The following is a 115,343-nucleotide window of genomic DNA, read 5'->3' on the forward strand; positions in this document are numbered from 1 at the left end:
TAGAAAGATGACTTGCTCATTTGAAGCTAGCGAGATTTTGCAATCTCTTTTATAGTCGATTACTCGACTGTGCTTACTCACTCGTTGTTCAGTTTTCAAAGATCAATTTCTCTCGTTCACTGCCGTGTTACCGAAGCAGCGAGAAGTAATATACCATGTTTACTTTTAATGTGCAACTACTTTTTTTCGAGTTACTTTCAGTTACTCTCGCCAGCCTGTCTTGCGGCCGGAGTGATAATATAGCATGATTTCGACAAGTATTGCAATGTTTTATTTTTCCAATTCATAATTTTATTTTCGTTGCTATTCCATTAGCTCCTCTCACTCAAAGACTGATTCAAACTCGCCTTCATATCCGCATAGCGATCTAATAGAGGCAGCTGCTGCTTGCGAGTCAGCGACAAGAGCGTGCAATCGGCTAGCGCAGTGATGTTGGCATTGCGAGGCGCATCCTTCAGCAGCGCGATTTCACCGAAATGATCTCCATCATGAAGAACAGCAACCCTTTCGTTCTCGCCTTGGGTATTTCTTTTCGAGACTTCCACTTTCCCCCGGTGCAATGATGTACAATTTATTACCCGCTTCACCTTGGCGGAAAACATGTTGAACACTAGTGATTTTCTCCGTCATCAGTAAATCCTTGATCTCGTGCAAGAGATCCTCATTCATATAAGCAAAGAAGGGCATCTGTCTCAAGCGCTCTACTTCTATGACAAATTCTCTCGCGTGCGATAGTTGGAAACCTTGCTGCTTCTGCCAGAGACTGTAATAGGCCCCATGTCGCGCTAGCAGCTCCTGATGTGTTCCGTATTCGATGAACACCGACCGCAAGCGTCGCCTCCAGAAGCTCTTCCTCTGTGGCATCGGGATGACCGATTAGCAGATTCCCACGTATTGTCGTATTGAAAAGATACGATTCTTGAAAAATTACACCCGCTTGCGTAAGCAGCGAAGACAGTTGGATTTTGCGTAGGTCAAGGTCATACACCTGTATAGAACCTTTTTGCGGATCATAGAAGCGCATGAGTAGTTGATCCGTTGGACGAAGCTTCTTTACAAAAATGGCTATGAAATCTCAATTAAGGTTAGCCTAGCAAAATCAATTCGCAGCACGTTGGAATGAAAAAATAGAAGAGGCTAGGTTGCAGCACTCTTCTATTACCTAATTTCCATTTATGGAGTGACCCTACTCAGTCAGTTTGTATAACATACATCTACAATTCCATACCGCTGTATCCCATAGCATGATAACCCGTTTTTACTTAGCCGCTTGCGTTCCGACTTGCTCCCAATCCGACGCGGTATAGTTGCCCATATACCATAAGGAAACAGCATTTAGCTCATAGAATTTGGCTAGCCAAATCTTCTTGGCTATGCTCTGCGAATCTTCGTAGTACAACACATGACTACCCCGTTCGTCCGCGAACGTAGCTTTTTTCAAGAAATACGGCATTACCCACGTCTTATCAACACCTGGCATCGCCAGTCTTTTCTCTACATCTGCAATAGTTGGACTAAGGGCAGGTCCGGTTACGCCGGATGTCGTTATCCACTGGTTAGCTTGTTTGGATATGCCTAGCACCAGCTTTTCTTTCGGTATCGATTGAAGTGCTGTAAGGACTGTATCGTTCACTAATGGTAATGGAGCCGATGGCAACATGTTATCATCATGTGTGAAGTCATAAGCCATAAGGATTACTGTATCGGCTAGCTTACCGATCTCTTTTAAATCATAACCCTTATAATAATAGATCGGAGGAACAGCAACGGACAACGAAAGCGAGCCTAACTGCCCCTTCAAATCCTGAAGAAATTGAGTATAGTCTGCCGCACTTGCCGCATCCTTCAACCCTTCAAAATCAATGCTTACCCCAGTAAACGAGTAGGCTGGATCTTTCAAAGTACTAAGCAATGATGCGATAAACGTCTTTTGGGCAGATTGGTCCTTAAGGAAGTCTTTTAAATTAGCGCCATCATAGAAAACCATCAGTTCCTTCGTGATTTGAGCAGCATTCGCAGCAGCAATGACCTCCTCGTAACCACTCGGCACGCGATTAACCGTTGAGCTAATGTTCAATGAAGCCGTTCCAGCGCCGCTGTATGACAAGTTAGACCAACCTAAAATGACATGAGAAAGCTTATTCATTTGCTGAATCGCGGAATAGGACTGAATCGCATAATAACCTGTGAAATCGATCTTTTGCTCGGCAATCCGCTTATCAATCAAACGATAGATAACCGTTGCGGCCTGCTTACGAATCAAAGACTCCTTCGGGTTAAATCCTGCCTGATCTCCCTCCATAATGCCACGATGCGCTGCGTAATACACATAAGGCTTCATAACCTCATTCATAGCAGAATCATCCTTAAAGCCTCTAACGCTCTGCTCTTGCTTCCAATCCGTACTCAGCCATTGTTGACGAGTCGATTCGCTTTCAGACTCCAGCAACGATTTCCCTACGAGCATAGCAACTTCTTCTCTATTAATCGTCTGTGCAGGATGAAACAAACCTTCCTGATCTAGTAAACTATCTAACCATTTCCGTTCGAATACCGCCGAAATATAAGGTGCCGACCAACGGTCCTTCGCAACATCTGCGGGAATTTGTCCAAGGGCGGCTTGATTCTCTATTTTACCTGCCATAACGAGCAACTTAATGAAAACCTCTCTAGACAGATCATCATTGGGACGATAGGTTTGATCCTCATAGCCGTTAATAATACCTAATGCGGATAGTGTATAAATCGGATCCTTGGCATAATCTTGTTCCTCATCTTGGAAGGGCTTGAGTTGTACATCGTAGGCAAAAGCGTTATTTGCAAACAACAGAACAAACAGCGCGCCTAATAAGATAGTTTTTTTCCACATAATCTACTTTCCTTTCCCTCTATATCAGCGGTTGCTAGCATTGAATTTTATAGCAACATAATAATAGACGTAATGAGAGAGCGTTAGTTCCGCTGAGATGATATGAAAAAATAGACAGATTATGACATTCTCTACTTTTGCTCGGTTAACGGATTGCTTTCACGAAAATAAAGTACATGATTAAATAAGAGAGAAAGTAATTTCCGCATTGATTTGATACCAGCTTTGTTCATTATATTAGCAAGATGAATCTTGACCGTTTTTTCACTGATCCTACAACGTTCGGCAATCTCGTGATTCGAAAAGCCATAGATCGCGACCATCAAGAAAATCTCCGATTCTCGCTTCGTGATTTGATACCTAGTTGAAAAAACATCCATAGATGTACCCGTTTCCTGTAACAGAAACTCATTCATACGCTCGTAATCAGTTCCCCCTTCTTCAAGTATTTCTCTATTCTTCCTGTGCTGAAAGTCATCTTTCAAATCGTACTCCCTCCTACTCAGGGTTACGTTCCAATAACAATCGAATGGGCATATATAAACTCAAGATTAGAAGAATGCCACCCAGTACGTTCCATAAAATCATCAACATTTAGACATGCCTCCCTTGGAATTCCAAAATTCCTCTACCCTCATTATAGATGATCCCAAAGACCTATCCAAGATGAAGAAAATCACTAGAATAGCAGTTTTATTGTCACTTTTTATCGAATTTCTATGACTTAAGTCATGTTTATGGTAAAATGAAAGGAAAATATAGCATGCTATTTGAGGGCCACTGATATGGATGTACATTTACACAAAAACATGACTCTCACCTTGAATATCATCGTGATAGGTGCAACACTCTCTCTGTTGTTTCATACGAGTAAGTTTTCTATTGGACTACTGCTGCTAGCATGCACGTATGTTGCGGCCGTCCTTATGCGGGATTACATCCTTAAGATTGCTCTGCATGGTAAGACTGGATTCCAGTTTTTATACGCGCAACTTGCTTTGGCTCTCGTTATCTGTGTATGGTCAGAAAGTTATTTTTCACAAATCTACCTCTTAATTCTGATTGGTGAATTCACCTTTCATCACGGTAGAAAGCATGCCATTATTTTTACGATCGTCAATTATGTTTGTATTCTACTAGGCGTTATAATCTATCGTCAGTTTCCGCCTTTTGAGGACATCTATTTAATTATTCCTAGAGTGATTGATTTCTTTGCCATTTACGGGATGAGCTTGCTTGCCAGAATTGCGTTTCAACAAAAGAATCAATTGGCTGTCGACAATGAACAACTGCGGATCGCCTCTATTGCGTTGGAGCAGAAAGCCAAACTGCAGGAACGAACACGCATATCCCGCGACATTCATGATTCAGTTGGACATACGCTGACATCGGCGTTAACCGGTTTACAGACGGCAGCGCACGCTTTGGATAAAAGTAATTATCCTATTGCCAAAGAGATGATCGACCGAACGAAAGAAAATATTCTCAGGGGGCTAGATGACGTACGAAGTTCTGTCCATGTTTTGCGCGAAAACTTCCCAGATCACTCCTTCATCCCCGAGCTTATCCGGTTGATCGATGATACGAAAAAGCAAACGAATGTAGACATTGCCTACACCATAGACACCCTGACGCCTGATCTGACACCCATCATAGAGCTAACCATTTATCGGGCACTACAAGAGGGTTTAACCAATGGCATTCGCCATGGCCTAAGCACTTATTTCCACTTTTCGTTGACCTATCATGATGAGGTCATTCGATTCGTTTTATCCAACAATGGGCATCCCCCCGTCTCTATTGTTTTTGGCTATGGACTAAATGCCATGAAGGAACGAGTAGAGGATGTGGGAGGAACGTTTTCCATACATAACACAGGTTCAGCTGGCGGAGTAACACTGGATATATCCATACCCTTCAGTCGAAAATGATCAGAAGGAGTGACCGAATTGTCTCACACAACCATTCTTATCGCAGATGACCAACCCCTTATCCGGGACGGTTTAGCAGCTATTCTAAGCATGGAAGACGGATATACCGTCGTAGCTACAACGGGGGATGGATTGGCCACCCTTGAACAAGTACAGTTGCATCGTCCTCAGCTCGTAATGATGGATATCCATATGCCCAAGCTGGATGGCTTAGAGACTACCAAACGAATCAAGGCCGAATTCCCTGAGATCAAGGTGCTCATTTTGACCACATTTGAAAATGAATCCTACATCTGGGAAGCGATACGTCATGGAGCTAGCGGTTATTTAGTTAAAGGCGTCGAGACTAAAAAAATACTCTCTACCATTCAGGTGTGCTTAGATGGCGGTATTACTTACCCCCTAAGCATTCAGCCGCGCCTTGTCCAAGCACTTCGTTCATCAGAAGAGCATGAAGAACGCGCAACGGAAGAAAGACTCCAACCTAGTGAAGAGCAACAATATGATGACAAGCTGTCTGGGTTATCTATGCAGGAACGGAATATACTGCGGAATTTGAAACAAGGGAAGTCGAATCAAGCTATCGCTTCTGAATTGTTTTTGACTACGGGGACTGTGAAGAATTATTTGAGTGCTATTTATAAGAAGTTGAATGTCTCTGGCAGGTCGGAGACGATTGCTTATTTGCATGAGAATGATTTGTAGGGACGGCGTTGCACATTTAGGTGAAAAAAAGGAGCCACAACATCGTTTGTGGGCTCCTTTTTTTATTTAAAATACGGCCATCCATCTCTCTAGCTCATTCGTGCAAGCCCAAATGTGAGGATAACGCGACCGCAAATTCCGCATATCTTGTTCATCATCGATCGTCCAAGCAATCAACTGTATGCCAGCTTCGTCACAGCGATGAACAAAGTCATCTGTTAAGTAGATATGTTTCACAGATACATACTTCGCACTAATTTCCTTAGCAAGTGGAAACACCGCAGGTGTCGCACCGTAAAGGACTAGTCCCAGATTAATATGACTGGATAGTTCCCTTGTTCGAACGATGGCGTAGTGATCGAAGGAAGTTACGAATACTTGATCCTGAACCCCAGCGTCTTGTATTGTCTCCAGCACTTGCTCCTCTAAACCTGGATACAGATCCCCGCTTTGCTTTAGCTCTATATCGACTTGAGCTCTCCCCTTGGCCAGCAAAAGAACTTCCTTCAGTGTCGGAATTTGCTGACCTCCTCCGGCATCCAATTTCCGTATTTGCTCAAATGTGTAATCTGCAACACGGCCTGTACCATTCGTTGTTCGATTTACGGTCGTATCATGAATAACGACAGGCACTCCGTCCCTAGTAAGCTGAACGTCCAGCTCTAAATGACTGTAGGACAAATCTAAAGCTGCCTGAAAGGATGCTATTGTATTTTCCGGGTATTTTTTCGGGTAGCCCCTGTGTGCTAATCCAGTGATCATGTCGCGATGTCCACCTCCGGTTATATTGAATACCTCTCAATCATAACGCAAATACGGGCAACCGACCACCGTCGCTTACTCACGCCATGGCAGAATATGAATGCGGTCCAATGCGTAGCTAGAGGATGTTTTGTATTTCGTTGCACCAGATTCAAATAAAATGTACATATTGCCATTCCATTTAAAGATGCCTTCGGCCATAGGTGCAATTTCCATTTTTTCCATCTTGTTCTTACCGTCCAAAAACCATACAGGTACTTCGGTTTGTCCAAGCTTTACTGTCGTATGTGGCTTCTCCGATAAACTGTGCTTATAGCGAGTTAAGTCGCTGGTACTATTTCTTCCATACGATTGGCTGAGCCAGAAGCTGTCCTTCTCTGTATACATCGCTTGCACACTATCCGGCAGCGAAATAATCATGTCAGGCACAATCGGTCCCGTTGTCTGCAATTTTGAATCGTTCGGCAAGTCCGTTGAAGGGTCGAGCTTATAACCAACAGCCCATGCTTTATGCTCTTTCTCATCACGGTTCGTCAAATAATGTGAAATATCCGTAGGATAGCTGGTGCCCTGTGCAAATTCACCAACCCATAGTACACCGTCAGCAAAAGCGTTAAAGGAAGCGCGGGTATTCGTTTGAACGAAGCCTTTAAAGACGATTTTATCTGTCTTATTTGCTTTCAGCAGATCATCCTTGAGAATATAGTAGACGTTGCTCTCTGAGGCAATCCAAACATATTTCTTGCTAATGGTAACACCGCCTGCATGCCCTGTATAGGGTGTAGTCTCGCTCTTATACAGGTCAAGAGCTTTGATCATCTGCCCGCTCTCCGCATCAATGACGGATAAAATGCCAGACTTGCCGTCCTCTCGGTAATGGGAAATCAATATCCAATTCTTTTCTTCTAAATACGCCATACCTTGCGGGATCGCATTTTGCTTCAGTGCCGGGATGATAGGTCCCTGCTTGCTCTTTTCAAGAAATGCTTTGATTTCAGGCATATCTACGCGAATCTTAATACCCGCTTCTTCTTGGGTTATCTCTGTCATTGTGTTCACCTGGTTAGGAATAGCTTGAACTGCTAGGGGCGCAGTTGCCTTGGGTGTAGCAGCCTTGGGTGTAGCAGCCGTAGGAACTGCCTTTGAATTCACTATCTCTACCGGTTTCTGACAGCCCATGGCCGTCATAGCCATCAGCCCCGCAACAATCACAACACATGAGAGTTGTGTCCTGCTCATCCTTCTCCTCCTGCAGGCTGTCTCAGAGCATTTAAAATGTCTCGTAGCTTACCAGGGAAATCCGTAATAATACCTGATGCACCTTTATCGATTGCTTGTCTCATCTTGCCCTCATCATTAATCGTCCAAGGATACACCTGAATTCCTTTACTTACGGCATCACGTATATCCTCTCGGTTAATCCTTTTAAAACTAGGATGCAGGGAATACACGGGCACCCCAAGTCCTGTAGCTAAACCGGCATGACTTCCCGGATTGATTTCATATAGGAGCCCGATTTTGGCTTCAGGCAGCATAAGCTTCAGAAATTGAAGACTTTTGTGATCAAAGGAGGAAACTACCACATTATGCACACGATCTTTCTTCTTCATAAGCTCGACTAGCGCTGGCTCCAGCATCCGGCTGTAGGAATCCTTGATCTCAACATTGATCATCACTTCCGGTGGAACAAGGTCGAATACCTCATCTAACGTCGGAATCCGTTCTCCTTCAAATTTTGAGTCGAACCAGCGACCCGCATCGGCCCGCTTCAACTGTGAAAGTGTCATCTCATGCACGACACCCTTCCTATCTGTTGTGCGATCAATGGTGAAATCATGGATGACGATGAGTTCGCCGTCTTTCGATAAGTGTACATCCAGTTCAATGGCATCGCAGCCCTGTTCAAGCCCGAGGCGAAATGCGCCGAGTGTATTTTCGGGAGCCTCTCCCTTCGCTCCACGATGAGCGATGACTAATACAGATGGTTGTGTCATATTCCCACGTTCCTCCTATGCATTCCAATTCTCTCAGATCCAGTTGATGCCTATGGTCATCTCCGATTTACTTAAAGGTGGAATTAGCCATAGCAGCCACAATATATTTTTGAGCAAAAATAAATAACACGACGATTGGCAGGATAATCAATACACTCGCCGACATGATGATGTGCATATTCAATGCTTCATCGCCGGCGATCGAATCTCGCATCATAGAAATACCTACAGTCAATACGCGCATTTTATTCGAATTCGTCATAATGAGCGGCCAGAAGTAGGCATTCCAGCTGCTAATAAAGCTGATAACAGCCAAGGTAGAGACGGTTGGCAGCGCCATCGGAGTCAATATTTTGTACAACACCTGGAAGCGGTTCGCACCATCTACCTTAGCCGCCTCTATGACATCATTATTAATAGAGCGAAACATTTGGCGCAGGAGGAAAATGCCGTAAGCGGATGCAGCATGCGGAATAATAAGCGCGTAATACGTATTAATCCAATTTAGCTTTGACATCAGAACGTAAACAGGTACGAATACAACCTGCTCCGGTACGATGAGTGCCGCAAGCACAAGAGCGAACAACTTATCTCTGCCCGGAAATGTTCCTTTCGCAAAGGCGTATGCCGCCATGAGACCAATATTAATCTGCAGAAACACAATCCCCACAGTTTGAATGACCGTATTCAGCGTAAACCGATAAAATGGAAACGCTTTAAATGCGGATGCGAAGTTTCCCCACATCACCTTATCCGGCCAAAAGGTCGGAGCTGACAAGCGGAGCTCTGCCGGCGTTTTCAAAGCGGTTATCAGCATCCAATAAATCGGGAAAAACATTACCAACGTAATGATGATGGCAAAACCGATACGGGTAGTATGGAGCAGCGGCTTTTTCATGTTCTTGTACCTACCCTTCGTAATGGACTTTCTTCTTGGACACATACATTTGAAGCATCGTTAGCAGGATAATAATAATGAAGAAGATCACGACGAGTGCGGATGCCCTACCTGTTTTAAAGTCGGTAAAGGCCATTTCATAAATCCAGTACACCATCGCCTTCGTCGATTCTAGCGGTCCACCATTCGTAATAACGTCAACGGACTGGAACACCTGCATCGAGGAGATGAAATGCGTAACTACAAGGAACAAGGTTGTCGGAGACAGCAGCGGCACTGTAATTTTCCAGAACTGCTTCCACTTGGACGCCCCGTCGATACCGGAAGCCTCATAGTATTCAACAGGAATGCTTCTTAATCCGGAAATGAAAATAATCATCGTAAAGCCGACGCCTTTCCATACCGCAACCACGATCAGCACCCAGAGCGATGTTTTCGTATTCGTCAGCCATTGTATCGGTTCGAGACCGATCCATTCCATAATGTCGTTCATAAGGCCGTACTGGCCGTTAAAAATCCATAAGAAGATCATGGACACGATAACCATCGAAACATAGTGCGGCATAAAGATAACGGCTCTCATGAAATTGAACGTGCGCGATGTATAGTTAAATAACAAGGCGAGCAGCAGTCCAATGCCAAGTGTCAGCACAACATCTGCAACTGTATAGGTGAATGTAACCTGAAGCACTTTATAGAATGTCTTACTAGTTAGCAAGTATTCATAGTTATCAAATCCGATAAATTTCTTCGTAGGCTTCGTCATGTTCCAATTTGTAAAGCTGATAAACAACGAATTGACTAGCGGATAATAGATAAATACGATCAGGATCGCTAATGCCGGAATGGCAAAAGAGAAATCTTTCAAATATTCCATCAGGCGGGAACGAGAACGTGTTGTAACGATACCGCCAACTTCTTGATGAATCTGGCTCGGCCTGTTGTCCGTATTCATGGGTATCCCCTCTCACCTTACTTAAATGAACCGTCGTGCAGAAAACCTTCGCTTTCTACACGACAAGTTAAGACTATGTTTGATTAACTTTCTGCCAAAATCGTATTAATTTCTTTCACAGCTTCTTTCATCACTTGATCTGGATCCGCATTCTCGAGAATCATCTTACCCACGGCTTCCATGTACTTCTTGCTAAATTCCGGATACGCTGGGTGCTGCGGACGTCCTACCACGTTGTCAAAGTTATCGAATACGGCTTTGTACTGAGGCAGCTTAGCGAAATACTGTTTGCCTTCTTCGGTATTCAGAACTGACTTATGTGTTGGCAGGTAACCTGTTCCCTCTGCCCACTTAATGTTACGCTCAGCATCTGTCATGAACTTAATGAACTTCCATGCTGCTTCCTTCTGATTAGCAGGGGCGCCATCCATCATTACAATCCCTGCACCGCCGATATGCGACTTGCGCTCTTTGTCTCCAGGAATAAAGGATACGCCAACTTCAAATTTGGCATTTTGCAAATAAGTCTTCAATACAGCAGACGTATGTTGAACCATGGCGATCTTCTCTTCCAGGAACATTTGTCTCATCGTATCCGAAGCACCTTTACCATACCCCATGTGCAGGGAGCCGTCTTTCAACCATTTATTGAAGTTTTGAATCCATCTCATACTGTCAGGCTGATCCAGAAGTGTTTTCGTATGCTCTGGGTTAAGGATGGATCCTCCGCCATTCGATACCCATGGGTCTAAGTACCAAGTGTCCCAACCCGGAACAGAGAACGCATAACGGCTCGTTTTTCCGTTTTCTTTAACGGCTACTTTTTTATTAAATTCTTCGATATCCGTCCACTTTTGCGGTGGTTGAACGCCGAGCTTATCCAGCAGCGTTTTGTTGTAGATCATGACGCTTGTGCTAACAATAAGCGGGAAGCCGAACTGCTTTTTATTATACGAGTATGCTTGCAGCATCCCCTGTGAAAAGTCATTCATATCAACCTTATCCCGCTTGATATAACCGGATAAATCGGCGAAGGCGCCGCTGTCGGCAAAGGTCGGAAGCGCTGATACTTCGACGTTGGTCACGGCAGGAACTTCTTTTGCCGCAATCGCCGCCTGCAGTTTCTTTTGCAAATCAACATAAGCACCTTGGAAGACGGGCTCTACGGTAATGTTCGGATACTTCTTCTGGAATGCGGCGATCATATCATTCACTGCTGGCATTTGAACTTCGGCATGGGAGTGCCAGTATTGAATCGTGACAGGCTTGTTGTCTTCCACCGCTGGCGGAACTTCAACTGCCGTTTCCTCTGTACTGCCACTGCCACTGCCGCAGCCAGTTAATGCCGTTAATGTCAGAGTTGTCGCTGCAAGCAATGGTAACCATTTTATCCTTTTCATATAGAAAATCCCCTCTCCAATTATCATCAATTTGAATGAAACAACATCGGTCACTAACGAAATGGACATAAAAAAGGAGAGCACTAGTCAGACAAGAAACAAAATGACCGCACAAACATGCACGATCCGTTCGTCTCTTGGGCTGTCTCAGTGATCTCCGCACCCAATCGTTTGGAACGAAATAAAGCGTTTTCTTAATGAAAGTATGTCATACTTACAGGGCTTATGTCAACGAAATCGATATTAAGAAATAGTAGAACTGCCATTTGGAATTAATTAGACCGCATAGGTTTGATTCATTCGTGCAGCGCCGTCCAGTTGCACCCCCTTAGACTCCAAAGATATGATATGGTTTGATTTTAGTATGCTGTCAACCGCTTGTAAAAGCGCTTCCGTATATCCGTTTTTCAAATGAAAACGAAGCTCCATCACCCCTTCCGCTGTGCCTGAAATTTCAATGATGCCTTCAGGTTTCATTTGCACATTAACGACCTGAATGCCTTGCTCGCCAAAACGAGTTGCAATTGTGCCCAGAACTCCTGGTTTATCTATAATCTTAATGACAACCTCCTGCGTTCGCCGGTTCTTCATGACTACTTTCTCCCACTTATTTAGGACAAACAAGCTTAGCAAGACCATAACGGTCGCCAACACAGCACAGTAGAAGAAACCTGCCCCTACACATAGACCGATGGCTGCAACAACCCACACAGAAGCGGCAGTCGTAAGTCCTGACACCGTAGATCCGGTCCTCATAATCGTACCTGCTCCCAGGAACCCTATCCCGCTAATGACTTGCGCAGCCAGACGAGCTGGGTCAGTCCGTACGTTCGCTTCAGTAACGAACTCGGAGAAGCCATAGATCGATAGCAGCATAATAGCCGCAGATCCGATACAGACCAGAATATGCGTCCGCAATCCAGCTGCATGGTTACTCCACTCGCGCTCCAGCCCAACGAGCCCCCCTAAGACTAGAGCCATAAAAATGCGAATCGTTAATTCCAAATGGGTAATATGCCAGATGCTAGCGGACATATGCGTCACCTCGTATCACAGGTTCAAATTGCATGTTCATTCACAGGCAAATCATAAATCGTTTTGAATAAAGTATCGACCATTGCTAACTGCTCCTGCTTCTGATCCTCATTGTAAGATAAGTTGCTGGATAACATGTGGAGCACGGTATCGGCATATTTCTCCGCTTTCTCCAGCTGGAAATACGACCAGCCTGTATGCAATCTTAGAAAATCGGCAGCGTTGACCGTCATTTCTTCCTCCATACAGTACAATAGCTGAGCGTAAACGGCTTGCAGCTCCGGTTTCAGGGGTACCCGTCTGGCGATCGGAAGAAGTTCCAAAATCTGCAGCGAATTCGTACCGTAGGTGTCGATCCACTCCTGCATCGTAGATCTCCCTACATCCTGCGCCATGCCTATTGTAAGCATCTCCTCCTTCCAATCTTGGAAGGTAGCCGCCCCTTGGTTCTCGCCACCGCTAATTGTAATGGCGTCCGTACTGCATGCTGGAAATTTCCTCCCATCCCCACGTTCCAAGTGCTGCGACACCAGATCGACGACCTTTTCTGCCATTTTGCGGAATCCCGTCAATTTACCGCCCGCGATCGTAATTAGACCACTGTCCGAAACGAAGATCTCATCTTTTCTGGACAATTCGGACGGGCCTTTGCCTTCTTCGTAGATGAGGGGTCTCAGCCCCGCCCAATGGGAACGAATATCGTCAACCGTCAGCTTCACACTCGGGAACATCGCATTAACAGCCCTAAGGATATAGTCGCGATCCTCCTGCGTCGTTCTTGGGTTATCGATTGACTTCGTAAACGTCGTATCCGTCGTGCCAATATATGTTGACTCCCCCCTAGGAATGACGAACACCATTCTGCCGTCCGGCGTGTCGAAGTATGCCGCTTGCTTGACTGGCAGCTTGGCGAAATCGACAACAAGATGAACACCTTTGGTCAGAAATAACCGCTTTCCTTTCAGGGAGCCATCGATTTGACGCATTTTATCTACCCACGGTCCGGCAGCGTTTACAATGTGCTTCGCGTAAAGTTGATAGCTCTGCCCGTTAATACGATCTTTAACTGAGACACCCACCACTTTGCCATCTTGATAAATAAAATCGGCTGCTTCGGCATAGTTCACAATATCTGCACCCCGTGTATAGGCCGTTTTCATAATATCGATCGTTAATCGCGCATCGTCCGTCCTGTATTCAAAATACAAGCCGCCGCCCTTAAGTCCATCCTGCTTCAGCAAAGGCTCCTGCTGGACTGTCTGGCTGCGCCCCAGCATTTTTCTGCGTTCCTTTCGCGCAACACCCGCGAGCCAATCATAGATATATAACCCGATTGAAGAAGCGAGATAACCGTAGGTGCCTCCCTTATAAACAGGAAGCAGCATAGGGGCTGGAATTACGAGATGCGGAGCATTTTTATACAAAATTGCTCGTTCTCTACCGACCTCCTGCACCAGCTTAACGTCACCCTGCTTCAAATAGCGAAGGCCGCCATGGATTAGCTTTGTCGATCGGCTGCTCGTTCCTGAACCGAAATCATTCTTCTCAATGAGGCCGACTTTCATGCCACGCGTAATGGCATCCAGCGCGATTCCCGCACCGGTAATCCCGCCTCCGATGACTAATACATCCAACTCGCTGCTCGCCATGCCCTTCAAAATATCGATACGGCTCTGTGCCGAAAATTTCGGTCTCATCGTCTTCTCCTCCGTATTGTAAAAAAATAAAAACCTCCATAGAAAAGTGCGCGAATAAGAACCTTTCGCACCTTTTCCAAAGAGGTTTCTCCTAGTCTCTTCCCACTTGGAATTAGCTGATTTACATTATTTCCATAATCCGGATGAACCTGCGGATACAGCAAGTGCTCCCGCTTCAAGCGCTTCTTCAATCTCCTTTTGATTGCCGACCAATCCGCCAGCAATAATCGGAAGCGTTGTCATATCCGTCATTTCACGAATGATGCGGGGCATGATGCCCGGCATCACCTCAATCGCATCGGGACCACTCTGCTCTGCCGCTTTGATGCCTCTGAGAACAGCGTTTCGGTCTATTAGAAAAATACGCTGGATGGCCATAAGCCCCGCTTCTTTCGCCCCGCGAATCAAGTGGCTTTTCGTTGAGATGACGCCTGTCGGCTTAATCACCTGCGCAGCATACGCGACTCCGCTTTTGTCCGAGGCAATGCCTTCAATAAAATCCATATGAATAAACACATGCTTGCCTGCATCCTTAAGCCGGTCTACCATTTCCTTCAGATTAAAGATGGATCCGAAAAGCAAAAATACAATGTTCGCCGGACTTTTAATAGCCAGCTCAATATCTTCTACCTTTTGTACAGCTGCGATGGTTTGATGTTCAACTAAATCAACAATCGGATACACGCATTATTCCACCCTTCGTCGATGTTAGAACATTATACCACGATTTATCATAAGTGAATGACCTCTTTAATGCTAGGAATAATATGCATGGGTCGATTCGGCGAACAATCTGCCATTTCCTTCGTGGCTACACCTGTCAGTACCAACACGGATTTCATGCCTGCATCATTAGCCATCTTAATATCGGTTTCAAGCCGATCTCCAATCATAAAGCAATCCTCGAACGGCAATCCCAGGTGGGCTGCCGCCGCTTCAGCGGCAATCAAAGATGGCTTACCTACGACCAAATCAATCGCCTTGCCTGTCGCAACCTCTAACGCAGCGATAAATGTACCTGTATCCGGAATCTGTCCGCCGTCCAACGGGCAGGTCGCATCCGGATTGGAAGCGATGATGATAGAGCCTCTGATCGCTGCTTGATAGACGCTATTGAGCTTATCATACGTGAATTGGCGATCCCAGGAGAGTACGACATAGCGGGCTTGCTCACTGTCCTGTGTGAGCGGAACCCCATTATCCTCCAGCTCCGCCACGATCGGCTCCTCACCGATAACGAACACTAACTCCCCTGGCTGCAGCCGTTGATGTAGGTATTGGGCCACAATTTGTGAGGAGTTGAGTACTTCCTCCAGCGTCACCGGGATTCCCATTTTCGACAGCTTTTCCACATAAGATTGACGGGTTGCAATTGGTTTATTCGACAAAAATACAACCTTGTCTCCTCGTGAACGCAATACTTGTATCGCATCAGCTGCCCCTTCAATTGCTCTATCCCCAAGGTATACTGTACCATCCAAATCAAACACGTAGCCTTTTGCCATATCTGTCCCACCTTCTAGTAAGAAATCATCCATATCCAATTAGGCACGCAAAAAAGACCCTATCCATGTAAACACATCCCACCATTGGTATGGCAGGATATGATTACGGATAAGGTCTTCTCCTAGACTCGCGCCCAACCGTATATTCATACTTCGTACGTTAACTATAAAGCGTTTTCATTCTTTTTGTCAATCATATTTTTTTTGAGTATAAATCAATCCGTGTTGAAAAGGTGTGGGCTTCATAGCTTCTTCGATAGTTTAGCATAAGACGAAGGCGTCATTCCGGTAATGCGCTTGAACACCCGACTAAAGTAAAACTCATCTTCATAACCGACAAGCTTGGAGATGTACGTCAACGTCAATCCGGAGCATACAAGCAACTCCTTCGCTTTCGCAACTCGCAGACGAATGATGTAATCCTTCGGCGAGAATCCGGTTAGCCGTTTAAACTGCCGGGAGTAATACCCCTCGCTAAGCCCAGCCGTCTTAGCCAACTGTTCAACTGTCAAAAGAGACTGAAAATGCTCCTCGATATATTGGCAGGTGAACTGAATCGCAGAATCCGCATCGCTGCTGTATTGTTGATCATAGATTTGATTAATGATTGTAAGCCATAGCTCCCGAAAGGCCAAATTACAACGATATTGGGAGATTGGATCATAGGCCTTCCATTGCTGAAACACCTTATCAAAACATCTTCGGACTTCGGCTGGCCGATCCGCCATAAGCCTGCCACGTAGAGGACTAAGCCAGCTATCTGCGGACTCGAATACCCACGTTTGCTTCTCCTTATAACACATTTGGTAGTCAAACCGAATATGGTAGATTTCTACGTCTTCTTGATCCGAGATCAACCATTCAAACGTCGTCTCTGGAACGAACACCATGATGGAGCCCGCTTCCAATTCATATTTGACGTTGTTCATCACATAGTAACCCGTACCTCTTACAATATAATGAATAGAATGGATGTTATGCATGTACGGCTCTTGATACCTGCCAGCTGGGAGTATCGTATTGCCGGCAAATGTGATCGAAAACACAGATTTATGAAAATGATCCGCCAGTTGGGTCGCGTTTAACACTAATTACTCTCTCCTTGAAAAAGGAACTGTGACTAGATCACTGGTCGCAGAACAATGTGCTGTTTCCCCCGCCCGATCGCCACCGTTGCCTCCTGATACGATACAATGAATGCTCGTCTCACTTGATCCGTTTCGTTGCCTTTCGAAGAATGCCAGGTGAGTGCGTTGAAAAGCAATATGGAGCCCGCCTTCATTCGCACCGGTTCGGCTGTCGATAAGTCCACCTGATCTTCAATCAATGCCTTGCGGCAAGTGCCATTATTTTGAACCATATACGACTGCAACCCTTGCTTATGACTCCCAGGAACGATCCATAGGCATCCGTTTTGCTCATCCGTATCCTGCAGCGGTACCCAAATGGACATCCGAGTATCACTGTTCACAACCTCCGTATAGTAGGCATCATCCTGATGCCAGTGACATACCGATGGACTGTGCGGCAGCTTGGTCAACAGCTTTGAAGAAAAAATTGCAATACCCGGTTTCACAATATCTTCGATCAGGTTCAGGATACGCTCGTCATGCGCGAACTGTTTTGTCTTATCGGTCAGCATTGCTAGCTGATACGTAAAACCCTCATGCTCCCCCGACGATTGGGCCGGTGCTTCACAGCGATCAAGCTCTTGGTTCATCTCACTTAATTCTTCCATTGCAAAAAGATCCGCAACCACCACATAACCAAACTCATCATATTGCTTCTTCTCGTCTACCGTCAATTTCCTCACCTGAATCACTCCCTCAGTAAGTGCTTGATCGTATTGTAGCACTTGGCTTTTGTAGCCCACCATGGAGAAAACCGATAAGAGATCTGGACAAATCTGATGTTAGTTTACGTTGCGAAGAAAACTCCTCGGATGAACGCTTACGTTAGAGGGTCATCGCCTGGCCGTACCGGGCTAGGTAGGCTTCCTTCTCTTTATAATCCGGCATAATGCTGCCTACACGTCTCCAGAAGGAGCGATCATGATTCATATGCAAGAGATGACACAGCTCATGAACGATGACATAATCAATCACCTCGACGGGCGCCATGGCTAGCCGATAATTAAATGTTAGCTTTTTATCCGAGCTGCAGCTCCCCCACTTCGTTCTCGACTCATCGATCTCGATCGTCTTAGGTTTGACTTTTAGTTGGGTTTGATAAGTTTTGATGCGCTCCGCTACAACCTTCTTACAGCTGGCAAAATAGAACTTCTTCAAGTTGATTTTCAACTCGTCTTGCGAGAGACCATTCGTTTCGATTAACTCATGGAGGAAATGATATTTCCCGAGATGAAGGAACTTGCCTTCGTCTTCGTATTCTCTGACCTTAGGGATGGGTTGCCGAGCTCTGCTGATGGCGTTTAGCTTATCTAAGATAGACTTGCTGTGTTGTTGCACAGCGCTGATGATTTGCTCCTGACTGGTGTCATTAGGAGCTTTGATGGTGATGAAACCTGTGTCATCGATGTGGATGTAAAGCTTTTTGCGGATGGCATATTGAACGTTGATGTCTATGGTTGTGTTATCGAGTTCGATTTTCATGGGTATCATCGTTTCTGTAGGGGGATTTTGTGTAACGGATAAAAAAGGGGAGATCCCCTCTTCTCGTTCCACTATTGTATCAGAGTGTGGTTTAGTTATGGTAGGGGGGACGTTTGTCAGAGACATACTTCACAAAAAAAGTCCCTACATCACTGTTTCAGGTAATGTAGGGATACTATTATTCGAAGACTATTTCGTTGCGCCGATTTGTTATTAAAAATTAAGGAATTGTCCGACACTACTCTCATTGATTAAATATTTGATAATTCGTTTCACTACATAATTTGCAGCTTCTTCGGTTGAAAACTTGTTTATATCAATTACAATTTCTGGATTCCCAGATATATAATTTGTGCTCGAGCTGCCTGCAAGCGATCTATTAACATAAACTTCAAAATACTCTTTGCCAATGATGTCACGCGCGGTTTCTCGGTCGTTTCCGTTCGGGGAATCATTCGATACCAATGCAATAAGTCCAGCATCGTTCATCAATTTGGCAACTTCTGCTAATCGCTGCAGCGATTCTCCTTGGCCATTCTTGAGTAACATGGTATGGTGGCCTGTCGATACCAAACGTTTTTCGACTTCCCTCGCAAGGGCCGATTGATCTGAATGCGAACCAGTGAACCAAAGGGTCAATGGATTCTGCCCTTTTTGCTGAGCACGAACATCTCTGGTGACTTCCGTATCTAGCCCTACAGCATTGTCGGAGCTTTGAAGGGTTTGTTCAATCACGCCGCAAGCAGATGTCATATTGGTGACGCGATCGATCAGAATAAATCCGCCTATGCTTTTGTTTTCTTCAAAAGAATCAATTACGATACTGTCAGATAAAGAAAACTCACATGTGGCCAATTCATTTTTGACAATATGGTCGGTTGGAACCGTTTTTCCTGTATTAATTTCGATTTTATGCTTAATGGCCGTTACGGTACCTGGCAGGATCTTCGTTCCTACTTTGACCAGATAGTTTTTGCCTGGCGTCAGCACAGAATCATCCATCCAAAGGATCGTAGCACTAAAACTGTCCGCCTCTTGAAGCTGACTATCCTTCGTGAATACACAGCCCCGCGAAACGTCGACTTCCCGATCCAATTGAATGGTCACGGGCTGTCCAGCATAGGCATAATCGCGATCTTGGTCTCCCACGAGGATCCGTTTGACTTTCGCCTTCTCATGACTAGGCAACGTTATCAGCTCATCGCCAACCGCGATACGCCCAGCCTCAATTTGGCCTTGGAAACCGCGGAATGTATGATCCGGACGGCATACACGCTGAATCGGCATCATAAATTGCTTCGTATTGTCGCTCTGATGAACGTCCACATTTTCCAAATACGGCAGCAAGGCAAGGCCTTCGTACCAAGGGGTATTTGGTGATTTTTTCGTAATGTTATCCCCTTCTGTGGCAGAAACAGGGATCACCTGAATGCTGTCAAAGTGAAACTCAGCGGTCAATTGCAAGAATTCTTGTTTGATCGCATCAAATATCTTAGGATCAAAGCCCACTAAATCCATTTTATTCACGGCTAAAACAAGATGTTTAATGCCCATAAGTGCGCAAATCCGAGTGTGGCGCTTAGTTTGGGTAATAACCCCTTTCTTTGCATCCACAAGAATGATAGCCAGATCCGCAAAAGATGCGCCAACGGCCATGTTACGGGTATATTCTTCGTGTCCAGGCGTATCCGCTACGATGAACGAACGGTGGTCCGTCGTAAAATACCGATAAGCCACATCAATCGTAATGCCTTGTTCGCGCTCCGCCAGTAACCCATCTAGAAGCAAGGAATAGTCAATTTTGCCGCCGCGGCTGCCAAGTCTGCTGTCTAGTTCTAGCGCTCTTTCTTGGTCGGCGAACAAAAGCTTTGCCTCATAAAGCATATGTCCAATCAGAGTGGATTTTCCGTCGTCCACGCTTCCGCAAGTGATAAATTTAAGAAGACTCTTCATTTTAGAAATAACCCTCCCGTTTACGTCTTTCCATACTTCCAGCCGCTTCTTGGTCAATCACCCGCGTTGTCCGTTCGGATGACACCGCACCCAGGGTTTCTTCAATAATGGCATCAATTGTATTCGCCTCTGACTCAGCACCGCCAGTAAGAGGATAGCAGCCTAATGTACGGAAGCGCATCTTCTTCATTTCAATTTTCTCATGAGGCTCAAGCTTCATGCGATCATCGTCAACCATGATGAGATGTCCGTCGCGTTCGAGTACAGGTCTTTCTTTTGCAAAATAGAGCGGCACAATATCAATATTTTCTCTGCGAATGTATTGCCAGATGTCTTTTTCCGTCCAGTTGGAAATTGGGAAGACGCGGATGCTCTCGCCTTTATTAATTCTTGTGTTAAAAAGCTTCCACATTTCGGGCCGTTGATTCTTCGGATCCCAGGCATGGTTCTTATTTCTGAACGAGAAAATCCGCTCCTTCGCGCGCGACTTCTCCTCGTCACGTCTTCCGCCGCCGAATGCAGCTGTAAATCCGTATTTGTCCAATCCCTCTTTTAGGGCTTGGGTTTTCATAATGTCCGTATACGCGGAACCGTGATCGAACGGGTTAATCCCCTGCTCAATGCCCTCCTGATTGGAGTGAACGATCATGTTGATTCCGAATTCTTTGGCTTTGCGGTCGCGGAATTCAATCATTTCTTTGAACTTCCACGTCGTATCAATATGCATGAAAGAAAATGGCGGCTTCTCCGGATAAAAAGCTTTCAGCGCCAAATGCAGCATCACGGAACTATCTTTCCCGATTGAATACAGCATCACAGGTTTTTCACATTCCGCAGCTACTTCTCGGATAATATAAATCGCTTCAGCTTCGAGTTGATCCAGATGTGTCATTTCATCTATAGAATCAAGTATCAGTTTTTCCATGGAAAGGTGCCTCCTTTTAATTCTTACTAAATCTATCGCCTTTCTTTATATCCTAACAGATTCTGGCTTTCATGCAAAGTGGAAGAAAGTAAAAAACTTAAGTTTTCTGCCATTTTGATCGAATTCTGTCGGACCTTTCTCGGAAAAGCATGGGCATTCGTACACTCGTTCATTATATCCAATTGCTATTCTTCTCGTGATAAAAATTCAAAAAAGCCAGGAAGAAGTAAAAACTTCTTCTCTGGCTTTATCCACTGCTCCCACTCTCTACACATACTGCCCCGCCCGCAACTGCTCCAAAATCTGCGGATCCTTAATCTTCGTATCCTGCGTTAGCAGCACGATTTTGGACAAGATCTCCGCTGTCTTCGGATCCTCATCCATAAACGGCAGGAACAGCCTGCCGCGATGCTGCGAATGGACCGGCAAAATATACAGCGTCCCGGCCGCCTGCTTTTGCACCGTACCGCTGCCGAGGTGCACGCCGTACTCGCCAAGCGCTCCCGCCACACGCGCAAAGTTCCCCTCCAATCGCACGTTGGCGATTTTCAGCAGACGCAGCGACTCCGTGACGATCGCTTTGCGCAGCTCAATCGTGGTCAGGCTCGCCTCTGGATCAACGCCACCGGCATGTGCCGTGCTCACGACGAGATCCACATCCCGCATAATTTCCGAGAAAATGATACCGGGAATCCGGCTCAGCTCGATCGGTTGATACGTTTTGCGATCCATGAACGAGACGGTCTCCAAGGTCGGCGCCTCGATCTCCGAAGGCGAGAACCAGTCCGCGAGTGCATACACCTGCGCAATGATGTTCTCTTTGTGGTAGACCTTCTGCAGCCCTTCCTCGTAGCTGACGGTCCACAGCCGCGTCTTCAGCAGCGCAGCCGCTCGCTTCGGCTGGATCTGATGCCCGGCGTATCGCCGCGACACCGCGCCGCTCGCCAGTTCATCGCTGTTCGGGAGATACAGCTCCCGAAACACCTGCTTGAACGGCTGCTTCAGCTGCCGGTCGAACAAAAGCTTTTGATAGCGGCTCCACTCCCCGCTCTCGTACAAATGCAGCGGATGTGCGATATAGATCGCATCCGCCCCTTCCAGCGAGACGGCTTCGCCCGTCACACTAACCAGAGCGCCGTCCTCGTAGAAGCCGAACGACGATCCTCTTTTAAAAACTAAAGTCCGCAAAAGAGGCGCAATCGTCGGATTCTTCATCAGATTAGCCAGTTCCGTGTATGTAAAGCTGCTCTCCGCCTCCATGCATTTCTCGAACTCCGCCTTCGCCCGCTTGAACTGATCCCTTAGGCTCGAGACGGTTTCCTTCAAGGTAGCTACGTAAGGATGCTTGTTGTACTTGGGCGGAAGCGACTTCAGCGACTTGCCGTTCTTCGTGACCGCGATCTCTGCCCGGCCATTCCCATCAATGGCGAGCTTCACCTCGATCTCCTCAATCGCCATCGGCTCAAGCAGGTGCAGCACTTCTTCCATTTTGCGTGCTTCCATTTCCCATTTCAACCGAATCACGTCGGGATAGCCGGCATTGCGGGACAGATTATCGAGGGCAATCGCCGAAGCCTTGGCTTCGCTAGCGCTGCGCTGGGCACCAAAACTTTTGCTCTCTTTGAGGAAAAGTTGAATCACCTCATACCGTTCCAGTACATCCCGGTCCTGGTCCTCCCCGTTAATCGGAATGAGGCTGTAGCTCAGCAGATGATCCTTGTTCCGCTTGATCTCCACCGAAGCCCGCATCTCCGCCAAATCCAGCTTCCCAAGCACCGCATCGGCAAATAGCTGCGACCTCCTATGATTCGCCCCCGCCGAAATATACTTCGCGCACTGATACAGCACGTTAAAACGATCCGCGCCCAGCTCCGCATAAGCATCCCGAAACCAACGAATATCGAAAGCGCCATCGTTAAAATCAGCCGGAGAGATCGGCGAGTAATGCGCGACAATCGTTTCTTTTTCCGCTGAGAAGCTCTCATTAACATGAGCGTGAAAATACCAAGCGGCGCTGCGCAGTCCGTTCCAATTCAGATGCTCGGCAACCAGCTCGAGCCATTGAGGGGCGTACATAGCGGCTTCGAGGAGCCGTTTGTCGGCAATCTTTTTCCCCTTCAGCAACCTGGCCAACTTCTTCACATCATCGCCTTCCGCCGGATGACAGACGCGCAGCAGATGGCTTAGCGCTTCCTTTTTCGTCCTGCTGCCATAGATGTAACCCCGAACGAACGATTCCCGGTCCAACCCCGACAAAATCGCGATAAAATCCCCCATGCCCTCATAACGGTCAATGCCCATTGCCAGATCCGACACCTCCGTCGGCAGATCCCCGCGGTTCAGCTCGAGCTCCAGAATAACGGCAAGCACCCGCTCCTTAAAACGCCCCATCGTCGGATACTCCTTCACGAAATCCTTCCGGGTTCCGGTGATCGTCCAGATGTGCTGCCGGCTTCTTTTGCGCGACAGCAGCTCCTTATAGACCTCATCGTCATCGATCAGCCCCAAATCTAGCGCCCGCACAAACTCACCTAGCTCCGGATGGAATTCCTCATAATGCGTGAGCCGATCCAAATTCAACTTCATGGCAAAATAATTTAAGAAAGAACGGTCATCGTACACGCTGCTGCCAGCCCAAGAAAGCCATGGCGACGAAAGCACCGCCCAGGCTTTGCTGTTCTCCTCCAGCTCCCGTTTCTGCAAAGCGCGGATGATTTTGTTCAGGACTTGGCTCGATATCGCGAAGCGTTCTTCTTGGTCACTATCGTCAAAATAAGCCAAGACAAGCTGCCGAACCTGCCCCACATAAGGAAGCGTCGGGAGCCATTCAGCGAATGCACGGAACGTTGTCATCGGATACAGCTCCGTTACAAACGCCTTGCCCCAGTCCCCCAAATCTTTATACCGGTGACTCTCCCAGCCTGTCAGCTGATTGCTGCTGTACTTATAAAGCCAGTCGGAGGAAAAATAAAACATCATCTGCACCAGATCACGCGCCGAACACCTATTCGCTTCCCAATACTGCTTCCACACCTCCGCCAGCGGATAGCCCTCCAAATGCGTCTGTTCCTGCTCCTTCTTGTAGTATCCTTGTAAGCGTTCGAGCCTAGCCCCCAGCAAAAAGCTTTCCTTATGACCGGCATATCGCTCCACCGTATATTCATAATCCCGATGCGCATGGATTTCATCCGACAAGCCTTGAAGAAAACGCTGAATCACGGTGAACGACAGATTGAGCACACTTTTTACACTTTCACCGTCTTCATCCGGCAAGGGATATAGCCTCTGTTTCTTCGCTGGGTCAAATAACCCGAACCCGTTATGAAGCCCTTTGGGCTCCTTCTGTCCGAGGCGCTCCATCAGAGGCTGCTCCTTGTTCGTTGGCTCCTGAATCGAGGCAATGTGCCGCTTCACCCGCTCGAACTCCGTCCCCCGCTTCTCGTTCTCCTTCAAAATGCACAACATTTCCAAAGCTCCCAGCCGCTGCAGCTCTACCGGACTTGCCACGAGCGTTTCAATCGCATGATCCAGCTGCTCGAGGTCCTGATTCAGTAAAATCTTAATGGCACTCTGCCGAAGCGCACCCGTTTTCAGCTTTAACAGCCCTTGCACCAGCTCCACATCCTGTGGGGTGAGCGCCATTTCACCAATGCGGGCGAGAGCCGCCTCGCGGTTGGATACACTTTTGTCCGATAAGGAGTCAAAAAGGTACTGCCTATGAATGGGATTGGATACATCCTGTATAAAAGACTGAATGATCGCGCTGCGCAGATTCGGACTCACCCGATCTTTGAGGGCAATCACCTGTGCGATCAGCTCAGGGTCCAGGTCGTAGGCGACGAGGTAAAGCATCTTATTCGCAATCGTATCCGTGCTGTGGGTGTATGTCCGCCATTCAAAAACCTGCGACTGCTCCGCCACCTCCGCCTTCGGCATCTGGAGCAGCATCGTGCGAAGCAACTCGAACTGGCGTACCCGCTCCTCCTTCGACTCCAACAATGGAACCCGATCGATGATCGGCTTGTTCTGCAACTCCTCATAATCAGGATGCGACCGCCATGCTCGCGACCAATGGTACACATAGTTCGTCAGTACCAGCGACTGCAGCTCGAGATTCGACTGAGCGATGTAGGGGGCGGAGAGGGAGAAGCGAAGCTCATCATTTTGGCTCTGCATGAGAAAATATTGCGCAACGATCTGCTGATACGTCGCGCCGTGCTCCATAATGTGCTTCAGGAGATCAGGAAGACGTTCCTCTTCCCTGACTGCCGTCGCCCATAGGGCAAAATAAAGCTTTTGGACATCGTTGCTGTTCGCCCATTCCTGACACAGACTTTCGTCGCTGATACACCTGTACGCATAGTCGATACCTTGCTTCACGATCCGCGTGTTCGCCGCCTCAAGGCTAAGCCCGGTCCAGACGTCCAGCGCCCGAACGACCGAGCTGTAGCGGATAAAGTCATGCTCAATAATCACCTTGAGCAGCGAGGCAAAAGCCTCCATCGTGCCCTCGTCCATCGCCTCCACGATGCTTTGGCGCAGTCCTTCTTGCAGGCGTGCCGCGATCAGCATTTGGCCAAGCATGTGATGCACGTCCGCCTGATGGCAGAAAACCATGCCGCGAATCATCGCCCGGTTCAGAAGTGCTGTATTGTTATCCCCGTAAAGTATATCTTTAAGGGCATTAAGTATCTTAGGGTTATTGCTGTCTAACTCATAAGCAAGTAGGTAAGGAATCATCGAGCTGTCTGTCGGTTTTTGTTCTGAGGACGTGAGATAAGTAAGAAGAGAAAAGTTCAGTTTGGATAAATCGTACAGGGCATACAGCTTCCGCAACACACTTTCGATGTGGACGCGAGAATTCCGAGTTCGGAAGGGCCGGCGATAATACCCGACACTATAGGGATACTCCGTAATGTGGATCGTTACATATTGCATGATCTCCGCCGGGTAAGCGCCAGCTTTCTTCTGAACGATCGGGATCAAAGGGGCAAAATACGACTCCTGCTTCCCTTGCGCAGCTATTTGGTCTAGGAGCGTTCCGATCTCCCTGATGTGTAGGTTCCTCTCGTGCGGCACCTTCTCCAAGTTCTCCAAGAGGAGACTTTCCAACTGTTTCGTTGCCTCGTCTTTCCGCTGAAAAAATAACACGTCAAGTTCCCTCCCTTACCATAGTCGGCCGGCTAACATCGTAAACTTGATGAACGCGATGTCATCCCCGTCCCTCATGTCTATGCTGGCGTCCAGCTCCGTAGCTTCCTCATCGCGAATAAACACGCGGTACAGCCCATCTTCAAATGCCAAAAGCGCCGCAGCGATCGCCACCGCTTCATTCGCCTGACGGTCGTCGTACCGGGTACCGAAGCCGACCTTGCCCTCGGCCCCTCTGGCCTCAACCTCCTCCTGCGTGAGGAAGGCGATCAGGGGCTGGTCCTCCGCCCGCTCGTTGTACAGCCGAACGTGATGCGTGACGATCTCTTGGATCAGCTCCCGAAGAGTAGCCGGTGTGGAGGTGAGCACGTACGCCTTCTTCGTGAGAAAAGGCTTCCGCTTGCCTATACTTTTTACCGTAAAATAAATGTTCATGGCTTCTCCTTTTGCAATTGGAGTAATAGGTAGTAATTGGAAAAATAGGATCTAGACTTATGATAGCACGCCAGTTGCGGGGATGGGTAGGTGCTTTGGGTAGAGGAGCTTAACTGGATTGCACAGTGGCGGTGGGTAGATCGGCTTGCAGCTGCAACCCGTGGAGCATGTTCTCGAGGATCCGCTTTTAGTCATATTGTAAGGATTGCGGAGGCGCTGGATAGCTATTAGGATTAACTGGATTTCCTACACTATTTCCGGGTAAAACTAGACTTTCGGGAGTTTAACTGGATTTTCTACATCTAATTTTGCTCGAAATGTCCCGTTTGGCGAAATTGGCCTGAAATAACGGGAGGAAATCCAGTTAGTTTGCGAAATGCCGTAATTTCGCTTGAATTAACTGCAGAAAATCCAGTTATTCGCTTGACCAGGACGCCTGTGACTAGCGCCGATATATGTTAAAGAAGACCGCAGAAAAGGAACCCTCCCTTCTCTACGGTCTTCCTATAAACACAAGCTATCCAACACCAGCTAACTTCACCAACGGTTGCACATGCGGACGGCTGTCATAAAGCGGAATTCTAACCTCAAAGGCGCTTCCGATCCCGAGCTCACTTCGCACGCGAATGCTTCCGTTGTGTAGCTCGACAAGCTCTCGCACAATGGCAAGTCCCAGACCGGATGAGCCTTTATGCTTCACGGGTCTGCCTCTCTCCACTTTAAAGAAGCGCTCCCAGATGAGCCCTTGATCCTCCGGTGATATACCGATTCCCGTATCGGTTACCGTGATGAGGACACACCCTTCCGATGGAACCGCCATCGCCTTCAATTCTATCGAACCGTTCTCGGTGAACTTAACGGCATTTTTGATCAAATTGTTTAAAATTTGTTCCAGTCGATCCGGATCGGCGTGAGCCTGTGGCGAATTTTCATCCACAAGACAGTGAATAACCGTCCCGCGGAGTTCTGCTTCCGGTTGGAATTTAAAGGCCAGCTTGGACATCATCGCCTGAACATCAACCGCCAACCACACAAGATCGATTTCCTTATTTTCCAGCTTCATTAAATCCGTAATATCATCGACCAGCCGGTTCATATGTAGAGTTTCGTTATACATGATTTCGTAATATTTATCCCGCGATCCTTCTTCGATCAAACCATCCTGAAGTGCCTCCAAAAAACCCCGCATCGCCGTAAGCGGCGTTCGCAGCTCATGGGAAACATTAGCCAAAAAGTCATGCCGCAGCTGATTCAGCTGTCTCTTTTCCAAATCAACGCGCGCAAGCTGCTCCACCATGTGATTAATGGTCGTTGCCAGCTCACCAATCTCATCCTTGGAATCTATTTGAATTCTCTCACTGTAATCACCGATGGCAATCTTGGCTGCCGCCTTGTCGATCTGTTGGATAGGTCGGGTAATGGACCAGGATAAATAGGAGGATACACCAAATGAAAAGAATATACCGAGCAGGGTAACCCAAAGGATGGTTTCTCTAAGCTGAGAGATGGTCTCATTCATCCCTTTAAGAGGCGAACGCAGTACGATACCACCGTATACGTCGTTGTCTTTTCCCCATGGGACGGCAACCGAAAGCATGCCTTCCTTAAGACCATCGGATTCATTCCATATGGCAGGTTCACCATTCAGGACTTGGTTTATCACTTCCGTACTGACGACCTTGCCTACATTCACCTCATCCTTTGAAGAGGTAGTAACGACATTTCCGTCCAAGTCAAATATCCAAATACGCGAGTCAAAGGCTTGATCGAAAAAGTGCAGCTGCTCCTTAAATCTTTCACTCGGTTCCATCTGATCTTGAATGGCGAGATTAACCTGCTTGGCTTGCCGGATCATCTCATTACTTTTGGAGTCGACGATATAATCCTTGGCAAATAACGAAATAACGAGCCCCACCGCACATAGCCCCAGAAGCACCGTTACGATGGAGCTGGTCAACATTTTGCGGAGAATGCTTTTATTTGGATTTAGGTACATGCGGCTACCTCAAATTTATAGCCTACTCCCCAGATCGTGTGAATGCAAACATGATGACACGGGCTTAATCTTTCACGAAGTTTTTTTATATGAACGTCCACCGTTCTCATATCGCCTAAAAAATCATATCCCCACACCTGCTCCAGCAGCTGTTCTCTCGTAAACACGTCGCCCGGAGATTTCGCAAAAAATGCGAGCAGTTCAAACTCCTTGGGGCGCATCTCAATTTTCATACTCCCCGCGAGCACCTCTCGGCGGTTCACATGAATAACCAAATCATCAAACTCATATTGGATGGGTGCATCCACCTCAATAATCGGCTGTCCCTTCTGCATTCTGCGAAAAATCGCTTTAATGCGCGCCACCAGCTCCCTCGGACTGAAGGGCTTGGTCATATAATCATCGGCGCCTAGCTCAAGGCCCAGCACCCGATCAAACTCATCGTTCTTCGCGGTCAGCATAATGACCGGCACATCATAACGCTTGGTAATCTCACGGCACGTTTCATAACCGTCGAGCCCCGGCATCATCACATCTAGTATCACGATATCAGGCTTAACTTCTGCTAACATGGTCAGGGCCGCGACGCCGTCAGGGGCTTCGATTAAATCGATGAGCTGCTGACGGAAATAGAGCCGGATGATTTCTCTCACATTCGGATCATCATCCACAATCAACACTTTCCAAGTCACAAGCGGTTCACACCTTTCTATGATCCTCTCATAGATTTCAGTAACTATTTCCATTTTAAGGGGGTAACCCAAAAAAAGCCCTCTATAAATAGAGGACTTGGAGCTATTTTCACCAAGAAGAAAGTGCCGTTCTTTTCCATGTATTAGGTGCCACACACACATAGACAAACCCGTCATCCCACGCCATCTCCCCCACTTCTCCAGGGGCAGTAGACGAGGCCGGCGTCATAGATTTCCTGATGCGGATGCTGTCATCACTGACGTCGAGCTTGGTCTTGGCGTCCGAGTTTCCAATACCGATATTACCGCTGCTACGACTTATGGTTAAGGGATTGTCCAGTGCTTTGCCGTCATCTGAATAACGGATAATTTGCAGATTGGAGCCGGCATTTCCTCCGGTTTCCTCGGAGGTGTCTGCACGCATCGCCCAGCGAGGCGTCGTCACGTTCCCATCATCCGATTTGGCCCAAGTCAGATCACGATTGACGCCACCGGTTCCGGCAATTCTTAGAATCCCATCCATCACATTGAAATTAGAGGAATGCGTGCGAATTTCAGCGACATCCTGGTCGAACGGAATTTCCAAACGCGTAAACAGCTCATTTGCGTTTTTGCCGTCAGGTGCCATCGTCGTTTCGAATGACATGTGATTATGATCGTGCTGCTCCGGGTTATTCGCTTTGGCATGAGCAATGATAGCCGCCTTGTCCTTTCCATTCTCATCCAGCCAAGCGATGGCCGGCTTCGCTCGGTCTTTCGTCCACTGCAGCCGAATGAGATCTGACAAGTGGCCTTCCGAGGAGATCCACTGCTTATCTGTAGAAAGATGAATCCGATCATTATGAGGAACCTCAAGGCCTCCACCCGGTAAAGACGATTCCTGAAAGGAGCCGGCCGTCTCATTGCCGCCTGCGAAGGCCATCCCTGAGACACCGAGAGCCGCACCAGCCAATAGTGAGATCATCAAACCCATTTTTTTCATTTTGCATCCTCCTCCTTTTTGTTCATCGAACCCGTTCAACGATTAGCGTTCAAAAGTTCGATCCACCTCACGTAATCATGGATAGCGATGCCGATATAGCTCGGATAAGGGGAGAGGCTTTCCTTGACCTGTTTCAATTCCGACTCCATAATCGAAGAATTCGAGTTATAAAAGGTCGTGTAATCGGCTTCCTTACTGGGCAACGTATCCACTGCAATAACCGCCTGTTTCTTCAGCGTAGCTGCTTCTAAAATGATGGATTTGGCTCTGGCAATGATGCCGTTGCTACCGAGTGCCGTATTACGATAAGCCATAATAACGACACTATCCGCCTTCTCTAACAGCCACGCGCTAAAGGAATAGCTGGATCCCGGAACGGTAAGGGTGTTTATCCAAAAGGGAATATCGAAGGCCATCGTCATGCTGCGATCCTTGCTTTTCACTTCCGATTCGATGAATCTGATCGTATCCATCCACTGTTCGAGCACCCAGGTCTGATTGGTCTTCCACATGTCCAATGTGTAGGGTTCAATATCAAAATGGAAGCCTTGGAAACGTTCTAACGCACCTACCGAAGCGTTATATTGCGTAACCGCTGCAATCCATTGTCGGATATAGATATGGTTATTGTCATAGATCCAATCCGATTGACCGGCCAGCGCCTCAACCTTGATGCCCAGATCATTCGCTCTGCGGATGAAATTTCGGTAAACGTCCTGACCCGGATACGTTTTTTCATAACGTAGATAAATGGCAGTCAGTTTTTGGTTCGCTGCAAACTGGAGGATGCTATCCGCATTCGTCTCAATCAGCTTGCTGTCCCAGATCCAAGTGGACCTTTGCGCTTTGTCCGCCGAAGTGATCAGTACCAAATTCCGTTCTCCCACCCAATCGACATCGGCCCCGAGGCTCTCACTAACCGCTCTCAGCGGAACCATGGTTCGGTCATTTTTCAGGACAGCCGGAGCGTCTAATTCCACCTGCTTGCCGTCAACCGAAGCAACTTTTTGACCAATGGTTAATAATGTTGTTGCATGCTGACTGCGAAAGGTTACCTGTTCCAGGGAACGATCCCATGCCACTTCAGCCCCTAGTTTTTCGGCAATTTCTCTTGCTGGCACCATTGTACTACTCGTCTGTTCATCGATGTATGGCTGGGCATCCGTAAAGGCTATCTTTTCCCCGTTGACTTCCACCCCAAGCTCAGTGATAAGAGAGTACACCGGGAAAAATAAAGGAACACTTGTTAACATTTGAATAAGAACCAAGCATATAATCGTCTTTCTCATAGGGACTAATGGATTAAACCATGCTATATTCAAGCTCTTCCTTTACCACCTCTACAATGCCTTCCACATAACCGGACAACTCCCTTTCATCCGGTCCTTCAGCCATCACACGCACCAGTGCCTCCGTGCCCGAAGGCCGCACCAAAACACGACCGCGCCCGGCCATCTCACCTTCCACCCGACGGATTACGGCAGCGATTCGGCGATTGCCTTCCAGCTTGTACTTATTCTTCACTCGAACATTAACCACCAACTGAGGGTATTTGACGACGGGTGACACGAGCTCGGACAAAGGCTTGCCTTCTTGAAGCATGACCTGCAGCAGCTGAACGGCCGATAACAGGCCATCCCCTGTAGTCGAATAATCCAGTAAAATGATATGTCCGGAAGACTCACCGCCTAAGTTGTACCCGCCATTCCGCATCGCTTCCATGACATGCCGGTCTCCGACCTTGCTTTTTAACGAGTCGAGACCGATGGTTTGCAGCGCTTGATGAAAGCCAAGATTGCTCATGACGGTAGAAACGACGGTGTTTTCACTCAGCCGACCTTGCTTGGCCAGACAAGCGGCAAGGATATAGAGGATGTGATCCCCGTCCAAAATCTCGCCCTGTTCATCAACCGCAATCAGCCGGTCCGCATCACCGTCGAACGAAAGTCCCGCATGGGCTCGATGTTCCAGCACAGCCTTACGCAGATGCTCCGGATGCGTTGAGCCGCAGTCCTGATTAATATTTAAACCATCCGGCTGATGATGCAATAGAATGGTCTCTGCACCCAATTCGGTGAATAGCTGCGGAGCTAGCAAGGAAGCCGCCCCGTTCGCACAATCGAGCACGATCTTGCAGCCTGACAGCGGTGCCACAGCCGTCGACTTCACGTAGCTCACATAGTCCAGTGCGCCCTGCGGATCATCACGCAGAGTGCCAACCCCCGCCCCCGTAGGGCGAGAAGTTCGATGCTCGTCACCCTGCAGGCGACTCTCTACTTCCACTTCCCACGCATCCGGCATTTTGAAGCCGTCCCTGCCAAAAAATTTAATCCCGTTATCCTCCACCGGATTATGAGATGCTGAGATCATCACCCCTGCATCCATGCCTGAGTGCCGTGTGACATAAGCCACACCCGGCGTCGGTAGTACACCCAGCCTTACGGCATCCGCCCCGGCCGATAACAACCCCGCAGCCAAAGCTGCTTCTAGCATGTGCCCGGAGATGCGGGTATCCCGTCCGATGACGACGGTAGGCCGTTTACCTTCACAACTGTGCGACAGCATGTAGCCGACAATTAACCCTAATTCAAAAGCCAGTTCTGGCGTTAACTCGCGGTTGGCAACCCCTCTGACGCCATCTGTACCGAAAATAGCTCCCATATTAACTCTCCTCCCTATAGCTTGTTATGCAAAAATCCCCATGTTTTCATAAAAGGCCCGATTCGCCTCCTCCAATTGTTCAGGGGTGTTAATTCCCATCACCTCTGTCGGATCGTCGAGGATCATCGCTTCGAATCGCTTCTGGCCACCGGAAATACCAGTCTGTCGCATTACCTTCACGATATCGGTCAAGTAGTACTCCTGCTGCGCATTGTCATTGGTAATGCCAGGGAGCGCTTGAAACAAGCTTTCATTATCGAAACAGAAAATCCCCGTGTTAATTTCGTTAATCCATTTCTGCTCAGGCGTTGCGTCCTTCTCTTCAATGATATCGACAACTTCGCCGCTTGCAGGATCTCGGATAATTCTTCCATAGCCGGTTGGATCCTGAACGATTGCGGTCAATACCACACCAGCACTTGTTTTTGCTCGCTGGGCCGCCAGCAGCCGTTCGATGGTGGATTGCCTGATGAGCGGCGTATCGGCCGTAAGCACCAAGGTCGATCCGCTGCGGTTACTGAGCAGACGCTCAGTCTGCTGAACGGCGTGTGCCGTTCCAAGCTGATTCTCCTGCTGGACGTAGGTAACCCGCGCTCCCAAGCACTTCTTCACCAGCTCTCCCCGATGCCCGATCACTGCCATAATCCGAGTGATCGGCATCGCTTCCAGCTTGCCCACCAAACGGGCGATCATCGGTACGCCTCCGACGGGATGCAGCACTTTGGGCAGCTCCGATTTCATCCGTGTGCCTTTCCCTGCCGCTAACAGAATAGCGAATGCTTCCATGTGGTTCAGCTCCTCTCCGGATGGTTATTCAACCGTCACACTTTTGGCCAAGTTGCGCGGTTTATCAATATCGTTCTCCAGAGCCAGGGAGGCGTAATAGGAAATTAACTGAAGCGGTACGACGGCCAATATCGGTGCCAGGAGCTGGTGAGATGGCGGGATGAAACAGATTTCATCAACCGCGTTGAGCAGCCCGACATTGCCTTCCACCGTAATCCCCATGACATGTGCTCCACGGGCTTTAACTTCTTTAATATTGCTAACTGTTTTTTCGTACAGATCCATCTGTGTAGCCAGCGCAATCACCGGCGTATCCTTCTCGATCAGCGCCAATGTGCCGTGCTTTAGCTCTCCGGCTGCATATGCCTCCGAGTGAATATACGAGATCTCCTTCAATTTAAGAGAACCCTCAAGCGCAACGGCATAGTCCAAGCCCCTACCGATAAAGAATAGGCTGTCCGCATCTTTGATCGATTCCGCATACAGCTTCACTTCGTTGGCGTTTTCCAGCACCTTCTCCACCTGAACGGGAAGTGCCTTCAAGCCTTGGACCAACTCCGAATGAAGCTCGGTAGACAGCGTCTGTCTTTCCTGGGCAAAGTAAATGCTGAACAAATAGAAGGCGAGCAGCTGAGCGGTATACGCTTTCGTCGATGCCACTGCAATTTCCGGACCGGCCTTCGTTGCGATGACATAGTCCGCATCTCGCGCCACAGAACTGGTTGGCACATTCGTAATGGCCAATACTTTAGCGCCTTGCCTTCTACTCTCTTGCAGGGCAGCAAGCGTATCCGCTGTTTCCCCAGATTGGCTCACGACGATGACGAGCGTTCGATCCGTGATGATCGGGTCACGATATCTGAATTCCGATGCGATATCGCACTGCACCGGGATTCGCGTTAGCTTCTCAAGGACCGTACTGCCGACAAGTCCGGCATGATAGGCGGTGCCGCAAGCCACGATAAAGATTTTATCCACATGTTGAAACACGCCTGATGCGTGCGCCAGTTCCGGGAAAATCACTTCGTCCTGATCGTTGATGCACCCGAGCATCGTATTCCGCAGCGTTAGCGGCTGTTCGTGAATTTCCTTCAGCATGAAGTGCTCAAACGGTCCCTTCTCGACCTGATCTGCGCTCCAATCGATATGCATCAGCTTACACACCGCCGGCTCCCCTGTCTCGACCTTCGTGATAGAGATACCCTCCTGTGTCACGATGGCCAAATCGCCATCCTCCAAAATATATACCTCACGGGTATGCTCAATAAGAGCGGAGATGTCCGAAGCTATGAAGTATTCTCCCTGACCCGCACCAATAACAAGCGGACTCGATTGTCTGACCGCGATAAGCTTATCTGGCTCATACTCCGTCATGACACCAAGGGAGTAAGACCCCTGTAGTCTCTGAACTACCGCAAGCATGGCGGTATAGATGTCGCCTTCATAATGCTCGGCAAGCAAGTGAGCAATCACCTCGGTGTCAGTCTCGGAAGCAAAGGTGACGCCATTTTGCTCCAGCTCTATTTTCAGATCCATGTAGTTTTCCACGATGCCGTTATGCACGACTGTAAATTTCCCCGACATATCCGTATGTGGATGGGAGTTGACATCCGACGGTCTGCCGTGAGTAGCCCATCGCGTATGCCCGATGCCCATCGATCCTTTCAACGGCTGTTTATCCAGCTGAACCGATAAGTTAGCCAGACGTCCTTCGGCCTTGCTAATCTTGACCTGATCCTGCACGAGTACAGCGATCCCCGCGGAATCATATCCTCTGTACTCCAGCTTGCTTAATCCGTTCAGCAGAATCGGCTGTACATCTCGCTTTCCAATATATCCTACAATGCCACACATCGTTGTTTTCTCCTCTCTCTTCTAGGATAAGTTTAAACGCCTACTGCGAGCCTCACTTCTCGCTTGCGAATACCCGTACCCAGTCTATAAATATTATCAGCTTGAATATCTACAAAAGCGTTGCGCGTATCGATAATCGGTACGCCTAGCTCCGCGAGTTCACGGTTGTTGAAGCAGCGGTGATTCGTAATTAGCACCATGCCGTCATATTCGGCAAAAGCGGACAGATCGTAATTCACAGATTGTACCGTCTCACCATCTTTATCGAGGAAGGAAACGGCATGCGGATCATAATAGTCCACATGAGCTCCGCTCTCCCGAAGAAGCTCGTACAGCTCCAGCCCCGGGGATTCACGGAGATCATCCACATCCGGCTTATACGCCATGCCTAGAATAAGAATCTTCGAATTGCGAATGGATTTCGCATACATATTCAGAATCTGCGAAGCTTTATACCGGACATACTCCGGCATATTATCATTGATGGATTGTGCCAGCTCGATAAACTTGCTGTAGAAGCGGAATTCCTTCGCTTTCCACGATAAATACATCGGATCCAGCGGAATACAGTGACCGCCGATGCCAGGTCCCGGATGGAACGGCATAAAGCCAAAAGGCTTCGTCGACGCAGCCTTAATGACCTCCCAGACGTCAATGTCCATTTTGTCGCACATCATGGCCATTTCGTTAATGAACGCAATGTTAATACTGCGAAACGTATTCTCCAGCAGCTTGGACATCTCCGCTACTTTCGGCGAGGAGACAGGTACGACGTCCTTCACGACATGGCTGTATAAGGTTACACCGAGGTCGATGCACGCTTCCGTCGTACCGCCGATAACCTTTGGCGTATTAAAGGTATTGAATTTGGGATTACCCGGATCGACCCGCTCCGGCGAGAAGCAGAGGAAGAAGTCCTTGCCCACCTTGAGTCCTTGCGCTTCCAGCTCGAACTGGATGAGTTCCTCCGTCGTTCCCGGATAGGTGGTGCTCTCCAGGATGATCAAAGCTCCGCGCTTGAGATTTTTCTTGATTTCCCGGACTACACTTTGAATATAAGAGGTATCCGGATCTTGATTTTCACTGAGTGGCGTTGGTACACAAATACTGATCGCATCCAGCCTTTGAACCGTATGGTAGTCGTCGGTCGGAATAAACCGGCCGGACTCGATTGCTTTCACCACTTCTTCGCTTGGAACGTCTTGAATATACGATTGGCCGCTTTGAAGGGACTCTACCTTCCGGAAATCGAGATCGATGCCGTATACCGTAAACCCACCCTTCGCCATCTCCATACATAGAGGCAGCCCTACATAGCCGAGACCGATGACCCCGATTTCGGCCGTTTTTGTCTGAAATTTATATTTTAATTGGTTATATGCGTTCATTATGATTCCACCCTCTCACGTTATCTCGTTTATTAGCTCAGACGGGAGCTCAGTTTTTTGATTCTCCACTCCAGCTCCGAAATGGAGAAGGGCTTCGTCACATAATCGGATGCGCCCAATTCAAAGGCACGATCCATACTTTTCGGCAGCTGCTTATCGGTAAGAACGATGACTTGTCCTTCGCCGTCATAATTCCTCTTGATTTTGTCGATCAACTGGTACCCGTCAAGAATCGGCAGGTTCAGCTCCGTGATCACCAAGTTTGGCATTGTTTTCTCAAATTTCTCGAGCGCTTCACTACCATCCTTGGCCTCTTCTACCTTGTAACCGTTAATTTCAAGTCGCAGCTTGACGAACTCTCTGCTCACCTCGTCCGGATCGGCGATGAGAATCGATGTAATTCCCTGTTGAACCCCATGATTCATGAACAGGTGAATATCTCTGCTCTCCCCTTTTCCATGCAGCGTCGTTTGGAGCATCTGTGACATCGATTGTTCCGTCAGCTCCCCACTCTCCGGAAAGCTGGCGACGACCGTCTGACCTTCGAGCAAATCTTGCTGGTCCAGGAACTCTTTGAGCACGAGCGATGCGTAATGGGTATTGATAAGTTTTTGCCCAGACAGAACGATTCCGAGAAGGCCGCTTGGATCCAGGTAGAAGCAATGGATTGCTGTCTCCGGCTCAAAGCCGCTCACATAGGTCTGCATTTGTTCCAGTACCTTCTGGCCCACCGCTGCGCATGGCGCAAGGATCATCCCGCATGGAGCACCCTTTTCATAGGAAGCCTGAACTTTTTCTGCTAATTGCAACATTGCTTCTTGAATCGGATCATGAACTAGTACCGCCATCTTCTCCACTCCTCTTATCTATTTATTAAAATTGGTGCGGACCATCGTTCCCCACGAGTTGTTATTTCGCAGGAATTGGACGTGCCCGTTTAACCTCCACCAAACACCAATTTGCCGATAACCTGCAAACATCAAGAGAGAATACAAGATCATTTTGTTCAGGTCACGCAGCTTGGGATATCGGCTGAAGGCCGTTTCTTCAATAAACAAGGCCCCCAGGCTTAAGGCAAAGCAGGAAAATAAATTGACTAACGAAAAGATAACCACGGTGTACCAATCCGTCATATTCAGCATCCAGTAGCCCAATATAGCCAACAGGCCGCTGAGGCGGAAATACGGATTCAGTGTTTCAAACACAATGTTATAGGGAAGTGTCAGTAACCCGAATATTTTGTATTTCGGGCGCAGCACCATGTGAATACCTTCTTCAATCATATTTTTTAGATTTCCCCGCCCCCAGCGCTTGCGTTGGCTGCTCAAGATCCGGTACGAATCAGGGGCTTGTGTCCAGCATACGGCATCCGGGCAAAACGCTACCCGGTATGGGATTTTATTGTCCAAGCAGTGACGGTGAAGCTTAATGACAATGTTCATATCCTCACCAGGGTAGCCACCACGGTAACCGCCGACGGCGATGACCATCTCCTTTTGAAACACGCCGAAGGCTCCCGAGATAATAATGAGACCATTGACGGCGCTCCATCCAATCCTGCCGCCGAGGAAGGCTTTCGTATATTCGACGTGTTGCAGTGCCGGCAGCAGCTTGCGAGGAAATTGAACATCCTTCACAATGCCATCTTCCACCGTGCAGCTGTTCACGATTCGAACATTGCCCCCAACGGCGATCGTCTCCTCGGGGTTCTCCATGTAGACCCGGGCAATCCGCGTTAAGGCGTCCTTTTCAAGCAAAGAGTCCGCATCAATCGTGGAGATCAACGCATAGTGGGAAAGGTTGATGCCAGCGTTTAGCGAATCGGCCTTCCCTCCATTTACTTTATCTATGAAAAAAAGATTGGGATACTCGGGATTATGGTACACTCCTCTGATTTTTCCGGTCTTAATGCTGCTGGAGAGCACCGGATGAATGAGCTCCAGCTTGAATTCTTCCAGCATGCACTTCAAGGTCCCATCCTGTGAACCGTCATTGACGACGATCACCTCATATTCCGCATAATTGAGCGCCAGCAGCGACCTTACGTTCTCAATAATGGTTAACTCCTCGTTGTAGGCCGGTACCAACAAGGAAACTGGCGGGAGCTGGCTGGAACTGGATAGCTTATTGATCCGATTGTACTGGATTCCCCGCTTGATCGAGAAAATATGCCGAATCGAAAATCCGAAGATGAAATAATAGAGCAGTGTGACGAGAACTACATAAAAGAGCGCGGCATAGCTGTAATAGAGCAAAAACTCCCTTAAACCTTTCAGGAATGAATCCAACACCACTTGATATCCAAAAACCCACATGTTTACGCAACCCTCCTATACAACACGATATATACGTTTTGACCTGTGAAAAATTTTGTCATAGGTGTACATGAGTAGGTTATACTGCATGAGCTTATCCCAATTGTGCAGCTGCATAGACAGATGCTTGATCTCATCATCAATCAGCTGCTGCATGAACTGCCCACGTTCCTTACCTTGAACCGCTGATGCACTCTCACAAAGCGCCACCATACCTTCTTCTCCCAAACGGAGCAACCCTTTGGCCGACGCATACACGATTCGCTGATCGGCGTCGCTTAAACTGGTTTTCATTAGCTCGATGTAAGCCGTATTTTTGATGTCGGCCAAAGCCTCTATCGTCAATCGGCGAATCGTGAGATTAGGATGATTCAACAACTTGCTAACGATATTTCTAGGCAGCAGACGGGAGCTTTTCAGGTACAAATCCACTGCTTTGATTTGAATGTCTTCGTGCTTGGAATCCATGAGACGATAAACCGCAGAAGCTGCTGCCGGATCGGTGTAGACATTGAGCCCAATCAGCCCAATCCGAACGTAAGCTGGATCCTGACGACTCACATAGCCCGTGTACAAGGAACCGGCATCCACTTCCGAATCGGCGAACATATCCACAATCAGCTCGTAGCATTTCTTGTTGTGCTGAAGTAGAATCTGAACCATAGCTTCGAGATCCTGCTGGCTGCGGGCACACTTGGAGACAGATCGGGCCACCACAAACAGAGACGAATCGAGCGGATGCTCCTTTAACATATCCATTAATGCTGGCACCGCCGCCTTCACCCGCATGCATCCTAAATGATACGCGGCATCCAGCTTCACCCGATAAGATCGGCTGATAAAACGTTCCATATGGTACTGCACGAGCCCCAGATCTACGCAAAGCTGGGCCAGCTTGTGCCGCTGTTCGCCCGAGAAGCACTCCATCATATCATTCAGCTTCTCCTGCATGGCCTCCCTCTCCAACAGGTTCATCTTCCAGGGAGGGACCCTTAACGGCTCCATCCCATCCAGATTGGCTTGCACATAAGTTAGGTAATCCTTAAACTTCGTTTGGAATCGGTCGTTCAATTTTTTCCTTCTTATACTTCTCAACTTGATGGCATAAATGATGACCACACAAACCAGATTAAAAGCCAAAATAATATATAACGCTTGTATGGCTGCATTAAGATTGGTGTACACTCTTGCACTCTCCTCTTTTTCAGCTACCCGGTTGATCGGTAGGGGTAACGGGGCCATTAATCTTTTGCAACGCCTCTTTCATCAGGTAGTAGCTTTGTTTCGGCCGTTCCACATAATTCACCTTATCCTCCCAGCCCGGCCATGTGTATAGCGGCATCGTTGAGACTGGAATTGGCTGTGCCGCAGCGGTGTTGTTCCGGCCGACGACTTGGTCTTGCTTCACAATCCACGGAACAAAGCGAACGCCTTTCACATGCGTCACTTCAAATTTATTCTTACTCGGGGTGTTATAGTTGATTACGCTCAAAGAGCTTGGATCGCTGAATCCCAGCAGCATCCACGGGATGCGCATTTCGATCACCTGCCCTTGAACCTGCCACATCGCCTTCGAGTTGTAGTCGGGACTTGCTGGATCGCTGAAGCCTCTCTCTAAAAGGCCAACCTCTACATCCCCGAAAGGGTGGTTCACCCGAGAGTCGGGATATTCCAGCAGATAATTGACCGCCAGCCTCCAAGGCTTGAAAATCCCCGAGTCATCCTGCTTTTCCTTGGGATCGATGTCCGGCAGTCCAGAGCGCTCATACAAACGGGCATGGATATCATAATTGGCAGCGATCGACATACGGCTTTTATTTTCATCCGACAGTTCGATTAATGTTTCCAATCCTTCATCAAGTGTCATGCCGTGAAGCTCCGGTCCATGGCGATTGCCACCGGGCAACGTATCCGCCCCGAAATAGATGCTTTCCTTGGAGGGATCAAAAGGCACAGATAGCTTGGCCTGCAAATAAAGGTAACCTTCGTCATGCGTAGCCCAAATCTCCTCAAAGCCCGAAGCCTGCACATCGAGCTTCGTCTTATCCTTTAGCTTGTTCCAATCTGAGGCGTCCCCATCGATGTGAATCGCTTCGTCTTTGCCCGGGAACATCCCGAGTACCCCGAAGAAAGACTCATTCGTCAGCGTGTTATACCAATACGCCCGGCGATCCGCTTCATCGTAGCGTTGGGTGTTCCAGGTCTTCTTAAACCATTCGTCCTGCCACGTGAACAAAATCGCTCCGGAGTAGCCGGACCCGTGAATCTGCTCCAGTAATTCCGCATCGATCTCTCCCTGCTGCTTCTCGCTATGACCGCCTTGATTGCGGCCGAGCGTACCCAAGTGGGCTACGCCTAAGGAAGCCGGCACGCCGTATTCCGTAACCATGACTGGCAGATTGGGATGCGCTCCTTTTAATTTATTCAGGTAGGTGTAGTAACTATCGATTTCTCCTTTGCTATTGGTCATTTCCTGAAACGACTTATCAAATGCAAAGAAATCCGGATAATACGGATACACATGATACGAGGCAAAATAGCCCGCCTCCCAATTCGCCGCCTCAATATGCGTTGGATCGACGCTAACCATATCCTCTTCAACCAGCGGCTCGCCCGGATGCGTGAGCGGATCCGTCGTCACCCAATTGGCGAAAGCCATGGGATGCTGCCAGCCATACTGAATTTCCGTTTGCGCTGCCGTGTCGACCATCAAGGCTAACCACTTTTCAAAAGCGTTCGCCCCCGGTTTATTGCGGAAATATTTCCCTACATAGTCTGGGGTGTCTGCGTGCAAATCATTGGTCCCCTTCACCATCTTCGGATCCCATTCCGTCCCGATAATCCAGCCCATGAGATAAGGACCTGCATTATAGGTATAGGTACCTCCTGCTTTTCCCGAATGCGGCTCGGGCGTGAGTGTCGTTTTGCCATAGACCGCCGCAACCGCGTCTTTAATCTCTTGCTCGAACTTCATTTTAATCTTGGGATCGAAGGCATCCTGCCCTTCAATCAGCTGTTCCTCGGGGCTCCATACGCCCTGAAGAAAGAAAAGCGGATTTTTCTGATGTTTCATATTGTATTTGGAGAGCGCCTCGTAAAACTCGGGCATCATGATCGTATACACCCGGATCACATTCGCCCCCATGTCCTGAATCATGCCGAACCATCTCTCATATTCGTCCTCCGAAACGGCCAGTTCACCAGGAAAATGCCCAGGGATCGTCGCTCCCATATTAATTCCCTTGGCAAAATAGGACTGCCAGGCTTCATTCGTGTATTCTTCTACATTCGTTCCTTGGGTCCTAAACTTGACATGTATGCCGCTAGCCAGCGTCGTGCTTTCGATTCTGACCAAAAGCGGACGCAGCCAATAGTAAAGCGCACCGGCTACAATCACAATGACAAGACCTATCTTTACCAACAATTTGGGCCACTGGCGCATCATATTCACCTTCGATAGTTTGCTTAGTTCATCTGTCTATTGTCATGGTACGACAGGAAAGTGCAATTGTCTGTTTTCAAAGTGTTAAACATTATGATCATTTCAAGATGATTGTGTTCGTTATTGGAACTTTGTTATCAAAGGTTTAAAAGATTGTGAGAGGATTGTTAAAAGGGGATAAGTTTGTGTAAATACGAGAGTTGAAGAAAAAATAAGGAGTGAATTTGGCGGATATTGGGGGAGTATGAAGAATTACTACTTAAAATCATTGATGCGTAATCTGACTAGGTGAGAACGATTAAAAATCAAAAAACACCTGATATGGGCATCAGGTGTCCTAATCTATTCATTTCGTCAAGAATGAGTAACTCCCCAAACCCGATCCACGACAGCAATTTCTGCCTCTAGTAACATTGTCAAAATGCTACCTGCTCTTACTTCTCAAGCCATAAAACGATTACTCAATTTCCTTGAGCCAAATCGGGCGATTTTCATCCATTGACCGATACGCAGCAAACAAGGTCTGCAGTGTGAGCAAATTATCTTGAACACTATTTTCCGGCTCGCGCTCTTCTTCAATAGCACACAGCAATTCACCCATCGTGCCTAGAAACGCATCCGGAAACCACCTACCTTCAAGTTCTGGTGTAAACCAGAAGGCTGGATCGATCTGTCGAGAAGTAAAGCTTAATGTATCTTTCTGACCGATAGGGTAATTATACAGTGCTCCATTGGTACCTTTAATTACCCCTTCTGTTCCTTCAAAACGGAAAGTAGCATACCAATCATCTTGTCCAGCAATATTGTTATGATTGTCGTGAATAAGTCCTCTTGTCACGTCACCAGGAAATTTCAGATGGATCAACGTACGGGTTTCACCTTTACATTCTTGGCCTGGGAATTTGGCTCCGCCAGCGTAAACGTAATCTGGCGTTCCCAATAAAGAGCGGATGGCATCGATATAATGGATGCTGTGATACATCAACTCCGGATGATCAATTTTCGTAATCCACGGCCAAAGTGACCAATCCGTATTCACATTCACTTGAATCGAGGCTTGTGTAACCTGCCCTAACCAACCTTTTTGAATAATGGTACGGCTTGCACGAATTCCCGGCGCCCAGCGCAATTGCTGATTAACTGCCCCTTTAACACCAGCTTGTTCACATGCTTTCACAATCAGCTTAGCATCCGCATAAGATTCGCTAAGCGGCTTTTGGCAAAGTACATGTTTGCCTTTCGCTGCTGCACGCTCTACCACTTCAGCTTGAAACTTAGAAGGGATGGCAATATCAACGATTTCAATTTCGGGATGTTCTAACAACTCGTCTAGCGTTCCGAATACGTTAGGTATTGCAAATTCAGCAGCGACTTTATCGGCTTGACTACGATTTGTGTCATAGATCCCAACAACGTTCAGTCCACCCATCCGATAAGCAGGCAGATGACAGGCATGTACGATAGCTCCTGCGCCAACAATACCAATTCCCTTGCTTTTATTCTGAGGTACCTTAGGTTTGTAATCTAAATCAAGCAAAGCATTTTGCTTCAGTTCCATAATTATCAACCCTTCGTCTATTTCTTCTTCACCAACAATAGGTGAGCGCAAGCCAAGACTACTTGATTATGTTGATTGAGTACTTCTACTTGTTCAGTCACGAGTCCGTAAGCAGGACGCTTCGGATATTCTGCTTTTGTCGAAATTGTTGTACGAACACGAATTGTATCACTTATATGCACAGGTTTAACAAACCGAAGCCGATCGTAACCATACGAGAATGCCTCTGGATTCATTACGCCAGCAGACATTCCGATACCTACACTAAATATAAGTGTGCCATGTGCGATTCGTTGGCCAAATTCCTGCGTTTTACACCATTCTGCATCCATATGATGCGGGAAAAAGTCACCCGTTTGACCCGCGTGCATAACAATATCTGTTTCGGTTATCGTTCTACCTAAAGTAAGCCTTGAAGAGCCCACTTCATAATCCTCGAAAAACATAGACTGGATCAATTAATATGGCCTCCCATTAAGCTTTATAAACGATAAAATTTCACAGCTGTATGCCCAAGTACGGCATCAATTTCGGTTTCTGAACGACCTTCTAGCGCTTTGTTCATTTCGTTCCAAACTTTAGCATAATCACCAGCCAAATTTGCTACAGGCCAATCACTGCCGAACATGAGACGATCCGCTCCGAATATCTCAAACGCATAATCCATATAGGGTTTAATATCTGCAGACGACCAGTTTTCCCAATCTGCTGCCGTATTAAGCCCGGATAATTTGGCGTACACATTCGGATAAGTGGCTGCTTTCTTCATCAGACTTGCCCAAGGTTCCATTTGCCCATCTTTAATTGGCGGTTTTGCCAAATGATCGATGACGATTTTTAGATCAGGAACTCTTTCAGCAAGCGTTGGTACATGCTCTAGATGTCTTGGCAAAACGGCCACGACATCAAAAGTCATGCCAAATGATGCCAACACCTTCAAGCCCTCGATAACTTCTTCCTGCACGACCCAATCTGGATCCTTCTCTTCATGAATCAGATGGCGAATACCCTTAAATATAGGATTTTGGGTATAAAGCTGCAGCTTCATTGCGGCTTCATCCGGTTTATTTAGCGGTACCCAACCCACTACACCCGCTACCCAATCATGACTGGCTGCAGTTTCAAGCATATATTCCGTATCTTCATAGGAATCCATTGCTTGTACGATGACCGTTTTATCGATCCCAGCCGCTTTAATTAGCGGTTCAAGTTCAGATGCTTCGATGGTGCGAAATAAGGGTCCATAAGCAGGTACTAACCACGGGTAGGATATTTTATCCAAATTCCAGAAATGCTGATGGGCATCAACTCTCATCTCTCATCATCCTTTTTTCTCGATTTGATCTTGCCATTGATCAGGATTCCGATACTTTACTGTTTGTAAATGTTCACAATAGAGGACGAGCTCGCCTTCATTTTTATACACTTCATAACTGACTTTGACTAATCCTAGCTCTTTGTACTTAGGACGCTTTTCCAAATGCTCACGCACCGTATAAATGGTGTCGCCTATAAATACAGGTTTAATAAAACGAAGTTTATCATAGCCATAGCTGAATGTATGAATGTTGTTATGGGCCATCAACCCTAGACCTACGCTGAATACAAATGCCCCGGCAACTAATCGACGTTGAAATATACCCTCTTCTTTGGCAAAAATCTCATCAGCTACATACGGGTGCATATCCATCACTAATGCGTTAAATTGCATGCTCTCGCCTTCTGATAGGGTACGACGCATGGAACGAATCTTCTTACCAACCTCAAACTCTTCATACATCCAATCCTCTGTATTAAATAAGGGTAAGTCTTGATGAGGGCGCTTCGTATTTTTCAATTCACTCATGGATTAGCAGCTCCTTCATAATTGAGTTATTATCCTCACCGAGTTTCGGTGAACCTACTGTCGATGTGTAAATTTGACCGTCTATTCGAATTGGACACCTCGTAGTAATTAGGCTAGTGCCATTATTACGAGTGACCTCTTGAATTATGTTTAATGTTCTGAATCCATCGTGCTGTAACAACTTATCCCAAGACATCACGTCAGCACACCAAAAATCTACAGATTCAAGAACAGAGAGCCATCGCTGCGTTGTTTCGGTTTGCAAGTGCTCAGCAAGGATTTCCTTAATTTCATCGCGCTTCGTCGCCCATTCACTCGAGTCCGTATAGGTCAATAAAGCTGTGCAGTCGAGCAGCTTGCCAAGGTCTAGAACGGAACCCATAGCGAGTGCAAGATAGCCGTCTTTCGTTTTGTAGATCCCATAGGGAGCTTTTAAATAAGCATGTGCATTATTTATGCCGCTTCTTTCAGGAAGCTTTCCACCATCGTTCAAGTACGTCGTTAGCACCTCGAATTGAAAATCCAGCGTAGCCTCAAGTAAACTTGCTTGAACCAAAGACCCTTCTCCCGTAATCCCGCGTCGCACTAAGCAGGCTAAAATACCTTGCACCAGTTGTGCGCCTGCCATCATATCCGCAACAGCTAAACCAAAGGGCATAGGGGGCTGTTTGGCATCACCATTTAGCCATGCGAGGCCAGATAACGATTGTACGAGTAAATCCTGCCCAGGTCTGTCACGCCACGGTCCTTCGTGACCATAGCCTGTAATTTCCCCATAGATGAGTGCTGGGTTTATTTCATGAACTCGCTTATAATCTAGTCCAAGCCGTTCCATTACGCCTGGCCGAAAGTTCTCAATTAGCACATCCGCTTTACGGAGTAAGGATTTTACGATCTCAAGTTCATCTGCATTTTTCAAATCCACAGCGAAACTTTCTTTATTTCGATTAATGGAATGAAATAACGTACTGTCACCGTCCAACTCCATATTGGAGATATATAAAGTTCGACAAATGTCACCCGTTCCAGAACGCTCTATTTTGATCACCCTTGCACCGAGATCGGCTAATCGCAGTGCAGCGGAAGGTCCGGATAGGAACTGACTGAAGTCCAGTACGAGCATCCCATCCAGCGGTTTATGAATTGTAGTTAATGCCATGGAGTCCCTCCTAACTCAGCAAAAATTCTTTATCCAAGCTTTCGTTATCTTCACCGACACGCGGGGCCCATTTGTCGGATTCAAGCAAGGATCCATTAATCCGAATAGGACAACGTGTCATTTGCAGACTAGGAGTTCCTGGTCTCGTGATTTCTTGAATCATATTCAATGTTTTAAATCCATCGTGCTCAAGCAATCGATCCCAGGTATAAACATCGGCGCACCAATAATCAGCTGGTTCGAGTACCGATAGCCATGCCTGTGTAGTTCGCGTCTTGAGATGAGTGACTAGGATCTGCTTGATTTCATCCCGGCGCGTGAACCAGCTTTTCGGATCATTATAAGCAGCTAACGCAGCACATTCCAAAAGCTCCCCAACTCGGATAATCGAACCCATGGCAAGTGCTAGATAACCATCCTCTGTTTCGTATATGCCGTATGGAGCTCCTAAATAAGCATGTGCGTTATTCAGAGAACTTCTCACTGGCAGTTGTCCACCATCATTCAGATGCGTCGTCAATACTTCAAACTGGAAATCTAAGATCGATTCAAGTAAACTAACTTCTACCAGCCCGCCGATACCTGTGCGACCACGACGTACAAGACAAGCAAGAATACCTTGAACTAAATGTGCGCCGGTAAATAAATCGACAGCAGCCAGTGCAAAAGGTACAGGTGGTTGATCCGCATTACCGTTGAGATAAGCTAAGCCGGATAACGATTGGATTAACAAATCTTGACCTGGCTTGCCTTTCCATGGTCCTTCTTTTCCATAACCGCTAATACTGCCATAGACGATTCTTGGATTAATTTGTTTAACGCTTTCATAATCTAAGCCTAATTTATCCATCGTTCCTGGTCGAAAATTTTCGATCACCACGTCCGCTTGTTCAATTAACTTTTTAACTTTGATAAGATCATCGGGGTCTTTTAAATCGGCCTGATAACTCTCCTTATTTCGGTTAATCGTATGGAATAGCACGCTATCACCATCCGATAACAAGTTATGCAAGGACAATTGGCGACAAGAGTCACCGGTTACAGGCCTTTCTATCTTTACTACTCGTGCGCCAAGATCCGCAAGTCGTAAAGCAGCTGATGGACCAGATAGATATTGACTAAAATCGAGAACTAAAAGTCCTTCGAGCGGTTTCATCGATGATCCTCCTTTAGCGACTCCCGATATAAAGTATCCATTTTAGCCAATACTTCTTGGGGATTACCGCCAAAACGAATGTAATCTCGGACTACATCACCTGCATGATCTTGAAAGTGAAAATATCCGCTGTACCGAGGACGCAAATATGCACGATCCAATGCGGGCAAAGTGTCTGTATAATAATTACCGGTTTGACGGTTGACCTCTTCGTCCAACCATGCTGCTCGGTGTCCAGGTTGACCGCCGCTCTCAAAATAAATGGTTTTCTGTATATCCGCACTTGCTGTAAACATGGCAAAGCTCAGCGCTTCATCTATGTCCATGCAGTTGACCGAAATGGCTAGCCCCGTTCCGCCAAGCGTCGATTTCAGTTTCCCATATTCGCCGATTGACACCATATCCGTTGAACGCACCACATATTTGGAGTAGCCTCGTCTGGCATAATTGGAATATCCGTAAGCAAAAGGACAATAATAAATATCCTCTCGCGTAGACATGGCCTCCATGACTTTAATCGGATTCCATTCCTTCATTTCTTCCGTGCAATAATTCGTTAGTTCTCGCAGCTGATCCAGTGCCCTTAGGCCAACATCTGAACTGATAACGCTTTCTTTATTGGTAAAAAGCTCTCCGCCTTGCGTATAGCAAAGCATATAGAAATTCATCAGTGTATCAATCGGGATTCCTGCAAAAGCAACCTTCCCCTGCTTAGCTAACGAAATAAGTTCTTCCCACGTTTCCGGTAAATGAAGTCCGTCTTGGGCAAATAAATCTGGGCGAAACGAGGCGACAGGCGTCGCTGCATCAACAGCTAGCGCACTTTGATACCCATCAAAATTATAGCTAAGATGCGATTTACCTACCGCATTTGCGGCTTGGTCAGCCATAAAATCGCGTGGAAGCTTCTGGTCCAAAGCGACCAAAATGTTTTTATCTGCAGCAAACCCAGCCCATGGATGGTCAATAATCAATAGATCGTATTTCTCTGCTAACACTTGAATCGGATAATCTGCAAAATGCTGCAGCGAACGTTTTTCCCATGTAATTTCCACCTCTGGATGCAGTTCCATATACCGTTGCGATGCAGCTACAACCGAAACATAACCCCTTGTGTGATTCCAAGTAATACCGCGAAGTTTCTTAGTCATTGTTGTAGCCCTCCATTTTATGGTAGTACCAGAATTCCAGCGTTCCTTGTTGCTTGCGAAATAGCTGAAACGATCTGCCTTCTATGTGTTAAACGCTACATTTTCAATCCAAATAGAGCCTGAATCATTCATTTTCTGACCATCCCTCAAGTGCATCTCCAACTCTAATTCGATACGCTGTCCGAGCCCCGTAATATTGACTATATACTGTTGATCTGTTAGGTCTTGTGAGACAAAATGCGGATACTCCGCATGATTTAGGAACAAGTTGACTCTTGCAATGTGAATATCACAAGGGTCTCCATTCGTTTTGATCATTTGAATTTTGTACTGGCCCGGATCGTTAATAACATCGGTCAATTCATACTTTATAATCGTTCTACCATCCCACTTTTGCCAAAATAGTTCAGGTCCCCATTCGCCCACCTTTTGAAGCTCTGATCCCATTCTCGCTTGGCTAAACACAACTTCCGCTCCCGTATCATATACAGAGAAGCTTTTAATTTGAGGTTCTGCTACAGCTTTCAATATATCAAGCCTGATCTTATGTAGAAGCACCGGCTCGAAAAATTCAATACGTTTATGGCCTACAGCCGTACCGCTGCACAGCCTCAACCATTGTGTTCCATCAAATCCCGACACTTCATACAAACGAATGCGCTCGCCATATTGAATGTCCTCACTGATAATAACATGATCAATTCGCTCAACATTCTCGAATTCAATCACCATATTTTCACCATTAGTACAAGATACTGGATTTGAGAAGCGTTTTTTAATTTCATCCCCAAATTGTTTTGCTCTTTGCACATCGGCATCTGGAATTTTCCCACTTCTATCAGGATTCGCATTTAGTAGCAGTACCGCTCCATTGCCTACTGATTTATAATAAAGTTCCATAAGCTGGTCCAAGCTTTTTAAAGTGGATTCATTCGTTGTCGTCCAGAACCAGTTTTTGCGAATCGTTGTATCACACTCTAACGGAATCCAACGTTCCCCATTCGGGTCGCCATTTCTGATCGTTCCAAGTCCTTTTTCAATTTCAGGTGATACTTTAACCGTATTCCACGCCGGATACGTCGCAATACCTTCTTCGTTTCCTACCCAACGGATTGAAGCATGCTTGCCCTGAAAGATGACCGCATGAGGGGCATGCTTTTCAAGCAAATCTCCAACCTCGATTTCTTGGCCGCCATCAAACCATACTTCACACATATCGCCATATTGAGTAAGTAATTCTGTTAATTGCTTCCTATAAATATTGTTATAATGCTCTTGTTTCTCTGGAGACGAGCAGCGGCCAGCCTGCAAAGCGCCATTGTACGTATCTTGAGGGCTTAAATATACGCCTAACTTCATGTCCTTTTTTCTACAAGATTTATATAAATCGAGCATTATATCACCTTGGCCCTCACGCCATGGCGTATTTTTGATCCCATATTCACTAGTATCCGTCTGCCAGACGCAAAACCCGCCTACATGTTTAGCTACCATAATAATATATTTCGCTCCAAAAGATTGGGCTACTTCTACCCATTGGTCGGTATCCAGCTCTGATGGATTAATTTGATCAAACGGTGTCGATAGATCATCATACTCTTGATCCTGATACACGCTAGGCGCCCAGTGAATGAACATGCCGATCTCCATGTTATGCCAAGCTACTTGCTCAGGCGTCGGCAGTGCTATGTTAGTAGAATTTTCGTTCAAGTTGGATTCCTCCCACTGTTGTTTTTTACAATTCGCCAGGCACTTGATCGTCCCCAGCTAGGTAAATCCTCAGCATGTCTTCCAAACCATCGACCGTAATATCCGGGGTTTCCTCTTCCTTGAGTCGGCTGATTCCTCGACCAGCAAGGTCTATCCAAACGGTAGTAAGATTGGCGTTGCGTCCGCCTGCGATATCCGTCTTCACATTGTCGCCCGTCATTACGGCTTCCTCAGGCGTGCACCCGCATAGCTCAAGCCCCCGGCGGAAAAGTTCAGGTCCCGGTTTTCCGACGAATTCCATCGGACGTCCGATCATTGCTTCAATGGCAGCGGCTATTGAACCAGTCTCGGGAATGAACCGTCCGGTAAGCCCCGGATGATGGATATCAGGATTGCATGAAATGGCCTGTGCTCCGCTGAGAATGTCGTTAGCAAGACGTTCAAGTTTGTCATACGTAAAGCTGGTATCGCGCCCGATTACCACGGCCTCCGGCAAGCTTGAATCGTCCCAATCGAGCACGCGATGCCCAGCAGCGGCGAGCGATTCGTCCAACTGCCGACTCCCGGCTGTTTTCAATACAAGCTTCCCATACCGATCATTTATATATCGTCCCATGCATTCAGTTGCAGTCACGATTTCTTCGGGCCGAACCGCGATCCCCATCCGCTCTAACCTCTCGGCTATTTGGATTCCTGTATCTCGCGAATTGTTGGTAACAAAGCCGACCCTTCGTCCGTCTTGCCGTAGCTTGCGCAGCAATTCGACCGCTCCGGGAGCAGCCGTTTCCCCATAATACACGCAACCGTCCAGATCAAATAGAAACGCTCTTTTCCCGCTGAGGACATGGGCTGCGCTATTGTTCACGATCCCCCCCATTATACGTTCATCCATGCGACAACCGGATAGTGGTCGGAAGAGAACTGACCGTCTTCACGATCTCTGAAGACGTCAGCATCAGTAATCTGTACCTCATCCGAAGTGAAAATATAATCGATCGGCTCCCCCGCTTCTCCTCCGGCAAAATTATGAAACGTCAATCCCGCCTGTTTGTCTACTGCAGTAAAAACATCTGTAACAACAAGCGGCATGGCCACATCGGAAATTCGCCCTTCACCAAGTAGAAACTGGATGACCGGATTCGATGGGGTTGAGTTGAAATCGCCCATCAGAATAAACGGCAATTCTCGATCACGACAATATTGGTTCATCGTTTCCACGATCAGCAGGGCCCCCTGTTCTCTAGCCTCCTGGCTTATATGGTCAAGGTGGGTATTGTAAACCACTAGCTCTTTGTCCAGACAATCCCTCAAACGGAAGCGCGCCCATGTGCAAATTCGTGGAAAGCTGCTTTCCCAGCTGAAACTGCCTGGAACATTCGGCGTTTCGGACAGCCAAAACTGGCCGTCCTCCATCTTTTCCAGCCGATCATGACGATAAAAGACAGCGCTATATTCATCCAAACTGCCGCCCCTTCCTTGTCCAATAAACGAATAGTCCGGGAGTAGCCGAAGCAAATCGTTCAACATGCGTTCGTTGCCTTCCTGCGTACCAATGATTGCGGGCTCAAGCTGCCGAATGACGGAGGCAATCCGTTCTACCCGTTTATCCCAAGCATTCTGGACACTAGTACCGAGATCAATGCGGATATTAAATGTCATTACCGGCAAGTTAGTTGTTTCATGCATAACGATTCTCCTTCCCTCGTGTTGTGTTAAAACTCGACCTGGATGATAGCGTGAAGCTGAAGCTCATCCACAGTTACTTGGGCATACTCGCCATCCCATATGAAGGCGAGTTCTCGGCCCTCCGGCTGCAGGATAAGCCGTCGAGGCTGTACACCGGATTGGATTTGGATTCCGATACCATAAATCGGGGGAACTTGTTCATTGTGAATCAAATACCCCGGTCGCTTCTGGGCGAAATAATTGACCAGATGTACATCGATCTGATGCACCGGCTCCCTTTGCTCCATCAGGGATACTTCAACGTGAAGCGGCTTATCGACGCTGATTATGCGCTGCGAGGTTGGGAAGATGCGATCGAGACAGCGGCACAGCCATTCCCGCGTCAATCGGTGGCCTTCTAAATAATATAAAGAAAAGAGATCGCTGCTCATGTAGAGCACGGCGCCTTTTCCAAAGCGATGCTCCGTAACGGCAGCTCCCGCTTCCTTCGTCCCCGGCGGCGTTGCACCTACGGTCGTATAGTGCTGCCAATGATCCTTCGACCTCACACCCTCTCGCCAAGCGCAATCGAGTGGTTCAACCATGACGGCTAACGAATCGGCGGTTACAAGCTCCGTTTGCATGGCTGTTCCCCATACCTGCAACTTGACATCGCTGTAATTGGTCTCGATTCGCAATTCGTTTCCTGCTTTCCAATAATGCAGAGGAGCTGGCATCTCTTCGCCCCGCCGCAGCCCGAGTAAAGCGGCAAACGGATCTTCTTCCCTGCGCTCTCCCCGTTCGTTCCACAATCCCGAACGTCCGGTAACGATCAGTCGGCCGCCTGATTCTACGAATTGCTCCAACGCACTAATCGTGGCATCCTCCATTAATACTTGATCAGCGACAATCACAAGCTGTTGTTTGGATAATCGCTCCCTAAGCGTTTCCTCGTCGTAAATCAAATAAGGAATACCTGCCTCCCCAAGCAGCAAAGAAGCGCCCTCCACACGATTCCTGCGGGATAACGGCAGCGCTCCCCAGGCGTCTCTTCCCCATTCGGCTCCCGGTGTTGGACCAAATAGCTGCGACGGAAGGCTGGCCAGCACGGCTACTTCCGCAAATGGCACAGCATCCCGCGTATGATCCTCCCGTTGCTTTACAAAATCGTACACTTCCTTCAAATCTCGGTAGACAGCCGGCTCCAGCGTTCCATCAGGATAAGGCTGATCCGCAAAGAAGCAGCGCGCGCCAACGGACATCATCGTCGCAGACTCCAGCTTCCAATCCGTAGAAGAACGCATTTGCCACTCGCCCCATCCGTGAAAGCGCTCGTTCATAAAATCAAATGGAAGCCCCGTCGTAGCTTGGTAACGTCCCTCACGGCTCAGAATCATCTCGTGATTGGCGCCGAAATGGACTGGATCGCATGACAGCCAATCAACTGCCAATTCCTTTGGCGTAAGCCACCTTGCCAATTTGCCATCCTTCAAGGCGGGTACGCCGAGATAATATTTGCCCAAATTGTTCTCCGCCACCAGTGTTTCCGGCGATACCGATTTTATGGCTTCGACAACCTGCCTGATATAAGGCTCAATCTGACTTCTCCTCCAGATACGCCAATTCAGCCAATCGGGACGGTTCAATTCCTCAGACGGCTGCGGTGCTGGACCTAGTGGCAGCTCACTTCCCATCTCGGCTGCATACAACCTGCGGCAGTTCGCGCAGAAGCAAGGTACTTCGACGAGCCAGCTTCCCGAATCGATCCAGACGGCATCCGGTTTATGTCGCTGAATGGCTTCCATCAGGAGCGGAATAAAGTACTCGACAATATAGCTAGAAGAGATGCAAATATGTGAAGCATCGTGGTGAAGCCAGCCGCCCCGGGGCATCGAACCATCTTCAGCCACCCGCATCCAATCCGGGCGGAGCTTATCGAGATGGACGGAAGTCAGAGCATTGAGGTAAAGAATCGTTCTGATCCCTTGCTCCTTCAGCGCCTCCGACATCAATCCCGTATAATCAGCGCGTAAGCCCGGATGGATAACAGCAATTTCGGAAGGATAAAAAGCATGCCCATAATGATCGTATGCAAAAAACTCAACCGCTTCGATACCCGCTTCTTTGAATAGTAATGCTTGTTTGCAGGCCTCTTCCCTTGTGAAAGCACCTGCTACCTCATCCATCCAAGGCGGCTGATGGTAATCCAGGTGAAGCTTGCGATAAACCGTTTCTATCCATGTACTCATGCAATATCCTCTCGTTTCTCTGTTTTTGGGAAAAAAGAAGGGGAATCGCAGCTTAAACTAAAGCTGTTCAATCCCCCGGGTATGGTCTTTATTTCTTTTGCAAGCTATTGTACCAGTCGTTCACTTCTTTCGTGATCGTGTCGCCGCCCGACGATTTCCACTTGTTCACGAAGTCATCAAATGCCGTGAGGGGCTCTTTCCCGTAAATGACTTTGGCAAATACTTCCGCTTCCATTTTCTTCAAGCCTTCCCACTTGGAGGACATTGTAGCGGTCGGAGCTCCAGTAAACTCATTGATGATTTCCGACTTGTCCAACTGGTCCTTCAGCACTTTACCTGGAATATGAGCATCTTTGTAAGAAGCATTGGCTTGGTCAAACCCATTGCGGGGCTCCCCGCCGGTTGCAAGATATGCTAGCGAATCCAAATTATATTCCGGAATCATCGGCATGGCGTTACCGTTCAATAAGATTTTATCGAAACGGTTTTCCGTCGAAGCTTTCGGCTTGCCGTCTACCATCGTATAATCGAAGCCTTCGATGAATCCGTTCTCGACATCCGACCCTTTCTCCTTCAAGCTGTATTGCAGCATCTTGTTCAGTACAACGACCAGTGCTTCCGGATTTTTGGCCTTCTTGTTTACCAGGTAAACACCGCTCACGGCGTTACCCGAATTGCGGCCGATTTTTCCGGACGGTCCGGTTGGCAGTCCTGCAGCAACCATTGAGGCGGTCGGGATATTTTTCTTCAAGTTTGGTAGCGGAGAAATAGGCAGCCAATAAGGACCGGCGATCAGACCTGCTTTTCCCGATGTGACGAGCTCGCCGGCTTTTCCGCCGTCTTTGACTCCATATTCCGGATCGATATATCCTTTATCGTACCAGCTCTTCATTTTCGCCAAAGCTTCTTTGGCCTCCGGTCGAATGGAGCCATACTGCAGCGTGCCGTCGGCCGCCTTCGTCCAATACCCAGGCATTGCTCCGTACGCGCCATAAATCCAGCTTGCATTGGCGATGCCGCTGCCGAATACACCGTCTTTCCCACTGATGACCATACCAATCGTATCATTCTTGCCATTTCCGTCGGGATCTTGATTGGTGAAAGCCTCAAGTACTTTCTCCACGTCATCGATCGATTTCGGCGCCTGCATATTGAGCTTTTTCAACCAATCTTCACGCAAGTAAAGAATTGGATCGTTGCCATAAGGGTCGACGGTAATCGGAATGCCGAAACGTTTGCCATCCTTACTGGCGATATTCCAAATTTCCGGATGTTTTTGCAAAATATCCTTATACGTCTTTGAAGCGTATTTATCAAACAGCTGCGATACATCCATGAAATTTCCGGTTTCAATCAAATCCTTGATCATTTGTCGCCCCCCATCGTCCGCACCTGCGAATACGACATCCGGAAGCTGCTCGTTCGTGGAGAGCGACAAGCGCATTTTCGTCATACATGCTTCATTTTCCCATTGGCTCGTCCAAGGGTATTTGATTTCGACGCCAAGCTTGGTTTTCATCCAATTTAATGCCGTGTTATTCTCGAACGTTTCGCCTTCTTTGAATTTCGTACTCTTGTTGTAACAGCCCCATGTTGTCAGTGTAACTGGCGGATCGAATTTCCCGTTTTTGAGCGTGTCTGCCGTTGTTGCTGTTGGCCCCGTTGTCGAATTTGCGGAGCTTCCCTCGTTGGAAGCGGAATTGCTACAACCTACTACTGCAGTACCTAATGCAAGCACTGACGCCGTCATGATTGTCAGACTTCTTAATGATCGAAGCATGGATTCATTCCCCCTAATATTTGGGTATTGGTTACAAAACAAAGTATAAAGAGGCCTTACTCCAAAGAATAGAAGAATAATTTAACCTAATAACACTCTGTTTACGATTTGACCCTGTATTCTTGAGGGGTGACACCGAAATAATGCTTGAACACCTTGATAAAATAAGGCGTATATTGATATCCTAATTTTTCTGTGATTTCATAGATTTTCAGTTCGGTTTCCGTCAGTAGACTGGCGGCCTCCTCCATCCTGTACCGGTACAAATAGTCGCTCAAGCTCTCTCCAGTTGCCGCTTTATAGATACGTGACAAATAAGCAGGATGCAGATCGACATGCTCCGCGATTGCCTGAAGCGATACGTCATGTGACAAATGTTCCACAATATAGCGCTGCACCTGTCCGACGAGCGATGAACGCGAATGACTGTCCTCCTGTTCCATCTTGGAGCGGATCTGCCCGAGTATGCCAAAGGACCAGGAACGAAGTTGTTCGGTGGAACCGAATTGCTGGAGCAGCCTGCTTGTTTCCTTCTGCAACACATCTTCATAGGAAATCGCATTCTTGTGAAGCGCATAACTGAAAGCGGAGGCGCAAGAAAGAAACACATCCAGCATCGATTCCGCCGTATCCAACTTCTCCTCGCCCAGCTGATTGAAAATAGCAGCCAACTTTTTCTCTGCTTCCTCCCATTTGCCGCTCTCCAGCAGATGATGCAGCAACGGTGGCTCATGGATCCCTTTGATGACCTGGATCTCCTCAAGCTTGTGGTCTGTTTCCGACAGAGCGAACATCAACTCCTGCTCCTGCCCGATTTTTTTACGAAAGCCAGTTAAGCTGCGATCATACAAAGAAGACAGCTCATCCGGAAATAACCCGAACGGGCTAATAATGACGGAGATGCTACCCTTCAGAAATTCTTTGACTTTTTTTTGACACTCCAATGCCAGCTTCTCCAACAGTTTCATGATCGAATTGTCACCTGGGCCGTTATTCAGCACCTCTGCTATTTTATCCCGGTTCGGACGGACCAAAATTACCATGTATTCATGCGTATCTTTACCATGCCATAGCTGAAAATAAGGATCGAATATTTCATCTGCGATATTCATAATGGAATATTCCACCAACGAGAGACTGTGCGGGTCTAACTTAGCGAACTCCCTCTCGGTGCGGATGAGCAGCAGCGCTGCTTGATCGCTCAGCCATGCCTGAGAGAGATTCATCATCTCCAGCTTTTTGCCCAGAATGTCATTCGCAAAATTGCGGCCCTGCAGAAGCTCGTTTAACAAAAATCCCCGCAACAGCGGTAAATGTTCATTCAGCGTATGAACCGCTTTTTGAATCGTGACGTCACGCATCTGGTTTTGTTCCTTACGGGTAATCACGCTACGAATTGCGCGCAGCAGGTCTTCATTCGAGACCGGCTTCAGAATGTAGTCAGCTGCCTGAATTTGAATCGCATGCCTGGCATATTCAAAATCGGAGTGCCCAGTCAAAAATATGATGTCTTTGTGCTTCCAGCGCTTGTGAATCGTCTCCGACAATTCAATTCCTGACATTTCCGGCATTCGGATATCGGTCACAATGATATCGATAGGATACCGGTTCAACAGTTCGAGCGCCTCGTAGCCGGAATACGCTTTATGAACGATCTCAATATCGAGATCTTCCAACGGTAATATTGCTGCGAGACTGTCCACTACGGAAATCTCGTCATCCACGAACATGAGTTGATGCATGCAAATAAGCCTCCTTTATTCTGTTCCACTCCATACGAACACCTAATCCGCCCAAGGACGATTGAAAAAATTGCAACTTTGCTTCCGCTCCGAATTCATATACGAGCCGCTGCTGAATATTCCAAATGCCGCAGCCAATTTCCTCTGTAAGTGGCTGTGAAACGGTTTCCTGAAGACGGTCTATTTCGTATTGGGACAATCCTTTTCCGTTATCTTCTACGATGATTCGGCAGTTTGGCCCCGAGATTTTGCCGTGAACTTTCACGTGTCCTTCACCTCTAATATTTTCGATGCCGTGCACAATGGCATTCTCGATTAAGGGTTGAATCATTAAGCGGGGGATCTCCAGATCAAGCAAGTCGTCCCCTATATCCCACTCCACCTTCAGACGCGGCATACGAAGACGTTGAATGTTCAAATAATGGCGGACAAACGCGACTTCATCTCCCACAGTCGCCAACCTCTTCTCCGTTCTTGTCACATATCGGTAAAACTCGCCCAAATTAACGGCCATCTGCTCCACCGCTTCTTCGTTCCCGATATTCGACATATTTTTGATAAAAAACAAGCAGTTATAAAGAAAATGCGGGTTGATTTGCGCTTGCAGTTGTTTTAAAGACGCTTCTCTGGAACGTAGCTTTTCTTGATATACATCTTCAATCAGAATTTGGATTTCGCTTGCCATTTCATTGAAACGCTCGAAAAGGAACTGGAATTCCGTAGGACCCCGAAGCGTGATCCGTGCCGAATAATCGCCCCTTTTAAGCCTTTGTACTCCTCTTACAAGCCAAGTGACGGGGGTTTGCACATGGCGGAAAAACATATAAGAAGCGACCGTTCCCATCAATAAAAGCATGCCTACCGAAAGATAGAACACGTTACGACTTGTCGAAATGGACGAGAATGCAGCGGAAAGGGGCGTATAATCAACCAAATACCACGAGATCCTTGAGGACTCCTTAGCATTGATTTGATATGGTTTTCCGTTGATGTTAATTTCCTCCATGACGTTTACTCCGTCTTTCTTGGCCAGACGTTCGGAAAACTTTTCGATGACCGCCTTCACCGCTTCTGGTTCAGCAGTCGCGTTCAGAATTTTTTCTCCAGTTTTCGGATTGAACAAAAACGGATCTCCCTGTGTATTTCCGGCTTTAAACTGACTCAGCATATCAATAAGATTACTGTCCGGCACTTGAATTTCGATCACATAGTTCGCCTTTTCCGGCTCCGAGGAAGCCGAAAGTGGTCCAACCAGCTGATACACAAAGCCTTTGACTCCCCTTCCAATGAGAGGAAGCGATTGATAGGACCAATTGCGGCTTATGCCTTTTGAAAGGGAGCTCCCCTCGTAAGATGCTGACGACAAGGTAGATAACGCCTTTTTCGTCGCTGGAACGTACATCGTAATTTCATTTTTCCACTTTCCGGAAACGCTGAGCATCTGGATTTTTTCCGTAACCGCCGTTTCCGTCTTCAACTTGTCGAACATATTGAAGCCGAGATTACTTGCTTCCAATTCTCGCAGGCTTGGATCCTGCGAGATAATTCCAGTAATAAACATCATGCTGTCAAAGCTACTCTCGATTTGATTCAGCGAGTAGGCCAGCCTGCTTGCAGCCGACTGCTGAATCTCGTTCTTGGTGTTTGACTCGGTCAAGTTGTTGAAATACATATAGATATACACGACCGGAAGCAGCAGCAGTACGAGCAAGATTAGCATTTTGGCAAATATGGACAGCCCATTCGGACGCATGTGCACCGCACCTTTCCTAGAGGTTAAGATATTATCATGAAGTAAAGGATTTCTTCTTCCTTGCCCTCCTTCTACAGGTTACGATTTCATTACACAACTGCAATCATCATTCCGTTTCTCGAGGAGAGGTAAACCATGAAAAAGCATCTTGCTGCATCCCATGCATCTTCAAGCAAAAAATCACCGCTTGTCTTTCATCTCATGCTCGTCCCTGCCGTCATACTGATCCTCTTGTTTGCCTATTTGCCTATGCTTGGTCTGGTGATGGCCTTTCAGGATTATAAACCATGGCTTGGCTTTACTCAATCGCAATGGGTGGGTCTCAAACATTTCCGCTACATTTTCGAACGCGAGGATGGCGTGCAGGTCATTATGAACACCTTCATCATTTCTGGCATGAAGATTATCGCCCAGATTGCCTTTCCGCTTTTTTTCGCACTGCTTCTGAATGAAGTTCGCAGGATGGCTTTCAAGCGTTTCGTGCAAACCCTTGTTTATTTGCCCCATTTCCTTTCCTGGGTCATTTTCGGGGGGATTTTGATCGATATTTTGTCGGTTAACGGTCTGGTCAATCAATTTCTTGTGAATGTGTTTCACATGAAGCCGCTCCATTTTTTCAGCGATGGCAATACATACAGACTGATGGTTGTCGTAACCGACGTCTGGAAAGAATTCGGCTTCGGTACGATCGTGTATTTGGCTGCACTCGCCGGAGTGAATCCGGACCTATATGAATCTGCCGAGATTGACGGCGCCACGAGGCTGAAGCAAACCTTGCATATCACCATGCCCACCATTATGCCTGTCGTGATTGTGCTGCTTACTTTATCTCTCGGCAACATCCTGAATGCCAACTTCGACCAGATATTTAATACGTATAGTCCTCTCGTTTATGACAAAGGGGATATTATCGACACCTTCGTGTACCGGGTCGCTCTCATTAGCGGCGAGTTCAGTTTTGGAGCTGCTATCGGTATGTTTAAGTCGGTGGTCGGCTTTGTGCTCATCGTCATCTGTTACAGGCTGGCTTACAAGCTGGCGAATTACCGCATTTTTTGATCCCAGTAAATCTTATTAGGAGGAAACAACCATGTACTATAAATCCCCTATGTTCCGATTTTACTACGGAATAATCGTCGTTTTTCTGGCACTTCTTTCCATACTGTGCGTATTACCTCTGATTCACGTGCTGGCGGTTTCCTTTAGCGGGCAAGCACCTGCCTCCGGTAATCTGGTTACGTTCTGGCCGAAGGATTTTACGTTTGATGCTTATCGGGAAACGATCGGCAACGATAGCTTTCTTCGCAGCTTTAAAAATTCCGTCGTACGCGCGGTAGTCGGCGTCTCACTCTGTATGCTCATCACAATAGTGTCCGCCTATCCGCTTTCCAAAGATAAGCAAGTTTTTCGCGAAAAGAACATCTACATGTGGCTCCTGGTCGTGACCATGCTTTTCCACGGAGGTCTGGTGCCCACCTATATCGTCATGCAAAAGCTGCATTTGCTCAATTCCGTCTGGGCGCTAATTCTTCCATCGGCCGTAAGCGTTTGGAACATCCTGCTCCTGGTCAATTTCTATCGAGGAATTCCTAAAGAAGTGGAAGAGGCAGCACTTATTGACGGTGCCGGTCGATTGCGCACGCTAACCTCCGTGATCGTGCCCATGTCAATGCCCGCGATCGCGACGTTGTCCTTATTTACGCTTGTATATCATTGGAATTCCTGGTTTGACGGCATGATTTATATGAAGGATCAGAAATGGCCGCTCGCTACTCTGCTTCAGATGATCATCGTGCAAGTCGATTTCTCGAAGCTGGTTACGAATATGCAGGATCTATCCGATATTTCGGACCGAACGGTCAAATCCTCACAAATTTTAATAGGTGCGTTCCCAGTACTAATCGTCTATCCCTTCTTGCAAAAATATTTCGTAAAAGGGGCCATGATCGGCGCCGTCAAAGAGTAGCAACTTCATCATGAGCAATAAACAAGTCTCCTGTCCGACACGAGTTCGGCTCAGAAACTAATAATGCGCGCTCAAGCACAATGATTTCATCACTTTTTGTGCCTTGAGCGTAACGAAAGGAATGGATATAAATATGAAACGTTACGGAAGCGTCATTCAGGTAAGGTCCGACAAGCTGGAGGAGTATAAGAAGCTGCACCTTGAGGTTTGGCCGGATGTGCTGCGGATGATTAAACAGTGCAATATTCAAAATTACTCCATTTACTACAAAGACGGGTTTTTGTTTAGTTACTTCGAATATACGGGCGACGATTACGAGAAGGACGCGGCTGCCATGGCCGCCGATTCGACGACACAGCGCTGGTGGGACGTATGCAAGCCTTGTCAGCAGCCGCTTGATACGCGCAAAGATGGAGAATGGTGGTCGGATATGGAGGAAGTCTTTCATCTCGATTGAGAAAATAGGATCAATTTTGTTGAGCACCCAAAGACATTACGTCTCCCAAATGGTTAATGAAGAAATAAGGTATCAACAAGAGAAAATAATATACAATTTGTTCTATTTGAATAATATTTGGTAATAGAAAAGTCCCTGCTCTGTTAGCAGGGACTTTTACTTATTTATGTTGCTTTCAGTACAATCTTATATGCCGTCTGTCCTTTAACTATCCTTTGACTTATACCCCGTAGCTTCTTCAGCAGCAAGCAATAGACCACCCGTATAAGGCATGTATACAAACTCTTGTTTCTTCTTCATCCTCTGTGTTAAATATGCTTTCAGCTCTGGATCAACGCAGTAAATGTAGCATCCCTTTTGCCCTCTAGTCATTAAAGTACGATATGTATTTTTAATAATCTGATCAGCTATTCCTATTGCACGATCCCTATCTTCCTTGTACATCTTCTTAAAACCTGTAAGTGACTTATCCGTCTTTGCACGCTTAAACGGATCTGTTATTAATACGCCATTCGCATAACGTAAGTCTTCACCGATAATGACACCAACATAATTAAATTCTAGCCCTTGTGAAGTATGAATACAGCCAGCTTGTTCCACCGATTCTGGATCAATTGCCCATGTTGTCGTATTATCCAAGTTCCAACTTATATTAAAATTATGCTCTTCAATAGCTATATCATGAATGTCACTATTACTTTTCCCATTTGATTTCCAATCCCAACAGTAACCTGCAACAATTCTTGCTTTATTATCAATTTGATTCTTCTCAATTATTTGTCTTCTAAGTTCGTTAGGGTCATTGAATATTTGAAAGTCATACTCAAAATCAAACCCATCAAAATTCGCTGTTTCACGAATGCCTAATACATCATCTAACCAAGCTAAATAACCATCCGAGCCATTGCAACGGAATTGCGATTCTAACTCCATCTCAATTACTTCTGCATCATACTCGGTGGCAAATCTTTTTATTTGTTCCTTATTGCCAATATCGTGCATTGAAATCTTTTGATATTCATCAATAAAAAAGACGGAAAACTTAGAAGCATGAATGATTTCTTTCATTTGATTTTCGCCTTTATTCTTGAATAGACCTGACTTTTCATTAAGCCTGTGGGCTTCATCGACAATTAATACATCAAGTTCATTATGCAATGACTCATAATACACGCCGGATCCCTTAAACATATTATTAATATATGATTTCTTATGATTTCCTTGAAGTTTTTTGGTGTACACTTCTCTAGGGGCGCTGTTCTTAGTCACATATTGGCACAAGAGATCTCGAGATGTGAGCTCAACTAAAAGGTTAATTCCAAGAACTGATTTGCCAGTTCCCGGCCCTCCCTCAACGATAAGCACTTGCTTTTTATTGCTAGATTGAGCTTCTATAGCCATTTGAATAGCTGTTTCATAGACGACTTTTTGCTCGTCAATCATCGTAAACTCGTCATTGCCATCTAACATTCCTACTAAGGCGTCTTGAAGTGATTTCGATGGCTTAATTTTCCCGTGTTCAATAAGATACAATAGTTTCTTTCTGTCAGTCTTTTTAATATAAAGAGAAATAAAGCTCCTTAGTTTTAAGGCATCTCCTTTAGTAAATACGGGTGCTTCTGTAACATATTTTTCATACTGCTCATTTGTTAGTGGATCATTGATTGGTTTTACATAATTATGCAAATAAGCACAGGGGTAAATAGAGATATGTTCGTTTCTTACCGACTCATTATATTCTGTGATTAACTTGGCATAGGACCAGGCCTGATAAGATGGATGTGTCGTCTCCCTCAAACGACGACCAAGATACGTCTGCACAATGCCATCCTTCTTATCAACAACACCTAAGTCCTGCCATTGTTTTAACTCAATAATGACGACTGAACTCTGATTATCTGCATCTAATCCAGTGAGTATGAAGTCTATTCTCCTAGAGTTAGCAGGCACCTTATATTCGATTGCAATTGTAATATCATCTGGAATTTCGGACGTATTAAGAACTTTATACATATAATTCATTGAATTATTCCAAGAGTTAATTTCACTAGCAGAAGTTCTGCCTATTTTTTCTACTAATACATCATGAATCCTTACCGCGATACTATCCTCAGTCACATGATTCATAAATTCTTCCTTGGTTGCCTCATAAATAATCATAGAATAATGCCCTCTATTCTCATCCCTCAGTATATTTTTTAGATGTACCTTTAAATTTCTCAATGGGATACTTCTCAGCATTTTTCTTTAATTTATGTACTATCGCATGTTCTACATCAATCTTTAAATCATGAGCTATCATAAGGGCATAGATTAGCACATCAGCCAACTCATCTTGAATTTGCTCTTTATTTCTATTTACTGCTTCACTGCTTTCTTTCCATTGGAAATTCTCAAGTAGTTCACTCGCTTCCAAGGTTAGCGAAATAGCTAAATCTTTGGCGTTATGGAATTGCTTCCAATCCCTCTCATCGCGAAATTCAATGATTTTACTTATAATAGCATCCATATCGTTATCCTCCATCCTACTCCACTTCAATTCCCACAACCGAACTCCCTAGATCCACAAGCTCCCGATCCAGCGTCACACGAACCTTACCAACACGCCGTTTCTCTCGCCAATCGCGAAGCTCCTCTTCCGTTTCTAAACGAAGCTCCGAAACTTCCTTAGCCCTATTAAAGATATAATCCGTTGTATACAGAATTCGATAAATCCCATGCCCCGCGGGCACAATAGCTGTCTCTCTTTGGAGCCACTTTTCCACTTCAAATACAACATAAAGCTCGTCCGTCGCACCTCGACTTGAGGGAATTGCCGTTATGGCAGAGCGTGGAACAACCTTCCAATCCTTTACTCTTCCATACCAGGAAATACCTGCTTCCTCCGTGCCAAACAAACGAATCGACTGGTACAACGCCACGTACTCAATACGAGTCAATACCTTATGATCCGTAATATTACGCAATGGCGTATGATAAAATCCATGCTCCAAAGCAGCCTCCAGCTGAGGCTTTTTACTCAATGCACCAACCAAGACATTCTTATCAGACATCTTATCCTTGTAATACTCCTTCGTACCTCTCGGCCTAGTCGTCCGTTCATATGCCTTCTCTGGACTATCCATGATAATCTCGTCCAAGAACTTCTCCATCAAACTCGTTGAATTCGGCAAAAAGGGAAAAGCCCCAATGTTGATAAGCTCCACACTTTTATAAAACTTATGCTGCTTAAATCGCTCCTCATCATGATAGGGAAACAACACATAAGCCCCAAACATGCTCCGCTCGTACTCTCGGCCTTGCCCCTCCGAATACACAATCGCATCTCTATAACGATGCATCGTGTTAATATCATCTTCTTCCGGTCCCGGCATCCGGTATCTCTCAAAATACGGCGTCCCCTCATAGGCAGGATTAATCCGGTACTTCGCATCGAAAATGTATTTATACTCTGCCGCGGCATCGTTCTTCTTCAAAGTCAGGACATTATCTGGCCGCTGAGAAAGAGTTGGACTCTTATCTCCCTTAGGCAGCGCATTATAAAAAAGCGTGAAAATCTCGCCATTCACAGGATTCCTATACACCATCTTAGCCTGCTGCGACTTATCTAGCGTGACGAATAAACCACTACGATTGAGTTTGATAATATCTTGTTTCAGTAGTTCATATTTTCTGCTTAAAAGATGATGAATCTTCAAGAAACACCAATATTCATAGAGTTGAGCCAAATCTTTCATCGATAGACGGAAGAGATCATTCTGAATCGATAAACCTTTTAATAGCATTAAATAATAACGATACACTTCTCGATACCCTGATGCCATTTGTAAGACTAAGGATATCGACAACTGACGCATCTCACCTACATTTAGAAAATCATGCTGCAACAGTCGTTGTATATGACTCAGCATCAGATTCAATTTCTTCGTAAGTTCAGGATCTTCCACACGGCTTTTCTGAGCCAAACGTGTTTTAATATCCTTCAGCTTTTGCCCAATTCGTAAAAGCACCCATTTTACAAAACGATTCTCAGCCGTATTATAGTTTACGTGACGCCTACTCTCTAGCAAATGAGTTGGTGTATACCACTCTCCACTAACCGAAATAACACCGTTCACCGAATCCTTAACTAATAGTTGAGGGCGCTTTGCTAGGTAGCCAATGTTTTCTTTGCCAGCTCTTTTTACGCGTGCAGCATCCACCAGTCGATTCTCGCTCTGAAGCTTGGAATGAGGTGAGAGCTTAATACGTTCAACAGCCTGAACTAGCTGCGTAAATATATGCTGGAGGATCGTAAAATACTCCGTCAAACTCTGGTGATTCGTCTCTTTCAAACCGGTCATGTTAAATGTTTTGCGCAAAAAATCGAAAGATAAATTATAAATCTGTGCATTCACGTCGTTAAGAATCATTTGATAGTCGTTCTTATAATCAATTTTTGCAGGAAAAATCTCCAGCTGGAGACGAAAAACAGCCTCACCATTCAACCGAAGTTCAAGTTCGGACTGACCGACCTCATTTTGAAAATTAAGAATCCCTGACAAAATCATCTTCCCTAGCGGCTTAACAGCCTGCCTCAAATGAACATTCTCATGGTAAAAAGATAACGCAATATCAGCCTTCTTTTCGATCACCAGCTCATAGGCCTGCGTCTCATAAAAAGTTGGTGAACATGCATCGCCCGAGTTCCAGCTCCCTAAAGCGCCATGCTCATGGGAGAAAACAGCAATCGTTTCAATGTGCAGTGTATCTTTCAGTGAAGCAGCATGAAAATGTGCATCCACCCACTCCTGATCCACATTACGATGGAGATTCAAAGTCTCAACAGTCGGATGGAACGGCTTCCCCTGAATATAGAGATTAAACAGATTGGTCTCAATCCGTAGCAATTCCCTACTTTGATTAAGAGATCCAGTATGAGGTAAATCCATCTTCTTCTAACCTCCGTAGCATGAAGGCAATTTTCCTTGCGCTGTGTGGATATTTGGACGCTGCCGATGTCTCCATCGAAAGATAAAGCTTCGAGGCATCTTCCATGTACTCCGAAATAGGTAGACTACGATCCTGAGCCACTTGCATCAATTGCAGTAATGCTTCTTTCACCGATGCGCTACTACCCTGGATACGAGGTAAAATCTTCTGTAGCAACTGCATATCGAACGCCGCTTCCATACTTAGCAATCCAAATCGTTCGTTATAGATCATATAGAAACATACCGCATCCCGAATACGAAACCCTACATGTGAATGAATCTGTTCTAAGATACCATTGATTTTCACCAATAACTCCGTCGTATTTTCCGTTAGCTGCTTATAGTCCCTATACACATCTACAAGCTGTAAATACTCACTCCGTAATAATGAATTAGAAGGCATGGGGAGATCCGTCAGCACTGAAAGCTCCTCTAACGAAGGATATTGACCCAGCTCAATGTAATTGAACTCGATTGTGTTGGCACGGTCTAATACCTTTTTGCTAAAGGGGTGCGTGGTCTCATCCATATTTACCGTTCCTACAATGTACACATTGTCTGGCAAATAGAGGTTGCCGTACATCTGTTTATCTGACTCATTTTGCAAGGAGTCTCTATGTATAAGCGGCGTTGTTACAATCCTTTGGTTATGCCACTCCTGTGTCTCAAGCACGCTCAATAGATCACTAAAATAATGCTCAACCCTAGCCAAATTCATCTCATCCAAACAGATAAAATATGGCTTATGTTGGTTACCTGGCTTTGAAGCCTCAACCAGTATCTCCGTTAACTTCCCAGGGCGAAAAGTCCCCGATAAATCCTTGTACCCCAACAGATCCGAAGGATCGCTCCAATCTGGTCTAACAGGGACTAGTGAGAATTGGCCGTTACTCGCAGTTGCACCTACAGCCTCAGCGAATAGCTTGACTAGCTTCGTTTTCCCTGTGCCTGACACCCCTGCTAGGATGACAAATGGCTTTGCTTTCAGAGATAGAAAGAAGTTCTCTATCCAATGGTCAGGATACCTGAAGCCTTTGTTAGCAATGGAATTCTTGATTATGGCAACTCGCTCAATTACCGTTAGTGAATCCACCAGAGGTGTCTCCTCCCACTCCATGTACGTGTACTGCTGGCTTGATTTAGAAACAAACTTCAATATCTCTAACCAGTTAAGCATGAAAATTGAGCGTTGCTTCTGGGTAACATCTCCCCAAGTCTCAAGTGTACCAAGAGCTTCGTTAAACTGCGGTGAAAATTGGTCTAAGGTGAAGGACTCAAGTTCCTTGCAAATTTGGATGGCTCTATTGATGCTTTTAATAAGTGGGGTTTGGAGGTCAGAGATGTTTAGACTACCTCGAATTAGTTTTACTTGAGCCTCAGTAAGTATCCATTTATTTTCGTTAAAATGGTTTGCGTATTCCTGACCTAGATCAGTTAATGAGAATTGGTTCTCATTAATTGTGATTAAACCTAGATCTCGCAAAGCTCGTCCCAGATGCTTGATTCTCTCTTTGGGGTGCTTCACATCATCTCCTGAGAGAAGTACTATTGATTGATTTGCTACTAATTCGTCCAAAGGAATAGCAGATGGTCCGTGATCTTTAAGGTATTTTAAAATGCCTTGCCCTGCATACAAATGGCTGATCGTGTAGTTAAAGCTAATTGTGGATTCAGGTTCCTCAGTTGGATTCACGACCTTACGAACGTATTCGTTATAATTGATCACCGCATTGTTTAAGTCAGCAATTAGCTGCTCATCATCTGGTAATTGTTCCAATTCATAACGATAGTAAGCTATTGTAGACACTTGATAGTCTTGCCCTATGCCCGCTGACGTTAGATGAATGGCATTGTCTTTGGTCATGCCTTCCAAGGGGAGCATGTTCCTAATTTCATTTACTTTTCGTTTGAAATATTGATAAGCCGCAGGCTTACCTTTCTCATCAATTGGGATCGTTACTCCTTGATTAAAAGTAAGATAGACTGACCTCATATCGTCCGCGAAAAGGTACACGAGATACTCACCTTGGCGAGTAGTCTCTGTAATACGTTTATCCATGATCGATATCCATGGAATCGTTGCCCAATTGCCTTGTCCAACAGATCCTTGAATCTTTAGTTCAGAGTGAATAAATGGGAGCTTCCTTAGCGCTGAGGGGATTTCTTGGCGTACAAGATTGCCAAGTCTGTGTCCTGCAAAGGTTTCTCTCTTTGCGGTTAAATAGGTGGAAAGAATATCAGAAAGGGCTTCTTTTAGGGAGAAACTATCATTATTTTGCTGATTATAGTAGTTCGCTAATTCAGACTGGGCGTACTCATAGAGTTCACTTTGTACTTCATTTGACCATGATTCGAATAACTCTTCCTTAAAGCCAATTGAATCTTCTCTTTGGTCAAGAATAGCGGACAGTGTTGCAATTGGGGTAGAAATAACAGACTGAACATTGTTTACAGTCATACTATTCCAGCTAGTTCCGGCCTTCTCAGGCGGAGGGTCGACAACAAGACCTTTCGACTCTCTTTCTTGGAGTAGCGAGAGGAACCGTTGTTTTAAATTTGATAGGGACACAAATCTCGATCCGCTTGCTTGTATCTCGGTTAAGAGTGCTAGGATGAGCACCATTTTGTAGGATTTTTGTTTGTTAGAGAATATATTTTGAAGTTCTACTGGTAGAGACAAAATCATCACCTGTTTCGTAAAAGAGTATCTAGAGAAGTTGGCTATCATGTAGATATTTGTCTTATCCATTCGACAGAAAGAAGGTATCCCCTCCTTTTTGTAGTGGAACTAAACCTGTTTGATTCGCTCTCAGTCTAAGCCAACTTAAGCAACAGCCAATAGATCGTAAAATACATATTACATTTTTAAAGGATTCCCGCCAAAGCTGAAGAATAAAAGCTATTACACATAGAGTAGCGTTAAGAGAATTTTTTAAAAACACTTGTTCTCCTTAATAGTAAAGTTAACTTTGAAGGGATATGAAAATTATTATAAAGAAGTTAAGTAGTGTTCTATTGGCACTCGTGATTATTTTATCTTTATCTGCATGTAGTACTGATAGTACGAATACAGCCAATCTGACCTCATCACAAACACCGACAATTCCAATTGTCTCACCGTCTCCAACAGCAACTGCAACTCCGACATCATCTCCAACACTAACACCAACACCTGCAACTGTTAAATCAACAGCCAGTCCATCTCCTGTTACAACTCAAAAACCAATACAGACACAAACTGCTGAAAAACTAACTAAAGAAGTAAAAGCAACTATAAAAATAATTAGTGTGTCCTCTCCAGCACCGCGAAACTCGACTGCAACTTTAAAGGCAAAGGTAGCACCAGGAGCAACAGCTAGTATTGTCGTTCATTACAAAAGTGGCCCAAGTACAGCTGCTGGATTGGAACCGAAGAAGGCTGATTCTAATGGGAATGTAAGTTGGTCTTGGCATGTTGGTGGAAATACAACTTTAGGGAATTGGAGAATCACTGTTTCATCTGATGGTTCTAGTGAAGAAACTACTTTCGAGGTGGTCCATTAATAAACAAAATCCCCACATGCTAATACGCAGATGGGGATTTTGTTTTTATTAATACGTTAAAATAAACCGTTAACATTAAACCCTACCCTTCTTAACTCTAACCATACAACGCACTACACATGCACCGTAGGCGGGAAAATCTAGGGACAAGTGATAGTTGGACCGAAAAAGTCGCACGTCTCGTTTAACACTAGTACCGTTTTTCTTTTCTTGAACTTACAATTGCATTGGCCATATTTAAGAAGCTAGATACATCATCACCTGAATTCATTTTATCTTTTAGCAGTTCCAGTTCGTTAATCATTTCATCCCTTGGTCTTGCGGATATGTAATTCATATACTTATTAACGAGTTCGGCCTTTGTATTTTTTGATGCGGTCAATATGACCTTAATTGAAACAAAGCTTTGTAACTCTTTTACGGTTCTGAACACTTCTTTGGATATAAGCAGTTTATTTATTTCAAAAAGTAGTACCTGAAGCTCAGGATCCTTATTATAGCTCTCCGCACCATTTGAACCCGCTTCCTTTTTAGTAGTAATTGATTCAATTCCAGAAATACCATCTAACTCTTGTACTAATTTGACGACATTGGCCAGAAAGGGCTCCGAACCCTTCATTAACACGTCAGTAACCTGCTCGAATTCCTTGCCGCTATACCGCACCTTTAACTTCAACAAATCAAGTAACAGCTCTTTGGACTGATTCGTCATTCAATACCCACACTCCGTAAAAACTCATCTCCTACTGCATAAAATTCTTCCATAATATGACCTCGTGATCTAGCATCCTTGAACATCGGCTTTCCCTCACGAATACCGTTAACATACGATTTGGATTCTCTAACTTCATTGTCGAATACATGCCAGTTGTTTTCTTTAGCAAATGCTAAAACCTCTTTCTTGGAAATACGGTTTTCAGGTATGTCTCCTGCCTCTACATTATTGAAAATAATTCCGGAAACGGAAATTTTGTATTCTCCTTCGTTATCCTCATTGAAATCCTCAATACTTCCCTTAAGCAGCGGCAGTCCGATGATTGCTAATTTTTCAGGCTTTACAGGAATAATTAACGAATCGCTAGCCAGATAGCTGGCCACTGATAAAATGGAGTCAGTCGGCGGACAATCAATCAGAATCAGGTCGTAATTACTTTGAACCTTCGTTAAAAATCGGCGCAGCTTATGCTCCTTTGACGTTGGATTTTTCAAAGTTTTTGATAACTCAGCTCTCGCCGGAATTAGATGTAGTAGACTACCATCCGTCCATTCGTCAACAGAATGAATAATATTAGTTGTAACCTTGCTGCTGTTTTCAAAAATGTCTACAATAGATTGCCTAGGACTTTCTAAAAAATCCCGATACCCGTCGCCCCCCATAAAAATTTGCGTTAGATTCGACTGGGGATCAAGATCGACGACTAATACTTTATACATTTTTTTAAAAGCTGCATACCAAGCTAGGTTGTAGGTTAGGGTGGTCTTACCGACTCCGCCTTTCATGTTAAGCATAGAGACAACTTTTGGCACTCTACCCGCTCCTTCTACCTATTATTGAATTAGATTCTAAGTTATGTTCATTCATGTATGTTCAATAATACGTGCGGGGTTTGCCACATATGCGTCATCGTTCTGCTTTATTCAAATATGAAAAAACAGCCCACATGGTTTGGGCTGTTTCACAATTCTTCTATACTTATCTTTTTAAATTTTTACTTCCAAATTATACAATGGTCTCCAATAGCCTCTCGTGAATGGATCTCTAGTTTTTGCTTAGATCTACGCACGTAACTGTTTCACTTTCTAAAGAAAGGTAGAACGAATTATCATTATCATCCACGTCCCGATGAATGTTGTCCCTTGATACGTTGTAGGTTAGCAATTCTTTTCAAGCAGCGCGACCGACTCCACATGCACCGTATGCGGGAACATATCCACCGGCGTCACCTCCGCGACGCCGTACCCGCCATCGACCAGCACGCGCAGGTCGCGCGCGAGTGTCGATGCGGAGCACGACACGTACACCACGCGCCGCGGCTGCAGCTCGAGGATGGTCGCCAGTAGCGCTGGGTCGCAGCCCTTGCGCGGCGGGTCGACCACGATCACGTCAGGCCGAACGCCCTGACGTGTCCACTCCGGCAGGACGACCTCGGCGGGTCCTGCCTCGAAGTGCACGTTCGTCATGCCGTTTAACTCGGCATTCTTACGTGCATCCGAGATCGCCTCTTCGACGATCTCGACGCCGTACACCTGTCCCGCGCGCTGCGCCAGGAACAGGGAGATCGTGCCGATGCCGCAATAGGCATCGACAACCGTTTCGCCGCCTGTCAAAGCGGCGTACTCAAGTGCCTTTCCGTACAAGACTTCCGTCTGGACGGGGTTCACTTGAAAGAAGGATCGCGCGGAAATTGCAAATTTCACTTCGCCGATATAGTCATAGATGACTTCGCTGCCCCACAGGACGCGAGTCTCATCCCCAAAAATAACATTAGTCTGTCTCACATTAATGTTATGGCAAATGCTCTTCACCGCAGGCAAAGCCTCGCGAATGCCAGCAATCCATTCATCCGCACGCGGAATCTCCGAACCATTGGTGACCAAAACAACCATAACCTCGCCCGTACGGAAGCCAACTTTAACGACGACATGGCGCAGCAGCCCAGTCCCAGTCTCTTCACTATAAGCGCGAATCCCTAAGCGCGAGCCAATCTCCTTTACTCGCGCAACGACTTCGTCGTTAGCCTCGTGCTGGATCAGACAAGCCTCCATATCAATGATGCGATGACTGCCCTGCGCATAGAATCCGCCGATGAGGCCGCCCCGCTCTTCCCCAAAAGGAACCTGCGCCTTGTTCCTATATCTCCAAGGGTCGGTCATCCCCAACGTGGAATGAACTACAATACCTTCTGAGAGAGATGGAGAAGAAGAGGAAAGTGAAGGATTGTTTGTCGGTTCCCCCACCACTTGCAACTTCCCAATCCGCACCAAATTATCCACAACCTGCTGCCGCTTCACGCGCAGCTGCGCCTCATAGCTCAAATGCTGCAACTGACAGCCGCCACACTCGTCATAAATCCCACAGTCGGGTGCCACGCGATCCGGACTCACCGCCAGCAGCTCCACCAAACCAGCATACCCATACTGTTTCTTCAAATGGTTCACCCGTACAAGTGCACGCTCACCCGGCAGCGCCCCCGCGACAAAAAGGGTAAAGCCGTTCACACGGCCCACCCCTTCGCCATCGTGGCTGATCCCGATGATCTCAGCCTCGTATTGCTGCCCGATTTGCACAGGCAAGCCTGCCATCCAAGCTGGCACTTCTTTTTTCCCTCTATTGTTACTCGATTGCGAGTTCCCTGTTCTTCCAGCGGACCCCGACCTGCCACTACCTCTATGTTTACCTGGCGCTGAGCCAGATGTACCTTTTGTTTTCATAATTCCCTCACTTAATTCTACCTAAAATTAATCATTATTTCGCACTCATGTTTGAAGTAGCTTGGAAGTGTTCTTCGCACTCATGTTTGAAATAGCTCGGAAGTGTTCTTCGCTCTCATGTTTGAAGTGGTTGAGTACTAACCCATACCCTACTCATGCTCCTCATGCCCATGCCTATGAAACGGCGTGGTCAATGCCTCAAGAAATTTCTTCTTATAAATAGACTGCCCAGACTCATCCACAATCACCTGTAAATGGCTCTGCAAATTCGTCATCACGCAAGGCAATGTCCCGCCGAACTCTCCATCGAGGTTCAACTGAACATAGTCCGGGGAATTGATTTCGATATGATTGGTCTGAAAATAGATCAGATTCGGATCACTCAAGTGCTCGCCGCGCAGCGCCAGTGATACGATACGGATGAATTCGGCCAGATTGCATTTCTTCAAAATAATAACATCGAACATGCCATCATTAATGTTAGCTTCCGGAGCTAATTTCTCGAAGCCACCTACGGAGTTAGTGTTGCCCACGAGGAAGAGCATGACTTCTTCATGCATCTCGCGATCGCCTGCTTTGATATAGAGCTCGATCGGCTTCAGCCTAGGCAGCTTCTCGAGTCCCTTCATATAATAGGCCAACTGGCCGATCATAGTTTTGAGCTTGCTCGGGACTTCATACGTCAGCTCGGTCATCGAACCGCCGCCGGCGATATTGATGAAGTAACGGTTGTTGATTTTGCCTACATCGATAGAGGTTGAATACTGCTGAATGATGAGGTCACAGGCATACTCCAAGTTCTTCGGGATACCCAGCGCACGCGCAAAATCATTCGTCGTCCCGAGCGGCAAAATGCCCAGCGGCGGTCTGCCCTCTCTCTCGGCCATACCGTTGACGACTTCGCAAATCGTTCCATCGCCACCCGCCGCGATAATTAAATCGAACCCGCGACTCACGGCCTCGGCTGCTGCGAGTGTAGCATCTCCTTCACCGATGGTCGCGTGAGCGGAAGTCTCGAACCCGCCGCGCTCCAAGCGCTGGAGAATTTCGGGCAATCTCTTTTTCATTTCTTCCCGGCCTGAAGTCGGATTATAGATCAATCGTGCTCGTTTGATCACTCTATGTTCATCCCCTGTTCACTTTATGGGAATACGGAGGCAATCTGCCCCTCAATCCATTTGGAAATTTGCGGACTAGGCAAGAGCGCCCGTCCATGATATTGATAGTCGAACCCATCCAATCGGGAAGGAATCACTTTATGTGTAAAATACCCTTCACTCAGAAAAAGCGGTGCAACAATCACTTTATACGTCGGCTTCTCACGTGCCCACCAAGCCATCTTCTCCGCTAGTTGATCCGGCAAAAGCATGGCAATATCCGCCTCGGCGAAGCCGCCTAGCGTTCTGACCCGCTCCACGAGCTGCGTAAGTCCTTGGCGCCACTTCTGATGAAAGCCCTCTTCCTTACTCCCATGCCCCACCAATAGCAGAATCTCTTCCTGCGGCGACTCGGAAAGCTCTTTGATTTTGCCATAAAGAATAGCTGCAATATCGGGGTGATCATCAATCGGTGACGTGAAGTGAATTCGCGCGCGAATATCCAATAGCTCCATGTCGGTTTCGAGCACTGGCTCTGCAATAACCCCTAACGCGTAGCTGATCTCATCGATATGTGTACTCCCAGAAGACACGAACAGCGGAACGACAATGATATCGGTCACGCCCTGCTCCTGCAAGCTGTAGATCCCATCTTGTATCAATTTACCCTCGACAAGCTCCAAATATGACGCATAAATGGGCATGGCATCCGGCATCCGAACCGCTTTCACGGCATCTTCCACCAGCTGAACCCAACCCTCATCACGGGATCCATGGCTAATGACCAGCACACCATACTTCCTCATTCCAACTTCCCCCACCCGTACGAACTAAGCCTATCTTCCTATGCTAACGAATGTGTTCCTCTATGTCAATTTGATGCCCGCTTAAACATAGAAAAACCCCGCATTACACGAGGTAATACAGGATTTTGCATGTAACTATTTAACGACCTAAACGATCCAATGTTAGTACATAACCATCGTTGCCGTAATTCAGGCACCTTTTGACCCGCGAAATGGTTGCTGTAGAAGCTCCTGTTTCCGCTTCGATCTGGTTATATGTACATCCCTTGCGCAGCATACGAGCTACTTCAAGGCGTTGCGAAAGCGACTGAATTTCGTTCACGGTACACAAGTCATCAAAAAAGACGTAACACTCTTCAATATCCTTCAATGTTAGTACAGCTTCGAAAAGCTGGTCTATGGCTTTATCATTTAATTTTTTTAATTGCATCTGCTGTCAACTCCCGGTCAAAAAGCATGTTGGCTCAATGGTTCTCTAAGCTCCTGTGTATCATTCGACGCGACGTGTATAATTCCTTCCTTTAGGATTGCGATTCGTTAAAATTTCTATGCGTTAATGAGGTAAACAATGACAAAACCATGGCAAACGCCCGTACTAAATGAGCATTCGCACAACAAATCCCCCAGACCCGTGACATTCGTCCATACCAAAGGTAGGCAAGTGACATATCCTGTAGGAGACAAATCTGATAAAAAGGATCGTGAATCCTAGTGACCAACCCAAGACAACAAATTATTGGTAATGGCGGAAATCGTCCTGAAGTGGAAACAAGAAGCTTAACCCTTCCAGGTGAAGGCTTTGGTCAATACCCCGGCTTAGGCGGTGGAAACCCCTTCGGTGGCGGCGGCTTTGAAGGCGGTGGCGGTCTCTTCGGCGGCCCTCCTGCTGGCGGCAATGCAGGTGGCGGCTTTTTTGGCGGCGGCGGTGGCGGCAATGCAGGCGGTGGTTTATTTGGCGGTGGCGGAGGCAATGCCGGTGGTGGTGGCGGCGGTGGTAACTTCCTAAGCAATCTCCTTGGCGGCGGTGGTGGTGGTGCTGCTGGAGGTTCTTCGAACCCGCTCAGCAGCTTAAATATGAAACAAATCTCCGGCTTCGTCGAGCGGATGGGTGGAATTGACGGCATCATCGGCACGATGGGCAAGGTTCAGAAGTTCATGTCTACCTTTCAGCAAATGGCACCGATGGTGAAAACCCTCTTTAGTTCCATAGGCAAGGGAAAGGTCGCCTCTGGAGACGTAGAGGAAATCTTCCGTCCGAAACGCAAACGCCGTAAGAAATCCGGCACAGGAAAAAGACGCAAAGGCCGCTCCACATCCGGTACGGCTAAGCGCAAGCGCAGATAATTCTCACCTGGGCTTACTCATTCGTAAAAGGGCTCCCCGTCTTCACAGACGGAGGAGCCCTTTCACATTATGCTATTTCTTCAATGATCTTAAGATGATCGCTGAAGCTTCTGCACGTGTTGATATCCCTTGCGGTTTCAACGTGCCGTCTTGGTAACCATTCAATAACTCCTTCGACGTCAAGACAGCGACTGCCCTCCTATGACTAGTAATCATAGGATCTGAATGCTTGCCTGCGATTAAGGGAATGTAAATGAATTGTTAAACATGACTACTCCACCTTCAACTTCGTCCCTTCCGGCACGATCTGCACCCACGTGTTGCCGGGCAGCAGCGGCACTTCTTTGCCATCGCTGGCGTAAGCGCGGAGCATGCCATTCTTGCGTTCCCAGGTGATCGCTTGGGACACGCCTTCTTGGAAGATCATGCCCTTGTTCGGCCCGAATACGTCCACAATTCGGCGCCCCTCTTTGTCGATGATCTGATGCTTACTCTCTAGGATAAGCAAATTCTTTGTCTGCAGCTGCTTGCCGGTTTCCTTGTCGAGATGCGGCTTGCCTTCCATGCTGCGCATGTAGACACCTGCAGCAGCATCGTAGTCATACGAAGCGAAATACCCCATGAGGTAGGGGATCTGAATGTAATGAACGGCTGCGCCCGTAAGTTTACTTTGTCCTGCCTTGGCAAACGTGAGCAAAGGCCCGTTCCACTCCGTGCGGAACTTGCGCGCCTCAGCACCTTTTTTCATTTTATCCACAGAGGTATATAGGTTGTGCGGTGCCTTCCGGTCGGTGGAGCGCCAATAGTAGGCGCCGTCGCCATACACTTCATCAAGATGGGCCAGATTGCGGCCCGCCATCATATCCATGGCATCTTGACTCCAGCCGGCATGTACAATAATCGCATCCAGCGCGTCGCCAATTTCCACAAAATAAGGACGAATACTGCGCACGGGGCCAATCGCTCCTGCAGCATGGCTTTGGAACACGGAGACGAATCTAGTAATCTCGCCCTCGGCTAGGATCTCATAGACGATATCGGCCTGATCGAGGCCGGTTTGGGGCCGCGCTTGTGGGGCATTTTCGACCATGACCATATAGGGACGTGTCTTCACCTCGTGATCGGTAGGCAAACCGGTTAACGGGAACTTGAAGGGGAGCTGCGCTTCCACCGTTGGCGTGGCTGCAGGTTGCGCAGCAGGGGTTGTTGTGGCCGAAGCCGTCACAGGGACGGTTTCCGGGGTTCCCGTTGATATGACAGAAGTTGCATCACTACAACCTGCAAGGGTCAAGACAGAGCATCCAAGTATGAGCCATGTGCGAAGGGTTCTTTTATGGATTAACGGCAATGTTTTCAAGGGGGCTGCACCTCTTTTTCTCGTGGACTATTGAACTATGACATGTATATGCTAGAGATGATGAAGATAGAAGCCAGCGACGAATTCGATAGCAGCATAGGGCGTCTCTCCTGAGTGGCCAATAGGAAGCTGTCACACGGGGCAAAGATGCAAAAGAGCATCCTTTTTCAGGGGAAACGGCTTATCATAGCTAAATTAGTGCAAAAGAGCATCCTTTTGGACCGAATAGGTGCCTACATGAGGAGTATAGGCAGAAATTGTTGCACTTTTGCACGCATTTCAGATCGAGCCGTCCATTCGATAAAAAAGGTTGCACATTTGCACATTTGCACTTTCGCACTTTTGCACTTTTGCACTTTTGCTTTTTCGCATGCATTACAGCTGCCTTTCGCACAAAAAGAGCGCCCCCCCGCCATATACATGGCTTTTGGGACACCCTCCTTTTTCACAACCGCCTATTGTGTCTGCTTCCCTCTCCAGCTCAACATACCGCCTTTCAGATGGGTAAGCTCGCTAAAACCATTTCTCCGCAGCATTCTGGCTGCTTGCTTACTTCTCATGCCACTACGGCAATACAAATAAATCTGACGATCCTTCGGGATTTCACTCAATCTTTTCCCCATCGAGGACAATGGGATATTCACCGCTCCCGGAATGTAGCCTTGCTTCAATTCACCTGGCTCACGCACATCAATGAGAAGATGCTTGTCCCGGTCCGCTTCCATAGCCTCTTGAAATTGATCGGACGAAAGATTGCGCAGCCCCTTAACGCCTCCAAAACGGGAGTAGAAAAACCAAACGATAAAACCGAGTGCGACGATATTAAAAATCATATTGCTATCCATAAGCTGCCTCTTTCCTGAGCATGTCTTTATCTGCTTTTAACTAACAACTCTACAGCTTGCTTCACGATCTTACTTGTGTCTCTGCCCGCTTCTTGCTCCTCTTTAATACAGTTCTCCAAGTTGACAGCCACAATGGTAGCGATCGCTTTATCGGCAGCGCTGCGGACAGCAGAAATTTGGCTCACGACATCTTTACAATCCTGCTCTTCCTCCATCATCCGTAAAATACCACGAATCTGGCCTTCCATGCGCTTAAGTCTTTTTTTCACATCATCATCGTATTGCATAGACAGCCTTCCCTTCCCTATACCTGTATAGGTATATTATTGCCCATGTTTCCGCCTAAAACAATATGAAATCCTGTCTCCGCATTTTGCACGCCTGTGAGAAAACCTCTATCGTGGCCATTCAAAGAAGAGCGACCGCGTTTAGAGGTAGGTTTTATCGCCAAATAGAAAGACGTTCTCGGGTACCGAAAACTTATACTTTCTATTGTGGTTAAATAAATAAGTTCACCTTCGCGTCCGTCGCATCGCCCAAATAAGCCGCAACTCCTGCATGTTCAACCCCATCCAGCAGCTCCTCCTCTTGCAACCCAAGCAAGTCCATGGTCATCGTACAAGCGACTAAACGGATGCCTTGCTCCTGAGCTAGCTCAATCAATTGAGGAAGCGAAAGCGCATTATGCTTTTTCATCACATGCTTGATCATTTGTGGACCCATGCCGCCGAAGTTCATTTTGGACAACCCCAGCTTATCTGCACCTCGCGGCATCATTTTACCGAACATTCGCTCGATAAAGCCTTTCTTTACGGCTATTTTCTGATCTTTTCGCAGTGTATTGAGCCCCCAGAAGGTGAAGAAAATCGTAACCTCGTGATCATAGGCCGCCGCTCCATTCGCAATGATAAAAGCAGCAATCGCTTTGTCGAGTTCTCCGCTAAAGAGCACAATTGTTGTTTTTTCCTTCGTGTCCCTATCCGTCATTCTGCTCATCCTTTCCTCACGATAAACGTAAATACACCCTGATCTTCCCTAGCTTCCAACAGCTCATGTTTGGTTTTGCCGACCCACGCCTGAAAATCCTTCATCGACCCTTTATCCGTCGTCAACAGCTCCATGATTTGTCCTGCTTCCAGCGTATCCATCCCTTTTTTCGCTTTAACAATCGGCATCGGACATGCCAAACCTTTTGCATCCACAATTAAATTAACCATCTTAATTACCTCCATTTAGTTTTTAGTTTCGATATCAAACGTCCATTGCGACATGCCAGGTGTTACGTTCTTTATGTGCTCAAACCCATGCTCCGCTAACTTATGGCAAGCCATATCGCTGCGACTTCCTGTTCGGCAAACGAGGTAATACGCTTGATCCGGTTGGAGCTGCGACAGCCTCTTCTCTAGGTCGCCAAGTGGCATCGAAATCGCCCCAGGTATATGGCCACTAGCAAATTCAGCCGGCTCGCGCACATCAAGGATATGAAGCTTTTCCCCAGCAGCGAGCATGGCTGCAATCTCATCATTGGTAATGATTTGAGGGAATTTCTCTTGGGCATCTGATGCGCCATCGTGAACGGCACAACGATTCGGCCCGATCTCCATCTCCCGCTGCTCTTCCTGTGTTGGATGGATTTTGCCCATATTGGTCTGCCTGATCTCTTCATACGCATTCGGTTGCGGTGGCAAATTCTCCGTAACCATGCGTCTAAATGCCGCTTCATCTTCGATTTGGAGTCCCGGATTCTGCTGAAACAAATCACCAAGCCGCGCGGATACTCGTCCACCTTCACCTAACTCTGTCACCTTGCCAAAATGTGCGGGAAGCACGATCAAATCTTCGGAAAGCTCCTGGTAACGCTCATATAACGTCGTTCTAAGATCAGCCACCCAATCCTCTGCTTTACCAGCAAGATCTGGACGACCTATCGATTTTACGAACAAAATATCACCCGACAACAAGTACTGACCATCAATAAGAAGTGATGTACTTCCAATGGTATGACCTGGCGAGTGGATCGGCTGAATGCTAATTTCCGTATGACCAACAGCCACCGTGCTGCCTTCTTCAAGCTTTTCGTAAGGGAATTGCACCTCCGTCGCATCCTTGGTTGGGAGCCAGTAGGAACCCTTAGTTGCCGCCGCCAACTGTCGACCGCCTGATATATGATCCGCATGGAGATGGGTATCGAGGGTATGTGTAATCGTTACGTTCTTTTCTTCTGCAAAATGTTCAAATACATCCGTCATCCGAACCGCATCAATTACCGCGGCTTCTCCTTGTGAAAGAACCATGTAAGACAAGCAGCCCTTGCCTACACGAACGAACTGATAAATCTCACCGCCGTCGCTTAGATCTCCGATTTTGACAGGTGTGAGCTGCTCGCTCCATGACTTCATACCGCCGATGAGGTACGAAACGTTAGATTTACCAGCCTCTATCAATTGCTCTGCGACGAAAATGGACGATCCTTCTTTGGCACATACGACTAGCACCTCTTGATCGCTCGGGATCGCATCGAGAATGGCTTCCACGCCATTAATCAGTTCAAAATAAGGCACATTCAGCGTCTGAACCTGCTTGCCTTCAATTCGCCAATCCGCATAGTCGCTTTCGTTCCTCACATCCAGAATAAAAATAGGTTCCTGTTTCAGCACTTTATCGGCTAATTGAGCAGCTTGCATGCCTTGAACTTGAGTCTGTTTCATCGTAATCCCTCCGTTAGTGAGTATCTTTTATGCCAAAATGGACATCCAAATTTTGACGACCGTTGCCGTTATCAATACAGCTAAAATCCCTTGTAGCAGCTTAATGTTCACTCGCTTGCTCAGCCTTGCACCTAGGGGTGAAGCAATCGTACTTGCGACGATGAGCACAATCGAAGGAATCAAGAGCATATGCCCGCCCAGCAGCTTTCCTGTTGTGGATCCGATAGAGGCTAGGAATGTGATGGCTAGTGATGAGGCGATAGCCACTCGGGTTGGAATTTTGAGAACAACAAGCATCACCGGAACTGTGATGAACGCGCCCGCCGCGCCCACAATGCCCGACACCAGACCGATAACCAGAGCAAGGCTAATGGCGAGCGTTTTGCTAAACGTAATCTGACTATTGTCAGGCGTATCTGGAGTTCCCTTCTTAGGCAGGAACATCAATACCGCTGCAATCAGCGCCAACACGGCATAGACCAAGTTAATCGTTGCACTCGGCAGTCCATTGGAAATGAAACTTCCCAAGAAGCTTCCTAGAATAATCGGGACACCCATATATGCAACTAGCTGCAAATGAATGAACCCGCCCTTGCGATAGACCAACATCCCCATGAGACTGGCAAAAAACACCTGTACAGCGCTAATGGCTGTCACCTCTTGTGCCGTAAAAGCCGCAAAGCCTAGCGCCGGCGGCACGAACAGCAGCATTGGATAATTAATAATGGAACCGCCTATCCCCACCATGCCTGAAATGAATGAGCCCAAGATGCCTAAGGTGAAAATAATCAAGATCCATGTAACCTCCATTGAGTTCCTGCCTTTCTTATTGGGATGAACGCGGGATTATATACCCTATGGGGTATATAAAATGGCAAAAAAAATGCCGCTTGCCTATTGGATCTTTTTACACGCCAACCATCGTCGATGTTACCCATACCCCTATAGGTATATGAGAACTATACTACCTCATCGCTTTTTCGTCAACCCTGCCTGGTCCGCTGCCGTGACACCATTTAATCCCACGATTCTTTGGCATTTGCTCTACCGTCGGACCGACGTATAATAAAGAGAAGCTTCATCCAACCAATGTGCGGGTCAAAGGAGATACTCATGTCGAATTACAATGATCATCCATTCATTATCTTGTTCGATGGTGTTTGCCTGCTCTGCAGTAGTAGCGTGCAATTCATCCTGCGAAACGACCCGAAGGGCGTGTTTCACTTCGCTTCTCTCCAGTCTGAATCCGGACAACGCCTGCTTACCAAGCATAAGCTTCCCCTTGATGAACTCAGCACCATTGTGCTGATTGAAGGTGACCGCTCTTATACACGCAGCTCGGCTGCCCTGCGAATTGCAAGGCGTTTGCGCGGCGCTTGGCCGCTGGCCTATGCAGCCATCGCGATCCCAGCTCCGATCCGAAACCTCGGATACAACTTCGTTGCACGCAACCGCTATCGCTGGTTCGGCAAGACCGAGCAATGTATGCTGCCGAAGCCAGAGCATAAGGGACGGTTTCTGGATTGAGTAGTCCTGGAACGTTCTAATCTTCCTTCTTACGCACCTTCAGACTGCCAAACATCCAGCAGCATAAGCTCAGTGTGCCCATTTGAAAACTATGATGCAGCAGCTTCGCGCTCCTTGAAGCATCACCTGCTCCAAGCGCAATCAGCAATGGCGCAAAATGCTCCGGCGTCGGAACAGCTTCCCGTGCATGCGGCGCCCTTTCGTCGTAGCGGATCAGCGCCTCCAAGTTCCACGTTTCTAGCTGCTCCGCTAACCACTCGTCAAACTCCACAGCCCATAGCTGCGGAACAGGATTATTGTCATCCAGCCTACGCAGATTGTGAACCGTTCCGCCACTGCCAATGATCAGCACTTGTTCCTCCCTTAGTGAACCTAACGCGGCACCAATCCGATAATGTTCCTCTGGCGTAAGCCTAGGGTTAACTGAAAGAGTCACAACCGGTATCTGCGCATCGGGATACATAATGGAGAGAGGTGCCCAGGTCGCGTGATCCAAGCCACGCCTGTCATTAAGCTCACAGCGGATGCCCTCTTCCTGAAACAACTGTTGGATATGGAGGCTTAGAGTTAGATCCCCTTTAGCAGGATAGTTAATGTCATAAAGTTCTTCCGAGAAGCCCGAGAAATCGTACATCATTTCAGGCTCGACTGCCGAACTAATCTGCTGCACAGCACTTTCCCAATGAGCACTGAACACAACAATGGCTTTCGGCGTTGGTATCGACATCGCAAGTCTTTGCAAGAAGTCCGTATACGCATGCTGCTCAATGGCCAAGTTCGGTGAGCCATGTGCAATAAAAAATGCTGGTAACATCGCAACTCCCCCTCCCACTCGCAATTCCGTGCCAATTATCTACATTATTCTCGAATCTGTGAAAATAAAACCACTAACGCTCCGTCCGTATCACTTACCATTCACATACTGCTCAATCCCATCCGCGATCCCAGTGGCCAGCTTCTGTTGATAGGCTTTGTCCGACATCTTCTCGTCCTCTTCGGGATTCGTCATGAACCCGATCTCAACGAGCGCGACGGGTACCTTCGACCAGTTGAAGCCGCTAAGGTCGTCACGCGCCGATAGGCCTCGGCCCTTCTGGCCTGTGGCTTGCTGCAAGCCAGCTAAGAGATACCCCGCGGCTTGCTTACTTTCCGCTGCGATAGGCTTAACAGCTGGTTGCGCAGCGGACGGGTACAACACCGAAAACCCCTTCGTACTCGCCGAGCCATCGCCATCCGCATGAATGCGTACGACCAACGCTGCACCGGCCTCGTTAGCCATATCCGCACGCTGCTTATTGCTGATATCCACATCATGCTTCTCACGCGTCATCGTGACGTTGATTCCACGCCGAGTTAGCTCCGCTTTTAGCAACAAGGATACTTCCAAATTGAGCACATACTCCGGCTTCTTTGTGCTTACGCCAACGGTTCCCGAGCTGACCTTGGCTTTTGTTTCCCGCGTATCTGGACCGACCGGTTCAGGCGCGTTATTACCGACCCGTTGATGCCCAGGATCGATCATCACGAGCTTGTTGGTCTGGTTATTGATAGGGGCCGAGGTAGCAGCCGCCTTAGGCATTGTTACGACGGATGTTGGAGCCGCCGTTGGCGACAGCGCTGGTGTAGGTGCAGCTGTGGAGGCTGCTTGCACCTCGGGTGTCGGAGTCGATGCAATCGTAGCAGCCGTCGCAGCTGTTGCAGCCTCCGCACTATGCACCGCCTCAGCCGTAGGCAGGTCCGCTGCCTCATGCTGCTTTTCCCCACAAGCAGCCAACCCAGCACTAAGCGTAATGACCGCCGCGAGGATTCGTATTCTTTTTACCACATCGACGTCCCCTTTTCTCTCTATTTGTATAAAAACGCCCAACATTCACGAAACTAACGCTACCATGCTTCTCCACATTTGGGAGGTCCCGCTATGCAGACATTTTGGCATTATATCACTGATCACTGGCTGTCCATTTCATTAATCGTTCTTGCGTTACTTGCGTGTTTTTTCGTCTACAAGGGTAGAAGCAAGTATATTCGCGGCTGGGATAAAAAGTAGTTGGATAACCTACAGCTATTTCTGAGCCATTCCTTTTATTATCGGACTTAAATGGAAAATCTACAGCTTTTTCTTTGCACTCCCCCCATAACACCAGAAATACCGTAAATTAACTGGAGGAAATCCATCTAGTCGCCGAGAATGGGAGAATTTCACTACTTTACCTGTAGAAAATCCATCTATTCCACGCACGGGGGCACTCCCTTTCTGTACACGCTCCATCAACTTTGTCTCTTCCACCAATTCCGCCCCTCCCTTTATGCAAAAAAAACACAGCCCTTTGACCACGCTCCCAATCAATCGGGTAGACGCTTCTAGAGGACTGTGTTTTTATGTTGGTCTAGCCGCCGTTCCTACAACCTATTTCAATGCTTTCATCGCAATGTCGGTCCGGTAATGCTTGCCTTCAAAATGGATCCGATCCGCATCCGCATAAGCCTTCTGACGAGCTTCGATGATATCCTTACCAAGACCAGTGATACCAAGCACGCGTCCACCATTCGTGACGATTTGCCCGTTCTCATCAACTGCTGTACCCGCGTGGAACACGAGGGAATCCTGCACTTGATCAAGACCTGTAATCGGAAGTCCTTTTGGATACGGTCCAGGGTATCCTGGCGAAGCGACAATTACGCATACTGCGGCTTGCTCGCTCCACTCGATTGGCTGCTCAGCCAACGTACCATTGTTGATTGCTAGGAAAATATCCAGCAAATCCGTTTTCAATCGCGGCAAAATCACCTGCGTCTCCGGATCACCGAAGCGCGCGTTGAACTCAATCGTTTTCACACCGTTCGGAGTCAAAATCAGACCCGCATACAGCACGCCTTTGAACGGACGGCCTTCTGCCACCATCGCATCCGCCGTTGGTTGGACGATGTTCACAAGTGCTTCTTGCACGATGGACTCAGGAATATGTGGAAGTGGGGAATACGTCCCCATTCCGCCTGTATTCGGTCCTTTATCGTTATCGAAAACCGGCTTATGATCCTGTGAAGGCACCATCAAACGCACCGTCGGACCATCAACGAACGCCAGTAAAGACATTTCTTGTCCTGTCAGGAACTCCTCGATCACGACGCTTGCACCTGCAGATTTACCAAACACCTGACCCACCATGATGTCTTTCAGCGCTGCTTCCGCTTCTTCCATCGTTTGCGCAACCGTAACACCCTTACCAGCGGCTAAGCCGTCTGCTTTGATGACGATTGGCGCTGTTTGCGAGCGCAAGTAAGCAAGTGCCGGCTCATACGCGTCAAAAGACTCGTAAGCTGCCGTAGGGATGCTGTATTTTTTGAGCAGCTGCTTCATGAACACCTTGCTGCCTTCAATAATCGCAGCGTTTGCACGAGGACCGAACGCCTCGATCCCTTTTGACTCCAAATGATCGACCAAACCTGCCGCTAACGGATCATCAGGCGCAACCATAACCAAGTCAATCGCTTGCTCCTTGGCAAATGTACTGATTTCTTCGAATTGAAGCTCCGTAATCGGCACGCATTCCGCTAAGCCGGCAATTCCGCCGTTTCCTGGTGCGCAGAACAGTTTGCTGATTTTTGGGCTTTTGCTCAGTGCCCATACAATCGCATGCTCACGTCCGCCACGTCCAATAACTAATACACGCATTTGTTGGAATCCCCTCTCATGGGGAATGCCCACGGTCCACTTACGAATCGTGAGCATTCTCAATTGTTTTAGTGTTTAAAGTGACGAACGCCTGTCATAACCATAGCAATGCCGTTTTCGTTGGCAACGCGAATGGACTCTTCGTCTTTGATGGAGCCGCCTGGCTGAATCACCGCAGTGATGCCTGCTTTTGCTGCCATTTCAAGGGTATCGCCCATCGGGAAGAACGCATCGGACGAAAGGACGGAGCCTTTCGCTTTATCGCCAGCTTGCTCGATCGCGATTTTCGCTGCGCCGACACGGTTCATTTGACCAGCGCCTACGCCCACAGTCATATCGTCAGCCACAAGTACGATGGCGTTAGATTTAACGTGCTTAACGACTTTCCATGCGAAAAGCAATTGCTTCATCTCTTCCGCTGTCGGTTGACGCTCGGAAACGACTTTCAGATCTGCTTCTGTCAGTTGGTAAGCGTCGCTAGCTTGTACAAGCATGCCGCCTTCAACTGTCGTAATAACTGGCTGCGATGCACGACCAGCGATTGTATCCAAACCGGCTACTTTGAGTAGGCGGATGTTTTTCTTTTTAGCCAGAATCTCAAGTGCTTCTGGTGTAAAATCTGGCGCGATGACGATTTCCAAGAAAATCTCATGCAGCAACTGCGCTGTCGCTTCATCGATCGCACGGTTCGCAGCAACGATCCCACCGAAGATGGACGTTGGGTCTGCATTGTACGCTTTCGTGTAAGCTTCAAGTACGTTCGTACCGATACCTACGCCGCAAGGGTTCATGTGCTTAACGGCTACAACCGCAGGCTCGCTGAACTCTTTGACAATTTGAAGAGCCGTGTTCGCGTCATTAATATTGTTGTACGATAATTCCTTACCGTGTAATTGTTCAGCCGTTGTGATGTTGCCAGCAGCTGCATTCGGCTTGCGGTAGAACGCTGCGCTTTGGTGCGGGTTCTCGCCGTAGCGAAGCTCCTGCATTTTCTCATACGTAACTGTGTAACGCTCTGGGTATGGCTCACCTTGAAGGCCAGTCAAATAGTCACCAATCAAAGCATCGTAAGCGCCTGTGTGACGGAACACTTTTGCCGCCAGACGTTTACGTGTTTCCAATGTTGTGTCGCCCGTCTCTTGGACTTCTTCCAACACTTTCGCATAGTCAGTTGTGTCTACAATAACGGAAACGAAAGCATGGTTTTTCGCTGCAGAACGAAGCATGGTCGGCCCACCGATATCAATGTTCTCGATCGCATCTTCGTAAGTCACATCAGGCTTCGCAATCGTTTCTGCAAAAGGATACAAATTCACGACAACCAGATCAATGTACTCAAGGCCAAGCTCTTTCATGCTCGCTTGGTGCTCTTCGTTGTCACGAACAGCCAGAAGTCCGCCATGTACGTTCGGGTGAAGTGTCTTCACACGGCCGTCCATGATTTCTGGAAACCCTGTAACCTCGGAAATACCGATTACCGGTACCCCTTTATCCTTTAACAAACTAAGCGTACCGCCTGTGGAAATGATCTCAACGCCCAGCTTCGACAGCTCGCTCGCGAATTCCACGATGCCCGTTTTATCGAAAACGCTGATCAGTGCTCTTTTGATTGCCACTATGCTTCCTCCTTAGGGAATGGGATTGTATGTGAATGAGTACTTAGTGATGTTAAACATCACTACTGCGGATATATTTCGCGGGAAGCCATGCGTTAGTGATGAAAATCATCACTAACACACCTGTTACGCCAACTTTCGGGGCATAATCGGCTCCGTAACGTTATAAAACATCACTAAAGCAGCTTTTTCTCGCTCCACGCCTCATATAGTGATGAAAAACATCACTACAGTGCGCCAAGCCCCAATTCTGAATAAAATAAATAAGTGCCACACACGCTCACAAGCGCGTGCTAATCTCTCAACCCTACTTCCGCACGCTAACCCTGCGGCCGTCCAAGCTCACGCGGCCCTCGCGCAGCCACCGCACAACCTGCGGCAGCAGCACGTGCTCAGCCGCATGGATTCGCTCCGTGAGCGAATCTGCTGTCTCGTGCTCGTGGATTTCCACGGCACGCTGCGCAATGATCGGGCCGGAGTCCAGCCCGCCATCGACAAAATGCACCGTGACGCCTGTCTGCTTCACGCCATACTCAACAGCCTGTTCCACAGCGCGAACGCCGGGGAACGAAGGCAATAAAGATGGATGAATGTTAATCATTCGTCCGAAGAACGGCTCAACCAACACATTCGTAATAATCCGCATGTACCCTGCCATCACAACCAGATCGACCTGGCGATCCTGCAGCTCTTTCAAGATCAGCGTCTCATACGCCTCACGGCTTGTGTATTCCTTCGGGTTGAAGGCAAACACAGGCACCTTCGCTTCCTTGGCACGCTCAACTACGAATGCCTTTGGGCGATCACAGACAAGAAGCTCGATGCTGACATCAAGCTTCCCCTTCTGTACCTGATCGACAATCGCTTGGAAATTCGAGCCGCTTCCTGAAGCCATAACCGCGATGCGATAAGGCTGCATTATACGTCAGCTCCTTGGAACGTAACCACACGCTCGCCTTCAGTTACAACGCCTAAACGATATGCTTTTTCGCCTTGCGCTTCCGCTGCAGCAATCGCTTTCTCTGCATCGTCAGCTGCCACGATCACAACCATCCCGATTCCCATGTTGAACGTGCGGAACATATCATTGTTCGTGATATTACCTACACGCTGCATCAAGGAGAAAATCGGAAGGATCGGCCATGATCCGTATTGGATATCCACGTTCACGCCATCAGGCAGAACGCGCGGAATATTTTCGATGAAACCGCCGCCTGTAATGTGCGCCATACCTTTGATCGCTACATCTTCCAACATAGCCAAAACTGGCTTCACATAAAGCTTCGTTGGCTCAAGCAGCACGTTACCAAGCTTGTCACCAAGCTCTTCCACATGCCCTTGAAGGGTATATCCGTTATCTTCTAGCAAAAGCTTACGCACAAGCGAGAACCCGTTACTGTGCACACCGCTTGAAGCTAGTCCTAGCACGACATCTCCAGGACGGATCGTTGTTCCGTCGATGATCTTTTTCTTGTCGACGATTCCAACCGTAAAGCCGGCAATGTCATACTCCCCTTGTGCATACATGCCCGGCATTTCCGCCGTTTCGCCACCGATTAGTGAGCAACCAGATTGCGCACAACCGTCGGCGATCCCTTTAATAATCGCTTCAATTTTTTCTGGAATGACTTTGTCACAAGCGAGATAGTCTAGGAAGAACAATGGCTCTGCGCCTTGAACGATAATATCATTCACGCACATCGCAACCGCGTCGATCCCAATCGTATCATGCTTATCCATGGCAAAAGCGATCTTCAGCTTCGTGCCCACGCCGTCCGTACCCGATACGAGTACAGGCTCCTCATACTTGTCTTTGTTCAAGCTGAACAGCCCGCCGAAGCCACCGAGATCTGTTAACACTTCAGGACGGAATGTCCGTTTAACGTGCTTTTTCATCCGTTCTACTGCTTCGTTCCCCGCCGCGATATCGACGCCAGCCTTTTTATAAGCATCCGACACTGACCAACACTCCTTAGTTTGTCTATATATGGTGGAGGTCGTTAGACCCCCGTTTTCTCTATTGCCTGATTCAATGACCCCAAAGCTGTCACAAATTCAGCTATTAATCACAAGCACAGCCAACCTTCGTCACATCAACAATTTCAGTCGGATAGTTGTTATCGAAGCAAGCCGTACAATATCCGCTTTCTTTCCCTGCGGAGCCTTGACCGATTGAATCCAACAATCCATCCTTCGTTAGAAAATGAAGCGAATCCGCGTTGATCGCTTTGCGAATCTCTTCGATCGAATTCATCGCAGCGATAAGCTCTTTACGGTCCGGTGTATCAATTCCGTAGTAACAAGGGTTCATAAAAGGCGGCGAAGAAATCCGCACATGAACCTCCGTTGCTCCTGCTTCACGTAGCAGGTTGACGATGCGTAAGGACGTTGTCCCACGAACGATGGAGTCATCGATCATCACGACACGCTTGCCTTCGACCACCTTGCGAACGGCGCTCAGTTTCATTTTGACACCTTGCTCACGAAGCTCTTGGCTTGGAATGATGAACGTCCGGCCCGTGTAGCGGTTCTTGATCAGACCCAGCTCGTAAGGAATCCCGGTTTGTTCCGCAAAGCCGATCGCAGCTGAAATACTGGAATCCGGCACGCCGGTTACAATGTCCGCATCCACGAAAGCTTCCATCGCCAGACGTTTACCCATCCGTTTACGAGCGGAGTGAATATTCACTGTGTCAATGTCGCTGTCTGGACGAGCGAAGTAGATGTATTCCATCGCACAAATCGCGCGCTTGCCGCCCTCTGCAAAACGTTCCGAACGGAAACCATCACGATCAATCACAATGATCTCGCCAGGTTGTACATCACGGAAATAGGTTGCCCCAACCGCATCAAATGCACATGTCTCCGACGCGAACAAGTAGGCATCTCCGAGGCGACCGATCATGAACGGACGTAAGCCGTTCGGATCAAGTGCAGCAATCAATTTATCTTTTGTGATAATAAGGAATGCGAAGCCGCCGATGACTTGATTCATCGCATCTTTCACAGCATCAACGATATCATCATGCTCCGAGCGAGCAATCAGATGCGCCATAACCTCGGTATCACTTGTTGTTTGGAAAATGGAACCCTTCCGCTCCAGTTCACGCTTGATAATGTTGGCATTATCCAGGTTCCCGTTCGTCGCAATCGCTAGATCGCCCTCGCGGTATTTGAATACGAGCGGTTGTGCATTTGCCAGCTTGCTTTCGCCTGCTGTTGAATAACGAACATGAGCGATAGCCGTTGAGCCCGTAAGTGGATGCAAATTATCATTTGTAAAAACTTCCTTCGCAAGTCCCATCCCACGGTAATAATTGAACTTGCCTTCATCGACCGTACAGATGCCGGCACTTTCCTGTCCACGATGCTGCAGGGCATGCAGCCCGTAATAGCACAATGAGGAAGCGTCGGGATGACCATACACCCCGAACACCCCGCACTCTTCATTCAGCTTATCGAACAATCCACCTTGGCCGCCAATACCTTCGTTGTAATAGTCGCCTGTCCAAAGCTCATGCTGCCCATTCTCAAGTTGTTCAAATGGTGCCACAGGAAGCTTCAGGGCCTTGGATTGTTTCACGCCATTAGACATGGAATCGCATCCTTCCAGACTTTCGCCAGCTCGTTTACAGGAGACTGGAGACGCTGTTCGTCATTGATTTTCACAGTTAGGTAAGAACCTGTTACTTTTCCGATTTCTTGATAAGGTACACCTTGGGAAGCGATCCAGTGCTTAAGCGCATCCGCTTTGTCTGGTGTAGCGCTCAGAATGATACGGGATTGCGTTTCACTGAACAATGCGAAATCAGGACGAAGATCAGACGCTACATTAACCTCTGCGCCGATGTTGCCGCTGATACAGCTTTCTGCAAGTGCTACAGCCAATCCGCCTTCAGACAAGTCATGTGCAGAAGCAACTAGACCTTCTTGAATCGCTTTTAGTACTGCGTTTTGCAGGCGTTTCTCAGTCGCCAAGTCCAACTCAGGAGGACGGCCTTCTGTTACACCGTGAATCACATATTGGAATTCGCTGCCGCCGAGCTCAGCTTTCGTCTCGCCTAACAGGATAATGATGTCGCCTTCGTTTTTGAAATTTTGCGTTGTGATGTGATCGATGTCATGAACAAGACCAACCATCCCGATTACCGGTGTAGGGTAGATAGCGCCTTTGGAGTTCTCGTTGTAAAGCGAGACGTTACCGCCGATAACCGGCGTATCCAAGAAGCGGCAAGCTTCCGCCATACCATCTGTGGATTTCTCCAACTGCCAGAAGATTTCCGGCTTGTCAGGGGAACCAAAGTTCAAGTTGTCCGTCACAGCAAGCGGCTCAGCACCGGAACAAACTACGTTACGCGCTGCTTCGGAAACTGCGATACGTCCGCCAACTTCTGGATCCAGGTACACGTAGCGTCCGTTACAATCCGTCGTCATCGCAAGACCTTTGCGCGTGCCGCGGATCGTTACTACTGCTGCGTCCGAACCTGGACGCACAGCTGTTTCTGTACGAACCATGTAGTCATACTGGTTGTAAACCCACTCTTTGCTCGCTACCGTCGGGGACGCGAGTACGGATTTCAGCGCTTCCGTCAACTTCGTTACCTCTGGGTAACGTGTTGTATCGATCGCTGCACTTGCTTCGTAATAAGCCGGCACTTTGCTTGGCTTATTGTAAACCGGGCACTCGTCAACGAGTGCGCCAACAGGCATGTTCGCCACGACTTCACCGTGGTGGATTAGTTTAAGGAATCCGTCGTCAGTAACTTTACCGACTTTCGCGCAGTGCAAGCCCCAACGTTCGAAAATACCTTTAGCTTGCGCCTCATCCTTCGGCTCAACAACGAATAGCATACGCTCTTGGGACTCAGACAGCATCATTTCATATGCTGTCATACCTTCTTCGCGTTGTGGAACTTCATCCAGGTAAAGCTCCATGCCGTTACCTGCTTTACTAGCCATCTCAGCGCTGGAACATGTAAGTCCCGCTGCGCCCATATCTTGAATTCCTAGCACGATGCCGGAATCGATTAACTCTAAGCAAGCTTCTAATACTAGCTTTTCCATGAACGGATCGCCAACTTGTACCGCTGGACGCTTCGCTTCGGACTCAGCTGTTAGTTCCTCGGATGCGAATGTCGCACCGTGGATACCGTCGCGGCCTGTTGCTGGGCCTACGTAGAAGACTGGGTTGCCAACACCTTTGGCAACACCGCGTTGGATCATGTCGTGGTCGATCAGACCCACGCACATTGCGTTAACGAGCGGGTTCCCCTCGTAGCTCTCGTCGAACATCACTTCGCCGCCGACTGTCGGAATCCCGATACAGTTACCGTATCCAGCGATACCGGAGACAACGTGCTCGAACAAGTACTTCACGCGATCGTTTTCCAATTTACCAAAACGCAAAGAGTTCAATAACGCCACTGGGCGTGCACCCATGGAGAAAATATCACGAATAATACCGCCCACACCTGTCGCCGCGCCTTGGTAAGGCTCGATTGCGGAAGGGTGGTTATGACTTTCAATTTTGAAAACAACCGCTTGGTTGTCCCCGATATCTACAATCCCTGCACCTTCACCAGGTCCCATTAGAACGCGAGGTCCTGTAACTGGGAATTTGCGAAGTACGGGTTTGGAATTTTTGTAAGAACAATGCTCGGACCACATTACGCTGAATACGCCGATCTCTACATAGTTTGGATTGCGTCCAAGGAAACCGCAAATTTTGGCAAACTCCTCATCGGTTACACCCATTTGCTTGTAGATCTTCTGTTCCGCGATTTGTTCGGCTGATGGTTCCTTAGCGGATAGCTGCTGCGTCATGTTTTTCCCTCCAAGCACTTAGAATTGATGTGAACATTTTCTTACCGTCTGCGGAGCCCAGAATCTCATGAATGGCGCGCTCTGGATGGGGCATCATACCCACAACGTTCCCTGCTTTATTGCTGATTCCTGCGATATCATCAAGTGATCCGTTCGGGTTGTTGCCCGCTTCATAACGGAACACGATTTGGTTGTTTTCTTGCAATTCTTTTAGCGTAGCTTCGTCACAGTAGTAGTTGCCTTCACCGTGTGCGATCGGAATGTTGATCAATTCACCTTCGGCATAATCACGTGTGAACGCCGTTGTGTTGTTCTCAACCTTCAGAACCGCTTGGTGGCAGCGGAATTTCATGCCGTTATTGCGCAGCAATGCGCCTGGTAGCAAACGAGCTTCCGTCAACACTTGGAATCCGTTACAAATGCCTAGAATGTATTTGCCTTCTTCCGCAGCCTTCACGACAGCCTTCATCACATTCGTAAACTGAGCAATTGCTCCACAACGCAGGTAATCCCCGTAAGAGAATCCTCCTGGTACTAGGATACAATCGTATTTGGACAAGTCGCCGTCCGTATGCCATACATAGTCAACGGGTTGACCAATCGTGTCTTCAATCGCTTTGTACAAGTCGATATCGCAATTCGATCCCGGGAACACAAGAACCGCAAAATTCATGACTTCTTCCTCCTAAAAGTTTTGCTTTAGCAAAACTAGCTTCGTAAGCATTTGCTGCTTTGATTAACTTGTGTCTATTACACCAATTCGTAGCGGTAGTCTTCGATTACTGTGTTTGCAAGCAGCTTCTCGCACATTGCTTTAACGCGTGCTTCTGCTTCTGCTCTGTCTGTTGTACCAAGCTCAAGCTCCAAATATTTACCGATGCGCACTTTGCCAACTTCTTCGAAGCCCATGGAGTGAAGTGCTCCTTGTACTGCTGTTCCTTGCACGTCCAATACGTTCTGCTTAATTGTTACATAGACAGTTGCTTTCATTGTAAAATCGCTCCTCAGCGTTATTTTAGAGGTAGTTCAAAAAGTCGTCTTTTGATCACGAAGCAATCCGAGAAGCCTATTCGACATCGAATCTTGCGTTCACCTTTGAAGTCCGGTGCTCATGTAGGTTTTGCCTACACTCCGCTCCTCCTTCTTCAGGTTCTCGCAATCTTCTCGGTGCTGAAAACCCGACTTTTTGAACCCACATTTTTAGTCAACCAAGCGGTGCAAAATCCCTTTATATCGGTTCGAAGTCTCTTCCACAACAGAAGCTGGAAGCTCGTCCGGTTCACTATTTTTATCCCAACCTGATCCCGCCAAATACGTACGAACAGGCTCTTTGTCCATGGAATCGATCTCGATATCCAAAGCATATTTATCTTCAGACCAGTAACGGGAAGAATCCGGCGTGAAAATCTCATCAATAATAATAAGTTCACCTGCATAGAAACCGAATTCAAACTTCGTATCTGCTAAAATAATGCCTTTTTGCTCACAGATGGAATGTGCCAGCACATACAGCATAATGCTGCGCTCTTGCAGTGCATAAGTCAGCTCTTCGCCAACTAGTTCTTTCATTTGTTCAAGGGAGATGTCCTCGTCATGACCAACATCATTTTTCGCTGCAGGTGTGAAAATGGGTTCTGGCAACCGTTGGTTTTTACGTAAGCCTTCCGGTAATTTAATGCCGTTAATTTCTCCCGTTTTCTCGTACTGTCTCCAGCCATTCCCTGTGATGTAGCCGCGTACCACGCACTCGATGGAGATACGCTCTGCCTTTTTCGCTACAATAATACGTTCCTTCAACAGTTCACGATCAGCGGCACTTGGAATAATCGCTTGAAGCTTTTCAACATCCGTGTGGATGATGTGATTATTCATATAACCGCTGGTAATTCCGAACCAGTACTTGCTGAGTGCATTCAGTACATATCCTTTATCCGGAACGCCAGGCTTCAAGATGTAATCAAAAGCCGAAATCCGATCCGTTACCACGATCAAAAAGCTATCGCCAAGATCATACAGCTCACGTACTTTGCCTTTATGCACCAGAGGCGCATTAACCATTTCCTCAGCTGTATCTACGATCACGCTTGCGTTTGCCACGAATTCCACACCCTTTCCCCTTCAAAATCTACCTGTTAGTTCAAACCAAGACGGTCAAAGATCGTGCTTACATGCTTCAAATGCCAGCTTGGATCGAAGCAATCTGCGATTTCTTCTGGGCTTAATACTTCTGTAATCACCGATGTGTTCTCTACGATTTCACGGAAAGAACGTTGCTCTTCCCATGCTTGCATCGCTCTCGGCTGTACCGTATCGTACGCTTGCTCACGCGCAAAGCCTTTGTCGATCAGCTTCGTCATCACACGGCCGGAGAAAGGAACATCATACGTGCTGCGCATGTTGCGTTTCATATTTTCAGGGAACACCGTTAAATTCTTGATGATATTGCCAAGACGGTTCAACATGTAGTTCAACAATTGTGTCGCATCTGGCAAAATAATACGCTCAACGGAGGAGTGCGAAATGTCGCGCTCATGCCATAGTGTTACGTTCTCGTAAGCAGACACCATGTGTCCACGAATCACGCGGGATAGACCGGAAATGCTTTCGCAACCGATAGGGTTACGTTTGTGCGGCATCGCGGAGGAACCTTTTTGACCTTTGGCAAACGGCTCTTCAACTTCGCGGAACTCACTCTTTTGAAGGGCACGAATTTCTGTTGCAAATTTATCTAGGGATGTTGCTACCAATGCTAATGTAGCCATGTATTCTGCGTGACGGTCACGTTGCAGCGTTTGTGTCGAAATTGGTGCTGCTTTCGTACCAAGCTTGCCGCACACGTATTCTTCAACGAACGGATCGATGTTCGCGTACGTGCCTACTGCTCCAGAGATTTTACCGAATTGCACGCCATCAGCGGCAAAGCGGAAACGCTCCAGGTTACGCTTCATTTCCTCGTACCATAGCGCCATTTTCAAACCAAACGTCGTTGGCTCTGCATGAACACCATGCGTTCTACCCATCATCGCTGTATCTCTATGTTCGATCGCTTTATTACGAAGGATTTCAATGAAGTTCTGAATGTCTTTATCCAAAATTTCGTTCGCTTGGCGCAGCAAGTAGCCAAGTGCTGTATCAACAACGTCTGTCGACGTTAAGCCGTAGTGAACCCATTTGCGCTCAGGCCCTAGTGTCTCGGAAACCGCTCTTGTGAAGGCGATCACGTCATGACGCGTCTCTTGCTCGATTTCATAAATGCGGTCGATGTTGAAGCTTGCTTTCTCGCGCAATACTTTCACATCTTCTTTCGGAATTACACCAAGTTCTGACCAAGCTTCGCAAGAAAGAATTTCAACTTCCAACCAAGCGTTAAATTTATTTTCTTCTGTCCAAATGCGTGCCATTTCGGGGCGTGTATAACGTTCGATCATGATTCCGTTCCTCCAATGAGTTTCATTTACTTACTTTCCCAAATGCCTGTCTGTTCTATCCAAGTCAAAGCTTTCTCGACATCGCTCGTTAGGAGATTGATGTGACCCATTTTGCGTTTTTCTTTCGCTTCCTTCTTGCCGTACAAATGAACCTTCGCGCTTACGCCTAAAGCTTCATTTTCCAGAAAGCCTGGCTGCGCTAGTTGATCGTGCAGGGGAGCTATGTGCTCACCCAACAAATTGACCATGACTACTGGCGTCAACAATTCCGTTGAACCAAGAGGCAAGTTACAAATCGCGCGTACGTGCTGCTCGAACTGTGAGGTCCGGCAAGCTTCCATCGTGTAATGCCCAGAATTATGCGGGCGTGGCGCAAGCTCATTCACATAGAGCCCACCATCCTTGGTTAGGAAAAGCTCAACCGCAATGAGCCCGATCACACCGAGAGACTCAGCGATGCGAATCACCAGTTCTTCGGCTGCCTTCTGTACAGGCACAGGAATACGTGCCGGCACGATGGATTCGTGCAGAATATTATGAACATGTATATTTTCAGCAGCAGGAAATGCTTTAACCTCGCCGCGTGGACTTCTAGCTGCAATAACGGATAATTCCTTGTCAAAATGAATGAATTGTTCGAGAACCAGCTCAGTTTTGGCGCGGCTTAACGTTTCATAGGCTTGTGCCACTTCGTCTAATGAGCGAAGCACCCACTGCCCTTTGCCGTCATAACCGCCTGTAGCGGTTTTGAGTACGCATGGCGTACCGAAGCGCTCTGCTGCTTCCCGCAGCTCCGCTTCGCTTGTGATTTCCGCGTATGGGGCAACAGGGACACCTGCCGCTTCAATCGCTCTCTTCTCACGAAGACGGTGCTGTGTGGTGTATAAAAGATGACTGCCTTGTGGAACATAGGACTCTTCCATCAAGATGTTGGTGACGTGCGCGTCGACGTTTTCGAACTCGTACGTGATCACGTCCGACAGTGCGGCTAGCCTTCTAGCTGCCTCAACGTCGTCGAAATTCGCTTGAATTTGCTCATCGGCTACTTGGCCGCATGGTGCGTCCTCCGTCGGATCGAGCGTCACGAAGCGATACCCCATGTTGCGTCCGGCTAGCGTAAGCATGCGCCCTAATTGTCCGCCGCCAAGGATGCCGATTGTGCCTCCTGGCTGGATCACCTTACCGCTGGATGCCTCGCTCATAGCTGGTCACTGCTTTCTAGCACCGTTTGCGTAATACGTGCGCGGCGTGCTTTCACTTTCGCTTGGATCTCCGGATCAAAAGCGCCCAGAATCTGCGCAGCGAGCAAACCTGCGTTCGTTGCACCTGCATGACCGATGGCAACCGTAGCAACTGGAATGCCGCCTGGCATTTGCACAATAGAGAGTAGAGAGTCCATACCATTCAACGTAGACGTTTTGACTGGAACACCAATAACCGGAAGCTCAGTTTTGGCTGCTACCATTCCTGGTAGATGAGCCGCACCGCCTGCTCCGGCAATAATGACTTGTAGTCCACGTTCGATGGCCGATGCTGCATACTCGAACATCAGATCTGGCGTTCTATGTGCAGATACGACCTTTTTCTCATAGGCTACGCCCAGCTCATCCAACATATCACAAGCATGCTTCATCGTTTCCCAATCCGACTGGCTTCCCATAATTACACCAACACGTACCGTCATCTCAAACCTCTTTCTGAACGTCGACTTTTAAAACCTTCATATATAAATAAAAATGCCCAGAGCTAGAATTCACGATTCTATACGCTGGACAGCAAAAGAACCGAATGCAAAAAGACCATCATTTCCTATGGTTCCCCTCATTCGCTTCCTCGTAGTCCAAAAATTCATGGTTTTTGGGTAGATACTTCCAGGCCTTATTCCTGATTTTATACGAGTTGATTCGACATTTTCAATTAGTGCGGCTTCATTTCCCGCTTTCCTAGTTTACTACCAACTAACGTGCCATGTCAATTTGAAAAAACGAACGATTATGACTTTGTTCTTTTAAATAGTTCGCTTTTTAGGCACATTTTCAATCTTTTTCCTGTAAAGAGCAAAGAAGCGTTTCTCTACATCTCTAGATAAGAATATCCTTTGTTCACAGACTACGAATTCGCTTGCATGAAGAACCTTCATATTTTTCGACAATTTGACGTAGTAACATTAAAGAAAAGGGGCTGGTATCGTTTGAAAACCAGCAACCTACTGACATGCAGGTGTCAGTGTATTTGTTTATAATGAGACTCAGAGGTGACTGAAGCTAATGATAATAGATAAAATCGTCCCTGTTCACACTAGACAAGATTGGCGAAAGTGGCTTAGTGATAATCACAGCACGGAAGATTATTGTTGGTTAGTTCCTACAAGTCGCCATTCCGAAAGTTACTTAGATTCTGTTGAAGAAGCTTTGTGTTTTGGCTGGATTGATAGCACCATTAAAAAATTAGATGACACTCGAACCGCGCAACGCTATTCCCCCAGGAAAAAGAAGAGTAACTGGACAGAGCTCAATAAAGAACGCGTCCGGCGGTTAGATAAATTAGGCTATATGACAGAAGCAGGATATAAGGTATTGCCAGACATGGACACCAAATCCTTTATCATTCATGAAGATATCTTAGCGCAATTACGCCAGGACGAAGTGCTTTATCACCATTTTCAGGGCCTGCCAGAACTCTATGTTCGAATCAAGATCGATAATATCCAGTCCGTGCGGAACGATGAAGCGTTGTACCATAATCGACTAGCCAAGTTTATTGAACATACCCGTGTTAATAAAATGTATGGACAATGGCATGATAATGGTCGTCTTTTAGGATACTAATCAACAGTAAACGAAAAAAGAGGGGCGAATGCCCCTCTTCCCTTCTTCCACTCACGAACAAATAGCTGCTTCATATCGTAAAGAGGCTCCGCTAACCGTCGACTCATTCACTAATCCGAGCTTTTTAAAAACATGCAAAGAACTGTTAACCGTCATCGCGTTCAGATGCGGATATTCACCGACCATCGCCTCGCAAATGTCTTTCACCGTTGTGAATCCTTCTTGCTCATACAAAAATACAAGTAACGCGCGCCGCTGCGGTGTTAGCGGGATATTTCTAGCCCGCATCCGCTGCAAAGCTTGATTCAGATCATGTTTAACCATTAGGGTAACCTCCTCTTTCGTTTTTCATTATACGCTATACTTATTTATAATAATTATAATATAGTATTTATTATAGTTTTAGTGAGAATGGTTGTCAACACTAACAACCTTCCCTCCACAAAAAATAACCGTCATGAATCATCCCTGACGGCTTCTATATTCTCTTCTATCATGTACCGATCTTCGAATCTGTCGGAACCGCGGGGTCCCAACCATCCTTACCTGCAAGAATTCCCTGAACGGTCATCTTCTCCGCTTCACTTGCGCTCAATGCACTTGCCCACTCTGCACGGCCACTCGTTACAGCTCCTGGTCCTCTACTTCCAAACTCCATGTACCTAACCTCATCTATCGATTCCTGTTCATTCCATCGATCCCAGCCCACAGACTTAATATGCGGCCCTACCCAGCAATCAATAAAAGCGACTTTCGCATAATTCCGCCACGGTCTTCCCAACCCCACAGAATTCTCAGGCGCATCACCAGTCAGCTTACACCTCAGAAATACATAACCATATTGGACATCCTGTGGGGTAGATGCTGCCGTGATCCAGCCGCGTCCCAAGGAGACAATCTCACAATCTTGAAAGACAGCTGTCGCCGAGCCAAAAATAAAATCAACATCCCCCTCCACATAGCAGCGTTCGTAATACTGCCTCACCGGATGTCTCGGTGCATCTTCCCTTGGACCGCCAAGGCTGCCGCGATCTCGCGGTTTCGGAGGCAATGGTCCTGTGAACAGCGTGTCCTGATGCCCGAGGAATCGGCAATCGCGAAAGGCGACACAGTCTCCATCGACATAAGCAGCCAGCGCTTGCCCCACAATATCCCCGCTCCCCGCTGTATTCTCGAAGGTGATACCCTCCACCGTAATATGATCCCCGCCAATGTAAGCCGAGTAAGAATGAAACGTGTGGTAAGGTTCTCCACTCGGAAACAACTTTTTCGCATAATCACCATACGAGATAATGGTCGTTTCCGCGCCTTCGCCAATCAAGTTAATCCATCCCTTATCGATGTATACCTTCTCTTTATACACACCACTTTTGATGTGAATGGTTGTCGGCTCCCTTCTCCCCGCGGGGATTTGGTCAACAGCCTCTTGAATGCTAATGAAGTCTCCGCTTCCATCTGCTGCAACTGTAATCATGATCTTCCACCCTTTCTAGACGATAGAAAGAGCAGGCGCTACGCCTGCTCCGCTTCAACACCTAACTTTATGAAATCGCCCAAGGTGAGCGTTAACAATTCTTCCTTCCAAGGCGACAATGCCTGCAGCTCTCCCCATATCTCCTCGGCCTTCTGAATACAGACCGATTGAACAATCCGAGCATATTCCAAACAGCCAGAGTCCTGAATGAGCTCTTTTACCTTTTCTTCACTCTCCGCAAATTGCACAGCCGTGATTTCCCCAGCATAATAGGCTTTCACTGGTGAGTAAGTCTCATCTTCAATGGAGAGTAAATACAAGATCGGCAACGTCCGTTTCTTCGCCATTAAATCACTTTTCTCATCATAGCGAACGAGATCCCGTACATCATTTTGAATCTGGTGGAGGAGTCCCACGCAATCGGCCATCTGATGCAGCTGCTCTATCGTTTCTTCCGTACACCCTGTATCGGAGTAGCCCAAGAAGCAAGCAAGACGGAATAGGGAACCCGATTTCTCTTGGGTCATCCACAGGTATTCATCGACGGTGGAGACCGCATTGGTCACATCTTTATGCTGGCCGTTAATCGACCTAGCAATGATCTTGCTGATTTCGACCAGCATCTTTCCGCTGGCATTCAGCCTGCCCAATTCACCTACAACTCCCATAATTAGCGCTAATACAGCATTCAACGCACTTGCCGTGTCAACTCGCATCCAAGGCTTGCTCTCGCTATCCTGATCCTGTAGATCATCTACAATATCTAGGATAAGCACAGCCAACTCTGTCAATGCCGCACGGCGATGAATGTCAGGCGAAGTCCCACCTAGCATAGCGTGTGTACACAACGTGACTTTGGACCAAGAAAGACTCGAGGTCTCCTTATCTGACATACATGATCTCAGCAGTATTTTCAAATCCTCGTCAAACATATAATCATCCATCATCCGTGCCATATGCTGCTGAATGTCCTGCATGTAAAGTGCCTACTTTCAAGTGTAGTATTTACTTTTGATAAATTTCTCCAAAGCTTCTGTCCTTGATTTGGCGCCCCACTTGTCATAAATTTTACGTAAATAATTATCAACCGTTCGCTTGCTCATGAAGATGCGTTCCGCAATTTGTTCGTGTGTTGCCCCTTTAACCAGCATGTTCATCATGAGCACTTCTTCCTCTTGCAGCTCACATTCTTCTCCTGCATCGGCCTCATTTAATTGCATCTGGTTAAAAAAGGACAGCGGAATCATCGTATATCCATCTAAAATACAATACACCATGTTCTTAATTGTCCGCTCAGTCGACTCTTTCGAGAGTACACCGCTTACTTTCATTTCAATCAATTTATTATAAATGCCTGCCAACTCAATACCAGTGAAGATGACAATATGGATATGCGGATACAGCTGCTTGAGCTGCGCGGCAACCTCTGTGCCCGTCTGATCGGGAAGCTGATAGTCCAGAAATACGAGCCCAGGCTGATGAAGCTTCACATACTCCAAGCATTCCTTGGCATTACTAACAACCCCAACAACCTCGATACGATCTATTTCATCAAGCAACGTCTTCGTTGCCCGCGCGAATAACGGATGGTCATCGACTACTAATGTTTTGACGATTTCACTCATGCTGACATCACTTCCTCAGTTGGTATTGTGATTAAGATATGGGTCCCTTCCCCCACTGCGGTCTCTAGTTCAAAGCTGCCGCCTACATGCAGTACTCGGCTTCTCATATAGGCAAGCCCCATACCTGATGCGGCAATTTCTACTGCAACCTCTTCCTTCACAAGAAACCCTACGCCATCATCCCGGTAACTTAAGTAAAAGAAGTGCTCTTCTTCCCACAAGTGAAAGCTAACATTGGCCGCCTGTGAATGTTTCTTAGCGTTGTTAAGTAATTCTTGCACGATCCGGAAGATATGCCGTTTGGCCGATAAATCCTTGCCTTCGATGTCAGAAATTTGCTCTGCTCGGAACGAAATCTCGAACGGCGTCGTATAGGATTCCTTCTCAACGAACGTCTTCAAGGTTTGCTTCAAGCCTACCTCTTTCAACAGATGTGGATTCAACTCGAAGCAGCTCTGACGCAAGCTGGCATTGATCATTTCCACAAAGTTGTTCATACTGTTCAGCTGTTCACGATCCTCTTGACGCATCGATGGCTTTTCAGCCAATGTGGTTAATCTTCGCTTGAGGAAAAATAAATCCTGCATCGTTGTATCATGAAGATCAGTTGCAATTCGAACCCGTTCCTCCTCCTGCAGCTCGAACATAACTTTCCGTAACCAGAGATGTTCTTCCTGCGGGAGATGGGAAACCATTTGCTGGAGCCTGCCGGTCAGCTTACGAATCAAATACACATTCTCCATCCCTACTTCCAAATAGGAGGTAATCAGCTGCAGCCATTGCCATTCTTCTTTGGCGAGCCGTGTGTTCGTCTTCTTCCGTGTCACGATCAGATAGCTCGTGTACTCCTCATGGCAGTTCATTTCCATAAATGTATAGTAAGGATGATCCAGCATGTCAGAAGAATTCACCAAACGCTGAATTTCCGCCGTATCGATTTCACCTTCGCAAATAATTTCAATATCATTTTTATGCCGAAAAACAATCGCACCGCCTGCCACTTGCATCGTACCCACGATGTCTACAAGGATGATATCCTTTAAATCACGAAAACTGGAAATTGTACCCAGGTTTTTGGATATCTTTTTTAATGCAGACTTCAGCAAATATTTTCTTGGGAACAAATAAGGCTCTAATCGCGTTGTCCAATATTCTGCTGCGTACAACATGATAGATACTAGGAAGAGCGAGCCGCTGAATATAAATAGAAGTTGTTTACTGTTTGTCTCCCCATGAAAAATAAGTGCAAACGCTCCCGTGAACAGAATGACAGGTACAACCGCCATAAGGCAGGCAAACACAACACGCCGCACCACAAGACCGATATCATATAACTGATCCGATGCTATTAAATAGGAAAATGTAATTGGAAAAATGAGCAGCAGCCCGCTCGTGTAGATCGGATCCAAAATCCAGTCGCCAAAGATTAACTGAGGTAGAAAGGATAGACAGATGATAGGCAAAAACGAGATAAGTAGAGAGTAAAACACACTCTTCACTATGGCTGTTAGCGGCGTTTTCACTTTTCTAATTTTCAAAAACAAAGTTGATAAGAGAACTAGATTTAATGATATAACGATAATGAAGAAGCCCATCGTAAAGGAGCCGTCAAAACGATATACGAAAGCCATCGACGGAAAAAAATACAAACCTCTTGATAGAAAAGCTATAAACGCAATGGTGTATAAGTATTTAAAGTGCCGTTTGGGTAACTCTAGATCCCCTTTTTCCTTGAAGAATATAACTAGAAAGTGTAGAAAAACTATCGGCAGCACCATCATCGAGCTGGCAATGATCAGCTTCCCGATCAAGTCACCTCGTGTAGAAGCGCTCAAACTCATAAAGATCATAGCCGCGCTAAGGAAAGAGAAGGCTAGTAACCGTGCGGATGGTGATCGACTTTCCTTCACTAGCAGGAGCAAGCACATGAACAGACACACTGCTTCTTCTATTAAGGAAATGATGTCGAAGACTGATGAACTGCCACTTCTTAAATCGATCGTTTCTACGACACCCTCGCGCTCAATGCCGACCGTATTGGCTTTGCCCACAACGTTCCACCTTTTTACGGTAGGTGATTCTTCTGTCGGCTTTCCATCGATGGCAATGACTTTATCGCCTGGCTGGATGCCATTGCTCATACTATTTTTCTCAAGATTGCTGACGACCCACTCCCCCGTACGAGGTGATTCCAGATAAATTCCGTTATATGGGAAATGGAAGGTGATATATGTACACCAAATCTGCAAAGCTATGATTACTATGACGCACGAAATAACCCAAACTTTCCTCGCTATTTTCAATTATCTCTCCCCTAAATTCCAATATTTTGCTATAATGTTCCTTGTAAGCTAAAAGTCCTATGAGGAGCTGGAACCATGACCATTATTCAATTAAACCCAGAATTACAAAAATCCGTACATGCAGCAAAGCGAGCAGAATTGCGCAAGCAATCTGATTCCTTCATGGTAGCTCAGCCGCTGTCAACGCAAGAAGACGCTGCTATGACCAAAACCTTTTCAGCGTCTGCGATCATGAGACAAAGTGATTCCGAAGTTCGTTCTATCTATTGGTGGTAGTCTAGTAGTCTTATTTTACCAAATACAAAAAAGGATTGCATATTAGCTTCTGCTAATTATACAATCCTTTTTTTATTTCGTATGCATGACCTTCGCACTACTCTTCCCAGATCCGACAATTCTCGCTATGCTGTCCCAAATGTGACGCCTAGCTCACGAAGTCGTTTGCGGTACGCAATGCTCAAGCGATCGCACTTCAAATGCAGCTCGGCTTGCAAATCTAGCGGCAGCAGCTCCGGCTTCTGATTTTCAACCATGATCCGATCCTGCTCAATGAGCCGGTCTTGGAATTGGATAAACACCTCGTCGGGCTCGTCATACGCATAATTTCTTTGCTTCAGCATATAAGCCACGCTCGTCTGCTCTGTAACTGGCAGCACCATCAGAAATAACCGAAAGATATGATCAGACACATCGTCTCTCTTCGTAAAAGCTACACATAAAGGACCGAATACCTCATACACATAACGGCTATTTACCCCGCGCCCTGTCCCATCCGCATCCGGCTGATAGACGATGATTTCTTCAGAACGCAGAACGCCATCCTCTTCCAGCACGTGATAATCATTGATTTCAGCAAAATCACTATCGCCCAGCAGCCCCTCATGCACGAACATAAGGTGGGACACATCGAGGAAATTTTCGATAATGCGCGGCCCTGCTGCTTGCAGGGTGTAGGGTCCCATGAACACTTCCTTGAAGCCCTCTGGCACATAGGCGCTCACTTTAGGCAGCGGTCCAGCAGGTGTCCCTAAGCACACCCAGATCAGACCATGCGCTTCTAAACAGGCGTACACGAATGCTTTGGCCTTCGAGGGTATCGCTTGTTCCTTCGGTAAGGAAGGAATCCTGGTGCATGTGCCGCAACCGTTATAAGACCAGCCATGGTACGCACATACTAGCTCATCGCCGCTTACTTTCCCTAGTGAGAGCGGTACACCGCGATGAATGCATAAGTCTTTAAAGGCGTGAACGCCTTGCGTGGTGCGGAATACCGCTACTTTTTCGCCTAGTACAACAACAGCTTCTGGCTTATCCGTGAGTGCTGACGACAACAACACCGGGTGCCACTCATGAATTAATGCGAAATCTTGTATTGTCATCGCCACTCACATCCTTCGTACTCTATTTAGGAATGATCCCTTTAATGCCCTTAACAAACCAAGTCGTGCCCAGGATTTCTTCGTCTGTCATCTTTTTACCTGATTCGAAGCGTGTTTTGCCGTCTTGATCCACGATAGGTCCTTGGAACACCTCAAACGTACCATTCAGAATTTCCGCTTTTTTCTTCTCTACTAGCGTTTTTACATCCGCTGGCACATTTTTGCCAAGCGGGGCGATATCCGTGATGCCTTCTTTCATACTGCCGAAGTAAGCCTCGGATTTCCACGTGCCATCCATGATACTTTTCACCGTTTTCACGTAGTAAGGGCCCCAGTTCCATTTCGGGTTGGATATGTACGTCTCTGGTGCAAATCTGCCCATGTCGGAATCGTTTCCGATCCCCCATACTTTACGCTCAGCAGCCGCTTGAATACTGGCCGGTGAATCTTGGTACGCTGCTAACACGTCTACACCTTTATCCAGCAATGAAATAGCAGCTTGCTTCTCTGTGGCTGGATCGAACCATGTGTTACTCCAAACGACAGCTACATCGATATTCGGATTTACACTCTGTGCGCCAAGCGTGAAAGCATTAATGGTATAAATAACTTCTGGAATTGGGAACGCGCCCACATAGCCCAGATGATTGTTTTTCGTCATTTTCCCAGCTGCCATACCGACGAGGTAGGCGCTTTGATATTCACGTCCCATGTAAGTTCCTAGGTTCGGTGCTGTTTTGTAGCCAGTGGCGTGCAGGAATTTCACATTCGGATGCTTCGCCGCTACCGCCACCATCGGGTCCATGTATCCGAAGGAGGTTCCGAAAATAATGTCATTTTTCTGAGCCAGCTCTTCAAATACGCGCTCTGCGTCAGGGCCTTCCGGAATGTTCTCGACCGTCGTCGCTTTAATCCCCAGCTCTTTCTCCATCATCAGACGACCTTGATCATGCTCAAATGTCCAACCGCCATCCCCCGGAACACCGATATAGACAAAAGCAACTCTCGGCAGCTTTTTCTCTGTTGTTGCTGCAGTGGAGGCAGCTGCCGAGGAGGCTGGAGCCGTGCTCGATTCTGTCGTGGCACTCTTTGTGGAGCAGGCGCTCAAAATGACTAACATAATAGCAGTTATGGACAGTATGATTTTTCTCATATCGCTTCTACCCCTCTCTTTTTATGGACAATCCGCATTTCTCTACCGCTCTGAAAATCCCCTCATACCCTGTACACCTGCATATGTTTCCGCATAGTGCTTTCTCAGCCTCAGCCCTTGTTGGCGCAGGATTCGTTTCCCATAACGCGGTTAAGGTGACTACCATGCCGGCGGTACAATATCCGCACTGCAATCCTCCCTCCTCTAACATCGCTTGTTGAATCGGATGCAGCTCCTCACCTGATGATATCCCCTCTATGGTCGTAAGCTCCTTACCCGATGCTTGATACGCCATCAGTAAACAGGAATTCACAGGTTGACCATCGAGCAGAATCATGCAAGCGCCGCAGCGCCCAATCTCGCAAGAAACCTTGGTGCCGGTCATCAACAGGTCATCCCTCAGAACCGCTGACATCCTTTTGGATGCTGGGACTGGAATTGACACTGCCTTCCCGTTAATGGAGCAATCTAGTACAAAAGATGTATTAATCACTGGCCTCCACCCCTTCTAACCAATCGATGGATTGCACGATGTCTTCTGGTGATATGGGCAGCTGATTCACCCAAATGCCTGTCGCTTGTCTTACCGCCGCCGTAACCGCAGGTGCCAAGCCGACAGAACCGATTTCTCCAACGCCACGAGGGCCAAATGTATCTCCCTCAGGCAGCTCTTCAATGGCTTCAACTTGTATACTAAGCGGGCTATCGCTGAAAGTAGGAACGAGGTACGTATCTAAGTTATGCCTTATATAGCGGCTATCTTTCATGACGGCATCCTCGGTCAACGTATAACCCAAGGCCATCACACTGCCGCCCTCGATTTGTCCAAGAAAGCCCATCGGATTAATCACAGGACCTGCGGCAATGACGTGATCGGTCTGCAGTACCTTGACCCGTCCGGTCAGCATATTGACTTCCACCTCTACGATTGCCGCTGCGTACGAGTACAGGTAGTGCGCCCCGAACCGCCCTTCGGGCGTCGTCGGGTAGTCGAATTCCGTATGCGCAAGGATCGGCTTCACTGCTGCCGCAGCGGCCTCCGCATACGTGACAACCGGCTCCCCCGATTCATCACCCTTGTGATGTATCCCGCCTGCGCCGGTTGCAAGCTCTGCTGCCGGGACGCCGCAGAGCAGCGAAGCCTGCTCCAGCAGCGCCAGCACGAAGGCTGGCTTCAACCGCTGGAGCGCGCGCCACATCATCGTGGTGGCGCGTGAGGCCGTGCTCGAACCGCTGCTGGGCACGCGGTCCGTATCGCCGATGACGATGCGGATGTCATCGGCGGCGCAGCCGAAGCAGTCCTGCAGCATCAACGTGAGTGCTGCATAGAGCCCTTGGCCGAACTCCTCGAAGCCGAAGGAGGCCTGGATCTTGCCCTCCGGCGTGAGCTCGATGCGGCCGCCGGAATGATCAGGGATGCCGAGGCCGAGCCCGGCACCGTGCATCACCAGTGCAGCGCCGACGCCTCGGCGCAGCCACGGCTCTTGCGCAGCCGCTGGATGGCTGGCGCGCTTCGCCCAGAGCGGCGACTCCTGCGCCTTCGCCCACACCTGGGCCGCGCCTTCGGTAGCCACGATCTGCTGGCCCATCGGGCCAGGATCTGCTGGCTGGCGCAGGTTGAGCTTGCGCAGCTCCCACCCGTCCATGCCGAGCTTCTCGGCCAGTCGTTCAATTTGGCTTTCCACCGCGAAAATCACCTGATTACCGCCAAACCCCCGAAACTCACCGGACACACCATTATTCGTATAGACACTCTTTCCCTCTACATCAACATGCGGGATCTTGTAAGGGCCGATCGCATGCTCAGTAGCAAAATTCAGTACTTCACAGCCTAATGTCGCATAGGCACCTGTATCTGCGAGGATGCGAACTTGATGTGCGATAAGGCGTCCTTCTTTATCTGTCCCGGTTTTCATCGTGATCCGCATCGGATGACGTTTGATCCCCGAAATGACCGATTCCCGACGGGAATTGTGCATTTTGATCGGCTTCTTAGTCCTTAGCGCCATCAGTGCGCCGAATGGCTGCACATTGAGCTCATCTTTGCCGCCAAACGAACCGCCAATCGGGCTGGATACGACTCTGATTTGCTCTTCTGGGATGCCAATGATTCGAGCTAGCTGAAAACGATCCTTGTAGCCGTGCTGAGTTGGCGAGTAAACGGTCAGCCGTCCGTCAGCCTCAGGAATAAAGAGACCACCTTCGGTTTCCATATACGTATGCATTTGCCTAGGTGTCAGATAGGTTTCTTCAATAACGTGTGCACAGGTTTGGAAAGCTGCCTCGATGTTCGAATCCCCATGTTGCAGCGCCGTTTGATGGAGCAGATTCCCTTCGGGGTGAAGCAAGATCGTCCCCTTTTCCAACGCGGTTTCTGGATTATCCACCAGAGGGAGCGGCTCATACATGACCTCAATGAGGCTTAGTGCGTATTCTGCAATTTCTTCCGTATCTGCGGCAACGGAGGCCAGCGCATCCCCGATATAACGAACCCGATCCTGACAAAACACCGGCTGATGAGGAAAAGCAATACCGAATAAGTTCAATCCAGGCACATCTGCAGCCGTTAGAACTGCGCGCACGCCAGGTAATTGTTTAGCCTTAGTTGTATCGATGGAAAGAATCCAAGCATGCGGGTATTGACTCCGAAGCACCTTGCCGTGCAGCATGCCTGGCGCTGTTAAATCGGTAAGATAACGGAGCTCACCTGTGACTTTCTCTTTCCCGTCAGGTCTAATGATCCATTTCTTCGCATTACGATTGAGGAGCATAGGCTCCGCCCCCTTTGCGCCAAGCTTTGTAACACTCCGATATGATCAGATTCGCAGCCGTCTGTTTGCGATAAGCTACCCCGGCATAATCATCCGCCACAGCGTTGAAATCAGCCATCACGCCTTTGTGCAAGGTCTGCAACACTGCCTTCGATAACGGCTTTCCGATCATTGCCGCTTCCAAAGCTGGAAACCTCGCAGGAATCGCGGTACCTCCACCTGCTGCTAAGGCGATGTCGGCAATGGTTCCATCTGCCTGCAGGGAAAGTCTCCCCGCAACCGTGACGACCGATGGTGTAAATGCCTCTCTTCGTCCTACTTTGAGGTAGAACTCATGGATGATCCCCGCTTCTTTCGCAGCATCTAGCTGTCCATCCGTCGTACTAGCATTTTCAGGGTTCTCAGCGGCGTTCTCCGTGCCCTCCAGACTTCCTACTGTCTCTGTCTCCACAATCATACTCGTCATAATCTCGTCATGAGCCTCGAGTGGAGCAGCCAGCCAATCCTTCAACGCAATTGTTCGTTCATTCTGTCCATCTGTGCACCGTATTTGTGCATTCATAACAAGCAGTGCGGGAATCAGATCGCCTGTACGTGTCGTCACGTTGCCTCCAATCGACGCTAAGTTCCGAATCGACGGAGCCGCAATCTCCGAGCAGGCCTGCACGAGTAGTCCACATTTCTGCTGAACCAGCTCGTTTTTCATCAAATCTGCAATGCTTAGGGCAGGGCCTATATGAACTTGACCTTGGGAATTAACCGTTAATCCCGAGAGTACAAGAATTCGTCCAAGACTGATAAAATGCTGCGGCATTGGGGCAAGCCCATTTTCCCAGCGCGTGCGAAGCCAAGTACCTCCAGCAACAATGACAGCATCTTTGCCCCATATGTGCTTCAATTGGATCGCTTCCTCCACACTTGTCGGCTGCCATACGGAAGGCTGCTGCTCAGGTAGTTGATGCATTGGAACTGACATATTCAACCCTCCTCAGAGTTTCTGAATGACCACGTGCTCGTTATGGGTTCTGAGTTTACCGGAAGAAGCCTTGCTGCTTGGTGACATTATGCGTTCGCACTCCCACTTACGGAATGTCGTTCCGTTTCTTGGGCACTTTGCCCTCTACTCTGGTACCATTCATCTACTTCAATCGCTCTAATAAATTAGATCTACTATAAACAATATTCGAATTTAACGTCAACTAACATAACATCATTTTGTTTTTTTATATAAAAAAATAGTGCATCATTCGTATCGATGCACTCATCAGCTAATTATATGTCATTTAATTTAACATAACTTGATGCTTAAATATGTCTCTAGCCTCTTCATATCGCTGGACTGTATCAATATCCATAAATACCAACGATTCTGCCTCGATGATCTGCCCACGAAAAGCGGGTAAGCGAAACAGCACTCGCGCGCCTGCATCTCCTTCTAACGCCGCAATAGCCGACCACATCCCGCTCCCCAGAATGGCAGGCGGTTTAGGTGTTCCATCATCACCGCTAGCAACGAAGTCATAACCAGCCTCCTGGTTGAAAGCGTCAATCAGACCCTCCAACATCGAACCCTCAATAAAAGGCTGATCGGCCAATATAACCATGACACCATCAGCCCCCAACTCTTCAGCCACCTGAACACCAACTCGAAGTGAATGCGCCATGCCCAGTCCTGCATCCGGACACACGACCACTCGGCATCTGCCACCACTCGCGTGCTGACTGCGTGCCTCTTCCGGCAACCAAGTCAGCGTATCTCCTTCGCGTACAACAACAATCACCTGCTCTAACTCCGCGCAGGCGAGCGCCTTCAACAGCGCTATACCCCCGAGGCTGATGCCAGTTGCCAGCTCAAGGGACTGTTTCGCAGTCCCCATGCGTCGACTACTCCCTGCCGCTAAGTAGACACCAACCAACTTTTTCTTCACTGGTTTCACCATCTTCACCGGTTTCACCATGAGCAGAAGCTTTGGACATCCCGTCCATGAGCTAAAGGGGATGACCAAGAACCCGCTTCATGTTTTCCACGTTTGATCGCAATCAGCTCAGCTGCAATGCTGATCGCATTCTCAAACGCACCCTCGGAGCCGATATTTAAACCGATTGGCGCATGCAGCCAGTCAGGACGTTCGAAGCCTTCCAGCATTTTGGCCGTACGCTCCTTGGAGCCCATAATTCCGAGATATTGTAAGTGAAAGGCCATAATCCCTCGGAAAAAGGCCGTATCCTTCTCGAACTGGTGACTCATGATCACGACATAGTCTCGCTCATTCAGCGCAAGCTTTTCGACTAATGTCTCAGGAAATGCAACCATTGTTTCTACACCAGGAAACCGTTCTGCGTTGCAGAACGATTCACGCCAGTCCGCAACAACCACTCGAAAGCCGCTGCTTGCAGCCATTTGAACGAGCGGAACCGCATCCAGATTCGCACCGAACACGATGACTCTTGGCTTTGGCATAATGAGGGTACTCGTCAAAAAGCGAAACGGCTCCCTCATAGA

The 115,343-nt window shown here is 47.4% G+C and carries 104 protein-coding genes, 1 pseudogene and 1 riboswitch (1 of these 106 running past the window's edge); of the genes and pseudogenes, 12 read left to right on the forward strand and 93 right to left on the reverse strand.

Annotated elements, in window-relative coordinates; all coding sequences use genetic code 11:
* Nucleotides 1–311 precede the first annotated feature (311 nt).
* The 4 genes from AC58QG_RS33345 to AC58QG_RS33360 form a co-directional block, all read right to left on the reverse strand.
* A complete protein-coding gene (locus AC58QG_RS33345; protein ID WP_497366324.1) occupies nt 312–602 on the reverse strand; it encodes a cyclic nucleotide-binding domain-containing protein in 291 nt (96 codons plus the stop codon).
* Between the two features lie 59 nt (nt 603–661).
* The gene (locus AC58QG_RS33350; RefSeq protein ID WP_497366325.1) at nt 662–1,024 is read right to left on the reverse strand and encodes a hypothetical protein; all 363 of its coding nucleotides are present in this window, start codon (nt 1,022–1,024) and stop codon (nt 662–664) included.
* A 234-nt stretch (nt 1,025–1,258) separates the two neighbouring features.
* Nucleotides 1,259–2,869, reverse strand: a complete 1,611-nt coding sequence (locus AC58QG_RS33355) for a glycosyl hydrolase family 18 protein (protein WP_497366326.1) — start codon at nt 2,867–2,869, stop codon at nt 1,259–1,261.
* 131 nt (nt 2,870–3,000) lie between these two features.
* Nucleotides 3,001–3,354 (reverse strand): response regulator transcription factor, encoded by a 354-nt coding sequence (locus tag AC58QG_RS33360; protein ID WP_497366327.1) that lies wholly within the window; start codon nt 3,352–3,354, stop codon nt 3,001–3,003.
* A gap of 300 nt (nt 3,355–3,654) precedes the next feature.
* On the opposite strand from AC58QG_RS33360, the gene AC58QG_RS33365 reads away from it, so the two are divergent.
* A complete protein-coding gene (locus AC58QG_RS33365; RefSeq protein ID WP_497366328.1) occupies nt 3,655–4,800 on the forward strand; it encodes a sensor histidine kinase in 1,146 nt (381 codons plus the stop codon).
* Nucleotides 4,801–4,818: 18 nt separating this feature from the next.
* On the forward strand, nt 4,819–5,505 hold the full coding sequence (locus AC58QG_RS33370; RefSeq protein WP_497366329.1) for a response regulator: 687 nt from the start codon (nt 4,819–4,821) through the stop codon (nt 5,503–5,505).
* Between the two features lie 66 nt (nt 5,506–5,571).
* Here the strand turns inward: AC58QG_RS33370 and AC58QG_RS33375 are convergent, their stop codons facing one another.
* The 17 genes from AC58QG_RS33375 to AC58QG_RS33455 all read right to left on the reverse strand — a co-directional run bounded on the left by AC58QG_RS33375 (nt 5,572) and on the right by AC58QG_RS33455 (nt 26,827).
* Nucleotides 5,572–6,267 carry a glycerophosphodiester phosphodiesterase gene (locus AC58QG_RS33375; RefSeq protein ID WP_497366330.1) on the reverse strand — a complete coding sequence of 232 codons (696 nt, stop codon included), beginning with the start codon at nt 6,265–6,267 and terminating at the stop codon, nt 5,572–5,574.
* Between the two features lie 75 nt (nt 6,268–6,342).
* Entirely contained in the window at nt 6,343–7,506 is a 1,164-nt protein-coding gene (locus AC58QG_RS33380) for a hypothetical protein (protein WP_497366331.1), read from the reverse strand.
* Nucleotides 7,503–8,261 carry a glycerophosphodiester phosphodiesterase gene (locus tag AC58QG_RS33385; RefSeq protein WP_497366332.1) on the reverse strand — a complete coding sequence of 253 codons (759 nt, stop codon included), beginning with the start codon at nt 8,259–8,261 and terminating at the stop codon, nt 7,503–7,505. The genes AC58QG_RS33380 and AC58QG_RS33385 overlap by 4 nt, the downstream gene beginning before the upstream one ends.
* Nucleotides 8,262–8,328: 67 nt before the next feature.
* Complete coding sequence (locus AC58QG_RS33390; protein WP_497366333.1) at nt 8,329–9,159, reverse strand: carbohydrate ABC transporter permease; 831 nt, start codon at nt 9,157–9,159, stop codon at nt 8,329–8,331.
* A 10-nt stretch (nt 9,160–9,169) separates the two neighbouring features.
* Nucleotides 9,170–10,114 (reverse strand): carbohydrate ABC transporter permease, encoded by a 945-nt coding sequence (locus AC58QG_RS33395; RefSeq protein WP_497366334.1) that lies wholly within the window; start codon nt 10,112–10,114, stop codon nt 9,170–9,172.
* 83 nt (nt 10,115–10,197) lie between these two features.
* Nucleotides 10,198–11,514, reverse strand: coding sequence for an ABC transporter substrate-binding protein (locus tag AC58QG_RS33400; RefSeq protein ID WP_497366335.1), 1,317 nt, complete (start codon nt 11,512–11,514; stop codon nt 10,198–10,200).
* A gap of 276 nt (nt 11,515–11,790) precedes the next feature.
* Nucleotides 11,791–12,549: an MgtC/SapB family protein gene (locus AC58QG_RS33405; protein WP_497366336.1), complete on the reverse strand. Its 759-nt coding sequence runs from the start codon at nt 12,547–12,549 to the stop codon at nt 11,791–11,793.
* Between the two features lie 23 nt (nt 12,550–12,572).
* A complete protein-coding gene (locus tag AC58QG_RS33410; protein WP_497366337.1) occupies nt 12,573–14,246 on the reverse strand; it encodes a glycerol-3-phosphate dehydrogenase/oxidase in 1,674 nt (557 codons plus the stop codon).
* Between the two features lie 126 nt (nt 14,247–14,372).
* The gene (locus AC58QG_RS33415) at nt 14,373–14,930 is read right to left on the reverse strand and encodes a glycerol-3-phosphate responsive antiterminator (protein WP_497366338.1); all 558 of its coding nucleotides are present in this window, start codon (nt 14,928–14,930) and stop codon (nt 14,373–14,375) included.
* Between the two features lie 47 nt (nt 14,931–14,977).
* A complete protein-coding gene (locus tag AC58QG_RS33420; protein ID WP_497366339.1) occupies nt 14,978–15,751 on the reverse strand; it encodes an HAD-IIA family hydrolase in 774 nt (257 codons plus the stop codon).
* A 242-nt stretch (nt 15,752–15,993) separates the two neighbouring features.
* Entirely contained in the window at nt 15,994–16,839 is an 846-nt protein-coding gene (locus tag AC58QG_RS33425) for a helix-turn-helix domain-containing protein (RefSeq protein WP_497366340.1), read from the reverse strand.
* Nucleotides 16,840–16,871: 32 nt separating this feature from the next.
* Nucleotides 16,872–17,564: a phytanoyl-CoA dioxygenase family protein gene (locus AC58QG_RS33430; protein WP_497366341.1), complete on the reverse strand. Its 693-nt coding sequence runs from the start codon at nt 17,562–17,564 to the stop codon at nt 16,872–16,874.
* A 142-nt stretch (nt 17,565–17,706) separates the two neighbouring features.
* Nucleotides 17,707–18,363, reverse strand: coding sequence for a M48 family metallopeptidase (locus AC58QG_RS33435; protein ID WP_497366342.1), 657 nt, complete (start codon nt 18,361–18,363; stop codon nt 17,707–17,709).
* A gap of 213 nt (nt 18,364–18,576) precedes the next feature.
* On the reverse strand, nt 18,577–20,316 hold the full coding sequence (locus tag AC58QG_RS33440; protein ID WP_497366343.1) for a GTP-binding protein: 1,740 nt from the start codon (nt 20,314–20,316) through the stop codon (nt 18,577–18,579).
* Nucleotide 20,317: 1 nt separating this feature from the next.
* Nucleotides 20,318–21,241, reverse strand: coding sequence for a sulfate adenylyltransferase subunit CysD (gene cysD / locus AC58QG_RS33445; RefSeq protein WP_497272079.1), 924 nt, complete (start codon nt 21,239–21,241; stop codon nt 20,318–20,320).
* A 267-nt stretch (nt 21,242–21,508) separates the two neighbouring features.
* Nucleotides 21,509–26,392 carry a DUF4132 domain-containing protein gene (locus AC58QG_RS33450; protein ID WP_497366344.1) on the reverse strand — a complete coding sequence of 1,628 codons (4,884 nt, stop codon included), beginning with the start codon at nt 26,390–26,392 and terminating at the stop codon, nt 21,509–21,511.
* A gap of 15 nt (nt 26,393–26,407) precedes the next feature.
* A complete protein-coding gene (locus AC58QG_RS33455; protein WP_497366345.1) occupies nt 26,408–26,827 on the reverse strand; it encodes a hypothetical protein in 420 nt (139 codons plus the stop codon).
* Nucleotides 26,828–26,917: 90 nt separating this feature from the next.
* Here AC58QG_RS33455 and AC58QG_RS33460 point away from each other — a divergent pair, with 90 nt between their 5' ends.
* Entirely contained in the window at nt 26,918–27,058 is a 141-nt protein-coding gene (locus AC58QG_RS33460) for a hypothetical protein (RefSeq protein ID WP_497366346.1), read from the forward strand.
* A gap of 286 nt (nt 27,059–27,344) precedes the next feature.
* Here AC58QG_RS33460 and AC58QG_RS33465 read toward each other — a convergent pair whose 3' ends face one another.
* From AC58QG_RS33465 to AC58QG_RS33590, 26 genes are all read right to left on the reverse strand, one after another.
* Nucleotides 27,345–28,823, reverse strand: coding sequence for a sensor histidine kinase (locus AC58QG_RS33465; RefSeq protein WP_497366347.1), 1,479 nt, complete (start codon nt 28,821–28,823; stop codon nt 27,345–27,347).
* Nucleotides 28,814–29,569 (reverse strand): response regulator transcription factor, encoded by a 756-nt coding sequence (locus tag AC58QG_RS33470; RefSeq protein WP_497366348.1) that lies wholly within the window; start codon nt 29,567–29,569, stop codon nt 28,814–28,816. The genes AC58QG_RS33465 and AC58QG_RS33470 overlap by 10 nt, the downstream gene beginning before the upstream one ends.
* A 55-nt stretch (nt 29,570–29,624) precedes the next feature.
* A complete protein-coding gene (locus tag AC58QG_RS33475) occupies nt 29,625–30,497 on the reverse strand; it encodes a hypothetical protein (protein ID WP_497366349.1) in 873 nt (290 codons plus the stop codon).
* Nucleotides 30,498–30,532: 35 nt separating this feature from the next.
* On the reverse strand, nt 30,533–31,786 hold the full coding sequence (locus AC58QG_RS33480; RefSeq protein ID WP_497366350.1) for a copper amine oxidase N-terminal domain-containing protein: 1,254 nt from the start codon (nt 31,784–31,786) through the stop codon (nt 30,533–30,535).
* A gap of 13 nt (nt 31,787–31,799) precedes the next feature.
* Nucleotides 31,800–33,158, reverse strand: coding sequence for a phosphoglucosamine mutase (gene glmM, locus AC58QG_RS33485; protein WP_497366351.1), 1,359 nt, complete (start codon nt 33,156–33,158; stop codon nt 31,800–31,802).
* Between the two features lie 24 nt (nt 33,159–33,182).
* Nucleotides 33,183–33,944: a sugar phosphate nucleotidyltransferase gene (locus AC58QG_RS33490; protein ID WP_497366352.1), complete on the reverse strand. Its 762-nt coding sequence runs from the start codon at nt 33,942–33,944 to the stop codon at nt 33,183–33,185.
* Between the two features lie 24 nt (nt 33,945–33,968).
* Nucleotides 33,969–35,798, reverse strand: coding sequence for a glutamine--fructose-6-phosphate transaminase (isomerizing) (gene glmS, locus AC58QG_RS33495; RefSeq protein WP_497366353.1), 1,830 nt, complete (start codon nt 35,796–35,798; stop codon nt 33,969–33,971).
* 32 nt (nt 35,799–35,830) lie between these two features.
* Nucleotides 35,831–37,186 carry a nucleotide sugar dehydrogenase gene (locus AC58QG_RS33500; protein ID WP_497366354.1) on the reverse strand — a complete coding sequence of 452 codons (1,356 nt, stop codon included), beginning with the start codon at nt 37,184–37,186 and terminating at the stop codon, nt 35,831–35,833.
* 32 nt (nt 37,187–37,218) lie between these two features.
* The gene (locus tag AC58QG_RS33505) at nt 37,219–38,034 is read right to left on the reverse strand and encodes a response regulator (protein ID WP_497366355.1); all 816 of its coding nucleotides are present in this window, start codon (nt 38,032–38,034) and stop codon (nt 37,219–37,221) included.
* An 18-nt stretch (nt 38,035–38,052) separates the two neighbouring features.
* A complete protein-coding gene (locus AC58QG_RS33510; protein WP_497366356.1) occupies nt 38,053–39,501 on the reverse strand; it encodes a glycosyltransferase family 2 protein in 1,449 nt (482 codons plus the stop codon).
* Nucleotides 39,502–39,516: 15 nt separating this feature from the next.
* On the reverse strand, nt 39,517–40,686 hold the full coding sequence (locus AC58QG_RS33515; RefSeq protein ID WP_497366357.1) for a HEAT repeat domain-containing protein: 1,170 nt from the start codon (nt 40,684–40,686) through the stop codon (nt 39,517–39,519).
* A gap of 19 nt (nt 40,687–40,705) precedes the next feature.
* Nucleotides 40,706–42,943, reverse strand: coding sequence for a hypothetical protein (locus AC58QG_RS33520; RefSeq protein ID WP_497366433.1), 2,238 nt, complete (start codon nt 42,941–42,943; stop codon nt 40,706–40,708).
* Between the two features lie 457 nt (nt 42,944–43,400).
* Nucleotides 43,401–44,501: a Gfo/Idh/MocA family protein gene (locus AC58QG_RS33525; RefSeq protein WP_497366358.1), complete on the reverse strand. Its 1,101-nt coding sequence runs from the start codon at nt 44,499–44,501 to the stop codon at nt 43,401–43,403.
* A 17-nt stretch (nt 44,502–44,518) separates the two neighbouring features.
* Nucleotides 44,519–44,959 (reverse strand): MaoC/PaaZ C-terminal domain-containing protein, encoded by a 441-nt coding sequence (locus AC58QG_RS33530; protein ID WP_497366359.1) that lies wholly within the window; start codon nt 44,957–44,959, stop codon nt 44,519–44,521.
* A gap of 23 nt (nt 44,960–44,982) precedes the next feature.
* Complete coding sequence (locus AC58QG_RS33535; protein ID WP_497366360.1) at nt 44,983–45,816, reverse strand: amidohydrolase family protein; 834 nt, start codon at nt 45,814–45,816, stop codon at nt 44,983–44,985.
* Nucleotides 45,817–45,822: 6 nt separating this feature from the next.
* Nucleotides 45,823–46,347: a MaoC family dehydratase gene (locus tag AC58QG_RS33540; RefSeq protein WP_497366361.1), complete on the reverse strand. Its 525-nt coding sequence runs from the start codon at nt 46,345–46,347 to the stop codon at nt 45,823–45,825.
* Nucleotides 46,340–47,506: a CaiB/BaiF CoA transferase family protein gene (locus AC58QG_RS33545; protein ID WP_497366362.1), complete on the reverse strand. Its 1,167-nt coding sequence runs from the start codon at nt 47,504–47,506 to the stop codon at nt 46,340–46,342. The genes AC58QG_RS33540 and AC58QG_RS33545 overlap by 8 nt, the downstream gene beginning before the upstream one ends.
* A 10-nt stretch (nt 47,507–47,516) precedes the next feature.
* Nucleotides 47,517–48,662: a CaiB/BaiF CoA transferase family protein gene (locus AC58QG_RS33550; protein ID WP_497366363.1), complete on the reverse strand. Its 1,146-nt coding sequence runs from the start codon at nt 48,660–48,662 to the stop codon at nt 47,517–47,519.
* Nucleotides 48,659–49,813 carry an ABC transporter substrate-binding protein gene (locus tag AC58QG_RS33555; RefSeq protein WP_497366364.1) on the reverse strand — a complete coding sequence of 385 codons (1,155 nt, stop codon included), beginning with the start codon at nt 49,811–49,813 and terminating at the stop codon, nt 48,659–48,661. Before AC58QG_RS33555 ends, AC58QG_RS33550 begins: the two co-directional genes overlap by 4 nt.
* Before the next feature lie 81 nt (nt 49,814–49,894).
* On the reverse strand, nt 49,895–51,523 hold the full coding sequence (locus AC58QG_RS33560; protein ID WP_497366365.1) for an alpha-L-fucosidase: 1,629 nt from the start codon (nt 51,521–51,523) through the stop codon (nt 49,895–49,897).
* A 25-nt stretch (nt 51,524–51,548) separates the two neighbouring features.
* A complete protein-coding gene (locus tag AC58QG_RS33565; protein ID WP_497366366.1) occupies nt 51,549–52,415 on the reverse strand; it encodes an HAD-IIA family hydrolase in 867 nt (288 codons plus the stop codon).
* Nucleotides 52,400–53,209, reverse strand: coding sequence for an endonuclease/exonuclease/phosphatase family protein (locus tag AC58QG_RS33570; protein WP_497366367.1), 810 nt, complete (start codon nt 53,207–53,209; stop codon nt 52,400–52,402). Before AC58QG_RS33570 ends, AC58QG_RS33565 begins: the two co-directional genes overlap by 16 nt.
* A 26-nt stretch (nt 53,210–53,235) precedes the next feature.
* Entirely contained in the window at nt 53,236–55,437 is a 2,202-nt protein-coding gene (locus AC58QG_RS33575) for a beta-galactosidase trimerization domain-containing protein (RefSeq protein WP_497366368.1), read from the reverse strand.
* An 88-nt stretch (nt 55,438–55,525) separates the two neighbouring features.
* Nucleotides 55,526–57,217, reverse strand: coding sequence for an extracellular solute-binding protein (locus AC58QG_RS33580; RefSeq protein WP_497366369.1), 1,692 nt, complete (start codon nt 57,215–57,217; stop codon nt 55,526–55,528).
* Nucleotides 57,218–57,318: 101 nt separating this feature from the next.
* Nucleotides 57,319–58,959: a response regulator transcription factor gene (locus AC58QG_RS33585; RefSeq protein ID WP_497366370.1), complete on the reverse strand. Its 1,641-nt coding sequence runs from the start codon at nt 58,957–58,959 to the stop codon at nt 57,319–57,321.
* Nucleotides 58,934–60,712: a sensor histidine kinase gene (locus AC58QG_RS33590; protein WP_497366371.1), complete on the reverse strand. Its 1,779-nt coding sequence runs from the start codon at nt 60,710–60,712 to the stop codon at nt 58,934–58,936. The genes AC58QG_RS33585 and AC58QG_RS33590 overlap by 26 nt, the downstream gene beginning before the upstream one ends.
* A gap of 135 nt (nt 60,713–60,847) precedes the next feature.
* Here AC58QG_RS33590 and AC58QG_RS33595 point away from each other — a divergent pair, with 135 nt between their 5' ends.
* The 3 genes from AC58QG_RS33595 (at nt 60,848) to AC58QG_RS33605 (ending at nt 63,135) form a co-directional block, all read left to right on the forward strand.
* Nucleotides 60,848–61,771 (forward strand): ABC transporter permease, encoded by a 924-nt coding sequence (locus AC58QG_RS33595; protein WP_497366372.1) that lies wholly within the window; start codon nt 60,848–60,850, stop codon nt 61,769–61,771.
* A gap of 31 nt (nt 61,772–61,802) precedes the next feature.
* Nucleotides 61,803–62,678: a carbohydrate ABC transporter permease gene (locus tag AC58QG_RS33600; protein ID WP_497366373.1), complete on the forward strand. Its 876-nt coding sequence runs from the start codon at nt 61,803–61,805 to the stop codon at nt 62,676–62,678.
* A 133-nt stretch (nt 62,679–62,811) separates the two neighbouring features.
* Nucleotides 62,812–63,135, forward strand: a complete 324-nt coding sequence (locus AC58QG_RS33605; RefSeq protein ID WP_497366374.1) for an L-rhamnose mutarotase — start codon at nt 62,812–62,814, stop codon at nt 63,133–63,135.
* 204 nt (nt 63,136–63,339) lie between these two features.
* Here the strand turns inward: AC58QG_RS33605 and AC58QG_RS33610 are convergent, their stop codons facing one another.
* From AC58QG_RS33610 to AC58QG_RS33625, 4 genes are read right to left on the reverse strand one after another with little or no spacing between them, the layout of a single operon-like run.
* A complete protein-coding gene (locus AC58QG_RS33610; protein ID WP_497366375.1) occupies nt 63,340–65,295 on the reverse strand; it encodes a DNA/RNA helicase domain-containing protein in 1,956 nt (651 codons plus the stop codon).
* Nucleotides 65,296–65,314: 19 nt separating this feature from the next.
* Nucleotides 65,315–65,644 carry a nucleotide pyrophosphohydrolase gene (locus AC58QG_RS33615; protein WP_497366376.1) on the reverse strand — a complete coding sequence of 110 codons (330 nt, stop codon included), beginning with the start codon at nt 65,642–65,644 and terminating at the stop codon, nt 65,315–65,317.
* Between the two features lie 16 nt (nt 65,645–65,660).
* Nucleotides 65,661–68,066, reverse strand: a complete 2,406-nt coding sequence (locus tag AC58QG_RS33620; protein ID WP_497366377.1) for a DUF2357 domain-containing protein — start codon at nt 68,064–68,066, stop codon at nt 65,661–65,663.
* Nucleotides 68,038–70,857, reverse strand: a complete 2,820-nt coding sequence (locus AC58QG_RS33625; protein ID WP_497366378.1) for an MrcB family domain-containing protein — start codon at nt 70,855–70,857, stop codon at nt 68,038–68,040. Before AC58QG_RS33625 ends, AC58QG_RS33620 begins: the two co-directional genes overlap by 29 nt.
* A 230-nt stretch (nt 70,858–71,087) precedes the next feature.
* Between AC58QG_RS33625 and AC58QG_RS33630 the strand changes: the two genes are divergently transcribed.
* Nucleotides 71,088–71,651 carry a hypothetical protein gene (locus tag AC58QG_RS33630; protein WP_497366379.1) on the forward strand — a complete coding sequence of 188 codons (564 nt, stop codon included), beginning with the start codon at nt 71,088–71,090 and terminating at the stop codon, nt 71,649–71,651.
* Nucleotides 71,652–71,841: 190 nt separating this feature from the next.
* Here the strand turns inward: AC58QG_RS33630 and AC58QG_RS33635 are convergent, their stop codons facing one another.
* From AC58QG_RS33635 to AC58QG_RS33660, 6 genes are all read right to left on the reverse strand, one after another.
* Nucleotides 71,842–72,363, reverse strand: coding sequence for a hypothetical protein (locus tag AC58QG_RS33635; protein WP_497366380.1), 522 nt, complete (start codon nt 72,361–72,363; stop codon nt 71,842–71,844).
* Nucleotides 72,360–73,178, reverse strand: coding sequence for a ParA family protein (locus tag AC58QG_RS33640; protein WP_497366381.1), 819 nt, complete (start codon nt 73,176–73,178; stop codon nt 72,360–72,362). Before AC58QG_RS33640 ends, AC58QG_RS33635 begins: the two co-directional genes overlap by 4 nt.
* Before the next feature lie 345 nt (nt 73,179–73,523).
* Entirely contained in the window at nt 73,524–74,954 is a 1,431-nt protein-coding gene (rlmD, locus tag AC58QG_RS33645; protein WP_497366382.1) for a 23S rRNA (uracil(1939)-C(5))-methyltransferase RlmD, read from the reverse strand.
* Between the two features lie 278 nt (nt 74,955–75,232).
* On the reverse strand, nt 75,233–76,201 hold the full coding sequence (locus AC58QG_RS33650; RefSeq protein ID WP_497366383.1) for a diacylglycerol kinase: 969 nt from the start codon (nt 76,199–76,201) through the stop codon (nt 75,233–75,235).
* Between the two features lie 23 nt (nt 76,202–76,224).
* On the reverse strand, nt 76,225–76,986 hold the full coding sequence (locus AC58QG_RS33655) for a sirohydrochlorin chelatase (protein ID WP_497366384.1): 762 nt from the start codon (nt 76,984–76,986) through the stop codon (nt 76,225–76,227).
* 139 nt (nt 76,987–77,125) lie between these two features.
* On the reverse strand, nt 77,126–77,416 hold the full coding sequence (locus AC58QG_RS33660; protein WP_029198698.1) for a YerC/YecD family TrpR-related protein: 291 nt from the start codon (nt 77,414–77,416) through the stop codon (nt 77,126–77,128).
* 281 nt (nt 77,417–77,697) lie between these two features.
* Here AC58QG_RS33660 and AC58QG_RS33665 point away from each other — a divergent pair, with 281 nt between their 5' ends.
* The gene (locus AC58QG_RS33665) at nt 77,698–78,330 is read left to right on the forward strand and encodes an aminotransferase (RefSeq protein WP_497366385.1); all 633 of its coding nucleotides are present in this window, start codon (nt 77,698–77,700) and stop codon (nt 78,328–78,330) included.
* Nucleotides 78,331–78,402: 72 nt separating this feature from the next.
* Here the strand turns inward: AC58QG_RS33665 and AC58QG_RS33670 are convergent, their stop codons facing one another.
* From AC58QG_RS33670 to AC58QG_RS33710, 9 genes and pseudogenes are all read right to left on the reverse strand, one after another.
* Complete coding sequence (locus tag AC58QG_RS33670) at nt 78,403–78,546, reverse strand: S-layer homology domain-containing protein (protein WP_497366386.1); 144 nt, start codon at nt 78,544–78,546, stop codon at nt 78,403–78,405.
* A 55-nt stretch (nt 78,547–78,601) separates the two neighbouring features.
* Nucleotides 78,602–79,678: a DUF3048 domain-containing protein gene (locus tag AC58QG_RS33675; protein ID WP_497366387.1), complete on the reverse strand. Its 1,077-nt coding sequence runs from the start codon at nt 79,676–79,678 to the stop codon at nt 78,602–78,604.
* Between the two features lie 464 nt (nt 79,679–80,142).
* Complete coding sequence (locus tag AC58QG_RS33680; protein ID WP_497366388.1) at nt 80,143–80,532, reverse strand: rhodanese-like domain-containing protein; 390 nt, start codon at nt 80,530–80,532, stop codon at nt 80,143–80,145.
* A gap of 26 nt (nt 80,533–80,558) precedes the next feature.
* Nucleotides 80,559–80,819 carry a metal-sensitive transcriptional regulator gene (locus AC58QG_RS33685; RefSeq protein WP_173119021.1) on the reverse strand — a complete coding sequence of 87 codons (261 nt, stop codon included), beginning with the start codon at nt 80,817–80,819 and terminating at the stop codon, nt 80,559–80,561.
* 211 nt (nt 80,820–81,030) lie between these two features.
* Nucleotides 81,031–81,519, reverse strand: a complete 489-nt coding sequence (locus tag AC58QG_RS33690; RefSeq protein WP_497366389.1) for a DsrE/DsrF/DrsH-like family protein — start codon at nt 81,517–81,519, stop codon at nt 81,031–81,033.
* 5 nt (nt 81,520–81,524) lie between these two features.
* Nucleotides 81,525–81,749, reverse strand: coding sequence for a sulfurtransferase TusA family protein (locus tag AC58QG_RS33695; protein WP_497366390.1), 225 nt, complete (start codon nt 81,747–81,749; stop codon nt 81,525–81,527).
* A gap of 15 nt (nt 81,750–81,764) precedes the next feature.
* Nucleotides 81,765–82,067 carry a rhodanese-like domain-containing protein gene (locus AC58QG_RS33700; protein WP_497366434.1) on the reverse strand — a complete coding sequence of 101 codons (303 nt, stop codon included), beginning with the start codon at nt 82,065–82,067 and terminating at the stop codon, nt 81,765–81,767.
* Nucleotides 82,068–82,100: 33 nt separating this feature from the next.
* A pseudogene (locus AC58QG_RS33705) lies at nt 82,101–83,240 on the reverse strand (MBL fold metallo-hydrolase); the annotation flags it as partial.
* Between the two features lie 27 nt (nt 83,241–83,267).
* Complete coding sequence (locus tag AC58QG_RS33710; RefSeq protein WP_497366391.1) at nt 83,268–84,050, reverse strand: sulfite exporter TauE/SafE family protein; 783 nt, start codon at nt 84,048–84,050, stop codon at nt 83,268–83,270.
* A gap of 303 nt (nt 84,051–84,353) precedes the next feature.
* On the opposite strand from AC58QG_RS33710, the gene AC58QG_RS33715 reads away from it, so the two are divergent.
* Entirely contained in the window at nt 84,354–84,767 is a 414-nt protein-coding gene (locus AC58QG_RS33715) for a thiol-disulfide oxidoreductase DCC family protein (RefSeq protein WP_497366392.1), read from the forward strand.
* Between the two features lie 16 nt (nt 84,768–84,783).
* On the opposite strand, the gene AC58QG_RS33720 is transcribed toward AC58QG_RS33715, so the two are convergent.
* Nucleotides 84,784–85,581: a DODA-type extradiol aromatic ring-opening family dioxygenase gene (locus AC58QG_RS33720; RefSeq protein ID WP_497366393.1), complete on the reverse strand. Its 798-nt coding sequence runs from the start codon at nt 85,579–85,581 to the stop codon at nt 84,784–84,786.
* Between the two features lie 90 nt (nt 85,582–85,671).
* On the reverse strand, nt 85,672–86,592 hold the full coding sequence (locus AC58QG_RS33725) for an N-acetylmuramoyl-L-alanine amidase family protein (protein ID WP_497366394.1): 921 nt from the start codon (nt 86,590–86,592) through the stop codon (nt 85,672–85,674).
* 93 nt (nt 86,593–86,685) lie between these two features.
* Between AC58QG_RS33725 and AC58QG_RS33730 the strand changes: the two genes are divergently transcribed.
* Complete coding sequence (locus tag AC58QG_RS33730; RefSeq protein ID WP_497366395.1) at nt 86,686–86,814, forward strand: hypothetical protein; 129 nt, start codon at nt 86,686–86,688, stop codon at nt 86,812–86,814.
* A 60-nt stretch (nt 86,815–86,874) separates the two neighbouring features.
* Here AC58QG_RS33730 and AC58QG_RS33735 read toward each other — a convergent pair whose 3' ends face one another.
* The 13 genes from AC58QG_RS33735 to purE form a co-directional block, all read right to left on the reverse strand.
* A complete protein-coding gene (locus tag AC58QG_RS33735) occupies nt 86,875–87,054 on the reverse strand; it encodes a hypothetical protein (RefSeq protein WP_497366396.1) in 180 nt (59 codons plus the stop codon).
* 120 nt (nt 87,055–87,174) lie between these two features.
* The gene (purD, locus tag AC58QG_RS33740; protein WP_497366397.1) at nt 87,175–88,440 is read right to left on the reverse strand and encodes a phosphoribosylamine--glycine ligase; all 1,266 of its coding nucleotides are present in this window, start codon (nt 88,438–88,440) and stop codon (nt 87,175–87,177) included.
* Nucleotides 88,441–88,508: 68 nt separating this feature from the next.
* Complete coding sequence (gene purH, locus AC58QG_RS33745) at nt 88,509–90,056, reverse strand: bifunctional phosphoribosylaminoimidazolecarboxamide formyltransferase/IMP cyclohydrolase (RefSeq protein WP_497366398.1); 1,548 nt, start codon at nt 90,054–90,056, stop codon at nt 88,509–88,511.
* A gap of 307 nt (nt 90,057–90,363) precedes the next feature.
* On the reverse strand, nt 90,364–90,975 hold the full coding sequence (gene purN / locus AC58QG_RS33750) for a phosphoribosylglycinamide formyltransferase (RefSeq protein ID WP_497366399.1): 612 nt from the start codon (nt 90,973–90,975) through the stop codon (nt 90,364–90,366).
* Nucleotides 90,975–92,015, reverse strand: coding sequence for a phosphoribosylformylglycinamidine cyclo-ligase (gene purM / locus AC58QG_RS33755; RefSeq protein ID WP_056612773.1), 1,041 nt, complete (start codon nt 92,013–92,015; stop codon nt 90,975–90,977). Before purM ends, purN begins: the two co-directional genes overlap by 1 nt.
* A 103-nt stretch (nt 92,016–92,118) precedes the next feature.
* On the reverse strand, nt 92,119–93,651 hold the full coding sequence (gene purF, locus AC58QG_RS33760) for an amidophosphoribosyltransferase (protein WP_497366400.1): 1,533 nt from the start codon (nt 93,649–93,651) through the stop codon (nt 92,119–92,121).
* Nucleotides 93,636–95,879: a phosphoribosylformylglycinamidine synthase subunit PurL gene (purL, locus tag AC58QG_RS33765; RefSeq protein ID WP_497366401.1), complete on the reverse strand. Its 2,244-nt coding sequence runs from the start codon at nt 95,877–95,879 to the stop codon at nt 93,636–93,638. The genes purF and purL overlap by 16 nt, the downstream gene beginning before the upstream one ends.
* Nucleotides 95,857–96,552: a phosphoribosylformylglycinamidine synthase subunit PurQ gene (purQ, locus tag AC58QG_RS33770; RefSeq protein ID WP_028556673.1), complete on the reverse strand. Its 696-nt coding sequence runs from the start codon at nt 96,550–96,552 to the stop codon at nt 95,857–95,859. Before purQ ends, purL begins: the two co-directional genes overlap by 23 nt.
* Before the next feature lie 77 nt (nt 96,553–96,629).
* Complete coding sequence (purS, locus tag AC58QG_RS33775) at nt 96,630–96,869, reverse strand: phosphoribosylformylglycinamidine synthase subunit PurS (RefSeq protein ID WP_028556672.1); 240 nt, start codon at nt 96,867–96,869, stop codon at nt 96,630–96,632.
* 210 nt (nt 96,870–97,079) lie between these two features.
* The gene (locus tag AC58QG_RS33780; protein WP_497366435.1) at nt 97,080–97,961 is read right to left on the reverse strand and encodes a phosphoribosylaminoimidazolesuccinocarboxamide synthase; all 882 of its coding nucleotides are present in this window, start codon (nt 97,959–97,961) and stop codon (nt 97,080–97,082) included.
* A 50-nt stretch (nt 97,962–98,011) separates the two neighbouring features.
* Nucleotides 98,012–99,307, reverse strand: coding sequence for an adenylosuccinate lyase (gene purB / locus AC58QG_RS33785; protein WP_497366402.1), 1,296 nt, complete (start codon nt 99,305–99,307; stop codon nt 98,012–98,014).
* A 26-nt stretch (nt 99,308–99,333) separates the two neighbouring features.
* On the reverse strand, nt 99,334–100,509 hold the full coding sequence (purK, locus tag AC58QG_RS33790) for a 5-(carboxyamino)imidazole ribonucleotide synthase (RefSeq protein ID WP_497366403.1): 1,176 nt from the start codon (nt 100,507–100,509) through the stop codon (nt 99,334–99,336).
* A complete protein-coding gene (gene purE, locus AC58QG_RS33795) occupies nt 100,506–100,991 on the reverse strand; it encodes a 5-(carboxyamino)imidazole ribonucleotide mutase (RefSeq protein ID WP_497366404.1) in 486 nt (161 codons plus the stop codon). The genes purK and purE overlap by 4 nt, the downstream gene beginning before the upstream one ends.
* 132 nt (nt 100,992–101,123) lie before the next feature.
* Nucleotides 101,124–101,225, reverse strand: a riboswitch (purine riboswitch).
* A gap of 349 nt (nt 101,226–101,574) precedes the next feature.
* Here purE and AC58QG_RS33800 point away from each other — a divergent pair.
* Nucleotides 101,575–102,135 (forward strand): YdeI/OmpD-associated family protein, encoded by a 561-nt coding sequence (locus AC58QG_RS33800; protein ID WP_497366405.1) that lies wholly within the window; start codon nt 101,575–101,577, stop codon nt 102,133–102,135.
* A 51-nt stretch (nt 102,136–102,186) separates the two neighbouring features.
* Here the strand turns inward: AC58QG_RS33800 and AC58QG_RS33805 are convergent, their stop codons facing one another.
* The 5 genes from AC58QG_RS33805 to AC58QG_RS33825 form a co-directional block, all read right to left on the reverse strand.
* The gene (locus AC58QG_RS33805; protein ID WP_497366406.1) at nt 102,187–102,459 is read right to left on the reverse strand and encodes a Fur family transcriptional regulator; all 273 of its coding nucleotides are present in this window, start codon (nt 102,457–102,459) and stop codon (nt 102,187–102,189) included.
* Nucleotides 102,460–102,628: 169 nt separating this feature from the next.
* The gene (locus AC58QG_RS33810; RefSeq protein WP_497366407.1) at nt 102,629–103,609 is read right to left on the reverse strand and encodes a pectinesterase family protein; all 981 of its coding nucleotides are present in this window, start codon (nt 103,607–103,609) and stop codon (nt 102,629–102,631) included.
* Nucleotides 103,610–103,647: 38 nt separating this feature from the next.
* Entirely contained in the window at nt 103,648–104,586 is a 939-nt protein-coding gene (locus tag AC58QG_RS33815; RefSeq protein ID WP_497366408.1) for a polyprenyl synthetase family protein, read from the reverse strand.
* Nucleotides 104,587–104,601: 15 nt separating this feature from the next.
* The gene (locus tag AC58QG_RS33820; protein ID WP_497366409.1) at nt 104,602–105,234 is read right to left on the reverse strand and encodes a response regulator; all 633 of its coding nucleotides are present in this window, start codon (nt 105,232–105,234) and stop codon (nt 104,602–104,604) included.
* A complete protein-coding gene (locus tag AC58QG_RS33825) occupies nt 105,231–107,375 on the reverse strand; it encodes an ATP-binding protein (RefSeq protein WP_497366410.1) in 2,145 nt (714 codons plus the stop codon). Before AC58QG_RS33825 ends, AC58QG_RS33820 begins: the two co-directional genes overlap by 4 nt.
* 237 nt (nt 107,376–107,612) lie before the next feature.
* On the opposite strand from AC58QG_RS33825, the gene AC58QG_RS33830 reads away from it, so the two are divergent.
* On the forward strand, nt 107,613–107,813 hold the full coding sequence (locus AC58QG_RS33830) for a hypothetical protein (RefSeq protein WP_497366411.1): 201 nt from the start codon (nt 107,613–107,615) through the stop codon (nt 107,811–107,813).
* A gap of 125 nt (nt 107,814–107,938) precedes the next feature.
* On the opposite strand, the gene AC58QG_RS33835 is transcribed toward AC58QG_RS33830, so the two are convergent.
* From AC58QG_RS33835 to AC58QG_RS33865, 7 genes are all read right to left on the reverse strand, one after another.
* Complete coding sequence (locus AC58QG_RS33835) at nt 107,939–108,916, reverse strand: aromatic ring-hydroxylating dioxygenase subunit alpha (RefSeq protein ID WP_497366412.1); 978 nt, start codon at nt 108,914–108,916, stop codon at nt 107,939–107,941.
* A 22-nt stretch (nt 108,917–108,938) separates the two neighbouring features.
* Nucleotides 108,939–110,069, reverse strand: coding sequence for a BMP family ABC transporter substrate-binding protein (locus AC58QG_RS33840; protein ID WP_497366413.1), 1,131 nt, complete (start codon nt 110,067–110,069; stop codon nt 108,939–108,941).
* A gap of 7 nt (nt 110,070–110,076) precedes the next feature.
* Nucleotides 110,077–110,562 (reverse strand): (2Fe-2S)-binding protein, encoded by a 486-nt coding sequence (locus AC58QG_RS33845; RefSeq protein WP_497366414.1) that lies wholly within the window; start codon nt 110,560–110,562, stop codon nt 110,077–110,079.
* Entirely contained in the window at nt 110,555–112,840 is a 2,286-nt protein-coding gene (gene pucD, locus AC58QG_RS33850) for a xanthine dehydrogenase subunit D (protein WP_497366415.1), read from the reverse strand. Before pucD ends, AC58QG_RS33845 begins: the two co-directional genes overlap by 8 nt.
* A complete protein-coding gene (locus AC58QG_RS33855; RefSeq protein ID WP_497366416.1) occupies nt 112,824–113,816 on the reverse strand; it encodes an FAD binding domain-containing protein in 993 nt (330 codons plus the stop codon). Before AC58QG_RS33855 ends, pucD begins: the two co-directional genes overlap by 17 nt.
* A gap of 307 nt (nt 113,817–114,123) precedes the next feature.
* Nucleotides 114,124–114,798 (reverse strand): nucleotidyltransferase family protein, encoded by a 675-nt coding sequence (locus tag AC58QG_RS33860; RefSeq protein ID WP_497366417.1) that lies wholly within the window; start codon nt 114,796–114,798, stop codon nt 114,124–114,126.
* Nucleotides 114,792–115,343: the 3' portion of an XdhC family protein gene (locus AC58QG_RS33865; RefSeq protein WP_497366418.1), read on the reverse strand. It continues 462 nt past the right edge of the window; 552 of the gene's 1,014 nt are visible here — the last part of the coding sequence; its start codon lies off the right edge, out of view; it ends in the stop codon at nt 114,792–114,794. Before AC58QG_RS33865 ends, AC58QG_RS33860 begins: the two co-directional genes overlap by 7 nt.

The sequence above is a fragment of the Paenibacillus sp. J22P169 genome (assembly GCF_059691995.1).

What these genes read in the sequence shown, in the direction of transcription:
- AC58QG_RS33345 (WP_497366324.1), bottom strand. Translation starts at nt 602, where the DNA reads ATGTTTTCCGCCAAGGTGAAGCGGGTAATAAATTGTACATCATTGCAC.
- AC58QG_RS33350 (WP_497366325.1), bottom strand. Translation starts at nt 1,024, where the DNA reads ATGCGCTTCTATGATCCGCAAAAAGGTTCTATACAGGTGTATGACCTT.
- AC58QG_RS33355 (WP_497366326.1), bottom strand. Translation starts at nt 2,869, where the DNA reads ATGTGGAAAAAAACTATCTTATTAGGCGCGCTGTTTGTTCTGTTGTTT.
- AC58QG_RS33365 (WP_497366328.1), top strand. Translation starts at nt 3,655, where the DNA reads ATGGATGTACATTTACACAAAAACATGACTCTCACCTTGAATATCATC.
- AC58QG_RS33375 (WP_497366330.1), bottom strand. Translation starts at nt 6,267, where the DNA reads ATGATCACTGGATTAGCACACAGGGGCTACCCGAAAAAATACCCGGAA.
- AC58QG_RS33380 (WP_497366331.1), bottom strand. Translation starts at nt 7,506, where the DNA reads ATGAGCAGGACACAACTCTCATGTGTTGTGATTGTTGCGGGGCTGATG.
- AC58QG_RS33385 (WP_497366332.1), bottom strand. Translation starts at nt 8,261, where the DNA reads ATGACACAACCATCTGTATTAGTCATCGCTCATCGTGGAGCGAAGGGA.
- AC58QG_RS33390 (WP_497366333.1), bottom strand. Translation starts at nt 9,159, where the DNA reads ATGAAAAAGCCGCTGCTCCATACTACCCGTATCGGTTTTGCCATCATC.
- AC58QG_RS33395 (WP_497366334.1), bottom strand. Translation starts at nt 10,114, where the DNA reads ATGAATACGGACAACAGGCCGAGCCAGATTCATCAAGAAGTTGGCGGT.
- AC58QG_RS33400 (WP_497366335.1), bottom strand. Translation starts at nt 11,514, where the DNA reads ATGAAAAGGATAAAATGGTTACCATTGCTTGCAGCGACAACTCTGACA.
- AC58QG_RS33405 (WP_497366336.1), bottom strand. Translation starts at nt 12,549, where the DNA reads ATGTCCGCTAGCATCTGGCATATTACCCATTTGGAATTAACGATTCGC.
- AC58QG_RS33410 (WP_497366337.1), bottom strand. Translation starts at nt 14,246, where the DNA reads ATGAGACCGAAATTTTCGGCACAGAGCCGTATCGATATTTTGAAGGGC.
- AC58QG_RS33420 (WP_497366339.1), bottom strand. Translation starts at nt 15,751, where the DNA reads ATGGCAAAAGGCTACGTGTTTGATTTGGATGGTACAGTATACCTTGGG.
- AC58QG_RS33435 (WP_497366342.1), bottom strand. Translation starts at nt 18,363, where the DNA reads ATGAAAATCGAACTCGATAACACAACCATAGACATCAACGTTCAATAT.
- AC58QG_RS33440 (WP_497366343.1), bottom strand. Translation starts at nt 20,316, where the DNA reads ATGAAGAGTCTTCTTAAATTTATCACTTGCGGAAGCGTGGACGACGGA.
- cysD (WP_497272079.1), bottom strand. Translation starts at nt 21,241, where the DNA reads ATGGAAAAACTGATACTTGATTCTATAGATGAAATGACACATCTGGAT.
- AC58QG_RS33455 (WP_497366345.1), bottom strand. Translation starts at nt 26,827, where the DNA reads ATGAACATTTATTTTACGGTAAAAAGTATAGGCAAGCGGAAGCCTTTT.
- AC58QG_RS33465 (WP_497366347.1), bottom strand. Translation starts at nt 28,823, where the DNA reads ATGTACCTAAATCCAAATAAAAGCATTCTCCGCAAAATGTTGACCAGC.
- AC58QG_RS33470 (WP_497366348.1), bottom strand. Translation starts at nt 29,569, where the DNA reads ATGGAAATAGTTACTGAAATCTATGAGAGGATCATAGAAAGGTGTGAA.
- AC58QG_RS33475 (WP_497366349.1), bottom strand. Translation starts at nt 30,497, where the DNA reads ATGAAAAAAATGGGTTTGATGATCTCACTATTGGCTGGTGCGGCTCTC.
- AC58QG_RS33480 (WP_497366350.1), bottom strand. Translation starts at nt 31,786, where the DNA reads ATGAGAAAGACGATTATATGCTTGGTTCTTATTCAAATGTTAACAAGT.
- glmM (WP_497366351.1), bottom strand. Translation starts at nt 33,158, where the DNA reads ATGGGAGCTATTTTCGGTACAGATGGCGTCAGAGGGGTTGCCAACCGC.
- AC58QG_RS33490 (WP_497366352.1), bottom strand. Translation starts at nt 33,944, where the DNA reads ATGGAAGCATTCGCTATTCTGTTAGCGGCAGGGAAAGGCACACGGATG.
- glmS (WP_497366353.1), bottom strand. Translation starts at nt 35,798, where the DNA reads ATGTGTGGCATTGTAGGATATATTGGAAAGCGAGATGTACAGCCGATT.
- AC58QG_RS33500 (WP_497366354.1), bottom strand. Translation starts at nt 37,186, where the DNA reads ATGAACGCATATAACCAATTAAAATATAAATTTCAGACAAAAACGGCC.
- AC58QG_RS33505 (WP_497366355.1), bottom strand. Translation starts at nt 38,034, where the DNA reads ATGGCGGTACTAGTTCATGATCCGATTCAAGAAGCAATGTTGCAATTA.
- AC58QG_RS33510 (WP_497366356.1), bottom strand. Translation starts at nt 39,501, where the DNA reads ATGTGGGTTTTTGGATATCAAGTGGTGTTGGATTCATTCCTGAAAGGT.
- AC58QG_RS33520 (WP_497366433.1), bottom strand. Translation starts at nt 42,943, where the DNA reads ATGCGCCAGTGGCCCAAATTGTTGGTAAAGATAGGTCTTGTCATTGTG.
- AC58QG_RS33525 (WP_497366358.1), bottom strand. Translation starts at nt 44,501, where the DNA reads ATGGAACTGAAGCAAAATGCTTTGCTTGATTTAGATTACAAACCTAAG.
- AC58QG_RS33535 (WP_497366360.1), bottom strand. Translation starts at nt 45,816, where the DNA reads ATGAGAGTTGATGCCCATCAGCATTTCTGGAATTTGGATAAAATATCC.
- AC58QG_RS33540 (WP_497366361.1), bottom strand. Translation starts at nt 46,347, where the DNA reads ATGAGTGAATTGAAAAATACGAAGCGCCCTCATCAAGACTTACCCTTA.
- AC58QG_RS33545 (WP_497366362.1), bottom strand. Translation starts at nt 47,506, where the DNA reads ATGGCATTAACTACAATTCATAAACCGCTGGATGGGATGCTCGTACTG.
- AC58QG_RS33550 (WP_497366363.1), bottom strand. Translation starts at nt 48,662, where the DNA reads ATGAAACCGCTCGAAGGACTTTTAGTTCTCGATTTTAGTCAATATCTA.
- AC58QG_RS33555 (WP_497366364.1), bottom strand. Translation starts at nt 49,813, where the DNA reads ATGACTAAGAAACTTCGCGGTATTACTTGGAATCACACAAGGGGTTAT.
- AC58QG_RS33565 (WP_497366366.1), bottom strand. Translation starts at nt 52,415, where the DNA reads ATGGATGAACGTATAATGGGGGGGATCGTGAACAATAGCGCAGCCCAT.
- AC58QG_RS33570 (WP_497366367.1), bottom strand. Translation starts at nt 53,209, where the DNA reads ATGCATGAAACAACTAACTTGCCGGTAATGACATTTAATATCCGCATT.
- AC58QG_RS33575 (WP_497366368.1), bottom strand. Translation starts at nt 55,437, where the DNA reads ATGAGTACATGGATAGAAACGGTTTATCGCAAGCTTCACCTGGATTAC.
- AC58QG_RS33580 (WP_497366369.1), bottom strand. Translation starts at nt 57,217, where the DNA reads ATGCTTCGATCATTAAGAAGTCTGACAATCATGACGGCGTCAGTGCTT.
- AC58QG_RS33585 (WP_497366370.1), bottom strand. Translation starts at nt 58,959, where the DNA reads ATGCATCAACTCATGTTCGTGGATGACGAGATTTCCGTAGTGGACAGT.
- AC58QG_RS33590 (WP_497366371.1), bottom strand. Translation starts at nt 60,712, where the DNA reads ATGCGTCCGAATGGGCTGTCCATATTTGCCAAAATGCTAATCTTGCTC.
- AC58QG_RS33595 (WP_497366372.1), top strand. Translation starts at nt 60,848, where the DNA reads ATGAAAAAGCATCTTGCTGCATCCCATGCATCTTCAAGCAAAAAATCA.
- AC58QG_RS33600 (WP_497366373.1), top strand. Translation starts at nt 61,803, where the DNA reads ATGTACTATAAATCCCCTATGTTCCGATTTTACTACGGAATAATCGTC.
- AC58QG_RS33605 (WP_497366374.1), top strand. Translation starts at nt 62,812, where the DNA reads ATGAAACGTTACGGAAGCGTCATTCAGGTAAGGTCCGACAAGCTGGAG.
- AC58QG_RS33610 (WP_497366375.1), bottom strand. Translation starts at nt 65,295, where the DNA reads ATGATTATTTATGAGGCAACCAAGGAAGAATTTATGAATCATGTGACT.
- AC58QG_RS33615 (WP_497366376.1), bottom strand. Translation starts at nt 65,644, where the DNA reads ATGGATGCTATTATAAGTAAAATCATTGAATTTCGCGATGAGAGGGAT.
- AC58QG_RS33620 (WP_497366377.1), bottom strand. Translation starts at nt 68,066, where the DNA reads ATGGATTTACCTCATACTGGATCTCTTAATCAAAGTAGGGAATTGCTA.
- AC58QG_RS33625 (WP_497366378.1), bottom strand. Translation starts at nt 70,857, where the DNA reads ATGGATAAGACAAATATCTACATGATAGCCAACTTCTCTAGATACTCT.
- AC58QG_RS33630 (WP_497366379.1), top strand. Translation starts at nt 71,088, where the DNA reads ATGAAAATTATTATAAAGAAGTTAAGTAGTGTTCTATTGGCACTCGTG.
- AC58QG_RS33635 (WP_497366380.1), bottom strand. Translation starts at nt 72,363, where the DNA reads ATGACGAATCAGTCCAAAGAGCTGTTACTTGATTTGTTGAAGTTAAAG.
- rlmD (WP_497366382.1), bottom strand. Translation starts at nt 74,954, where the DNA reads ATGGCAGGCTTGCCTGTGCAAATCGGGCAGCAATACGAGGCTGAGATC.
- AC58QG_RS33655 (WP_497366384.1), bottom strand. Translation starts at nt 76,986, where the DNA reads ATGAGGAAGTATGGTGTGCTGGTCATTAGCCATGGATCCCGTGATGAG.
- AC58QG_RS33660 (WP_029198698.1), bottom strand. Translation starts at nt 77,416, where the DNA reads ATGCAATTAAAAAAATTAAATGATAAAGCCATAGACCAGCTTTTCGAA.
- AC58QG_RS33670 (WP_497366386.1), bottom strand. Translation starts at nt 78,546, where the DNA reads ATGATTACTAGTCATAGGAGGGCAGTCGCTGTCTTGACGTCGAAGGAG.
- AC58QG_RS33680 (WP_497366388.1), bottom strand. Translation starts at nt 80,532, where the DNA reads ATGGATAGCAATATGATTTTTAATATCGTCGCACTCGGTTTTATCGTT.
- AC58QG_RS33685 (WP_173119021.1), bottom strand. Translation starts at nt 80,819, where the DNA reads ATGCAATACGATGATGATGTGAAAAAAAGACTTAAGCGCATGGAAGGC.
- AC58QG_RS33690 (WP_497366389.1), bottom strand. Translation starts at nt 81,519, where the DNA reads ATGACGGATAGGGACACGAAGGAAAAAACAACAATTGTGCTCTTTAGC.
- AC58QG_RS33695 (WP_497366390.1), bottom strand. Translation starts at nt 81,749, where the DNA reads ATGGTTAATTTAATTGTGGATGCAAAAGGTTTGGCATGTCCGATGCCG.
- AC58QG_RS33710 (WP_497366391.1), bottom strand. Translation starts at nt 84,050, where the DNA reads ATGGAGGTTACATGGATCTTGATTATTTTCACCTTAGGCATCTTGGGC.
- AC58QG_RS33715 (WP_497366392.1), top strand. Translation starts at nt 84,354, where the DNA reads ATGTCGAATTACAATGATCATCCATTCATTATCTTGTTCGATGGTGTT.
- AC58QG_RS33720 (WP_497366393.1), bottom strand. Translation starts at nt 85,581, where the DNA reads ATGTTACCAGCATTTTTTATTGCACATGGCTCACCGAACTTGGCCATT.
- AC58QG_RS33730 (WP_497366395.1), top strand. Translation starts at nt 86,686, where the DNA reads ATGCAGACATTTTGGCATTATATCACTGATCACTGGCTGTCCATTTCA.
- purD (WP_497366397.1), bottom strand. Translation starts at nt 88,440, where the DNA reads ATGCGTGTATTAGTTATTGGACGTGGCGGACGTGAGCATGCGATTGTA.
- purN (WP_497366399.1), bottom strand. Translation starts at nt 90,975, where the DNA reads ATGCAGCCTTATCGCATCGCGGTTATGGCTTCAGGAAGCGGCTCGAAT.
- purF (WP_497366400.1), bottom strand. Translation starts at nt 93,651, where the DNA reads ATGTCTAATGGCGTGAAACAATCCAAGGCCCTGAAGCTTCCTGTGGCA.
- purL (WP_497366401.1), bottom strand. Translation starts at nt 95,879, where the DNA reads ATGACGCAGCAGCTATCCGCTAAGGAACCATCAGCCGAACAAATCGCG.
- purQ (WP_028556673.1), bottom strand. Translation starts at nt 96,552, where the DNA reads ATGAATTTTGCGGTTCTTGTGTTCCCGGGATCGAATTGCGATATCGAC.
- purS (WP_028556672.1), bottom strand. Translation starts at nt 96,869, where the DNA reads ATGAAAGCAACTGTCTATGTAACAATTAAGCAGAACGTATTGGACGTG.
- purB (WP_497366402.1), bottom strand. Translation starts at nt 99,307, where the DNA reads ATGATCGAACGTTATACACGCCCCGAAATGGCACGCATTTGGACAGAA.
- purK (WP_497366403.1), bottom strand. Translation starts at nt 100,509, where the DNA reads ATGAGCGAGGCATCCAGCGGTAAGGTGATCCAGCCAGGAGGCACAATC.
- purE (WP_497366404.1), bottom strand. Translation starts at nt 100,991, where the DNA reads ATGACGGTACGTGTTGGTGTAATTATGGGAAGCCAGTCGGATTGGGAA.
- AC58QG_RS33800 (WP_497366405.1), top strand. Translation starts at nt 101,575, where the DNA reads ATGATAATAGATAAAATCGTCCCTGTTCACACTAGACAAGATTGGCGA.
- AC58QG_RS33805 (WP_497366406.1), bottom strand. Translation starts at nt 102,459, where the DNA reads ATGGTTAAACATGATCTGAATCAAGCTTTGCAGCGGATGCGGGCTAGA.
- AC58QG_RS33810 (WP_497366407.1), bottom strand. Translation starts at nt 103,609, where the DNA reads ATGATTACAGTTGCAGCAGATGGAAGCGGAGACTTCATTAGCATTCAA.
- AC58QG_RS33815 (WP_497366408.1), bottom strand. Translation starts at nt 104,586, where the DNA reads ATGCAGGACATTCAGCAGCATATGGCACGGATGATGGATGATTATATG.
- AC58QG_RS33820 (WP_497366409.1), bottom strand. Translation starts at nt 105,234, where the DNA reads ATGAGTGAAATCGTCAAAACATTAGTAGTCGATGACCATCCGTTATTC.
- AC58QG_RS33825 (WP_497366410.1), bottom strand. Translation starts at nt 107,375, where the DNA reads ATGAGCAATGGCATCCAGCCAGGCGATAAAGTCATTGCCATCGATGGA.
- AC58QG_RS33830 (WP_497366411.1), top strand. Translation starts at nt 107,613, where the DNA reads ATGACCATTATTCAATTAAACCCAGAATTACAAAAATCCGTACATGCA.
- AC58QG_RS33835 (WP_497366412.1), bottom strand. Translation starts at nt 108,916, where the DNA reads ATGACAATACAAGATTTCGCATTAATTCATGAGTGGCACCCGGTGTTG.
- AC58QG_RS33840 (WP_497366413.1), bottom strand. Translation starts at nt 110,069, where the DNA reads ATGAGAAAAATCATACTGTCCATAACTGCTATTATGTTAGTCATTTTG.
- pucD (WP_497366415.1), bottom strand. Translation starts at nt 112,840, where the DNA reads ATGCTCCTCAATCGTAATGCGAAGAAATGGATCATTAGACCTGACGGG.
- AC58QG_RS33855 (WP_497366416.1), bottom strand. Translation starts at nt 113,816, where the DNA reads ATGTCAGTTCCAATGCATCAACTACCTGAGCAGCAGCCTTCCGTATGG.
- AC58QG_RS33860 (WP_497366417.1), bottom strand. Translation starts at nt 114,798, where the DNA reads ATGGTGAAACCGGTGAAGATGGTGAAACCAGTGAAGAAAAAGTTGGTT.